The sequence below is a fragment of the Collinsella sp. AF16-8 genome, from assembly GCF_003462695.1.
In the GTDB taxonomy this organism is placed as follows: domain Bacteria; phylum Actinomycetota; class Coriobacteriia; order Coriobacteriales; family Coriobacteriaceae; genus Collinsella.
This window is the reverse complement of record NZ_QRXX01000004.1, coordinates 57,672-173,014: the sequence shown is the minus strand read 5'-3', so window position 1 is coordinate 173,014 and position 115,343 is coordinate 57,672. Positions and strand designations below refer to the sequence as shown.

Genomic DNA, 115,343 nt, shown 5'->3' with positions numbered 1-115,343 from the left:
GTGGATGCGCCGCCAGCCGTAGCTGAAGCGGTACGTGATCTCGATGATGTGCGCGAAGTCGTCAGGGTATTGCGTTTTTAGGCACGCCTCGATAAGCCCCTGCAAAAGGCCGTGGTGCTCGCCGATGAGCTCGATAAGGCCGTCGGGGCGCGCAATGTCCCAAGCGGCTCCAAAATGCGCTTTTGCGGCGTCGATGTCCTTGAGGCTCATGCATGCCATGGAAGCTGCCAGGTGCAGGAACAGTTCCGAGATGGGATAGCTTCCCTGTTTCATAATTAGGGCGTTTTCCGCCATGCCCAGGCTGCGGCCGTATTCGCCGCGCAGATACAAGGCGTGCGCCATCACGTAGCTGGCGAACAGTCGCAGGCCTTCGGGTAGGTGCGCCGCAAGTGGATAAAACTCTTCGGCAGAATACGGGGAAGGCAAGTGCAGCAGGACGCTCGCGGCCGAGGCGAACAGGATATGCGTGGCGTGGACGGCGGGCGATTCCTCGTCGGCCGGCGTATCGAGGATGCCCGCAAGGCACCGGCGGGCGTCGGCGATACGGTTGAGCGACAGACTGGCGTATCCGCAGATAAAGCATGCGGAATAGCGCAGCGCGGGATCGGTGACGTCAAGATAGGGGCGCGCCGTCTTGGCAGCGAGGGTGGCCTGTCCGCGAAAGTACAGCGCTTCTGCCGTGGCAATGGCGCGCGAATCGGGGTCGGAAATGCCTGCAACCGCAGCGTCAATCTGCCCCGGCACAAAGGCAGTGCACATCAACGGCATGGGAACGCATGGGTAGCCATCGCAGTCCATCTTCCATCTCCCAACAGCTGACAACAATAGCTGCAATTGTACTCCTGTTGCCCGGAACTGGAATTTGTGGGTATCGCCTGCGATTATGCCGAACGTATAAAGGAAGAGTCTATTGGCGATGCTCCCAAGGTGGCTACCGAAGCCTAGCTGACCTCGACATTAGGAAAAATTGCCACCCTTGCAAAAAGCTCTGTCGCAGCGATGGGAAACGCATCTCGTTCTGCATATAATGAGGTCATATGACGGTGCGTCTGCATACGCGCGGCGCATTTCCATCGAACCGAAAAGGAGCTCTGCATGGATCCCAACAAGCGTCCCGACGACATGGTGCGTATCACCACTCCCGAACTTGCCCAGGTGTTCATCGATGAGCAGGTCGCTGCAATCCGCGAGCAGATTGGCGACAAGAAGGTCCTGCTGGCTCTTTCCGGCGGCGTCGACAGTTCGGTTGTCGCGGCCCTGCTCATCAAGGCCATCGGCAAGCAACTCATCTGCGTGCACGTGAACCACGGCCTGATGCGCAAGGGCGAGAGCGAGCAGGTCGTCGACGTCTTCAAAAATCAGATGGATGCCAACCTGGTTTACGTTGACGCCACCGACCGCTTCCTGGACAAGCTCGTGGACGTCGAGGAGCCCGAGGCCAAGCGTAAGATTATCGGCGCCGAGTTCATTCGCGTGTTCGAGGAGGAGGCTCGCAAGGTTGGCGACGAGGTCAGCTTCCTCGCCCAGGGTACCATCTATCCCGATATTCTTGAGTCCCAAGACGGCGTGAAGGCTCACCACAACGTGGGCGGTCTGCCCGAGGATCTGCAGTTTGAGCTCTGCGAGCCCGTCAAACTGCTGTACAAGGACGAGGTCCGCGTGGTCGGTCGCGAGCTCGGCCTGCCCGAGAACATGGTCGAACGTCAGCCGTTCCCCGGCCCCGGCCTGGGTGTTCGCTGCCTGGGTGCCATCACCCGCGACCGTCTTGAGGCGCTGCGCGAAGCCGACGCCATCGTGCGCGAGGAGATCGACAAGGCAGGTCTTACCATCTGGCAGTACTTTGCCGTGGTACCCGACTTCCGCGCCACCGGTGTGCGCGAGGGCAAGCGCGCCTACGACTGGCCCTGCATCATTCGCTGCATCAACACCGTCGACGTCATGACCGCCGAGGTGCCTGAGCTCGACTGGGCGCTGCTCAAGCGCATTACCGCTCGCGTGACTGCCGAGGTCCCCGGTATTTGCCGCGTTTGCTACGACCTCACGCCGAAGCCCGTCGGCACGGTCGAGTGGGAGTAAACTAACTCACCTAGCCCCCGTTTCCGTTTGGAAGCGGGGGCTTTTTGCTGGCGCTTCGCCTAATTTCGTGCATCTTCAGATGTGACAAAGGGACTGTCCCTTTGTCACATCTTCGATGTTGTGTGCAGGAAGGGTTACGAGCATGGTCGTTCCGCGCTCCGAGCTCTCTTCGACCTCGATGGAGCCGCCGTGGAGTGCGGCAATCTCCCAGACCAGTGCAAGCCCCAGCCCCACGCCGCCATATGCCCTGCTGCGCGATTTGTCGACGCGAAAGAAGGGCTGGAAGATGCTCGTCTGGTATTGCTCGGGAATGCCCGGTCCCTGGTCGCGCACGCGTAGCAGCACGCGGTCGCCTTCGGCGCAGGCGTTGATTTGCACGGTCGAGTTGGGCGCGCTGTAACGTATGGCGTTTTCGGCCAAGTTGAACAGCAGCCGATAGATTAGCGTATCGCTGCCGATCGTTTGCGCGTCGCCCTCACTTGTAAGCGTGATGTCTTTTTGCTCGGCAAGGGGCGCCAGGTCCGTGAGTACTTCTTTGATCATCGGCGCAAGGTCAATCGCATCGTTGCAAGGGACACTGCGCAGCTCGCTCATCTCGAGCAGGGTCTTTGTCATGTGCGTCATTCGCTCGGTCTGCTCCTGCAGCAGCCCGAGCAGGCTCGCTGTATCGGCGTCGACGTCGGGGTGCTCGGCGCAAAACAGCTCAACCTGGGCCTGCATGAGCGCAAGCGGCGTGCGCAGCTCGTGCGCCGCATTGCCCGTAAACTGTCTTTGTGCGGAAAATCCCTCGTCAAGGCGGGCAATCATGTCGTTAAACGACGCGCTGCAGCGCCTGAGTTCAGAGGGCACGTCCTCGCTGATTTTTGTGTCGGCGAGGTTGTCGGGCCGCACGCTCTCGACTTGCGTCGCAAAGAAGCGCAACGGCCGCAGCGCATGTCCGCTTACAAAGTAGGCCAGCACGCCGCCGAGCAGCGTCACCGCCGCAGTTATATACCAGCTCGTCGCGCCAAACGATTCTTGGGCGTCGTTCACGACGATGGTCAGCGCGTCGTCGAGCTCTTTGTTTGTCGGGTCAAATGAGCTGGGCGAGGCCGCCTCCACCTTGCTGTGCGCCGATAGTTCATTGCCGATCGAGTCCATGTAGCGCATGCCGGAGTAGCCAACCAGGCAATTCATAAGTACGCAGGTTGAACATATCAGCAGTGCCGTCATCAGCGTGATGCGCCACTGCAGAGACAGCCGCTTCATTTGCCGTCCTCCATAACGTAGCCTTCGCCGATTCGGTTGCGGATGGGGTCGTGCCCCAACGCGCCGCGCAGCTTTTTGCGCAGCGACGAGATGTGCACGCGGGTCGCGTTGCTAAAGCTGTTGACGCTGCTGTCCCATACATGCTCGATAAGCTCTTCCTGGCTCACCGGCCGCCCCTGGTTAAGCATCAGGTATTCCAAGATGCCGGTCTCCTTGCGCGTGAGGGATAGGGTCTCGCCGCCCACGGAGGCGAGGCGCGCCTTGGTGTCAAAGCTCAACAATCCACAGGCTAGAACAACGTCGTTTTGCGTAAAGCGCCTGAGCGTGAGACTGCGTATGCGTGCCGCCAGCTCGTCAAGATGGAACGGCTTGGTGAGGTAGTCGTTGGCGCCCGCATCGAGCCCCGCTACCTTGTCGGAGACCTCGCCACGTGCCGAGAGCACAAGCACCTTGGTCTCACAATCAGTTGTCCTGAGTTGCCTGAGCACGGTCATGCCGTCAACATGGGGGAGATTGAGGTCGAGCACGACAAGATCAAAGGTCTCGACATCGAGTAGATCGAGGGCCTGCTGCCCGTCGTAGCAGCAGTCGACGCTATAGGCCAAGTTGCGCAGGCTGCGTGCGATCGCATCGCACAGCGCCCGCTCGTCCTCGACGACCAAGATGCGCATAACGTTCTCCTTGCATAGTCATTCACGCTTAACACGGATTTTATAGTCGGTATGGTCCAATGGGTCGCGAAACGAAAGGAGTGGTCAGATTGTTCAAAGCGATTAAGCCTGTGGCGCAGGTGGCTTTGCTGATCGTTGGGGTAGCCATGGTTGGCTTTGGAATTATGCGCGGCGAGGCAGATGCCGTGCTGGCCAAGGCAATCAGGCTGTGCTTGGAGTGTATCGGAATTGGATAAAAGAAAAAACACTGCATCGCATCTTTTAGCGCGATTTCGTGGATTGATTCAGGCGGCGGCGACGCTTGCGACCAATATTCACCTGCCTAACTTTGCCAAGGGCGGTATCTACCAGGGAGCCGGCAAAGCCGTCTGCGTGCCGGGGCTTAACTGCTACTCGTGTCCAGCGGCCTCGGGTGCGTGCCCCATCGGGTCGTTTCAGTCGGTGGTGGGATCGTCTAAGTTCAGCTTTTCGTATTACGTCACCGGAACGCTCATTCTGATCGGCGTGCTACTGGGACGTTTTGTATGCGGCTTTTTGTGTCCGTTTGGATGGCTGCAAGAGCTTCTGCATAAGATTCCCAGCAAAAAGCTCTCCACGAAAAAGCTCAAGCCGCTCACGTACATCAAGTATGCCGTGCTACTGTTTGCCGTGGTGCTGCTGCCCGTCTTGGTGGTTAACGATGTGGGTATGGGCGACCCGTTCTTTTGCAAGTACATCTGCCCGCAGGGTGTGCTCGAGGGCGCGATTCCGCTGTCCATCATGAACGTGGGAATCCGCTCCGCGCTGGGAAAGCTCTTTACCTGGAAGCTCGCGATCCTCATTGCGGTTGCGGTGCTGAGCGTGCTGTTCTACCGCCCCTTCTGCAAATGGATTTGCCCCCTCGGTGCGTTTTATGCGCTCATGAACAAGGTGTCTTTGCTGGGGATCCAGGTTGACCAGTGCAAATGCGTCTCGTGCGGCAAGTGCGCCAAGGTGTGTCAAATGGACGTGGACGTTACGCGTACGCCCAACCATGCCGAATGCATTCGTTGCGGCAAATGCGTGGGCGCGTGCCCCGTCGATGCTATTAGCTTTCGCTATGGGCTGGGTGTGACGGGCGACAAACCCGCGCAGTCCACGCAAGCCTGCGAAAACAAATAGGTACCTATATAAGTTTCGATATAAACGGAGGAACCATGAAACTGTCAAAAATTGCGGCTCTGTTGATGCTGCCCGTGCTGGCGCTGACTCTCGCGGCGTGCTCTGCCCCCAAGGGCGACGCGAAGGATGCTACGAGCGGCGATGCGCAGATTGCCGAGCTCATAGCGCAAAAGCCGTCGAGCGCCGAGGAGGCGGCCAAGCTGTACCAGCAGCTGCTGCAAAAGGAAAACGAGATCTTTGCGAGCGATAACGCCCTATGGGAAAAGGTGTTCCTTGCGGCCAACAAAGACACTCCCATGATTGAGGACGGCAAGAACTACGGTGACTTCTTGCTCGATACCATCGAGGGCGCCAAGGATCAGTTTGCGGCTGACGAGCTTAAGACGCTTAAGGCCGGCGCGCAGCAGGTCAAGGAGATCGAGGACAAGCTCATGGCGCTGGAGAAGGAGTTCCCCGGATGTGGCAGCACGCCCGGCGAGGGGGAGAGCGTTGATGCCTCGACCGCGGGTATGACCAACGGCGAGAGCGGGGAGACGAAGTTCCCCAGCTTTAAGGGCAAGGACTTGGACGGCAACGATGTAAACAGCGACGAGCTGTTCTCCAAGAACAAGGTCACCGTCATGAACTTCTGGTTTACCACCTGCAAGCCGTGCGTGGGAGAGCTGGGCGATCTGGAGAAGCTCAACAAGGAGCTTGCCGAGAAGGGCGGCCAGGTCGTGGGCGTTAATTCCTTTACACTCGATGGCAACAAAGACGCGGTGGCCGATGCTAAGGACGTGCTTTCCAAGAAGGGCGTGACGTATAAGAACATCTGGTTTAAGTCGGACAGCGAGGCCGGAAAGTTCACCTCCAACCTGTACTCGTTCCCGACCACCTACGTGATCGACCAGAACGGTAACATTGTGGGAGAGCCGATTATGGGCGGCATCAACTCCGCTGAGCAGCGCGAGGCGCTCAACAAACTGATCGATCAGGCACTCGCGAAGAGCGAACAGTAAGTCCGTGGGACAGACAACTGAAGGGGAGTCGCTGGAAACAGCGACTCTTTTTTCTGCTTCGGGGTAGCATCATGGGTATACGTCGAAAGGGCACGCAGCTTTTCGTGCATTGCCTGAGCGGTGCGCGAAGCAACCAAGCTGTGAGTTTTCTTAAGCGTTCTGGGTATGGCAATGTCAAGAATATCGGCGGCATAAGCGGCTACACGGGAAAGGTGGTGCGTTAGCTATGAAGGTGGTTATCGTTGGAGGCGTCGCGGGCGGCGCATCGGCGGCGGCACGTTTGCGCAGACTCGACGAGCAGGCCCAAATTGTCATCTTTGAGCGCACGGGTTTTGTATCGTATGCCAACTGTGGGCTTCCGTACTACATTGGCGGCGTGATAGAAGAAGAGAGCGCATTGACGCTGCAGTCTCCCAAGGGCTTTTGGGATCGCTTTCGCATTGCGGTCAAGACGAGTCACGAGGTGTTTGCCATCCATCCCGATTCGCATACGGTCGAGGTTCGCAATATGCTGACGGGCGAGGAATTTGTCGAGACGTATGACAAGCTCATCCTGTCGCCGGGTGCAAAGCCGATCCGCCCTGCGTTGCCGGGCATCGACTCGGATAAAATCTTTAGCCTACGCACCGTTGAGGACACGCTGCGTATTCACAGCTATGTTCGAGAGCGGCGACCGAGCAGTGCCGTCGTGATCGGCGGCGGCTTCATTGGCGTCGAGACGGCGGAGAATCTGTGCGAGCTGGGGCTCCAGGTGACCCTTCTGCAGCGTCCCGTCCAACTTATGAACAACCTGGATTACGACATGGCGACCCTTTTGCATACCGAGGTGCGTGAGCACGGTATCGATCTGCGCCTCAAGGCCGATGTGACAGGTTTTGAGGAAGTTGATGGCCGCGTTGTCACCCATGTTGCGGGCGATGACCCTATCGGAGCCGATATGGTGCTGCTTGCCATTGGCGTGGCACCTGAGAGCCATCTGGCGCAAGAGGCGGGGCTCGAACTGGGCATCAAGGGGGCTATTGTGGTCAACGACCGCATGGAGACCTCTGCTGCCGACGTGTATGCCGTGGGCGATGCCGTGCAGGTCACGCATCAGGTGACCGGCGAGGACGCGGTCATTTCGCTCGCCGGCCCCGCCAACAAGCAGGGGCGTGTCGTCGCCGATGTCATAGCCGGCATGGACAGCTGCTACCGCGGATCGTTGGGCTCATCGGTTATCAAGGTATTCGACTTGACGGCGGCAAGCACGGGACTATCCGAAAAGGCAGCACACGCGGCGGGAATTGACTGCGACAGCGTGGTCCTGTCGCCCGGTTCGCATGCGGGTTATTATCCGGGTGCAACGCCCATGACCATGAAGGTTGTCTTCGAGAAGCAGGGATTGCGCCTGCTGGGTGCGCAAATCGTGGGCATCGATGGTGTGGACAAGCGTATCGACGTTCTGGCGACTGCCATCCAGGCAGGCATGTGCGGCGATAGGCTTAAGGATTTGGACCTAGCATACGCGCCGCCGTATTCATCGGCGAAGGATCCCGTCAATATGGCGGGCTTTATGATCGAGAACCTCAATCGCGGCATACTGGCGCAGTGGCATTGGGAGGATGAGCCCAACTTGCCACGCGATGGCAGCGTGCAGCTGCTCGATGTTCGTACGGAAGGGGAGTACGAGCGCGGGCATATCGATGGTTTCGTAAACATTCCCGTCGATGATCTGCGCAATCGCCTGGGCGAGCTCGACCGGGCCAAGCCGGTCTACGTGATTTGCCAGAGCGGCATTCGCAGCTACATTGCTTGCCGCATTTTGGCGCAGTATGGCTTTGAGTGTTTTAACTTCTCGGGCGGCTATCGCTTCTTTGCAGCCGTGACTGTGCCTCGCCGCGGCAGCGCTAACGTTATGCCGTGCGGGCTCGAAAAGTAGCGCGCATTGGAATGTGACAAAGTGACAGCCTCTTTGTCACATCGGGGATGTTATATGCGGGATGGTGCGCCATGCGGCGTGCTGTCCCGTTCGTTTTTTGGCGCGGTTCGTTACATTCCTCACTGGTATCGGCCAAAAATGAGGATAGAGTAGGACAAGCGCGCCGAACGTGAACGGCGGGGGAGCGGGCGAGCGCGCCCGCGCGAGAGAGGTTGCCGTCCATGCTGGATCTCAGAGATATTTGCAAAAGGTACGTTATGCAGTCGTTTACGCAGGTAGCGCTCGACAGCGTAAGCCTGTCTTTTCGCGATAACGAGTTTGTAGCCATCCTGGGTCCCTCGGGTTCGGGTAAAACTACGATGCTCAACGTCATTGGTGGACTCGACCATTTCGATTCCGGCGACCTGTTGATCGATGGCATCTCGACCAAGGACTTCAGCGACCGCGATTGGGATGCCTACAGAAACAATCGCATTGGCTTTGTGTTTCAGAGCTACAACCTCATTCCGCATCAGACCATTTTGGAAAACGTGGAATTGGCGCTTACGCTCACGGGCGTGGGGCATGCCGAGCGCCGCCAGCGTGCACGCAAGGCGCTTGAGGCAGTCGGTCTGGGCGAGCACGTTAACAAGCGCCCGAGCCAGCTATCGGGCGGCCAGATGCAGCGCGTGGCTATTGCCCGCGCCCTGATCAACGATCCCGAGATTGTGCTGGCTGACGAGCCGACCGGCGCCTTAGACTCAACGACATCCGTGCAGGTCATGGATTTGCTCAAGGACGTTGCGCGCGACCGTCTGGTCATCATGGTCACGCACAATCCCGAGCTGGCGTACCAGTACGCCACGCGCATCGTCAACCTGGCGGACGGCAAGATCACCGACGATTCCGATCCCTTTGATGTTGCCAATGCCGCGCGTCGCGAGGCTAAGCCTACGCGCAAAACCTCGATGAGCTTTGTGACGGCGCTGGGGCTTTCGGCGCGAAACCTTTTGACCAAGAAGGGCCGTACGGCTATGACGGCCTTTGCTGGTTCGATCGGCATCATCGGTATCGCGGCGATTCTGGCGCTCTCCAACGGCGTAAACGGCTACATCAAAAAGGTCGAGGAGGATACGCTCTCGAGCTACCCGCTGACGATTTCCAAGCAGGATTACGACCTGTCGTCCATGATGGGCGGACAGGGGACCACGGATGACGATACGTCCAAGAACGAGGGCTCGTCCGACGGCAGCACTGACGGCAAGGCTCGGGGAACCGATAAGATTCCTGTGGTCACGGCCGTAAAGGATATGTTTGCGAGCGTTAAGTCCAACGACATGACGAGCTTTAAGGCATGGCTCGATGCCGGTGGCGACGGCATCGATAAAGAGGTCAATGCCATCCAGTACGGCTATGGCGTGACGCCGGTTGTCTATCGTGCGGGCAAGGGCGATGAGAAGCCTGTCCGGCTGGTGCCCAACGCTATGACCGAGGCCATGAGCGGCGGCGCGAGTTCGGCGGCGACGGTGAGCATGGAATCCATGGGAACCTCGGTCTTTAACGAGATGATTGACGACCAGAGCCTGCTCGACAGCCAGTACGATGTTGTTGCCGGCCATTGGCCTACGTCAGCCAACGAGGCCGTGATGGTGCTTTCGAGCCGCGGAACGGTGGGCGACTACACGCTCTACAGCATCGGCGCGCTGGATATCGATGAACTCAACGATCTGGTAAACAGCGCCATGACGGCCGACGGCAAGGTCGAGACGCCCGAGACCGGCAGCGACTTTACCTACGACGACGCGCTGTCCACGGCGTTTAAAGTGTTGTCGCCGGCCGATGCCTATCGCAAAAACGAAGAGACCGGCATGTGGACCGACATGTCTGGCGATGCCGACTTTATGACGGCCAAGGTTGCCGACGGTATTGACGTGCGTATTGTGGGCGTGGTGCGACCGAACGAGATGGCCAACGCGAGCGCGTTGTCTCCGGGTATTGCCTATACACACGCGCTGACTCGCCAGCTTATGGAGCGCGCCGCCGATTCACAGATAGTGCAGGAGCAACTTGCCCACCCCGAGACGGATGTCTTTACGGGCAAGACCTTTGACGAGTTGCAAGGCGAGGCCAAGCAGGGCGTGGATCTGGGCAGCATGTTCAGTGTGGACGAGGCGGCGTTGAAGAGCGCGTTCTCGTTCGATGCATCTGCACTCTCGGGTGCTGCCGGTGGCATGGATCTTTCGGGCATCGATTTGTCGGGCCTGGATATTGACCTTTCGGGCGTTGGCAAGGACATCGACTTCAGCAGCATCATGGCAAAAGCACCGGCCCCAGATTTCTCGGGCATCTTTGACGGTCTGGAGCTCACGCCCGAGCAAATGCAGCAGGTGGGAACGCTTGCCAACCAACTGTTTGAGGGCTTTTTGCAGTCTGATCAGTTTAAGGCGCTGTCGCCCGAAGATCTTAAGGACGCGTCGAAGCTCGCCGCCGCGTTCTCGACGTATCTTGAGAGTGATGCGGTAGCCCAGCAAATCCTGGCCCAGCTCAAAGCGCTCGGCGGCGATGCCCTGGTAGAGCGCCTGCAGCACGCGATGACCGACTATGTGCAAAAGCAGCTGGCTCCGTATCTGCAGCAGGCTATGGACCAGGTCATGAAGACGATCAGCGAGCAGATTGCGACGACGGTATCGTCCCAGCTCAAGGCGGGCGCAGCAGGGCTTATGGATCAGATGGCGACGCAGATGTCTTCGAGTTTTACCAACCTGGCGAGCGCTATGCGTGTGGATGCGAGCGCCTTTGCTCGTGCCATCCATTTCAACATGGACGCCGAGGACCTGAGTTCGCTCATGATGAGCTATGCCAAGGCGTCGCAGCTCACCTACGATAACAATCTGACCACGTTGGGCTATGCGGATGAGGCAGATCCCATCTCGGTTAAGATTTTCCCGCGCGACTTTGAGGCCAAGGAGCGCGTACTCGATCACATCGATGCGTATAACAAGCAGGTCAAAGCCGCCGGCCACGACGAGCAGGCAATCTCGTACACCGACTACATGGGCATTATCATGGGTTCGGTAACCGACATCGTGAACACCATCAGCTTGGTGCTCATCGCATTTGTGAGCATCAGCTTGGTCGTCAGCTCCATCATGATCGGCATCATCACCTACATCAGCGTGCTGGAACGTAAAAAGGAGATTGGCATCCTGCGCGCGATCGGCGCGTCGAAGCGCAATGTGGCCAACGTGTTCAACGCCGAGACTTTCATCGAAGGCCTCATTGCTGGCGTCTTCGCCATCGTCGTCGTGGTGCTCGTGAGTTTTCCGGTCAATGCCTGGGCGCTTGCGGTCAAACAGGTCCCCAATCTGATGAGCCTGCCCGTGCAGGATGCGCTGGTGCTCATCGCGATTTCGGTGTTGCTGACGGTTGTCGCTGGCCTGCTGCCGGCCCGCAGCGCATCCAAGAAAGACCCTGTGGAAGCCCTACGCTCCGAATAATGTGACAAAGGGACTGCCCCTTTGTCACATTGGGGGCCCAATTACCGTTCGGCACGTTAAGGGTCCCCGCTCCCCGCTTAACACTTGACGAAGAATCTCCATCTTTATATACCTATCGGTAGGCATATAGGTTGCATTGCCGATAGAAACGGAGTAACCATGACTCTCATCGCACCAGCCGAAAAGGACCGCCCCCGTGAGAGCGGCGCATTTGCTTGGATTGTCGTTATTGCGCTCGGTTTAATGTCTGCGGGAACAACCGGCACCTACAGCATCATTGCCGGCTCATTCATCGCTCCTGTATGTGAAGACCTGGGCTTTGACTACACTTCTTTCTCTTTCTATTTCACCGCGATTCTTCTTGGCCTTGCGCTTGGGCTTCCGCTTTTGAGTCGTTTCATTCCAATAGTAATCGGCAAACCATGGCATATTTGCGTTGAACTCGTCCTTATTGCCGCCGGCGCCGCAATGGCGTTCTACACCGAGGTCTGGATGTTCATCGTCTCCGCCGCAGTGATCGGCATCTGCTTTTCGTTCACAACGGGTGTCTGCATGTCCGATGTCATTGACCAATGGTTCAGTAAATCGTCTGGTCTTGCCATCGGCCTTGCGTGGGGCGTTAATTCTCTCTGCACGCTGCTATTGAGTCCTGTCATTACACTGGTCATCGAGCAGCAAGGCTGGCGTACGGGTTACATCGTACTTGCGGCCGTTTCTGCAGCCATGATATTGCCCACAAGCGCATTTATCATTCGCCTTAAGCCTTCTGATCGCAATATGCTTCCGTACGGAGAGACTACCTCCGAAACCCATGAGAGCTACAGCGCCGATGAAAAGGAAGGTGTCTCTTCGGGCATGGCGCTCCGCGATGCCGCGAAAACGCCATCTTTTATTCTCTGTGCCCTTCTGCTCTGCGTGGCGCAACTCACCTGCTGCATGAACCAGCTGTTCCCGACCTATGCAAGCAAGGTCGGCTTCAATCCCATCGTGGGAAGCCTAATGGTTTCGGCGGCTTCGCTCTCCGATATTTTCCTAAATCCCTTCGTAGGCAAAACATGCGACAAGCTCGGTGCTATTAAAGCAACGGTCGCATGGACGGGAGTCAGCATTCTTTCATTCCTACTTCTCATCTTTGGCGGAAGCAACGAGACCGTTTCCATCATCGCGGCCGGCGTAAACGACGTCATGTTCGCCATCGTTGGAACTGCAATGCCGATGATTCTCCTCTCGCTCTTCGGATCACGCGATTTTGGAAGGATCTATTCGATTATTTGCTCAGCGGGCTATGTTGTCGGAGCTTTCGGAATGCCAGTCATGATGAAGGTTTACGGTATGGCAGGGTCTTTCCAAGGAGTATTCGTCTTCTGTATCATCTGCAACCTTCTGATTGCGACATTTGCTTTAGTTTCCGGTCTCCTCAATAAGACTACCGCGAAATAACCTGACCAACGAACTGCCCTTCAGCCCTGTCATTTGTCTCCGCAAGTTAAAACGAAATTGGGGCCGATTCCAACATAGCTGGAATCGGCCCCAATTTCTATTCAACAACTTTTGCAATCATCGCGAACACGGGTTTCGAACCATTCCGCGGCCCCGCAAGTCGTCGCATCGCGCTTGCCAAGGTGCCTCTGTTATTACGCGCCTATTTAAACATGAGTTCGACGATCCCTGCCCAAACAGCCTTTTCATCGATGTCTTCATCTTGGGCAACGGTATTGCTCGCTCCCTCAAGTACGGTGTAAAGAATCTGCACGTACAGCATGACGTCTGTTTCATCGGAAAACGCGCCAATTTCTAGGCCATGGAGAAGGATGTCTTTAAGCGCGTCCATAGTTCGGTTGATCGCCGTTGCCTGACGTTCCTGAACTGCAGGGATTCGATTTGCCTGAATACTGACCTCGGCCAGCACGCGACGGCGCTTTTCATCACTACGATAGCCACCTATAACCGAATTGCCGAGCTCGATAAGCGCCGCCTTGAATCCGTCCCTATCGACTATTAGCGAGTAGTCGCGCTGATAGTCGATAGTCGGAAACATACTATCTAAGAGCGTGGTGAAAATATCCTCTTTAGAGGGAAAGTAGTAGTACACCGATGGCTTGGATATACCGACACGGTCGCAGATTTTTCCAATGGACGCCTTGTCGTAACCGACTTCTGCCACAAGATCATACATTGCGTCCAATATTTTTCCCTTTGTGCTCACGCTTCACTTCTCCATTGCAAATCACTTCCGCATTGCCAACATTATTAAGAATGGCAACGGAACATCAATTCGTGTCCAAACACGACCACTATAAACGGTGAACGGTAGGTATCGACAGGCGAATGGCAATTATACAAAAACACCTACCGAACGGTAGGTATAGTAGTACTATAGCTGGTGTAACCCCGCTATTGTCGCGGCCGGACAGCATTGCGGGAAACCCGACGGAAGGACCAACCATGTACGAGAACTATCGTATGCCGGGCGAGTTTGAGAAGCGCTCCAACGTCTATGTGACATGGCTTCCCGATTACATTCGCGCAGAGGGCTTCGATAATCGCCAGCCCTGCGTTGACGTAATTAAAGCTTTGCTTGAGTATGGCGACGTTACGGTCAACCTCAACTGTGGCACCCCCGGCTCCTACGAGGAAGCCTGCTCGCGCCTTAAAGAAGAAGGGGTGGATCTCGACCGTATCCAGATTACGCAGTTCGAAGACTCCAACTTCTACGTTCGCGACAACGGCCCCAGCATCATGGTCGACGACGAAGGCCATTCCTATATGGTCAACCCCGCTTGGACCTATTATGGCGTGTGGGACAAGAACTCCCCAGAGTGCCAGTCCGCACGCAGGGCAGCTGTTCACATGGCGGTTGCGCTCGGGTGCTTCGATATCGTCAATTCCGAAATGGTTTCGGAGGGCGGCGACCGCGAGTTTGACGGTCACGGCACCCTGATCGCCATCGAGGACACGGAATGCCGCAAGCGCAATCCCGAGTTCTCAAAAGAGGAAGTGGAGGCCGAGTACAAGCGCATCTACAACCTCAACAAGGTTATCTGGCTGCCGCAGCCTATGCTTGAGGACGACGACTATCGACTGGGCATCCTCGACGAGAAGGAAGATGGAACTCCTGTCTTCGGCATGAGCTTCGCCGCCCACATCGATGAGATGTGCCGCTTTATCACCCCGAACAAGATTCTTCTTGCCGAGGTATCCGATGAGGAGGCCGCCTCGAGCAAGGCGGGCGCGGAATCGCGTCGTCGCATCGACGCCGCCTACGAGATTCTACGCGCCGAGACGGACTGGGAGGGCAAGCCCTTCGAAATCGTCCGCATGCCCACTGCCGAGCCGATCGAGGTTGTCATCGCCCCCGGCGACGAGGACTACGAGCTGTATAAGGGCTTCATCGACGAAATGGGCGGCAAGTTCATGGATGGCACCCCTTGGCCCGAAGGCCCCGTTCACTTTTATGCCGCAGCAAGCTACTGCAACTTCCTCATCTGCAACGGCGTCGTTCTTGGCCAGCGTTATTACCACGAAGGCATGAGCGAAGTCGTGAAGGAGAAGGACGAGCAGGCCAAGGCGGTTCTTGAGAGCTGCTTCCCCGATCGCAAGGTCATCATGATCGACTCTCTCGCGCTTAACCTGTCCGGCGGCGGCGTGCACTGCTGGACCAAGGACGTGGCCGCCAGCTGCTAGCAAGTTCTTAAACTTGCGCTGCCTGATCCAAGCGCCACATTTACAGTCCCCGAGGGATATCCGTGTTTCCCTCGGGGGCGCATTCGACACTTACCCATCAAACAATTGAAAGGAAATAGGCATGAACAACAGCCTTCGCGGTCGCGACTACCTCAACATCCACGATCTTTCCTCTGAGGATTTCCGTTACCTCATCGATCTTGCCTGGAACCTCAAGGCCCAGAAAAAGTCCGGTGTCGACCAGCGCTACTTCCCCGGCAAGAACGTTCTCGCCAACTTTGAGTGGGGCTCGACCCGCACTCGTTGCGCCTTTGAGACCTCTTGCAACGACCTGGGCATGGGCTTCACCTATCTGACCAACTCCCACATGGGCGATTGCGAGACCATCGAGGATGCCATGCGCGTCTTCAACGGCATGTATGATCTCATTGTCTATCGTGCACAAAAGGACGAGCAGTTCCTCTATGATGTCGCCGACTTGGTCGATATTCCAGTCATCAATGCCCTCACCCTCGGCGATCACCCGACCCAGATGCTCGCTGACGCTCTCACGATGGAGGAGCAGTGGGGTGGTCTGCGCACGAGCCGTGGCAAGAAGATGGCCTTCGTTGGCAACTGCGCCGGCGCCCCCGTGTGGTATGGCCGTCTGTGCGCGATGCTCGACATGGACTTCCTCGCCATCGGCCCCGACGACCTCCGTCACCAGATGTGCAAGGAAATGATCGAGGAGGTTGAGGCCTGCTACGCCAAGTACGCGCCTAACAGGACCTTCACCATCACCTCTGACCTTGATGCTCTGGACGGTGTCGACGTAATCGTTACCGAGGAGTGGCGCTACATCAACCCCGAGTGCGGCGACGAGGTTCTGGACCCTGACGACTACAACTCTTGGCTTGGCGACGCCGAGTCCCTGTACCCCTATCGCGTCACCAGTGAGCTGTGCAAGCGCACCAACAACCCCGACATCTTCTGCATGCACGAGCTCCCCTCTGTTCACAACGCAAATCACCGCGTTGGCAAGATGTTGCTCGACCAGTGCAAGAACGACCTGCATCGTGAAATCATCACCGAGGGCTTTGAGATTGCGGACGAGTGCTTTGAGGCCAACGCGTCGGTCATCTTCCGTGAGGCAGAGAACCGTCAGCACACCATCAAGGCCGTTATGTGCGCCCTTCTGGGTCTCTAGGAGCTGTATCAATGGAAAATGCAAAGTTAAAGAGCAGCAAGGTTTACGCATGGGTTCTCGTGATCGCGCTCGGCCTCATGTCTGCCGGTACGACCGGATCCTATAGCGTAATCGCTGGCTCCTTCGTCGCGCCCGTGTGCGAGGAGTTCGGATTTGACTACTCCATCTTCTCGTATTACTTCACTGCAACGCTCATTGGTCTTGCAGCGGCTCTTCCGTTTGTCGGAAAACTCATCCCCAAGGTTGTTGGCAAGTTTTGGCTCCCCGTCGTCGAGCTTATTCTGCTCGCCGCTGGCGCAGGCATGGCCTTCTACACCGAAGTCTGGATGTTCATCGCAGCTGGTGCTTTGATTGGCGCTTGCTTCGCCTTCACTACCGGCGTCGCCATGTCCGATGTTATTGACCAGTGGTTCAAAAAATCTGGCGGCCTGGCAATTGGTCTCGCTTGGGCAGTGAACTCGATTTACATGCTCATCATGAGTCCCGTCATCACCTCTGTCATTGAGGCTGCTGGCTGGAGGACTGGTTATCTGGTGCTCGCTGGCGTCTCCGCCGTGCTCATTCTTCCCGCTTCCATCCTGATTATCCGCTATAAGCCCCAGGACAAGGGCATGCTGCCCTATGGCTATGTCGAAGGCGAGACGGTCGCCGAGACCGAGGAGACGACCGAGGATAGTGCACGTGGCGTTAGCTACGCACGCGCTATTAAGTCGCCTGCATTCTTTTTCTGCATCGGCTTCCTCTGCCTCGTTCAGCTTACTTGCTGCATGAACCAGCTGTTCCCCACCTATGCCGCCGAGGTCGGCTTTAGCCCCATGGTGGGTGGCTTCATGGTTTCCGCCGCATCGCTGTTCGACCTGTTCCTCAACCCGATCGTCGGTACCACTTGCGATAAGTTTGGCAGCACCAAGGCCATTCTGAGCTGGCTCGCCGTCTCGATTCTCTCCTTTGTCATGCTCATGATGAGCAGCGGCAACTCGACGCTCAGCATTCTTGCTGCCGGTGTTAACGACGTCATGTACGTCATCGCCGGCACCGCTCTGACCGTTTTGGTGATGGACGTCTTTGGCTCCCGTGACTTTGGTCGCATCTTCGCGCTCATCTGCTCCGTGGGCTATATCGTCGGCGCCTTTGGCATGCCCGTCATGATGAAGGTATACGAGCTTGTCGGCTCCTTCCAGGGCGTTTTCATCTTCTGTATTGCATGCAACGTCATCATCGGTCTGTTCTTGCTGCTGGCAAAGAAGACTGGTAAGAGCCTCTCTTGGGACGAATAGTTCGATTCGTCTTAGTCATACGCTGTAGGAGTTAATCTGCAGCAGCTTTAGGGCATCGGCTAACGCCGGTGCCCTTTTTCATGGAATGTGACAAAGGGACAGTCCTTTTGTCACATTGGGCGCCTAGCTCGTTTTGCCCACCAACGTGATACGGATGCTTGGATGGGTGTACTCGTCAAACTCGTCCTCGGGCTCCGTGTCAAACGAATAGTACGTTTTGATGAGGTCGTCACTCGTCCTGATGGAGATTCTCTCGTAGAGCGAACCGTTCAAAAAAGCCTGCCTAAACTCTTCGGGGAGCTTTTGCGGTGCTAGGAGCTCGGGACTCACGGTCTTGACGTCTACGGTTTGGACGACAGAGGAAAGCTCATCCAAGTCGAGCTCGATGCGGGCGAGGTTGTCCTCAAGGCTCGCGTCGGGGTCGATCTCCGCTATGTAACTCACTTCCTTGAGCGTTCCCTTGTTATCGAAATCCAGGTACGTATAGGTCTTCTGGGTATCGGAGTCGCCGTCGTGCAAGTAGCCGCGGACATGATAGCCGTAATCTTGATATCGCTCGTAGGGGTCATCGGCGGACACGTACTCGCATGCGGGCTCTAATGCCTTGCGGGCGATGGCGATCTGCTCGGCCGCGGCCGCGGCGTTCTGTTGCATCTTGATGTTTCCCTGCGCCAGCTGCGGGATATAGGCACCGCACACGATTGCGAGGGGCAGTGCCACAAGCGCGACGATCCACTTTTTTGCACGGGGGATAGGCACGCCACAGGCCTCTGCCATGGCCTTTGCGTTGGCAAAGCTTTCGGCAAGCACGTCTGCCGCGGTGGCGACGGCGCCTACGGCAGCGGCGACTTCTGCCGCACCGCCCAGGTTGCGTGCGGTCTCATTGTCGCTGTTCTTGAGCAGACGCGCGGCGGCCTGCGTGCCAACAACGCCTGCAATTTGTGCCGAGCGGTCTTTTTCGCTCTGCTCGACGGCGAGCCGGTGCTGCATTTCCCTCCACTGCTTGCCGCGCATGCCAAAGCGCGGCGCGAGCGCGCAATAGCAGAAGATGATGAGCTCGACGGCGGTGAGCGCCAAGGCGGTCATCATGCCCGTCTCCTGGAAGCTTTCATGATGGAAGACGATATCGTCAATCATTTCGAAGGGAATGATCAAAAAAGGCAGCACAAACGCCATGGCAAGCGCCGCGCCGGCAACCTTGGGACAGATGCAGTATCGCTGGATGCGCTTGCGTTCTTGTTCGGAAAGTGTAGCCATAGCTGCTCCTTGGTGTCGTGGCGGTCGTTGCGGCGCATGGGGTGCGGGGCGCATCAGTTTGAGCTAGCGCTGGATAAGAACATAGAGCAAGATGCTCATCGCGATGAGCAAGAAGCCCGCGATGTTAAACATCAGTGTGGCAAAGTTGCCCACGATGGGGCGTTCGACATAGCTTTTGTCTGGGTTGCTGGGGTTGTAGTACACGGTCATTTGGCTACCGAGGGGCCAAAGCTGCTCCGCGAGGGTGCCTAGGCGGGCGATGGGGCCTGTCTGCACGTGCAGCCAGCCCTTGGCGTCTTCGTAGGCGGTGGCTTGCGTGCGGATGGGGAGTCCCGACAAGCTTTTGGTCTTTATGCCACGGAATTGTTTTTTCGCGCGGTATTGCGTGCCGTCGACGGCGTATTCCAAAACGGGATACATCCTGCCTTCGCCCATAAAGCGATGGTCGATGACCGTTCCCATGGTCACGGCGGTACAGGCCTTGGCTTTCTTGCGAGCGGCGGCTTTCATGAGCGCGCTCACTCCGATAAGCAGGATGCCGATGCCCCCAACCAAGATGAGCGCGAGCAGGGATATCTGCGACGTGATCATGGCGTTCTCCTTTGGCGCGATACCGTCATATGTGACTCAGTATAGAGAACCCCCGCCCTCGGTGGGCGTATTATGTGACAAAGGGACAGTCCCTTTGTCACATTGATTTGAGAATGGATGTTGATGTATTTATCGCTGGCCCCTATGGAGGGGATTACCGGGCATGTGTTCCGTCGCGTGCATGCGGAGTGCTTCGGCGCGCTCGATTGTTATTACACGCCGTTTTTGCCGCCGCCGCGGGTGGGCAATCGCTTTGGCGGCAAGGCGTTTAAAGAGGTCGATCCTGCCAACAACCAGGGACTTAACGTGGTGCCCCAGCTGATGTCCAAGAATGCGGACGAGTTTGTGTGGGCGGCGCAGGTGCTTGCCGATATGGGTTACCGCGAGGTCAACCTCAACCTTGGCTGCCCTTCGGGTACGGTGGTCGCGAAGGGCAAGGGTTCGGGCTTTCTGCGCAATTTGGATGAGCTCGAGGTGTTCTTGAGCGACGTGTGCGAACGCTCGCCCTTGCCGGTGTCGGTCAAGACCAGACTGGGGCTCGAATGCGATGACGAGTACGAGCGCGTGCTCGACCTCTATTGCCGAATGCCGCTGGCGGAGTTGATCGTGCATCCGCGCGTGCAAAAGGACCGTTATACGGGCTCACCGCGCAAAGAGTTTTACGGCGAGACGCTGGAACGGGCGCCGTTCCCCGTGGCCTATAACGGCGACATCTTTGATCTTGAGGACATGGATGCGCTGGTGAAGGCCTATCCCGGAACACGCCACGTAATGTTGGGGCGCGGCTTGCTTGCGAATCCCGCGCTGGCTCGCATGGTTAAGGGCGACCCTGCCGCTACCGCCGCTGAGCTGCAACGCTTCCATGACATGCTGTTTGCGGCCTATGCGGACGAGATTGGGGGCAACGCGGTCTTTCGCATGAAGGAGTGGTGGTTCTACGCCAAATGCGCCTTCGCCGATCCCGCGACCGTTCACAAACTCGTACGCAAGACCAAAAAGGTCGATGAATACCGTGCTGCTGTCGACCGTGTCTTTCGCGAGCAGCAGCTTGCGCCCATCGCCCGCTTTTGTGGCTAAATGATCCCTTGGGGACGGAGAAGAACGGATCGCCTGTGCCGGACCCATGCAAAAAACTGTACGCCAGCATCCAAGGATGTCGAAAAATATCGTTTTTGGATGCTGACGTACATGTTTGGTTCGGCAGGGGACTAGGCAATCATTGCATCGAGTGTAATGAGTTCCCTGAGTCGCTCCGTGCGCGTTTGCCCATGGCGCTTTGCCTTTGCGTCAAATGCTTCAAGAACCGATTCGCCCACACGTGCCGATAAAACAACGCTTGGTTCATCGGAAATCGGCGGCCTTCCCAACTTGACGGTGTGGCCCTTCGGCCACTCATCTTTTTCGTATGCCGCTGCGGCTTTTTCTAGCTCACCGGGAGCAAACCCCATCATCTTTTCGAGCTGTTTAGCGTCCATAGCGCCTCCTATCGATCGATTCCGATTTCCCTGAGCACCTTGCGCGTAGGAGGGACAAGGGCGTGGTAAATGATGTAACCATCTCGGTCGGGGCAACATCGAGCAATGAGCTCCATGAGGCGGTTTTTTCCATCAAGTCCAACGAGAACGTAATCGATGCCTCCATTTTCAAGATCACGCCTAAACCATGCGAAAGCGGAGTTCCAAGCGCAGGTAATATCCGTCTCTGTCAGCCCATGTTTGAGGGCATGGGGGTGGATTGCGATGAGCTCCATAGGGACCTCTCTTTATGTATACAGTTTTGTAGACAAAAATACAAGCAGTTAATACGGTTAAGCAGCCTGTTTTGGTTGGACTGTTGGTTGCATAGTTGGCACGAGAGGCTCTAGCGTTTTTTCGCTCTTTAGCTCGGTGTATGAGCGTCCGTTGAACTCCCAGAGGGGAGTGTTTTCATAGACTATTGCGAGGAGCTTGGAGACCTTGTTTATCTCCGCTTGTTTGTAAAAATCGGGTCGTACGACGATCAATAAAAATTCGGCATCTTCGGTTGTTTGTTGTGCTGTCGGCATGCCGTTGAGACCAATAGAACGCAAGAGCTTTGCCATGATGAAATCGAACTCGTCCTCTCTTGCGTGAAGGCTTGCGGCACCCAGCTTGGAATCATTCAAGATATACAATTTGAGATTATTAACAGATTGTGTGTAGCTGGCATATCCACAGACGATGTCCTCATAGTCTAGTTTTTCGATTGGATGCTGCTTATGGCCAGTGAATATGGCCGCCCTCCTGCTCTGAACACGTCGCTCGCGTAACGAGCGCATTTCCTGGGTGTACTCGCTATGGCGTTCGTATCTTCGATAGGAATATCCGTAGTCGTCGTAGTAATAAGGGTTATTTTCGACCGTGTCGTCTAGTTCCGGCGCTATGAGGTACAGCTCTCCGTCCTTGGAAAGTATGCAGGGGTTGTCGATGCGCCCCGACTCCTCTTTGATTTTCCAAATAGTTTCATTTACTTCGAATATCGAGACTGGTTCGGGAGCGCAAGAATTGTAAAGCTCAACAAACTTCTCGAGCGAAATGATTCCGCAGGCATCTGTATAAGCGCGGGCAAAGCGCCAAACTTCCTGGTTCGCTGTGAGCTCGCGGAATTCTCTGTTGCTTGGAGCATGTTGTGGATTCTGGTATCTGGCGTGAAGCGCGATGTGCGATGAGGGCCACCTGTTGTCGGCCGCGACGTTCATGAGCTCAAGACGCAGGTACTCGTTTGTGACGCGAGCGAGTGCCTCATAGTGGGCTAGGTCAAGCTCTGATCGAAAAGGTGCGTATTTGGGAACGGCGCGAGCGAACTTAATGCAGCGTGCGAGATAGGATTGTCCTAGGCGGGGGCCATAGTGCTTGTGTAGATGGCCGCCGACGGGGGAGAGCAGTCCTTTGAGATTAGTAATGGGGTATCCGGCAGTCTCTTGTTCGAGGCGGCGCCCAATGAGCAACGCCCCCTCTAACGAAGTCTCATGATCGAGTCTCTTTTGATTGAGACTCTTGGCTTCAACGATCTTGCTGATATCTGAGCAGGCGCTTGATACGGTGTCGGACGTAAAGGTTGGAATCTTTTTTGCCATAACGATGCACTCCTGTGTGGCTCACGGATAACGGAAACGTTTGGTTGTGAGTGTCGTTCTTTGATGGCGACGACGAACAGGAGCGCAGCCTGTCTGAGATGGACGAGTGCGGTAACCACCGATCTTACTTACCGGGCTCGCTCCAGCGTGTCATTGGGGACCTCCGCGGGAACTCTCGACCATTCTCATGCCTTGAGGCGAGTATAGCATAAAAAGCAAACGTATGTTCTATTAAATCGATACTAGTCGTTGGGGACGTTCTTTAACGACTAGTCATTTAAGAACGTCCCCAACGATTGCCCACAAATAGCTGTACGTCAGCATCCAAAGATGTCGGAAAATGTCGACTTTGGATGCTGGCGTACATGTTTGGTTCGTATGGGTTTGTGCGTTGGGGCCGGCCGACCGCGGCGCGCGGACTAGAGCAGGTTCTTCTGTATCCACGCGATGATGTCGCCCGACTCGTAGAGTGGCGTGCCGTCAATGAACAGGCAGGGAACTTGGCGCTTTCCGCCGACGGCGATGAGCGTCTGCTCGGCATCGGAATCGGTCGAGATATTACGCTCGGGGATGGTCACGCCGTTATCGGCCAGGAAGCGCTTGACCTTTATGCAATACGGGCAGCCGGTCATAACGTAGAGCGCGAGCTCGTGATCAGTAGCCATAGGTCTCCAATCGGTTGAGGTTTCGATTGAAATACCCAAAGCCGCCGCGGTCTATGCACGCGTCAACGACGACTCGATTGCCTGTACCAGAAACGCCGTGGCTCCGGTGCCGCAGGGCTTGTCGTAGTAGTCAACAAAGCGCTGGTCGGCAAGATAACCATTGGCGAGGCCCAGGTATGCTTCGTCCTGGGGCTCGTGTCCCCAGTTAAGGCCAACCCATCGGCGGTGCATTGCGACAAGCTTGCGGGCTTCGTTACTCTTTGGATCGCCGTCGTCCATGGCAATCGAGAGCTGGCCTAAAATCGCGCGCTCGAGTTCTTTCATGTCGTTCCAGGTTTCGGGGTCCATGTCCAACAGCGCTTCGTTTGCCGTATCGATAGCCTCATCGCCATAGCGCGCCCGCGCCTCGGCACCGTAGCGCTCCTCGTTTTCGTGCACGGAGCGCCAGCGCTCCAGTTGGGGCAGCACGGCGCCCATGAGCGAGACAGCTTCGTCGAGCGACATGCCGGTGTTTTGTGCCAGCCGCGGAGCACAATCCTCGATCATTGCCTCCATTGTGGTGTCGTAGGTGTACTTGCCGCGGTCGTAGCACCACTTGCAGTAATGGTCGGTCGCGGCGCCCGCGGCATCGGTACCGCAGTCGTCGGGCGTGAGCACCATGCCGCAGCTCTGGCAATAGTGCTCAGGCATTTCGAGCAAGTGGGACAGCGGCTCTCCGGTTACGGCGGCAATGAGTTTCATCATGTCGATGCCCGGGGTGACTTCGCCGCGCTCCCAGCGGCTCACGGCCTGGCGCGTGACATAGAGCTTGGCGGCGAGCTGCTCTTGGGTGAGGCTGTTGGCACGACGGACGGCGATGAGTTTTTCTGCAAAGGCCATGATAGCTCCTTTCTGCTGCTTGCGGCTTTAAGCATACGCGGCGGCCGATGCCCTTCCAAGCAACCGTTAGTTGCAAAAAGGGCGGTCGTGGTGGGGGATTGCACGCAGCGTCCATGCCCTCATGCCGTACAATGACCGGCATGGAACCTATTGCACACATACATACCGACCTGCCGCAGAAGTTCGGCATCCCGCGCAACAGCTTTTTGGCGCCCCATCTTGAGGGGTGCATTGTCTTTGAGCCGGAATATGCTTCCAACGCGGCGGTTGAGGGCTTGGACTCCTTCTCGCACCTGTGGCTGCTCTGGCGCTTTGAAAACGGAACGCCCGGCGGCACGGCGGAAGACATCGCCGCCGATGCCAAGACGCAGGACAGGTCCGGCACCAACGCCAAGTGGTCGAAGACCGTGCGACCGCCGCGCTTGGGTGGAGCCGAGCGCGTGGGCGTATTTGCCACACGCAGCCCGTTTCGCCCCAATCCCATCGGTCTTACCTGCGTCAAGCTCGATCGTGCCGAGCTTACCGACGACGGCCCCATCATCCATGTGCTGGGAGCAGATCTGCGCGACGGCACGCCCATCTACGATATCAAGCCCTACATTCCGTTTGCGGACTGTCACCCGGATGCGACCGGCGGCTGGATTGAAGATGCGCCATGGCAAGAGCTCGACGTTGAGTTTCCGCATGCGCTGCAGGATATGGTCCCGCTCGCAAAGCTCTCCGGCTTGATAGAGGTCCTTCGCCAAGATCCGCGCCGCGCGGGCAGCAAGCACGAGCCAAACCGCGTGTACCACTTGGCTTACGCCGGGCTCGACATATCGTTTACGGTTGACGGAACCAGGCTGACGGTAACCGCCGTCGACGACGCGCAGGACTAACCGGCCATTTGTCCGCATTCCCATAGTGGTGCCGCGAGCATGGCTGCGATATTCAGTGGCTGCTCGACGAGGGGGCGCGTGTGGGCGTGGGTTATCAGGACGGCCGTCCGTTCCACGGGCCCTGCCACATTCGCGTGAATCTGGCGCTGCCGCTTTCGCGTGTAAGGGAGGCGTGCGACCGCCTGGACCGCTACGTTTTTAATGTACGGTAAGTGAGCGCTGCACGTGGGGCTTTTCTGCCAGGCTGGCCGGAAGGCCCCATATGGTAAAGCGCCTGTTAACCATTGAGCGCGAGCGCGGTTCCGTCTGCTATTATTTTTTGCACTTGAGTCTGTAAACAGGACCGTCTGGAGCTCGATGAAAAGACCCCGTCGCTCGGTTGCCATATCGTTGTTTGTTGCGCTTGCGGTAGTGAGCGCCTTCGTCGTGGCGATAGCTGGCTGTTCTGGGTCGAATGACGGAGCCTCGACGTCTGCACTAGAAGACTCGGCCTCCTCGCAGGTCAAAGACGACAGCCTTAAGACGCTCAACGTCGGAAGCGATCTCTATCCACCGTTTGTGTATAGCGATGAGTACGGCGATATCGTTGGCCTGGATGTCGAGATTTTGACCGAGGCGCTGGCCCGCATTGGTTACAAGCCAAAATACCAGCTGATCGACTGGGAAAAGAAGAAAGAGCTGCTGGCGAGCGGCGAGCTCGATTGCGTCATGGGTAGCTTTAGTATGACGGGTCGCGAAAGCGAGTATCGCTGGGCCGGTCCGTACCTTGCGAGCCGCCAGGTGGTTGCTGTCGATCCCGAAAGCGATATCTATACGCTTGCCGATCTTGAGGGTAAGGTCGTGGCGGTCCAGTCCACCACCAAGCCCGAATCGATTCTGCTCAATCGTACCAACGAAAGCGTTCCGCAGATCAAGGAGCTCTACAGCTTTTCGGACCGCTCGTACCTGAACCCGGCGCTCGTCGAGGTCCTGGTCGATGCCATTGCCTCGCATGAGTCCTCGCTGCTCACCTACGAAAAAGACTATGGCGTGACGTATCGCATTTTGAATGAGCCGCTGCTAGAGGTTGGTCTGGGCACCGCCTTTGATATCAACGATACGCGTGGCATCGAGGTTGAGCTTACCCGCGCCTACCAAGAAATGCTTGCCGATGGCACCATGGAACGCCTGGTGTCAAAGTACTTTGATGACCCTTCGCCATTTTTGAATATGGAGGGCCTGTCATGATTGATGCGCCCGACCACACTGTAGAGGAGCGGGGCGATCGTTCGCCCCGGATATGGCTCCTTGCCACCCTGCTGGGGATAGCGCTCTCGGTTGTTGCCGGCATGTTGAGCTACGGTTACACGACGGCCCAGGCCGAGCAGCGCTTTGCCGACGTTGTCGATTACGTGGCGACGCAGAGCCTTTCCTACGATGCGTTCAACAGCGCCTATGCGACCAAAAACCTGATTCGTGTTATGGAGATTGCCAGAGAGGCGGCGCGCGATATGGAGCGCGACGGCTCGGTGGATAACGCCACGCTAAAACAATATGCCGACCAGCTCAACGTGAGCGCGCTGATCGTGACGGACGCATCGGGCAACTTGGTGTCCGAGTCCTCGACGGATGACGTGGGATACGAATCGCTCGCCGCGCATCTCAAAGAAGCACCTGTGCTGGAGGTGGCGGCCCATCCGCTTAAGTCCTATTCCGCCCGCATCACGCTTGCGGACGATTCGGTCGCAGACATTGGCTGCGTGACTCGGCGGGACGGCGAGGGTATCGTTATCGCGGTAAGGCACCAGAGTGCCAAGGCGGTCGCGAGCAATACGCTCAAGTTGCAGAGCTTGCTCGGTGGTTATGAAACCATCGATAGCGGCAATATCGTGATCGAAAACGATGGCAAGGTTGTTGCGACTAATGCCGTTGAACCCACCACGTCGGGCGCATTCGTTTTGCCTGTGACAGACGCCACCATAGTTGACGGTATTAAGGAACGCTGCCTGGCCGGTAAGGTTAGATTGGTCAACGCCAACGGCGAGTGGTATCTGGGCGCTTTTGGTAAAGCGCGCCAATTCTACGTGTACACCTACGCTTCCGCGCGGCGTTACTTTGAAACCGTCGCAGTTGTAGTTGCCAGCGTGTTGGTGCTCTACGGCGGCGCTATAGCCGCAACTGCGTTGGTGCGCCGCCATGCAGAGCGCCAACGCCTGACCGACCTGTTGCTGCAGGAGCGCGACTATGGCGACAAGCTGGCAAAGGCAGTGCGCGAGGCCTCGTCTGCCAACTCTGCAAAGACGGAGTTTCTGCGTCGCATGAGTCACGACCTGCGCACGCCTATCAACGGCATTCGCGGTATGGTCGAGGTGGGCAATGCCAACGCAGACGACTTGCAAAAACAGACCGAGTGCCGCTCAAAGATCTGGACGGCATCGGGATTACTGCTCGACCTTGCGAACGAGGCACTCGATATGAGCCGCTTGGAGAGCGGGCAGGTCGACCTGAATCTCGTGCCTACAAATATGGTGGCCCTCAACCGTGAGGTGTGTGATATTCTGGAGCGCCAGGCCGAGGAGCGTCTGGTGACAATTATCTGCGACCAACGGACTCTTGATCATCCCTATGCCCGGGTGAGCGTGACGCACCTCAAGCGCCTGTTGCTCAATATTGCCGGGAATGCCGTCAAGTACAACCGCCAGGACGGCTATGTTCGCCTGACATGCCGCGAAGTAGAGCCGGTGGATGGCGTCCCCGTCTATGAATACACGATCGTCGATAACGGCATTGGCATGAGCGAGGAGTTTCAACAGCACCTCTACGAGCCGTTTTGCCGTGAGGAACAACAGGTGGAAGGTGCCTCATCGGGAACTGGCCTGGGTGCGCCTATTGCCAAGCAGTTGGTCGAGCTTATGGGCGGAACCATGAACTTTACGAGCACCTTGGGGCAGGGGACGGCGTTTACCATCCGCCTGCCGTTTGAGAAATGCAAGCGCTCCGAGATTCCTCAGGCAGTTCACGTGGATGCAGGTGGCGACGATGCGCTCCAGGGCCTGCGCGTTTTGCTCGTAGAGGATAACGACCTGAATGCCGAGATCGCACAGTTTACGCTCGACCGTGCCGGTGCCATCGTGACGCATGCTAAGGACGGCGAGTCTGCTGTCGAGACGTTTGCCGCGAGCGCACCGCACGAGTACGACGTGGTGTTGATGGACATTATGATGCCTGGCATCGATGGCCTTGAGGCCACGCGCCAGATTCGAGCGCTCGACCGCGAGGATGCCGCGACCACGCCGATCATCGCGGTGAGCGCCAACGCCTTTGCCGACGACCGTAAGCTTTCGCGTGAGGCGGGCATGGACGCCCACCTGAGCAAACCCGTGAGTGCGCAGGAGCTCGTTGAGGCGCTCGCGCACTTAGCCGCCGACGCCTCATAAGCATATGGCCCGGCTCCAATGTTGGTTGGAACCGGGCCATATTGCTATCTGCAAGACCTGCTTTAGGGTCTACTTTTCATGAATCTGCTTGCCGCAAAGATGTTCAATCGAAATCTCGTAGAGTTGGACGCCCTTGATGTCTTTGGTAATCTCCTCCTCGACTTCTTCGGCGGAAGGGTAGTACTTAAGCGCGAGCTGGCGGACTTTGTCCTCGATAAACGAAGGCGTCTCATCTACAAGGCGGCAACGGCCAAAGACCACGGTGCTCATAACGTAGGGAGCCCAGTCATCGTCCTTGTACCACTCGTTGCCATAAACGGTAAAGCAGACTTTATCGTCACGCTTGAGTGAATCGACCTTGTGGCCGGCCTTGGCGCCATGGAAATAAATCTTGTCGTGCTCGGGGTCAAAGAAGTAGTTGACGGGAATGGCGTATGGGTAGCCATCGTCGCCGTTAACGGTAAAGACGCCGCGCTTGCAGGTTGCCAGCAGCTCGCGCGCCTCCTCGTCGGTGATGGCACGTTTCTTTCGGCGTAAAGGCCTAAACATCGTTGGCTTCCTTTCTACCTGTGCAGGGTGGTTGAGCACAAACTATAACGAAACAACTCCGTTTTCCTTGATGCAGGCGAGCATGTTTTTGAGCTTGTTAAGATCGAGCGGTTTGGGCAGATGGGCGTTCATGCCGGCATCGTGTGCCGCCTGGGCGTCCTCGGCAAAGGCGTTGGCGGTGAGCGCGATGATGGGGATGTCGGCCGCATCGGCCTTCTCGCTCAGGCGAATCGCACGGGTTGCCTCGTAGCCATCCATGCCCGGCATCATAATGTCCATCAGGATCGCATCAAAGCTGCCGGCGGGATGGCCGACGTATAGGTCGACCGCTTCGTTGCCGTTGGCGGCGCGAGTCACGACGATGCCCTCGCTTTCCAGCAGCGTTTGGGCAATCTCGGCATTGAGCTCGTTATCTTCCGCCAAAAGGACGCTCATGCCGGCAAGCGAGCAGTTACATGTTTGCTCGTCCGCACATTCCCTTGCCCGAGGGTTCTTGTCGATGTCGAGCGGAATCTGGACGTTGAACGTGCTTCCCGCGCCAACTTCACTCGAAATCTCAATCGTGCCGCCCATCATGTCGAGGAGCGATTTGACGATTGACATGCCAATGCCGGTTCCTTGGAACTTGCTGCGCGCATCGTCGCCTTCCTGGGCAAACGGCTCGTAAATGCGCGTCAAAAACTCGGGCGTCATACCAATGCCGGTATCCGAGACGCTAAAGCAAAACACGGCGTGCTCGTCGTCGAGCGGTTTGATGGTCGACGAGAAGGTGACGGTGCCACCGCGTTTGTTGTACTTGATGCTGTTGTCGAGCAGGTTGACGAGGATTTGCCGAATATGGGTGGGGCTGCCGATCATGTATTGGTCGACAACGTAGGGTTCGCTGGTGTCGAGCATTGTTATGCCACGGTCCGATGCGCGAAGCTTGCATAGTACGAGCGCATCGTCGCACAGTTCTTTAAGATTGAACGATTCGTGATCGAGCGTTACTTTGCGTTCCTCGATCCGGCCCATCTCGAGGATGTCATTAATGAGCGACAGCAGGTGGTTGGCGGCAACACGCGCTTTGGCGCGGCTTTCGCGGGCGACTTGCATGTCGCCTTCTTTCAATTCCTCAATTTCGATAAGGCCCAGGATGCCGTTGAGCGGCGTGCGGATGTCGTGGCTCATGCGCGTGAGGAAAGCGGTTTTGGCGGCGTTGGCGGCGTCGGCTTTCTGCCGTGCTTCCTGTGCACGTTGAAGCGACCAGACAAGGATGGCGATGCCGGTGAGCAACATGCAGATGATAACGGTCGCAATGGCGGTGCGGTTGCGGTAGACAAACTGGAACGTGTCCGATTCTTGCGCCGAGTACGATGTGGGGGAATAGCTGCTCGCAGAGAGCGATTCGCCTGCATTGATGATGCCCTTATTGATGATTCCCAACAGCTCGGGTTTGCCGCGCGGAATCATGCACGATAGTTCTGCCGTGTTGGTGAGTTCTTGCGTTTCAAAATCCTCGATGTCGTAGGTGTCGCGGATGGTTTCCAGGCGCGTACTGGGGACGATGATGCAACGTGCCTTTCCCACACGGAGAGCATTGAGCGCTTCGTCTTTATTCGGATATTCGGTTACCGTCGCATCGGGGAAGAGGCTTTCGAGCTCAAACCGGTTGATGATCGCGTTCTCTGTGCAAGCGATGTCCTTTAGGTCGCTGTCTAGGTCGTTACTGACGTGAATAGCGGTTAGGGAAACCGTTCCCATCGAGTTTGACTGGGCGACCCCCTTCTGTTCGGCAAGCCAGTAGTCGCGAAAGAATGGCAGAGCGGCATCGATGGTTCCGTCGGAAAGGGCTTCAACCATCTTCTCGTTATTTGAGAATGCGACGGTTTTAACCGTAATGCCAAACTTGTCATGCAGCGTCGTTGCAAGCGAGGTGAGCGATCCCTCCATCTCGCCATCGTCATTTTGCGTGCAGTAGGGAAGCTGGTTGACAAGATAGCCGAGCGTGATGGTGTTGCCGTTTGCTTTGAGCCAGGAGGCCTCGGGGCCGGTGAGCGATGACGAGCCGCTGTTTTGGGCCGAGTAGCTCGATTTGACTTCGTCGTTATAGCGCGGGTTGACGCGGGCGATGGCCGTCATGGCGGCGTTGATGTCGTTCATCAAATCGGGGCGGCTTTTGGGAACGGCAAAATAGTAGTCACTCGATCCTACGTAGAACATGGGTGACGCATCGGGCGACGAGATGGTGTCGTTCATGATGATGGCGTCGACCTCGCCGTCTGAAAGCGCCTCAAAGAGGGCGCCGCCGGTGTCGATTTCTTTATAAGTACAGGTGACGCCTTGGTCGGCGAGCCACTGCTGGCCGACGATGGTTTGCATAACGCCAGCGTTGCAGCCGATGGTGAGACCTTGGAGCGCCTGGGGGTCACCCTTGGCCAGATCGTCGCGATCGGGCTTGGCGTAGATGTAGTAGCGCTCGGTGCCCTCGGGGTTCGAGGAAAAGAGCAGCGTCTGCTCGCGTTCTTCCGAATACGAGATGTTGGGCATGAGGTCGATCTCGCCTGCCTCGAGCATGTCCAAAAGCTCGGTGAAGGTGCCGCTAACGTATTCGTATTGCCAACCCTTTGTGTAATACGAGAGGGTCTGGAGGTATTCGTAGCCCCATCCCGAGAGGCGCTCGCCCGGCGTGCCTTCTTGGAAGCCTGCATTGTTGACGAGCCAGCCAACGCGGACTTTCTTGACCTGCTGGTCTGAGTCAGCGGCAAAGGCAGGTGCGGGCAGGACGGCGCTCAGTACTGTGAGCGCGGCAAGCGCGACGGCCAGGGTGCGATATAGAGCTAAGCGAAGGACGGCGGAAGGTTTCACATGCAATCCTATCGAGTAGAGACAATACGCGCATAAGGATACCAGCTCAGCCACCCTAACACCCGGCAGATGGGTAGTCATTGGGGACGTTCTTAAACGACCAGTCGCTGGGGACACTCTTTGCCGGAGTTGGCACTTAGGGACGTTCCCAATCTGTCCGGCACAAAAGGAGCGTCCCCAGCTGCCGGTTGTGGGACAATACCGAGCGAACGTGATGGGGTATCTGGAAAAGGGGTCGCGATGAACAAGTTGAGGACGCTTGCCGACGTGTTGCGCCAGGCTGGCTTTGCGCGCATCACGGGCCTGTTTCTTATCTTCTACCTGCTGTGTTCGACGGCAGTCTGGCTGTCCGAGCCCACGACCCTTACGTTTGGCGATGGCCTCTGGTTTAGCTTTGAGACCGTATCGACGATCGGCTTTGGCGATATTCCGGCCGAAACGCCGGTTGCCCGCGCCATCACTGTCGTTTTGAGCGTCATCAGCATCTTCTACATCGCCATGCTTACGGGCGTGGCGGTGAACTACTGCAATACGCTCATCAAGATGCGCCAAAAGGACACCATGGCGCGCTTTATGGATGATCTTGAGCACCTGGAAGAGCTTGACCGCGATGAGCTCGCCGACCTGTCGCGCCGCGTGCGCGAATATCGCCGACGCCAACGCTAGGGCGGGCGCCGCACGTCACAACAAGGGGGCTGAATATGAATATCACGGTATACCTGGGCGCCAGCGTCGGTAACGACCCGGCGTTTTTGCCTGCGGTGCAGCAGCTCGGCACATGGATTGGCTCCAACGGCCACGCGCTGGTATACGGCGGGTCCAAGTCGGGCCTGATGGGTGCGCTCGCCGATAGCGTGCTCGATGCTGGCGGGCACGTGACCGGTGTGGAGCCGAGCTTTTTTATCGAGGCCGAGTTTCAGCACGATGGCATCGACGACCTTATCGTGACGAGCGACATGGCCGAGCGCAAGGCCAAGATGATCGAGCTCGGCGATGCGTTCATTGCCTTTCCGGGCGGTACGGGCACGCTCGAGGAGATTGCCGAGGTCATGTCGGCCGTGTCGCTGGGCCATCTGAGCGCGCCGTGCATCCTGTACAACTTGGACGGTTACTACAACGACCTTAGGTCGCTGCTCGGGCACATGATCGACAAGGGCCTATCGAGCCCGCAGCGCCAGGCCGGCATCTACTTTGCCGACGACCTGCACCAAATCGCATCGATTATCGGCAGCTAAGCCTTGGGCCCGTCGCGTGTGCGGCACCCAACGGCGCTGTTCGCGGCGTAGATGGTTGGCCCGTCCGCGCTGTGCCCGTCCTACAATAAAACGTATCTTTGCCGATTCTGACCACGGGAGGTCCCGATGGATAACCTTGCAAAACCCAAAAACCGTGCGCTGTTCTTAGTGAGCGTGGCCGTGACCGGTGCGTTTGCAGGTGCTGCGGTCTGGCTGTTCTTCTTTGCGATGGAGCACGGTATCGACTATCTATGGACCGAGATCCCGCACATGCTGGGCGTCGCTTCGCCCGAGCTCGCGAGCGGCCCGTTCGGGTTTTTGCCGTATCCGTTTTTCGTCTGCCTGCTGGGCGGCCTGCTGATCGGTCTGTACGAAAAGATGACGGGCACCAAGACCGACGACCTTAACCAGGTGATGGCCAAGGTTAAACAGGACGGTTGCTACCCGTACGACAACCTGGGCAAGCTTTCGCTTGCGGCATTGCTGCCGCTGCTGTTTGGCGGAAGCATTGGACCGGAGGCCGGCCTGACCGGCGTTATCGCGGGCCTGTGCAGCTGGGTCGGCGACCGCATGCGTCGCTTTGGCGTCGAGTTTAGGCAGCTCACGCTGCTGGGCACCCAGGCCGCCCTGACGGCGCTCTTCACCGCGCCCGTCTTTGGCTTTGTGGCGCCGCTCGCCGGTAGCGCTGACGGCCAGGGCGCCGACGACGATGGAGACTCCGAATCCGACGAGATCACCATCAAACTGCCCAAGGCGCAAAAGACCGTGGTCTACGGCATCGCGATTGCCGGCGGCCTGGGCACCTATCTACTGCTCGGCCAACTCATGGGCGGCGGTATGGGTATGCCGAGGTTCGAGGCTGCCCGGGTGGGCAACCTTGAGCTTGCCTGGCTTATTCCCCTGGCACTCATCGGTACGGCCTGCGGCTGGCTGTACTTTGTCTCGGAGCACGCGAGCGAGGCGTTGGCCCACGCCATAGGGGAGCGCCCTGTCGTCAAGGCCATGCTGGCCGGTCTGGCGCTCGCCATCTGCGGCACGGTCCTGCCCTACACCATGTTTGCCGGCGAGACCCAAGCCGACGTGCTCATGGAAACCTATCTGACCATCCCCGCCGGTGTGCTCATCGCGACCGGTCTTGTTAAGGCCATGCTGACTCCCGCCCTCATCAATATGGGCTGGCGCGGCGGCCACTTCTTCCCCGTCATCTTTTCGGGCGTGAGCCTGGGCTACGGTCTTGCCATCCTGACGGGCGCCGATCCGGTCTTTTGCGTCGCCGTCTGTACCGCCTCGACGATGGGTGCCGTCATGCGCCAGCCCGTCATGGTCGTGGGTTTGCTGCTCATGTGCTTCCCGCTCAAGGGCATCGTCTGCATGATCATCGCCTCCGTCATTGCGGCAGGCATTCCGCTGCCCAAGCCGCTGCGCAAGTAGCACGGGGGCGCACGGGCAGTACAAACATTTCAAACCCGGTGTGAGGGCGTAGACACGGGCCGAGCGCCTCCCCAAAAAAACCGCGCCAGGTCTACGGCGCATGCCCGATGATGCCGCGCTTGCCTACAGGTCGCGTGCTCGATAGACCTTGATGCTGATGGCGCAGCTAAGCGCACATAGCACGAGGGCCAGCACGGCAATTCCTGCACACAGACAGCCTAGCACGGCAGGGTCGGGATTCGCTCCGGAAATCGACATGAGCCAGTTGCTGATGGGGTTGGAGGAGCTCAGTGCGGCCATGGCAAGGCACCCGAGCAGGGCAAACAGGCCAGCGGATAGGCGCAGCGCCTCCATATGTCCAAATCGGAAGAATAGCGGCTGCGCTAAAAACACGATCATGAGGGAGATGAGCATCGACGCCACCGAGGCGATTGCGATCTCAAAGATAGTCTGTCCCGTCGAGGGGATACCTGTGTTGTTGAGGATTGGGAGGGCGATGATGTTCAACAGTACGGCGGCGCACGCCATGACAGCCGAGAAGACAATGATGCTCAGGTAGCGTGCACAGATGATGTCTTTGCGCGAGAGGGGCAGCGTTGCCCGATAACGTTCCCATCCGTTTTGATTGTCGAAGCCGGCCAGCGAGCTCATGACCATGATGGGCGACATGGCGCTGACCGCGCAGGCACCGGCGCTCATGCCGGAATCGCCATCCGATGCGATGGCGAGGGTCAGCACGACAAATATGAACAGGCCGACGCCCGCGATGCTCGGGACGAGCGTGCGAACGATGGCGAGCTCGGACATAAAGGCGCGTTTCATTTCGAAGCCCCTTTCAACATGAGGCGCAGATAGTCATCAATGGTTGCCCGATCGCAGGGAATCTCGGGGAAGGCCTCGAGCGTTTCGCGACGGTTGGGCACGAGCACGTCCACGCTATAGGCGTGGTGGGCGGCACGGGCGCCTTCGACGCAAGCCATAAGCTCGGCGGCTTGTGCTTGGGCGCAGTGGGCGATGCCGGCTCGGTCGGTAATGTCCTCGCGCGGCAGGTCAAACGCAATCGAGCCGTTATCGATGCAGATGACGCGGTCGGCAGCGCGATCGAGGTCGGACGTAATATGGCTCGAGAGCACTACGCTGCGCTGGCCGTCGGAAACAAAGGCGAGCAGCTCATCGAGCAGCTCCTCGCGTGCCATGGGATCAAGGCCCGCAGTGGCTTCGTCCAAAACGAGCAGCTTGGCATTGTGGCTGAGCGCGCAGGCGAGCTGTAGCTTCATGCCCATGCCGCGGGAGAGGTCTTTGACCTTGGTTTTGGGGTCAAGGCCAAATCGGTCGATGAATCCGGCGAATGTTTCGCGACTCCACGTGGGGAATGCCGGGCCTACGAGTTTCTCGATCTCGCCCACCTTGAGCGTGGAGGGGAAGGGGCACGTGTCCAGGACAAGGCCGACGCGGGAGCGCAGATGGCGCTGCGTCTCGTCGGGCACGTTGGCGTCGCAGCGCTGCCCAAACAGGTGCACCTCGCCGGCATCGAGCTTTATAAGCCCGAGTGCGGCGCGAATCGTCGTTGTTTTGCCGGCGCCGTTTGCGCCCACAAAGCCGACGATCTGGCCGGGCTCCACGGTGAGTGTGACATCGCGTAGGGAAAAGCGGTCGCTTACGCGGCGTGAGACGCCTTTGAGTTCTAGCAAGTTTTGCATGGTATAGCCTTTCTTGCAGATGGCTACTGCATGGTTTCGGGAGCTACAAGGTCGAGCATCTCGTGCAGCTTGTCGCGTGTGACGCCCAGAGCTTCGGCTTGGCTCGCCGCTTTCGCAAGCAACTCTTCGATATGGCAGAGCTGGTTTTCGCGCAAAAGCTCCTGGTTGCCTTCGGCGACAAAGCAGCCTTTGCCCTGCACGGTGCAGATAAAGCTGAGCTGCTCCAGATCGGCATAGGCGCGCTTGGTGGTGATGACGCTCACGCCCAGGTCGCTCGCGAGCGCACGGATGCTGGGAAGTTTGGCTCCCGCAGCGAGGGTGCCCGAAAGGATCTGGGCTTTGACCTGCGAGGATATCTGCTCGTAGATGGGCTTGTCGCTCGAATTGGATAGGATGATGTCCACAGCGGCTCCTTAGCTGTTGGGCTACACGTGTATATAACCGGTAAGCACAGTATATATACACTATGCACAGTTATGCAAGAGCTAAATGTGGAATAGTCCGCCGGCACCGCGCTTGCTCCAAAACAATCTCAATCTGTAACACCTAGGTCCGTTTTGGGTCGTCTGCTGTTACAGATCGAGATCTTATTTGCCCGCCTGCCTATTTGTCTCAATCTGTAACAGTAAGAGTCGATTTGCGCGGCTAGATGTTACAGAACGAGACATTGGCGGCTCGCCTTCTCGTTTATCTCGATTTGTAACAGTTAGACCTGATTTAGGCGGCTAGATGTTACAGGTTGAGATTGTGCCGGCGGGCCTGCCGGTTTGTCTCGATCTGTAACAGGTAGGGGCTCAAAACCCGTCTTACTGTTACAGATCGAGACAATCCTTGAGGCGGCTGCCCGGCGCAGCGAGCTCAGCTGATGAATTTGTCCTGATAGGCGCCCTGCGGCGGGATTTCGCGGCTACAATAGTGCGGTTACAACGACGTAATGCACTCAATGCAAGAAAGGATCCGCATGGCAAGCCTGTCGGATGAAATCTCGTCGCGCCGCACATTCGCGATCATCAGCCACCCGGACGCCGGTAAGACCACGCTTACCGAGAAGCTGCTGCTCTATACTGGCAGCATCCAGACCGCCGGCTCGGTTAAGGGCAAGAGCTCGGCCAAGCATGCCGTCTCGGACTGGATGGACATCGAGAAGGAGCGCGGTATTTCCGTTACCTCCTCGGTGCTGCAGTTCACCTACAACGGCGCCTGCGTCAACATCCTCGATACCCCCGGCCACCAGGACTTTTCGGAGGATACCTACCGTACCCTTATGGCCGCCGACGCCGCAGTCATGGTCATCGACGGCGCCAAGGGCGTCGAGGCCCAGACAAAAAAGCTCTTTAAGGTCTGCACGCTGCGCCATATCCCCATCTTCACCTTTGTGAACAAGCTCGACCACGAGGCTCGCGATCCGTTTGAGCTCATGGAAGAGATCGAGAACGTCCTGGGCATCAATACGTATCCCATGAACTGGCCGATCGGCAGCGGTCGTAACTTCCGCGGCGTATTCGATCGCCAGACCCGTCGCGTTATCGCCTTTGAGGGCGACGGTCACGCCAATGCCACCAAGAAGGTCGCTGAGGTCGAGGCCGAGCTGGGCGATCCCGCCATGGATGAGCTTATTGGCGAGGAGAACCATAAGAACCTGATGGACGACATCGAGCTGCTCGATGGCGCCGGTGACGAGCTCGACCTGGATGCCGTGGCCTGTGGCAAGCTGAGCCCGGCGTTCTTTGGCTCGGCACTTACCAACTTTGGCGTGGAGCCCTTCCTTAAGGAGTTCCTGCGCTTGGCGCCGACGCCGCGCGCCTATACCGATACGCTCACCAGCGAGCCGGTCGCGCCCGCCGAGAACGACTTTAGCGGCTTTGTCTTTAAGATCCAGGCCAACATGGACAAGAACCACCGCGACCGCATTGCCTTTGTGCGCATTTGCTCGGGCAAGTTCGAGCGCGGCATGGATGCCTTCCATATGCAGGGCAACCGCAAGCTCAAGCTGGCTACGGGCACCTCGATGATGGCCGACGACCGCGCTATCGTGGACGAGGCGTACGCCGGCGATATCGTGGGCCTGTTCGACCCCGGTATCTTTAGCATCGGCGACACCGTGTGCTCCGGCAAGCGCCACGTGCAGTATCCGCAGATCCCGACGTTTGCCCCCGAGATGTTCGCCCGCATCACGCAGGTCGACACGCTCAAGCGCAAACAGTTCGTGAAGGGCATGGAGGAGCTTGCCCAGGAGGGCGCCATCCAGATCTTCCGCGAGCTCGGCGCCGGCATGGAGAGCGTCATTGTGGGCGTGGTCGGCGTGCTGCAGTTTGAGGTGCTCGAGCGCCGCCTGAAGGCCGAGTATCGCGTCGAGGTTCGTCGCCAGCCGCTGCCCTATACGGACATTCGCTGGATCCAGAACGACCCCGACACCATCGACATCCCGGGTCTTTCGCTCACGCGCGACACGCTGCGCGTCGAGGATATGCGCGGCGGCAAGCTGCTGCTGTTCACGAGCCCATGGAACGTGGATTGGGCGACCGACCATAACCCCGACCTCATCCTGTCGGAGTTTGGCAACGTAACGTTTTAGCGCACCGGCGCGGTGGCCTTGCGGGGCTGCCGCGCCGTTTGCTTGCCTGATGCCGTGTGAGCGGCTATCATACCCACCGTCGTCTCAAGACCGGGGCGTCCGAGCAGTTCGGGTCCGATATCCTGCTCGTTAAACCTAAAACCAAAGGAGTACATAATGATCAAGAAGGTCATGGAGGACTACAAGGTCCTGTTGCGGAGCATTCCCGCGGCAACGGTTTCGCTGTTTTTCGTGAGCGTTATCATGATGAACCTGCTGGCCAACAAAGAGCTTATCAGCCTGCCGTATCTGGCACTCGATTGCGGCTTTGTGGTGAGCTGGGTTTCGTTTTTGTGCCAGGACATGATCTGCAAGCGCTTTGGCGCCAAGGCATCCATCAAAATCTCTATCCTCGCGCTGCTGGTCAACCTGGCCGTGAGCCTGTGCTTTTGGGCATGCTCGCTCACGCCCGGCATGTGGGGTGCCTACTACGACACGGGTATGATCGAGGTCAACGCCGCCCTTAACGCCACCATCGGCGGCACCTGGTACGTGGTGCTGGGCTCTTCGCTGGCAATGCTCGTTTCTGCCGTGGTTAACTCCACGCTCAACCAGTCGCTCGGCCGCATGCTCAAAAAGAATAACTTTGCGAGCTTTGCCTTCCGCTCTTATGTGTCCACGGGTGTTGGCCAGTTTATCGACAACTTGGTCTTTGCCATTGTGGTGAGCCACACGTTCTTTGGTTGGACCTGGGTGCAGGTCCTTATGTGCTCGCTGACCGGCGCTGTCGCCGAGCTGCTGTGCGAGGTCTTTCTGAGCCCCGTGGGCTATAAGGTCGTGCGCGGCTGGGAGCGCGAGAATGTGGGCTCCGAGTACCTCGAGCGCCACGCAGCTGCCTAAGGAGCAAGTATGCGGGTTTTGATCACGGGCGCTTCGGGCGGTATCGGAGCCGCGTGCGTGCAGCGCTTTTTGGACGAGGGCCACGAGGTCGTGGGCTTTGACCTGCTGCCGGCGACGGTTGAGCACGAGCGCTACCGCCATCTGATCGTTGATGTATGCGAGCCTAACTCGTTTCCAGGCGACCTTGAGCCTCAGGTAATCGTGAACGTTGCCGGTACGCAGGATTCGGCCGATGACATTGCCGCCAACCTGCGTGGCACCATCAACGTGACCGAGCGCTACGCCTTTGTGGGAGAGGGGCTTGCCGCCAAGCCGGCGCCTGCTATCCAATCCGTGGTCAATGTGGGGTCGGCGAGCGGACATACGGGATCGGAGTTTCCCGCCTATGCTGCCAGCAAGGGTGGCGTTATCGCCTACACCAAGAACCTTGCAAACCGCCTGGCGCCGCAGGCCATCGCCAACAGTGTGGACCCGGGCGGCGTTATCACGCCGCTCAACCGTTGCGTGATGGAAGACGAGCACCTGTGGAACCAGATTATGGAGCTCACGCCGCTTAAACGCTGGGCCACCGCCCAAGAGATCGCCGAGTGGATCTACTTTGTGGGCGTGACCAACCGGTTTATGACCGGGCAGAGCCTGCTGATCGATGGCGGCGAGGCCGGCCGCACTCAGTTTATCTGGCCCGAGTAGAAAACGCGCCCGATGGAAATCCGTCGGGCGCGTTTTTGATGTATTGATTTTTAGCCGAGGCAAGTCCAGTTGACGGGGGTCGAGCCGTGCTGTTCGAGTAGCCGATTGGCAGCGGAGAAGGGGCGCGACCCTATAAAGGCGGGGAGTTCTGCCGTGGCACGGTTGGCCGAAAGCGGCGAGGGGTGCGTAGAGGCCAGGCAGAACTTGCCGGTTGCCTTGCCCGCGCCGATTGCGTCGAGCTTGCCCTCAACCATTTGCTGGGCAAAGCGTCCCCATGCCAAAAAGACGACCGGTTGGGGCAGCAGGCAGCAGCGTTCGATAACATAGTCGGTGAGCGTGCTCCAGCCCAGTTTGGCGTGCGAGTTGGCGGCATGCTCGCGCACGGTGAGCGTGGTGTTGAGGAGCAGGACGCCCTGTTGTGCCCATGGGGTTAGGTCTCCCGTGGCGGGAATGGGGCAGTCCAGATCGGCTTTGAGTTCCTTATAGATGTTGCGCAGACTCGGCGGCAACTTGGTTTGCGTCGCGGGGACCGAGAACGATAACCCCATGGCCTGGTTGGGTTCGTGATAGGGATCTTGACCCAAAATGACAACCTTGACTTGGTTGGCCGGCGTATAGGCGAGGGCATTGAGGATGTCGTCTTGTGCTGGGTAGATAGTCTGCTCGGCACGCAAAAGGGCGATGCGCTCGAGCAGCTGGTTCGTCGTGTCACGTACCGGCTGCGGCGCATCGCCCAACCAAGTTGTTATGTTGCGGTCGCGAGTTGCGGTGTCCATGGGGCTCCTTTATGGCAGATGCTCTGTTGGCATCTATTGTAAAGGCGCACCGGTTGCCTTTATGCCGCGGCTGCATGAAGAGTGGGGTCTACGAGACGCGCTCGGGCGCTCCTGCCATGTGAGCGTGTCCTTGCGAGCGAAGGCACGGGAGCTCGACGGTTGCCACCATCACGCCGGTGAGGATGAGGGCGGCGCCAAAGAAGGCGATGGGGCTCAGGACCTCGCCGACCAGGAAGAACGAGAAGACGGCGGAGCAGACCGGCTCGAGCGAGAAGGCAAAGCCGGTGGTCTCGGCGGGCACGTGGGGCTGCACGAGCGTCTGGGTGATAAAGCCGTAGGCAGAGCAGATGAGTGCGAGCGCGACGACGACCGCGACCTCGCTCGGCGTGCTGGGAAGCGTAAAGCCGCCAAAGGCAAATACGGCGATGCCCGAGAACAGGCCGCCAAAGCCCAGCTGCCAAACACCCAAGGCCAGTGGGTCGACTTCTTCGACAAAGCGCTTGGCTACGATAATGTGGCTGGCATAGATAAAGGCTGAGAGCAACATGATGATCGCGCCGGGATTCAGGCTGGTAAAGTCGGCGCCCGAGAGCAGCAGCATACCGCAGGTGACGATGGCGGTGCCGACGAGCACCTTGCGCTCGGGGGCGCGACGCAGCAGGGCGGCGTTGGCAAACGGCACGATCACGACCGTCAGGCTCTGCAAAAAGCCGGCGGTGGAGGCGGAAGTAAGGCTGGAGCCCAAGCACATGCAGGTGAGCTCGGTTGCCATGATGGCGCCGATGATGGCGGCGCGAACCATAAGGTCGCGATTGATGCGGAAAGCGCGCTTGTGGAAGAGCAGCAGGCAGGCCACAAAGGCGATGATGCAGCGCAGCGCAACGATGCTCGTGGCGTTCATGCTGTCCATGCCGATCTTCATGAGGGGGTACGAAAAGCCCCATGCGACGGGAACGGAAAATGAGAGCGCGATTGCTTTTTTGCGATCCATGGGACTCCTTTTATTACAGAACGGTTTCGCAAAAAGGATTCTGCTCCCAGATGTGGATGTAGTAAAGCGAATGTATCTTCAGTATGATTAAGAAATACTAATGTTGCTAGAAAAAGCGCTGGCAAAACGTTTTACGGCTACATCGATGTGGAGGCACGATGGCATCGCGATATCAGATTGTATGTATGGTGGTCGATTGCGGCAGTCTGAAGGGCGCGGCCGACGAGCTGGGCTATACGCAAAGCGCGGTGAGCCAGGCCGTCAAGGCGCTCGAGCGCGAGCTGGGCACCACGATTATCGAGCGCGGTAAGCAGGGCGTATCGCTTACGCGCGACGGCAAACAGTATCTGCCGTATCTGCGCCAGATTGTAACTGCCGAGGCCGAGCTTGAGGGCAAGCGTCAGGAGTTGCTGGGGCTTTCGTCGACTGACATTCGCATTGCGACGTTTACCAACGTGAGTCGTACCGTGCTGCCGCGCGTGATCCGCGACTTTGGGGCCCTGCACCCGGGCGTTCACTTTACGCTCAAGCAGGGCGATTACACGCGCAACGCCCAGTGGGTGCACGATGGCGTGGTTGACTTTTGCTTTACGGCACGCGGATTTACCACGGGGCTTCAGAAGCGCGTGGTCTATCACGACGAGCTGGTGGCGCTGTTGCCGGCCGCGCATCCGCTGACGGCAAAGGAAAAGGTGACGCTCGCCGACCTGGCGTCCGAACCGTTTGTGCTGCTGGATGAGGGCGAACAGAGTCTGGTGCTCGATGCCTTTGCCGCGCATGGGCTGTCGCCGCGCGTGACGAGTGAGGTTACCGACGACTACACCATTATGGCGATGGTGGAGGAGGGCCTAGGCGTGAGCATGCTCTACCGTCGTACGGTCGAGGGCATGAAGGCCGGTATCCGCGTGCGTCCCATCGTGCACGCTCCCTCGCGCGATGTGGTGGCGGCTTGGCGCAGCTGGGACACCATGCCTATCGCCACGAGGCGCTTTATCGATTATATGAGCTCGCATATCGTCAGCTAGTTGCCGTATGCCGCCTTGCCGCGCATGCCTAGCGCGTCCCGGTCTTGGCTTGCGCCAGACGGTAGGTGCGTGCCGGGTGACAGAGCAATACCGCCACGACCATAAAGAACGCCGTGGTGCCCAGGCTGATGGGGTAGACCATCATGATGTTCGGAAAGGTGCGGAAGTGCGGGAACACGCAGAATACCCAATAGAAGCGGATGCCGCAGACACAGATCATGGTGATGAGGGCAGGCATGAGCGAGATGCCAAAGCCGCGCAGGTAACCGGACATGTTTTCGTAGAACATGCTAAAGGCGTATGCCGGGAAGATCGAGCACACGCGGATATAGCCGATCGAGACGATGTTGGGATCGCTGTTAAAGAGCGCCAGGATCTCGCGCCCCAGACTGACGATGATGACGATGGTGGTGAGTGCAACGATGCCGCCTTCGACCAGGCAGACCTTGAGCGTCTTGGTGCAACGGTCGATCTGGCGCGCGCCGTGGTTTTGTCCCACAAAGGTAGTGCAAGCCTGGCTAAAGCTGTTGAGCAGGTTGTAACACACATACTCCAGGCTCATGGCAGCGCTGGATGCCGCCATGACCTCGGTGCCCAGGCTGTTGATGGCGGACTGGATGATGATGTTGGCGACGGCAAAGACGGCGCTTTGGATGCCGGCGGGCAGGCCGATCTTAACGATGCGCTTGAGGGCGACGGGGTCTAAGCCTAAGTCGCGTGGGGTGACGCGGACGACGGAGTCGGTCTTGAGCAGGTGGACAAAGAGTGTGGCGGCGCTGACGGTGTAGGCGATGGCGGTGGCGATGGCGACACCCGCGACGCCCCAGTGGAGCACGGGGACAAAGATGAGGTCCAGGCCAATGTTGAGGATGGTGGACACGGCAAGCGCCTGCAGCGGCATGCGGGTGATGCCGACAGAGCGGAAGATTGCGGCCTCAAAGTTGTAGAGCAAGATCGAGGGCATGCTGAGCAAAAAGACGCGCAGGTAGAGCGATGCGAGCGGCATGGTTTCGTCAGGGACGTTGAGCGCGGCGAGCATGGGCTCGGCAAAGATCTCGCCCAGCGCGATGACGACAAAGCCCACGAGTGCCATCAGAATCGAGGTATGGACGGCGCGCTTGACCATGTTCTGATCGTTGCGGCCGATGGCGTTGGCGATGACCACGTTGGAGCCAAGCGACAGCCCAATAAACAGGTTGATCATAAGACTGGTAAGCGGAACATTGGAGCCGACCGCCGCCATGGCGAGGGTTCCCTGGTCGCCCGAGAAGTTACCGATGATGACCGTGGCGATGAGGTTCGACAGCTGCTCAAGGATGCTCGTGGCGGCGACGGGAAAGGCGAACAGGGGAATATTGCGCCACAGCGAGCCGGTGGTCATGTCAATGTGCTTAGATGCGGTGTCTGCCATACGCTCTCAATCTCTAACATGCTCATTCGTGCTTATTTGCGCAGACGATGATACTCCTAATCGACTAGTCGGCACTTAGGGACGTTCCTTTTCTGCCGGCAGCTGGGGACACTCCTTCAGACTAGTCATTGGGGACGTTCTTAAATGACTAGTCGAACAAGAACGTCCCCAATGACGAGGCGGGGGATGCGTGAGACAATGGTGGGCGTTGTGTTGTTCGCGCTAAGGAGTTGCCATGTTGTTGTGTCCCGTTTGCCATGAGCCTTTGGTGGACGACGAGCGCGGTGCTGTGTGCGCGGGCGGACACCGGTTTGACCGTGCGCGCGAGGGCTATCTGTATCTGCTGCGCTCGTCCAAGAGCGGCGACTCCATGGGCGATCCCAAGTCGCAGGCGCGCAGCCGTCGTGACTTTCTGAACCGCGGTTACTATGCGCCGTTGCGCGATGCGATGGTCGAGCTGGTGCGCGCGCGGGCGGCAGAGCACGGGGTGTCTACGGACAAGCAGCTGACCTTGCTCGATATTTGCTGTGGCGAGGGCTATTACACGAGTGCCATGGGCGCGGTGCCGGGCGTGGATGCTTACGGTTTTGACCTGGGCAAAGAGATGGTGCGCCTTGCCGCCAAGCGCGGCGATGCGACCTACTTCGTGTCCAACATGAAGGATATCCCCGTGGCCGATGACGCCTTCGATATGGTGACCGAGCTCTTTGCTCCCTTTAACGAGCGCGAGTTTGCCCGCGTGCTGGCGCCCGAGGGCTCGCTCTACACCGTGGTGCCGGGCGCCCGTCATCTCTTTGGGCTCAAGGAGGTGCTCTACGACACGCCGTACCTTAACGACGAGAAGCTGCCGAAGACTACCGAACTCGAGTTGGTGGGAACGCAGCGGGTGTCTGCGAACATTACGCTCCAGACCCAGGCTGACATCGAGGCGGTGTTCCAGATGACGCCGTACTACTACCGTACGCGCCCCGCCGACAAAGAGCGCCTGGCAAACCTGGACACTCTTCAGACCGACATCGACTTCATCATCGCCGAGTACCGCCACTAATCTACCAAAAAGGGACAGGTTTATTTTGGCAGGTTTTATCTGGGCAAATGCAAAGGGCCGACCGCGGAGATGTGCGATCGGCCCTTTTTAGTTGCTTGGCTGCAGAGGCTATGAGAAGCGAGCGCTTACAGGCGGTCCTTGTTCTCGGCCTTGACGGCGTGCGCCTGCTGAACAAAGAACAGGTCGTACACCACGATGACAAAGGCGCCAAAGTTGATGGCGTCGCCGCCAAACGCGGGAAGCGTGAGCACCGCCTGGGCAAGCGTGGCGACTGCAGCAACGATACCGAGCTTAAACGCGCCGTCAACCTGCGAAGGCTTGTTGGCACCCTTGATGCCCGCAACGCCCGCGGCAAGATCGATGAGGCCCTTGGCGATAATCACGGCCGCGGCGAGCATGGCGTTCGATCCGTAGGTGGACTCGAACTTGCCGGTCGCGATGCCGGCGATTCCTATGACGAGACTGGCGATGCCCAGAACAAAATAAATCAGGGCAAGGATTTTGAGTGTCTTGCGAGTGAAGCTCATGGCTGGTCCTTTCGATACGAGTACGCCAACCTGGCGCACCCTATGTGCTGCACATATGGTGAAGCACATTGTAGTTCAACGCGGCGATGCATGCGCCTGAAAGCGTCTCTTGCCTGCACGGTTCAACCTTTCAAAAAGGAAAGCTGGACGTAAGTCAAATCGATGGCAGCGCATGCGCGGCGCTGCGATGATGAGGCCATGGTAAGAGCTGGACCGAAGGAGGAGCCATGATGTACGGAGTCAAGCAAGTGGATGAGCCGCGGTCGCTGGGAAGGCGCATGAGTGATTCTGTGATCGCTGCCGTGTGCACGGTATTGATGGCGGTGCTTTGCATTGGGATGCTGTGGACCATGTCGCATGTGGGACAATAACGGACGGTTGGGTGCCGACATGAATGGCGCCCATGTATTCGTTTTGTTTGCTAAGGAGTGTCCATGGGCGTCGTCGATCCCTTTTCTGTTGCTCGGGCTGCTGGGCTCGAGCTCGTGCGGACGTCCGAGGGCCTTACGCTCACCGACGGCACGATGGAGTTGCGTGCCGATTTTGGCCGCATGCTTCCACGGCTCAAGCAGGGTCGTCTGCAGCAAGAGCTGTTGGTAAAGGCTGCGCGCACAAAAGGCATCGAACAACCATGGGCGATTGATGCCACAGCAGGCTTTGGCGAGGACTCGCTGCTGCTGGCGGCCGCGGGCTTTACCGTCGATCTGTATGAACAGGATTGCGTGATCGCGGCGCTTCTCAAGGATGCCTTGGATCGCGCGACAGATGATCCGGCGCTTGCGACAGCCGTGGCACGAATGCGCTTGCATGCGGGCGAGGACAGCATCGCCGGCCTTCGCCATGTAGCTGAGCTGATCGGGCAGGGCGAGCTCACCGCTCCTGACGTGGTATATCTGGACCCCATGTTTCCCGGGCGCACCAAGAGCGCGGCGGTGAAAAAGAAGTTCCAACTCTTGCATCATCTGGAACAGCCGTGTGCCGATGAGGAGACGCTGGTCGAAGCCGCGCTTGCGGTGCACCCGCGTAAGGTCGTTATCAAGCGGCCGGTGAAGGGGCCGCTGCTTGCCGGCGTTAAGCCGAGCTATCAGCTCGCGGGCAAGGCCGTTCGCTACGATGTTTTGGTGCCGCCGCGCCCGTAGCTTGCGCACGATGGCCGGCGCTTCGCCAGCGCCGTGCCGATGCGGGGTCTATTTCCAGGGGTGCGACGTCAGATGCCATCCGCCGCAGTATTCGCATTTGTAGCAGGCAAGGCCGCGCCGCCCGCGGTTTTCGCAGTCGGCCATAACTGCCTCGGCCTCGGCGCGCGTGTCGTAACGGTTTTTGCGTTCGCACGACTTGTAGCGCCAGGCTTCATCGCGCTCGGCGTCTAGTGCGTCGCGGCGCTCGTCTTCGCGCGCAAACAGATCGCTCATATCGCCGCCGGTGGCAGCGCCCAAAAACTCGCTTTTGGCCTTTGACCAGGCGGCTCGCTTTTTGCTTCCCATCCGCTTCGCGCCCCTCTCCAAACGTTGGTATCATTGCTCAGTCAAAGTGATACCAATAAACGTGAGGTCGCCGCGTGATGATCAGAAAAACCCTCGATACCGACATTCCCGCCGTCATGGCTATCTATGACGCGGCCCGCGCCTTTATGCGCGCGCATGGCAACGCCACGCAGTGGCCCGAGGGCACGCCTTCGGCCGAGCAGCTGGCTGCCGATATCGCCGCTGGTGGCAGCTATGTGTGCGAAGTTGACGGTCACGTGGTAGCGACGTTTGCCTTTTTACCGGGTCCGGACGAGTGCTATGACGTCATTGAGGACGGTCGGTGGCGCAGCGACACTCCGTACGCCGTGCTGCACCGTGTGGCATCCGACGGCACCGTGCACGGTATCGCGGCTGCGATGTTCGCCTTTGCCAAAGAGCGTGCCGATCACCTGCGCATCGACACGCATCAGGACAATCTGCCCATGCAGCGTGCGAGCATCAAGGCGGGATTCGAGCGTGTCGGCATTATCCATGTGTCGGACGGCACGCCGCGTGTTGCGTTCGACTGGCTGCGCGAGGCATAAGCGCCCAGGCGCATACCAACACTCCATCTAAATGAAAATGGCCCCGGGTGGGGCCATTTTTTGGCAAAACGCGTTGTTGTGGGGCTCGCGTCGCTGCCGTTCCAGATGAACCCGGGCAGACAAAAAGGGGAGGTGCCGGCTTTCGCAAGGCGCGAACCTACGAAAATCGCTGCGCGGCAACGCGGAGCGATGAGCTCGGTCGGGGGATAGGGCCCGCTTCGCCCGCCGGCCCGTAAATTGTATCATCCAGTGTGGAACGAGAGCGCCCGTTGCCGCGTGCGATGGGCTTGCAATAAGAGGAGAGCCATGTCGAAACAAGCGGTCGTTGGAATCTTGGCGCATGTCGATGCCGGCAAGACAACGTTGGCCGAGGCCATGTTGTTCAACGCGGGTCGCATTCGCAAGCGCGGCCGCGTGGACGATGGCGATTCGCATCTGGACACTAACGCGATCGAGCGCGAGCGCGGCATTACGATTTTCTCGTCGCAGGCCGTGCTCGACCATGGCGATACCCACGTCATGCTCGTTGATGCGCCGGGGCATGTCGATTTTTCTGCCGAGGCGGAGCGCACATTGCGCGCACTCGACTACGCGATTTTGGTTGTGGGCGCCAACGATGGCGTGCAGGGGCACACCGAAACCCTGTGGCGCCTGCTTGCGCGCTATGACATTCCGACGTTCATCTATATCAACAAAATCGATTTGGAGCATCCCGGCCGCGAGGTTTTGCTGGCACAACTTGGGCAACGTCTTTCCGAGGGCTGCCTGGATGCCAGCGAACTGCTGGCGGGCGGCACCGTTCAGGAGGACGCTGCTGCGTTGGACGAGGCGGCGCTCGAGGAGTTTCTTGAGGCGGGCGAGCTTTCTGTTGCAACGCTGTCGCGCATGGTTGCCGAGCGCAAACTCTTTCCCTGCTTTGCCGGCTCGGCGCTCAAGGACCAAGGCGTTGACGAGCTGCTGGATGGCATATGCGCGCTGATGCGTGAACAGGCGTGGCTCCCGGAGTTTGCTGCGCGCGTCTATCGTGTCAGCCGCGGTGTTCGCGGCGAGCGCTTGGCTTGGGTTAAAGTGACCGGCGGCACGCTGCATGCCAAACAGATGATTGACGGACGTTCCGGTGCCGAGGCATGGGAGCAGAAGGTCGATCAGGTACGCATCTATAACGGCGAGAAGTATGAGCTTGCCCAGGAAGTTGCCGCTGGCGGCATCTGCACCGTGACGGGCCTCGCACACGTTCGCCCGGGTGATGCCCTGGGCGCGGAGCCCGCGGGCGATGCACCTGTCATTGCGCCGGTCCTCACCTATACGGTGCTACCGGGCGAACACGATGTCCATGCGGTGTTTAAAGCGCTGACCGAGTTGGCGGACGAAGACCCCATGCTCGGCGTAAGCTGGAATACGCATCTTGAGCAGATTCACTTGCAGTTGATGGGAGCCGTGCAGCTCGAGGTCGTGCAGCGGGTGTTGGCCGATCGCTTTGGCCTTACGATTGAGTTTGAGTCCGGCGGCATTCTCTATAAGGAGACGATCTCGCAGCCGGTCGAGGGTGTGGGCCACTTTGAGCCACTGCGCCATTACGCCGAGGTGCACCTGCGCCTTGAGCCGCTGCCGGCGGGCTCAGGCGTGCAATTTGGTACCGCTACCTCGACTGACGAGCTCGATCTGAACTGGCAGCGCCTGGCGCTCACCAACGCCATGGAGCGCGATCACCTGGGCGTGTTGACCGGCTCGCCCATCACCGATGTGCGCATTACGCTCACGGGCGGCCGCGCGCATGCCAAACACACCGAGGGCGGTGACTTTCGCCAGGCCACGTACCGCGCGATTCGCCAGGGTTTGATGCAGGCGCGCGAGGCGGGTGCGGCGGTACTGTTGGAGCCGTGGTACCACTTTGAGCTCGAGGTGCCGGGAGAGTGCGTGGGCAGGGCGCTCTCGGACGTCACGCGCATGGGCGCCGAGTACGAGCCGCCGGCGATGGCGGGTGACCGGGCGAAGCTCGTGGGTCGCGTACCGGCATCCGAGGTACAGGATTATGCGCTGGAGGTGGCTGCCTACACGAGCGGCCGCGGGCATTTGTACCTTGAGTTCGCTGGTTATGCGGCTTGCCATGATGCCGAGCGCATCATCGAGGCGGCCGCCTATGAGCCCGAGGCCGATCTGCCCAACACGCCCGACTCGGTCTTTTGCGCTCACGGCGCCGGCTATACGGTCAAATGGTACGACGTACCCGCCGCGGCGCACGTAAAGATCGATCCCGCCACCTACCGCCCCTATCGCCCCGCCGACGCAAAATTTTTCGGCCACATGTGACAAAGGGACAGTCCCTTTGTCACATTCAGTTGGTATAACTCGGTATAAGTTGGTATAACTATTGCTAGCCTTTGCCAATCCGAGGAGGCCGACATGAATCCAAATCCCTTTAAGCCAACGGCTGGCAAGCGCCCTCCGATACTCATCGGTCGCGAGTCGGTCATCGAAGATTTTGAGGAAGGACTCGACAACGGCGCCGGAGCGCCGGGCAGGCTCATGCTCATTACGGGAAACCGCGGCTGTGGCAAAACGGTTCTCCTGCGGGAGCTGCAACGTCTAGCCAGCGAGCGCGGATGGGCGGTTGTCTCCGATTCCGCTTCGCTTGGCTTATGCGACCGATTGGCCGACGCGCTCCGCTCGAATAAACCCGTTGTGACGTCAATGGAATTCGGTCCGTCGTTTGGCCGGATGTCGGTCGAGGCGGCGCGAGCAAAGGGCGAAACGTTGCGAGGGCTGGTCAACGAGCGCTTCAAGAAGCTCGGTCCAGGCAAGGGCATACTGTTTGCGATTGACGAGGCGCAATCTGCGTCTATCGAGGAACTGGCGGCTCTTGCCGTTCTCTATCAGCAGGTGCTCGGAGATCAGGATGCCACGGGCTTGTCCGATAGCGACCAGCGCGGTCTTGCGCTGGTATTCGCCGGCTTGCCCAGTATGGTTGACGATCTGCTCGAAGAGCCGAGCGTGACGTTTTTGCGGCGTGCCCAGCAGCGTACGCTGGGGGCGATATCTTTGCCCAAGGTGCGCGATTCATATATCCAGACGGTTAAAGATGCTGGCCTTTGCGTCGACGCGGAGACGGCGGGCCTTGCGGCACGCAAGAGTATGGGGCATCCCTATATGGTTCAGCTGGTGGGCTATTACATGTGGCGCTCTGCTGTCCGGCGCTACTCGCGGGTCATTGAAAGGCGCGATGTCGAGGATGGCCATGCGGATGCCGTCTCTGAGTTCTACGAAGCGGTTGACGCGCCCCTGTATTATGGATTGCGCAGTCCGCAACGCCTCTTTATCGAAGCTATGGCTGCTGACGAGGGTGAGCCGACGCGCATGGCGGATATCATTGAGCGCTGCGACCGTACCCAGAGCTGGGCGAGTAAATATCGCGCAAGCCTGATTCGCGAGCGCGTCATCGAGGCTGCCGGATACGGCCTCGTCCGGTTTACCGTGCCCATGCTGGGTGCGTACATTCGCGATCGCATTTTATGGCACGAGTGATGTGACAAAGGGACTGTCCCTTTGTCACATTCGATCAACAGGAAAGGAAGCGATGACGGTGTCGCAACAACCAAGCGCTATTGAGGTACGCGGCGCGCGTGTCCACAACCTCAAGGACATCGATATCGATATTCCGCTGGGAAAGCTCGTGGGTATTGCCGGCGTGTCGGGTTCGGGCAAGAGCTCGCTAGCGCTGGGAGTTCTTTATGCCGAGGGCTCGCGCCGTTACCTGGAGGCGCTCAGCACCTATACTCGACGTCGCCTGACGCAGGCCGAGCACGCACAGGTGGACGAGGTGCTGCACGTGCCGGCGGCGCTCGCGTTGCATCAGCGCCCCAGCGTACCGGGCGTGCGTTCGACCTTTGGTACCATGACCGAGCTCAACAACAGCCTGCGCCTGCTCTTTAGCCGCTGCGCCCATCACGTGTGCTCGCATTGCGGGGCGCGTGTGGAGCCGAGCCTTAACGTGGCGGCGGGCCTGTCGCTCACGTGCCCCGCATGCGGCCGCGAGTTCTATGCGCCGGGTGCCGAGGACCTTGCCTTTAACAGTGGCGGCGCGTGTTCTACCTGCGGCGGCACCGGCGCCATGCGCGAGGTGGACGAGGCGAGCCTGGTGCCCGACGAGTCAAAGACCATCAACGAGGGCGCGGTGCTTCCCTGGGGCACGCTCATGTGGGACCTGATGAAGCAGGTGGCCGGCGAGATGGGCGTGCGTACCGACGTGCCGTTTAACCAGCTCACGCCTCAAGAGCGCGACATCGTGTTCCATGGCCCGGCAGTTAAGAAGCACATTCTCTACGTTCCCAAAAATGGCGAGGGCGCCACGCCGCTCGACTTTACCTATTACAACGCCGTCTATACCGTCGAGAATGCGCTCGCCAAGGTTAAGGACGATAAGGGACTCAAGCGCGTTGCGCGCTTTTTGCGCGAGGGACCGTGCCGCGATTGCAGAGGCACGCGTCTTTCCGAGGCTGCGCGCCAGCCCCAGGTGCGCGGTATCAATCTGGCGCAGGCGGCGGCCATGACGCTGGGCGAGGCGATTGAGTGGGTGCGCGGAGTGCCCGCATCCTTGCCGACCGAGATGCAGCCCATGGCGACGGATATCTGCGATTCGTTTTTGAGCACGGCCCGTCGCCTGGTCGATCTGGGTCTCGACTACCTTTCGCTCGACCGCGCCGGCGCCACGCTTTCCACGGGTGAGCGCCAGCGCGTACAGCTTGCCCGCGTGGTGCGCAACCGATCGACGGGCGTGCTGTATGTGCTGGACGAGCCTTCGATCGGCTTGCATCCTGCCAATGTCGACGGCTTGGTGGGCGTGATGCGCGATCTGGTGGTCGACGGCAATACCGTGGTTGTTGTCGACCACGACACGCGCGTGCTGGCAGAAGCCGACTATCTGGTCGAGATGGGCCCCGTTGCGGGAGCAGGCGGCGGCCATGTAATCGCCGCCGGTACGGTAGACGAGGTCGAACAATCGCAGGGCAGCCGCATCGCCCCATTTTTGCGCTCGGAGCCTGAGCGCTTGCGTCCGCAGGTGCCTGACGACGAAATGTTTGACCGGGGCCATATCCGCATGGCGACCGATGCCATCCATACCGTCAAACCGCTCGAAGTCGATATACCGCGCGGTCGCCTTGTCGCGGTGACGGGCGTTTCGGGTTCGGGTAAGACGACGTTGGTGCTCGAGACACTCATCCCGGCACTTAAGGCGCAGGCAGCCAGCGAGCGCCTGCCAAAACACGTGCGTTGGGTCGATGCCGAGGGCATTGCACGTGCCAACCTGATAGACGCCACGCCCATCGGTGCCAACGTGCGTTCGACGGTAGCGACTTATGCCGACATCCATGATGAACTGCGTCGCGCCTTCGCCCGCACGCCCGAGGCCAAGGCAGCCGGCTACAAGGCAGGCGCATTTAGCTACAACACTGGCGCTTTGCGCTGCCCTACGTGCGATGGCACGGGTTCGATATCGCTCGACGTGCAGTTTTTGCCCGACGTCGAGATCGTCTGCCCGGCATGTCGCGGCTCACGTTATGCAGATGCGGCTTCGCATATCCATCGCGAGGGCAAGGACGGGAGCTTGCTGACGTTGCCGCAGCTTATGGACATGAGTGTGGACGAGGCCCTCGACGCCACGGTGGGACTCAAGAAGGTTCAGGCGCGCTTGCAGACCTTGCACGACCTGGGCTTGGGTTATCTCACACTTGGCGAGCCCACACCGGCGCTTTCGGGCGGCGAGGCGCAGCGTCTTAAGCTCGCGAGCGAGATGGGCCGCGTGCAGGATGATGCCGTGTTTGTGTTCGACGAGCCCACAATCGGACTACATCCGCTCGATGTTCAGGTGTTGCTGAGTGTGTTTGACGGCCTTGTTGCCAAGGGCGCCACGGTTGTCGTGATCGAACACGACCTCGACCTTATCCGTAACGCCGATTATGTGATCGACATGGGCCCGGGCGGTGGCGATGCCGGCGGGCAAATCGTCTGCGTCGGCACACCGGGCGACATCGCGGCCTACTCCAAGAGCATCACTGGCCGCTATCTCTAACCGAATGAGACAAAGGGACAGTTCCTTTGTCTCATGCTGGCAAAGCCTGTCAGCATCACGCTTTTCTTTTCTAGCCAATTCTGGTAAAAAGCAGTTAATTGCTGTTAAAAGCTAGCATGTTATCGATGTAGCGCTTGAACAGCTTGTGTCTGAGGGCCAAAATGACCTTAGCCCATTCGCGAAATTTGCACGCCCTATAGTGAGTGGGCTCTCGCTTGAGCTGATGCTGCCAAGAGGCGGCCGATAGGGGCAATTATGGACAATCGAATCTTTGGGTATGCGCGTGTTTCTTCCGCAGACCAGAACTTGGATCGCCAGTTGGACGCACTGGGAAGGTTTCCCGTCCAACAGGGTCGGATTTACGCTGACAAGGCAAGCGGTAAGAACTTTAGACGCCCCCAATATCAGCGTCTTCTTCGCAGGTTGCGCGAGGGTGACGTTCTCGTAATCAAAAGTATTGACCGTTTGGGTCGCGATTATCGTGAAGTCCTCGATGAATGGCGACGCATCACGGTGAATAGGCGTGCTGCCATCGTGGTGCTTGATATGCCGTTACTCGATACGCGCGAGCAGCCCGATGGCATCACGGGAACGTTCATGGCGGATCTGGTCCTTCAGATCTTGAGCTATGTGGCGCAGCTAGAGCGCGAAAACATCAAGCAGCGCCAGGCGGAGGGTATCGCGTCGGCGCGCCTGCGTGGCGTGAGATTTGGGAGGCCGGCACTCGAACGCCCAGATAGCTATCGCGATGTCATCAGATCATATGAAGGGGGTGAGGTCACGAGGCGAGAGGCCGCCGCGCTTTTGAACGTTAGCGCATCGACGTTCGACCGTTGGAGGCGGGCGGACGCGACCAGTTTTGACCGTCCGCCGTCTGCCCGTCCTCTTTAGCTAGACATTTTGACGAGGGGAGTTTATTGCACAGAGCTCACTCCTTCCCTCGATGATTATCCAGTTCACGCCCTAGAACCAAATAGTGCCACCGCGTTGCCAATTCGTCTGCTTTTTGACGAGGTGGCTAGATATCGTGTTTTGTTTTGTATTTAAAGGAGGACGAAATGAAAAGGCGTTATGGGATAGCTGCGGCGATCGCGCTATTTGTGACGGTGTTTTGTGGGGCTCTTCTGCTGAGCGGCTGCTCGCAGGCCGAGAAGAAAAACGATGAGCCTGATTATGCCGACGACCGTGCAATGGCCGTGATTGCTCAAGGCTATCAAAAGCGGTCTGATTACCTTGATTCACTGGGAGAGGATGCTGATCTAGGCTCGAATAAAGTGCGAAAAGAGGCAATTAAAACCGAGGTCGATAACGACAAAGAACTCAAAAAGGCGTCATTTAAAGACACTAAGATGCAAGAAGACGTCATCGCCTATCTCAACCTGCTTGATAATCAGCTTGATGTTGTCAAGAAGTACGCGGAATCGGATCCCAAGTACTACGACGAATGGGAAAGGGCCTACGACGCACGATCAGCACAGCTTAAGAAACTGGTTGATCGGTATGACTTGACGGTCGATGACGAGTATCGTGATGCGTTTGACGAGCTGATCAAGAACGGTAGGACCGTAGAGGAGAAGACGCATAATGATGAGGCCATCAACGGTCTGCTCTCATCGGCGACCTTTGAGAAAAGTGACGATGGCTACGGCCTCTATACGTACACCGCAATCGTCGAAAACACCTCCGACATATCGTTCGAAAACGTTTTTCTAAATGTTGCCCTTTACGATGCCGATGGTGTAAGGGCGGAAGAATGCTACGCAGATACATCCGCCTGGGCGCCTGGCGAGAAGGTGAAGTTTGAGGTAATAAGCGAGGTTGACGCTTCGAGGGTTGCACCGACAGTATCGAGTTACAGTGTCAAGGAATAATTCGCGGGAATAGGAAAGAGAGCGCGACCGTTTTCTCCGAACGGTCGCGTTTTGCATTAAGCCGTTGACAGAATGATTCGTGCAGCCATGCGCACGATGGAAGATGATGGAAAAGTCGAGCTAATAAAAGAAAGGCGAAACAGGATGGCAAAAACTAACTTGTTTACAACAATAACGCAAAAGCTTGTCTTTGGCGGTTTGCTGGCCGTTACAGCCGTGGCGACTGCCGGGTGCATCTGGATGTATTTGACGCGTAATCCCACAACGATCACCGATGATTCGATTCGTGAGGAGATTACTCCGGTCGTAAAGCTCGTGACGTACGAATATAACTTCACGCAGCTGCTCTCAATTGACGAAGCGGGGAATCCGCTTGGGTGGGAAAACCCCTTTACGTCTAAGCGATATGTCGCAACGATTGACGGCAAGGCTGACATCGGGATCAATGCCGATAAAGTGAAGACTGAAATCAAGCGGGTTGATATGAACGACAAGAGCTCAGAGGTCAAGAGCGTAAAGGTTACATTGCCTCACTCGGAAATTACCTCTTTCTCAACAGACCCCAATACACTGAAGAAATATGTTGAGGACAATGGTTTTCTGAACTGGAATCAAGTGAGTACAGACGATCTGAACGGTTTGTTGAAACAGGCTAAGAAAGAGCAGACCAAGAAGGTCAAAGAGAGCAATATGCTCAAAGAATCTGATGACAGAGCCCGTGGTCTGATCGAAAAACAGGTCAAAGCCCTATGCGGCGACGATGTCGATGTTAACGTTACGTTTAAGTAAGGGTGATTGGCGTGTCGGACAAACAGCAGCAGTTTGTTGAGGCGAAGCTCGAAAAACAGAAGAAGTCCGGTATTGGTTTTTCTTCGCTGGAGAACATAATGACTGGAGCATTTAATGGCGCTGGAAACGCCATTATGGATGTGGTCAAGGAGGCTCAAAAGAAATCGGGTGAATTGGCGGAAGCCGCTAGCCCGTTGGCGGATAATGCGCTTAAAGGTGTTTCGGACTTTGCAAACGGGATTGCTTCTGCAACCGCAGCCGCGGCGAACGAACGCTACAACGCAAAGCGACAAGAGCAACTCGGTCTGTCGTCGACGTTCATCGACGGTAATGGTGATTGGGTGTTGCCCGACCCGTTACTGACCAATCGAGAGCTTGCCGAGCTCGAGGCATTGACTGAGCAATACGAAAAGATGGTGGCGCCTTCAAAACTCAAACAGCTGACCGATAAGGCTGGGTCAAAGATACCGGAAAATCTTCGTGCTACCGTTGGAGATGCGCTCGACGGGCTTACAAGTGAGATTCAGCAACAAGAGCTGTATGCACAGGTTATGAAGCAGGTTGTCGATGGTTTCAAGGTTATCGAGGAGCAAGCTGCCAAGTACAGCGTTACTGAGGCGCAGATTGTTGAGGCCGCAAACACCACTCTTGAAAACGTTACTATCCGTTCGATTGATGAGCTATTCATGCTTCGGAGTTTTGACGTTGCGAAGATTGCGGCAGGTGAGAACGGTAAGCACCTGCTGCTTGCGGCGACCGAGGGTGCGGTGACGGGTGCTCCTGGTTTTGCCGGTCTGCCTTTCAATATCGTATTCAGCATGTTCCTCTATTATCGTGCGGTGCAGTCAGTGGCCATGATGTACGGATTTAACGTTAAAGAAGATCCGGCTGAAATGGTCATTGCGGGCGATGTGTTTTCAAACGCGATGGCTCCGTCTGCAGGTTCTGCTGATGGCATGGCTCTCGCAATCGGTAAGGTGATGCTTGTGGCCGAGATGGAGGGCGTGAAACAGACAGTCAAGAAGGGCTGGACGGCCATGGCGGCACGGGGCGGCGCGGCTATGCTTGTCACGCAGATTCGCGCTCTTGCTAATGTCGCTGCGCGTAAGGCGCTCGAGAATGCCGGTAAGAAGTCGATCGAGAGCAGTGTTTTCAAAAACGTACTCGAGCAAATTGGCAGGAATATCACTCAAAAATCCCTCGGCAAGGCTATTCCCGTATTTGGCGGCGCTGTCGGCGCCTTGTTTGATGTCTCGCAGATGAATCGTGTTTTGCAATATGCCAACATCTTCTACCACAAGCGATTCATCATTGAAAAACAGGAGCGTGTTGCAATACTAGTGGGTATGGAAACGGCCGCTGTGAACGTTGTGGTTGAGGCTTGCGATGCAGAAGGATAGCCGGCCGTGTTCTTCGATGGCGGAGAACTTTGGCGGCGTTTGGTGTAAATCGGTATAGGTAGGGGTGCGGACCTAATTGTGTGACAAAGGTACAGTCCCTTTGTCACATTCCCGGAAAGCCTGTTTGGCGCAGGGCCTCGTAGAGGACGATGGCGGCGCTGTTGGAGAGGTTGAGAGCGCTGATGCGGTAGTCGTCCGGGTCGACGAAGTTGCCGCAGATATCCTGTCGAAGGATGGCTTCGTGGCTGTCCTCGGTATGCCTGAGCGACTCCTCGTGGGCCTCCCAGGCGTCGGCGTTTTCGAGCGAGTCGCAATCGCGCAACATGGGGATGCGCTCGCAGCGCTCGGGCGCTGCGGCAAGCAGTGGCTCGGGAATCCCCGAGCTCTCGCTGCCAAAGACCAAAAAGTCACCGTCGCGGTAGGTACTTTGCGCATAGGTGCGGCGCGCCTTTTTGGTCAGCAGATGCAGGCGTTCGTCGGCGGGGGAGAGGCCGTTGCGCGCAAGGAAATCCTCCCAGCCGGCATAGGTCGTCACGTCCAAATTTTGCCAGTAGCCCAGGCCGGCGCGACGCACCGTCTTGTCGTCGAGCGAAAACCCCAGCGGCTCCACCAGATGCAGGCGGGCGCCGGTAACCACGCAGGTGCGGCCGATATTGCCCGTATTGGCCGGAATCTCGGGCGCATACAGCACAATGTTGAACATGAATCTCCTTGGCTCAGAATGAAAAACCACCACGAAGGGCACCTTCGTGGTGGTTTGGCGGTTACGTAGGCGGAAAAATGCTCGCTTGGATAAATCTAGGCGCGGTGCCAGTCGGTCAGGCAGGCATCGAGGGAGGCGATGAGCGCATCCTTGTCCATGTGACGGCCGATGATGCACAGGCTCGTCATGCGGTCGCCCGTCTCGTCGTCCCAAATCTGCATGATCTCGGGGTTCTCGTCGATGATCTTCTGCTTCTCGCCCTCGGGCGCGGAGTCAACGAACAGACCGTTCTCCATCAGGCGCATTTGGTGGCCGGCCTGCTCGAACATGTAGCACATGTCCGGATCGCCGGTCTGCCACAGCGGACCCTTGACGCGGATGACCTCGTCGGGCCACTCCTGCTCAACAAAATCGGTGAACTTCTGCAGGTCAAACGGCTTGCGGCGCGAGTACACAAAGGTCTCGATGTCGTACTCGAGCACCTCGGGGTCGTCGTGCTCCTCGGGATGCTCCATGGCTTCGATCCAGGCGGCGGAGTTGTAGGCGCGCATAAAGTCGAAGCGGTCGGTGTCGAGCAGCTCCTCCATGGGGACCTCGCCGTTTTGGGCCTCGACAATCACGGCGTCCTTCTGCAGGCTGCGCACGATAGCCTTGAGCTCGGCGATCTGCTCAGGGCTCACGGTATCGGTCTTGTTGAGGATCAGCGTGGAGCAGAACTCGATCTGCTGGATGAGCAGGCTCTCGATGTCGTCCTCGTCGATATCCTCGGCCAACAGGTCGCGGCCGCCGTTGAACTCGTCGTACATGCGGGCGCAATCGACCACAGCCACGATGTTGTCGAGTGCAAGCTTGGGCTGGCCGCCCACCTTGGCCTCGTCGCAGAAGCTCGAGATGGTGTAGGCGATGGGGATAGGCTCACAGATACCCGAGGCCTCGATGATGATGTAGTCGAACTTGCCCGAATCGGCGATGCCCTGCAGCTGGTTGGCAAGGTCGTCCGAAAGCGTGCAGCAGATGCAGCCGTTGGTGAGCGGGATGAGGTCGTCGGTCTCGGAAAGGCCGCCGTCGGCGATGAGGCTGGCGTCGACGTTGATCTCGCCGATATCGTTGACGATCACGGCGGCGCGGATGCCGCCGTCGTTAGCGAGGATGTGGTTGAGCAGTGTGGTCTTGCCGGCACCGAGGTATCCGGTAAGCATGATGATCTTCACGGGTTTGTTGGGCATATGCCCTCCTTTGTTAGACATGGCTTACAATTGAATCTTATGCCAAACGCCTGCTCTTATACCCACGCGCCGGCAAATAACACAGGCTACTCCCAGGCTCCCCATACATCGGGGCAATAACCGACGGTGGCCTTTTTGCCGTTGCGCACGATGGGCTCGGCTAGAACCTGCTGGTTCTCGAGCAACTTGTCGAAGCGCTGGCTAGGGGTGAGGTGCTGGATGAGCGCGAGCGTCTCCTCGTCCTTGGCTTTGGGGTTGAGCAGCTTGTCGATGCCGCCGACCGCCTGCATCACGCTCGTGAGCTCGCCTTTGCTCAGCTCCTTTTCCTTAAGGTCAATAAACTGCACCTTAATGCGGCGCTCCTTAAAATAGCGCTGGGCCTTCTTGGTGTCGAACGACTTTTTGGTGCCGAAGATTTGCACGTTCATAGTATGTTCCGCCGTTCTACCTGATAAAGTTGGTGCGCTCGCGATCGGCCTCGGGGGCTTCGATGCCGGCAGCCTTGCCCGCCTCGATGCAACGCAGGAGCCAGACCATGTTTTTGCCGATGTTTCGCATGGTGGCCAGACCCTCGGCATCTCCATCGGCCTCGCCGGGCACGCAGCCAAACACGTTGTTCCAGTACGTGGACGCTACCACAGGCATCTGGTTGATGGTGAAGTACTTATTGAGCACGTCGAAGGTCGTCGACGTACCGCCGCGACGGGCGACGGCGACGGCAGCGCCCGGCTTGTGTGCAAAAGCTTTGCTACCGGCATAGAATACGCGATCGAGTGCCGAGAGAATGCGGCCGCTGGGGTGCGCGTAGTAGACAGGCGAGCCAAAGACAAAGCCGTCGGCCTGTTCGGCGGCAGCGATCAGCTCGTTGACCACGTCGTCGTCAAAGGTGCAGCGACCGCCCAGCTTGCCGCACTGGCCACAGCCAATGCAGTCGCGAATGGGCTTGGCGCCCAGCTGGAACACCTCGGTATCGATGCCCTCGGCGTTGAGTTGCTCGGCGACCTTGGCGAGTGCGCGGGCGGTATTGCCGTTTGCCTTGGGACTGCCATTGACCAAAAGAACCTTCATCACAAACTCCCTCTGCTGTCGGTGACTTCTGCGGAGGATTATCGCACGAGCGGGCAGATGGCGTGGGGCACGATGTCGGCCCCGAGGGCCCACGGCAGGCACGCTCACCAGGTACGAGCGGGATACGGTCCAGAGGATGTTGGAGTGCGGGGCCTCGTTCGAGCAGATTGTAAGGGGTCTGGGCGGGTCGCCCTCGATGGCGAGCTTTGAGGCCTTGGAAGGCGGGCTGCTGCGGCGGCTATGGTTTATACTAAGGCGGTTGCTATCGAGTAATTCATACTTGGTTTGATTCGATTGTGAATGCGTAACTAGGATGGAAAGCAAAGGAAACTCTATGGGAACAGAGGATGCTGTTTGCTTGATGACTTCGATTGCCTTGATTGTCCTTTCAATCCAATACCGAAGAGGAAGATGGCTCTGCTCAATTGCTGGATATGATGTCACAAAAAGGGAGAGCGAGATTGATATACGCCCTTACGCAAAGCTGATTTCTTCTGTGACGTTATGGATGGGGCTGCTGTTTTTCTTGTGGGCGGTAGAGGACTGGGTACGCGATTGGAATACCAGCGTTTTTGAAGTTTTGGTTCTACTTCTGTTCAGCTTGGCCTCTTTGTCGTTCGTGCGGCTCGTTAGGTTTGTGTTTATGAGGCGATAGCCAGCGGAAGTGGCTGGACGACAAAATGGACCAATGCAGCCAATTGTCAATAGAATTTGATAGGCTTGGCTTAACAGATTTACTCGAGGGCATATCCGTGGCGGGGGATAGGTTCTATCTTGTTGAGCACTTATTTGCATCAGGCAAAGTAAACTAAGAGTATCGAAACGGTGCCCCCGGGCCCCGGGAGGGACTGCGGGGACGTTCGGCTAACTGCGGGTACGACCTATTTGCCCAATGTGTTCGGTTGAGATCGGAAATTAACCATCATGCGCCCCATAACGCTAGTCCAGCTTGGTGCCCGGTACCTGCGGCGTCTCTTTAATCAGCGCATTAAGTTCGTTCAAAATGGAAACAGGCTGTCGGTCGACGGTGTCCAGATGAAGTGTGGCCACGCGAAGGGGCGGCTGATATTCAAATGAGCCCAAGAGCACGGGCGATCCCAAGAACCGCTCGATTTCGTCTGCAACCGCGTCGGTCTCTTCGGGATCAAGCTCGTCAAAGAGCGCCACGAACATCGGTCCGGTCGAGCGGAACAGACGACCCTTGCCGCGCGAGCAATCCATGAGGCAGGCGGCGCTTTCTGCCAAAACGCGGTCGCCTGCATCAAAGCCAAAGCGGGCATTGACCTGTGCGATTTCGTCGATTTTAATGGCGATCAAGCCCGCGTTTCGTGCCACGCGACGCATCTCGCCAATGGCGTTGACCAGGGCGTGGATATCGCCCAGACCGGTCACGGAATCGGTCGTATCTGCCAAGCTTCGGTTGGTGACAATGCCCACATACATGTTGGGCTCGGTATCGGTGCCGTCCAGGCGGTAACCCGTGCAGTCGCAAAGCGCGTATTTTCCGGCGGTATTCATGACGCGATACTGCATGCAGTGGAAGTGCCACGTGCCGTTTACCACCATATCGAGCTCGGCACGTACGTTGTCGCGGTCCTCGGGGTGAACACGGGCAAGCCATATATCGAGCGAGTTGTAGGGATGCTGGGAGGGTAGGTCAAAATCGCGCACGGCATTAACCGACCATTGCGATTCGCCGGTGTCGAGGTTAATGATGAATGGATAGCGTGTCTCGGAGCTCATGGAGATCGCTTGAAACACTCGGTCGTTGCAGGGGGGTTGTTCGGTGATCGGGCGTTGCAGCGCATCGCCTTCTTCCGGTTGTTGCACACGGTACATGAGCTTGTAGCGATACATTTTGCGGTCGGCGTCCTTTGTCATCTGGCGACGCGTATCGCCTGCAAGTGGGTCGACGCGCGAGCAGCCAAAGCTAAAGCTGGCGATCATGGGCGCCTTGCCGCCTGATGTTGCCTCGATAAGATTGGCACGCGTCCGCTCCAGGCGCTGCTCGAGCTCGGCTTCGTCTGTCGTGGGGGATATAAGTACAAATTCGTCTCCACCGATACGGAACAGCAACTCATCGTGCTCCATTGTCTCGGTGAGTGCGCGGCAGATGCTCAGAATGTAGCGATTGCCCTCGGCGTGGCCAAACTTATCGTTGCAATGCTTGAGGCGATCGATGTCAATATAGGCACAGGTGAAGGGGGTGCCTTTGCGCCAGAGCTGATCGACATGGCGGTCGAGTCCGCCACGGTTGCCAAGATTGGTGAGCGAGTCGATATAGGCGCCGTGCTCAAGCAGCTCGCGTTCTTGTTGCAGGATGGCGAGCGTTTTCTGCAGTTGCTCGCCGATGGCACGCAGCTCCGGGGGCAGCGCAGCGACATCGAGCTCGGCGGTTGAGGCCCCGTTCGCGAGTCGCTGAAGATGGGTAATGATTGATTGCTCGCCCAGGCGATACGACTCGTTCATGATGGATAACCTCCTTGGGTGACAGGACGCCCCGTATCATATCCCCAATTCGGTTTGAATTGGGGATATGAGTTAGCCAATGGGGACAAATGCTCCCCTAGACGGTGGTGTTTTGCGCGCGAGCGTATCAGTTGCCGGCGCCGCCATCGAGCAATGCCTCAAAATCCTCCACCGGCATGGGACGGTGGTAGAGGAACCCTTGTGCGTAGCGGGCACCCATTTGGCGCAACATGTTCGCCTGCTCGTTTGTCTCGACGCCTTCGATTACAACGGGCAGATGGAGCGATTGCGCCATCTCGAGCATTGATGAAACGATTTGCGCGCTACGGCTTTGATCGCGGTCGGTGGGCACAAACGTGCGATCAAGCTTGATGACGTCGACGTTGACGTTCTTGAGCATCGCGAGCGTAGACTGGCCGGTGCCAAAATCGTCCATGTAGGTCGAGAAACCGCGAGTGTGTAGGTCGGCCGTCAGCTTATCCACGGCCTCGGACTCTCCCGTATAAGCCGTCTCGGTGATCTCAATGCGCATGAGCTCGGGCGGTAGGTTGTATTGGGCGGCAAGCGCCCCCATATGCTCGGCGACGTCGCAGGCAAGGATATCCACGCGCGACACATTGAGCGAGATCGGAACTACGCGCAGCCCTCGATCGATGCACTCACGCAGCCACGAGGCGACGCCCTGCCAAACATATTTGTCGAGCGTCACCACAAAACCGCTTTCCTCGAGAGCGGGGATAAAGGTGGTAGGTGAAATGAGGGAGCCATCCTTGTCAATCCAGCGTGTGAGCGCCTCGGCGCCAACGATCTCGCCGGTTTCCATGTCGACCTGGGGCTGCAAGTAGTAGGTAATGCGGCCGTTTGAGAGCGCATACTGGAATTCGGTCAGCGTGCGGTGGAACGCGATTTCGTGTTCGTATTCCTCGGGGCGGAAAATGGCAATGCGCTCCTTAAAGTCGTTTTTTGCGCGCCGATTGGTAAACATGGCCTTGGCCTGCGCATCGATGGTGATTTCCTCGTTGGAGTCGATGGGGTAGACGCCCATGGACGGCCAGAAGCCCACGCCGTCATCATGCTTGGCCACGGCCTGGCGAACGCGGCTATAGATCTGATGGACGGTGTCGTGTTCAAAGGGGATGAGTACGCAAAAATCGTCTTGGCCCCAGTACCCTGCGACGCCCATGGCGGCATTCTCGATGTCCTTGAGAACCGTGCCCACATCGGCGAGTACGCGGTCGCCCTCGGCCTGTCCGTGCCATTCGTTGAACAGTCGCATGTGCCCCATATCGACGGTGGCGATACACCAGGCGCCGTTGCGCCTTGTCTCGAGAAATTCGTTGGCGCGGCGCATAAACTCGCTGGGTCGATAGAGACCCGTGAGCGGATCGATGCGTTCGGCGATGGCGCTTTTGCGCTCCACCTCGGGTATGGGGAGGCTGTCGTTGGGAACAAGCCCGCCGGCCGTGCGAATGCGACGGTCGAGTTCGCCTAAAACGGCGGCCGTTTGATTGGTCAGGTGCTCGTAAAAGGCCGGAACGACAAGACAGACGGGGGTAATAGTGTCGCCCGCGATTCGAACGGGAGCGAAAACGGCCTCTTTGAGATGTTGGATCAGTTGCTCGAATGCTTCGTGATCCAAATTGTTGCTAAGCACGACGAACTGGGCGTTGCGTGAACGGAAGACGCGACTCCTGCCGCGAGTAATCGACAGCATGCGGCCTGCGTATTCGGCGAGCATGTTGTCGACGGCCTCGGCCCCGTAGAGCTCGTTGAGCTTTGCCGTGCCGCGAACGCGCACTGCTATAAGCCCCGTCTCGCAACGGTCGCGACGGCAGGCATCGATAGCGTTGATCAGCGTGCGCTGCGTTCCGAGACCCGTGGCGGCGTCGACGGTCTCGGCAAGCGAGTGGTTGACGAGCTCGCCGACATAGAGCGAGGGGACATTTCCGTCGCCGTCGATACGAAACCCGCGAGCACGGCCGAGGATGTAATCGCCGGCGGCATTGCGCACGCGGTACTGCATGACGTGACGATGTTTGGAGCCGTCATAGATTTGGTCGATGTCGTTGGTATAGGCCTCAAGGTCATCGGGATGGACACGCGTTTTCCAATAATCGTGACAGTTGTCTATATGCTCCGAAGGAAGACCAAGATCGCGCAAGGCGCCTTGTGACCAAAGGGTTCGATGTTTGTCCAAGTTCTCGATAAAGAAATAGCGGCCTTCGTTGAGCATCGAAAGGGCGTCGAAAATTCGATCGCTTATTTCGAAGTCGTCGGCGTGGACTTGCGTGATATTGCGTCGATCAAGGTGCACGGCATGGCGCAGCTTGTAGTCGTACATGCGATGGTCGGCATCGAGCGTCATGCGATTGGAGGCTTCGCCCAGGGCGGGGTCGGCGTGTGACACTCCGTAGCTAAACGAGTGAGGCATCTCGGAATCGTTATTTTTGAGCAGGACCTCTCGACAGTGCTCCAGACGTTCGGCAAGGTCATCCTCGGTCGCGATTGTGGACAGGATGGCAAACTCGTCGCCTCCCAGGCGAAATGCCGCCTCGTCCACCTTCATATACAGCTTGAGATAGAGGCTTACCTGCAAGATATAGCGGTTGCCCTCGTCGTGTCCAAAGATGTCGTTGCAGTGCTTAAGGTTATCGATGTCGATAAACGCCATGGTTACGGGCAATTCCTGCTCCCAGATTTCCTCGAGGGAACGGGTAAAGCCGCCGCGGTTGCCAAGACCGGTGAGCTCGTCGGTAAAGGCAGTCCTGATCAGATCGTCCTGACGCTCGAGAAGGTCACGGATGGTCTTTTCGAGCGTCTCGGTGTAATTGCTGGCGATATCCATGCTGTAAGCGGCTTCCTGAGGTCGGGGTGTATTGCGTCGGGCGAGCTCGTTGTACACACGCGTTGCTGCTCAACGCTTTGCGTGTATCCAGGCCCCCGCCTTGCTGCGTCGCTGGTTTAATATGTCGGTCCGTGTTCGCTGCTGATAACTATTGAGTAGTATAAACAACAATAGAGGATTGTATATGGGTGCCCCTGCCGCGGGCGGCTATTATTCGCCAATCGGTAGCGTGACGATGCGATGCTCGATATAAATGCGACTGAGTCGATATATGTTGGCGGGTATACTTGTTCCGCTTTAAAACACGGGAACGGAGATGGTCGCATGGCACAGCCAGACACGACGCGCACGGTGGGGCTTGCGCTCGAGGGAGGCGGCTACCGCGGTATGTATACGGCGGGCGTGCTCGACGTATGGATGGAGCACGGCTTAACCTGCGACCATATGGTGGGTGTCTCGGCGGGCGCGGCGTTTGGCTACAACTTTAAATCGCGCCAGATCGGCCGCGCCATTCGCTACAACAAGGCCTATTGCGCCGACAAGCGCTATGCGAGCGTGACGAGCTGGTTGCGAACCGGCGATATGTTCAATGCCGAGTTTGCCTATCATGAGGTACCCATCGAGCGCGATCCCATCGATCTGGAGGCATATCGCGCCTGCCCCATGCGGTTTACGTGCGTATGTACCGATCTTAAGACGGGGCAGGCCGTCTACCATGACCTGCCCTATGGCGACGAGCGCGATATTGAGTGGATCCGGGCGTCGTCGGCGATTCCCGTGGCGACGCGTCCTGTTGCCATCGAGGGTCGTAAGTACTTGGATGGCGGTGTTGCCGATTCCATTCCCAGCGCTTGGCTGTTTGCGCAGGGCTATGATCGCAACGTGGTGGTGCTGACGCAGCCGGCAGGCTTTGTAAAGCAGCCCAATAGCGTGATGCCTATGCTGCGTCGCGTGTATCGTCACTATCCGGAGTTTGTTGCGGCGCTGGAGCATCGGCACGAGGTCTACAATGCCACGCTCGATGACCTGGCGCGTCGCGAAGCCGCTGGCGAGATCTTTGTGGTGCGGCCGAGCGAATCGGTGAAGGTGCCGTCGCTGTGCCGCGAGCCCGATGAACTCGAGCGCATCTACCAGATCGGCCGTCGCGATGCGGAGGCGACGTTGCCCGCGCTGGAAGCGTATCTGGCGGGGTAGGGACTACGCCGGAAACTGCATCCCGTAATCAGCGTTCAGACTGGGACGCAGTTTCCCGCTGGTCCTCTATGCGGAAAGCGCATCCCAGAATGGACGTCCAAACTGGGATGCGCTTTCCGCTCTTGAAGATATGAGGCTGCGGAGCAGCTGCTCGGCATAGGTCTATGCTTGCTGCCAGGTATCGATGAGCTCCTCGGCTGCGGCGTAGGGGTCGTCGGCGCTGCAGACAGCGCTCACCACAAAGAAGCCGTCGACGCCGGTGGACTTGAGTTGCGGCAGATCGGCCGTCTTGACGCCGCCGCCCACCACAATGGGGACGGGGCTTGCCGCATGGAGGGCGGCCAGGTCCTCAAAGCTCTTGGTGATGATGGAGCCATCTGCCGCACGTCCGCAGTCGCGCTTGGTTTCGGTCTCGTGGAGCGGGCCTACGCCCAGGTAATCGACCAGGCTCATGTCGGCGGTCTTGACGTACTCGAGCATCTCCTCGCAGCGGGCCGAAAGACCCACGATGGCATCGGGGCCCAAAAGTTTGCGGCAGACCTCGACGGGGATGTCGCTCTGGCCCACGTGCACGCCGTCGACGGCAATACCCTGCTCGCGTGCGGCAAGTACGCAGTCAAGGCGGTCGTCGATCAGCAGCGCGACCTGCCCGGTTTTGCCGGCCTGGGCGATGGCCTGGGCGGCATCGCCCGTCAGTGCGATGATCTCGCGGGCGCTTGCCACCTTGGAGCGCACCTGGATGCAGGTAAATCCGGCGTCGAGCGCCTGAGCCACCACATCGCCCACGGGTCGCCCGAGGGTGTTTTCGGGGCCGAGTACCAGATAGGCAGAGATATCAAGGTTGTCGCGGATGCTCATCGTGCTTCCTCCTGCTTTTTGATTTGCGCTTCCATGCGTTCGAGTTTGCCGGTCATGGTGTCGGTAAATCCGGGTCGAATATCGGCTTTGAGCACGACTTCGGTGCGGATGCCCTTGCTCGCCAACACAAAGGTTGCGTCGCGTACGACCTGCATGACCTCGTCCCAGTCGCCCTCGATCTCGGTGAACATCGAGGTGGTGCGGTTGGGAAGGCCGCTCTCGCGAATGACGCGCACGACCTCGGCGACCTCGGCGGACAGCTCGTCGCCGGTGCCGCACGGGGCGATGGCCACGGCGACGAGTGTGTTCATGCCGGCATTGGTTACGGACTCGGACATGGCTTATGCCTCCTCGAGCTCGAGTTGGTTATCGGCAATGTTCTGGGCGGTCGCGCGGTAGAGCTCGTCGATAAAGGCGACCTTAAAGCTTGCCGGGGCATCGGCGACGGCGGCGGCACGCGTGCCGGCAACGTTGTAGACGCCCGTGCCGCAGATGGCCGCCGTAAACGGGTCGGCGGCGCAGGCATACACGGCCAGCACGCCGCCCTGCGAGCAACCGCAGCCGGTGATTTTGGACATGAGCGGGCTGCCGCCGTGGGACTTGGCCACGGTCGTGCCGTCGGTAATCAGGTCGACTTCGCCCGAGACCACAACGGCGCCGCCGGTGTAGCGGGCGAGCGCCACGGCGGCGCCGCGGGCGGCGTCTACCGTGTCGGTGGTATCGACACCGCGCACGCGACTCAGATCGGCCGCTTCGCCCTCAAGGCCCCACAGGCCGGCGAGCGCGATAATCTCGGAGGCATTGCCGCGCACGATGGCGGGTTTGTACTGCTTGAGTTCGCCTACCAGTTGGGTGCGCAGGCTGCCGATGCCCAGGCCCACCGGATCGAGCACCCAGGGCTTGCCGGCGTCGTGTGCCGCCTTGGCCGCGCGGGGAATCGTCTGCTCGTAGATGGGGAAGAGTGTGCCCATGTTCAGATAGATGGCGCCGCCGCCGGCAACGAGCGCCTCGCCCTCGTCGGGCAGATAGACCATGGCGGCCGATCCGCCCACGGCGAGCTGCGCGTTGGCGACAAAGTCAATCGTCACCGTGTTGGTGATGGAGCCCGCCATCGGATTGGTGGCGCGAATCTTCTCCACTGCCTTGACCACGTTTTGCTTGAGCTGTTTCGAATCGATCACTGCACATGCCTCCTTGGCATAGAAAAGGGGCGCTGTGCATAGACAGCGCCCCTAAAAAGGCGGCATGCTCCCTACGCCAGCATTAACTGACAGGTTCAAAGGATTGGGCCCCATGCCCTCTCAGCCTTGTGGTTTGCACCGCCGGCACTCCCGCATCGAATCTGTTGTTTCCTATACTAGCGCACCTGCCAAAAAGGGACAGGTTTATTTTGGCAGGTAAAAACTGGGGCTTTGCGTTTTCCCAGATAAAACCTGCCAATATAAACCTGTCTCTTTTTGGCAGGTCGGTACAATAGACGGGATTAAGAATGACCGAGGGGGCTCTATGATCAAACTTGTGCTGACCGATATGGACGATACGCTGATTCCGGCCGGGCGCGACGGCGCCAGCGATTATGCCATCGAGGGCATTCATGCCATGCAGGCGGCGGGCCTGCACTTTGGCCCGGTTTCGGGCCGTCAACCGTCCGCGATGGGCTGGATGTTCCGCAATCGCGCCGAGTGCTTCTCGACCGGCGCGTTCTGCAACGGCCAGGTCATGTTTGTGGACGGCGAGGTGGTAGCCTCGCATGCGACTGACAACGCCGCCCTTATGCGCTTGGCTGACTACTTGGAGCAAGAGACCGACGATACGTATCTGAAGGTCTACGGCCTGGGTGATGACTTTTGGGGCAACGATGCCTATTGTGTGACGAGCGACCCCGAGCGCGTGCGCCGCGCCATGGAGTCGGGCGGCAACGCATGGCTCAAGGGCGAAGAGGCCCCGTGCCGTCCTGTCGTCGATGACGCGTCGGTGTTCAAGGCGAATATCTGGAGTGCTCGTTCGCGTGAGGAGCTCGCGGAGCTACGCGAGCGCGTTGCCGCTGAGGTGCCGGAACTCTCGCTCGTGTTTCCCAACAATCGTGTGCGCCTGTTCGACATTCTTCCAGCAGGTTGGGACAAGGGTTGCGCTGCGCTGGAGCTGGCGCGCGCTTTGGACCTGACGTCCGACGAGGTGGCCGTATTTGGCGATTCCGATAACGACCTGCCCATGATCGGTGCCGTCCCCAACTCCGTTGCAGTCGCCAATGCCAACGAGGCCGTCACGGCTGCCGCGCGCTGGCATATCGGCGCTGCGGCAGACGATGCGGTTGCCGGGGCTCTGCATCAGATTGCCGCCTGCGCCGCGACGGGGGAGATGCCGTCGTTTATGCGTCAGGCAGATGCGGCGGGTTCGGGTTTCGCGGACGTCTAGGGAGGCCATCATGAAGCTTCAACAGCTCAGATATGTTGTAAAGGTTGCCGAATGCGGCAGCATCACCGAGGCCTCGCGCCGGCTCTTTGTGTCGCAGCCTTCGATTACCGCGTCGATTCGCGATCTCGAAAACGAGATGGGTGTGCATATCTTTGAGCGCACTAACAAGGGCGTCGTTGTGTCCGAGGAAGGCGAGACCTTCTTGGGCTATGCGCGCCAGGTGCTCGACCAGGCCGACCTGCTCGAGGGCAAGTACAAGGGCGCATCCGAGCAGGTGCCGCACTTTAGTGTGAGCTGCCAGCATTATTCCTTTGCCGTTAACGCGTTTGTCGACGTGATCCGCGAGTTCGATGCCACGCGTTACGACTTTACCCTGCGCGAGGAGCAGACTCACGAGATTATCGAGGACGTCGCGCATATGAAAAGCGAACTGGGCATCCTATATCTGTCCGAGCACAACCGCGAGGTCATCGAGCGCATGCTGGTGGCCAACGAGCTCGTGTTCGAAGGGCTCTTCTGCGCCACGCCGCATGTCTTCGTGTGCGCAGACCATCCGCTGGCGGGCCGCTCGAGCGTGACGCTCGAGGACTTGGAAGACTACCCGTTCCTGTCCTACGAGCAGGGCAGCTATAACTCGTTTTACTATTCCGAGGAACTGACCTCGACCTTTGAGCGTCGCAAGAATATCCGCGTACGTGACCGTGCGACGTTGTTCAACCTGGCCATGGGCCTCAACGGCTACACGGTGTGCTCGGGCGTAATTAGCCACGAACTCAACGGCCCCGGCATTATCTCGATTCCGCTCGATGTGGATGAGTACATGGAGATCGGCATCATCACGCGCAAGAACACGACGCTTACGCGCTACGGTCAAGCCTATATCGACGCGATCCGTCAGCATATCTAGACTGCTGCGTCCTGTACAGGTCAAATCTCTTCATGGCAGTCCCAACTGATATAGGAAGCATCTATATCAAACTGTTATAAACGTATATTTTACGATGGCTATATGAGCGCTCATACTTTGTCCCAGTAAAGCAACCAATGCAAAGGGAGATATCTATGAGTGCTTTAACCACGCTGAATGCGCCGTTTCGCGCCGATATCGTCGGCAGTTTTCTTCGTCCGCAGGTCGTGAAGGACGCCCGTGCCGCCTACGCCGCGGGTACGCTCGATGACGATGACCTTAAGGCCGTCGAGGATGAGGCCATTCGCGACCTGGTGGACAAGCAAAAGGCCGCCGGCCTGCAGGCGATTACCGATGGCGAGTTTCGCCGCAGTTACTGGCACCTCGACTTTATGTGGGGCCTTAACGGCATTGAACGCCGTACCTCGCGTACGGGCTACATGTTTCACGACGAGGAGACCACAGCCGATACCGCCGTGGTGACCGGTCCCATCAGCGGCGAGAATCATCCGTTCGTCGAGCACTTTAAGTTTGTCAAGGCACTTGAGGGCGAGGGCCACGTTGCACGCCAGACCATCCCGGCGCCTATCCAGACGTTCTCTGAGGTCACGCTCGATCGCTGCGACGGCCAGCAGGAGAGCCTGCGCGCTGTCTACAAGACCGATGGGGAACTTGCCGACGCCATTGCAGCTGCTTATCGCACGGTGATTGCCGACCTGTACGCTGCAGGCTGCCGCAACATCCAGTTTGATGACTGCACCTGGGGCATCTACTGCGATGCCGATTTTGTCGCCAAAACCGGCATGAGCCCGGTCGACCTGCAAAAGGTAAGCGAGCTGGGCGTGGCGCTCAACAACGCCGCCATCGAGGGTAAGCCCGACGACCTGGTCATTAACACGCACGTGTGCCGTGGTAACTACCACTCTACCTATGCCTTCGAGGGCGGCTATGACCCCGTCGCGCCGTACCTGTTTGCGCATGAGGATGTCGATGCGTTCTATCTGGAGTTCGATACGCCGCGTGCCGGTGGCTTTGAGCCGCTCAAGTACGTTGCCCCCGGCAAGAAGGTCGTGTTGGGCCTGGTGACCACCAAGGCCGCTGAGCTTGAGGACGAGGATGCCATTGTCGAGCGTATTCACGAGGCTGCAAAGTATGTTCCGCTCGAGAACCTGTATCTGTCGCCCCAGTGCGGTTTTGCCAGCTGCGAGATTGGCAACAAGCTGACCGAGGACGAGCAATGGGCAAAGATCGCGCTGGTCAAGCGCGTTGCCGAGCGCGTTTGGAAATAGCAGTAACGTTCGCAGGTGACGGCGCGTGCGAGACATGGCGTATCGCGTACAATGGTTCGGATCGTATCGTTCGGGCAGGTTATCCGATATGCCCGATCGCCCTTCCATTCGAAAGGACATTCATGTCCCAGTCTTCGACGCCCGCCGTCACCGATGCCATCTACGACGCATCGTCGCTCGGCCGCCCGCGCATGTTTTTGCTCGGTCTGCAGCACCTGTTTGCCATGTTTGGCGCCACCGTGCTGGTGCCCGTGCTCACCGGCCTCTCGGTATCGGCAACGCTTTTGTTTGCCGGCCTGGGCACGCTGTTGTTCCACTTCCTGTCGCGCGGTAAGGTCCCTGCATTCCTGGGCTCATCGTTTGCCTTTATTGCCGGTTATGCCGCAATCGCGCCCAACGGCGAGACCGAGCTTTTGCCCTACGCCTGCCTGGGCGTAGCTTGTGCCGGCCTGCTCTATCCGGTGCTGGCGGCCCTGTTCCGCGCCTTTGGCGCCAAGCGCGTCATGCGCTTCTTCCCGCCGGTGGTGACTGGCCCTATCGTCATTTCCATCGGCTTGATTCTGGCGAGCTCCGCTATTGCCAACTGCCAGACCAACTGGCTTGTGGCTGTTATTGCCGTTGCCGTTATCGTGATCTGCAACATTTGGGGTCGCGGCATGGTCAAGATCGTGCCGATTCTGCTGGGCGTTGTGGTGAGCTATGCCGTTGCGGCTGCGCTGGGCGAGGTCGACTTTTCTGGCGTCGCAGCCGCTCCCTGGGTCGGTTTGCCCATCGTGTGGGATAACACCGTGTTTGCGCTCTTTGGGCCGCAGTTCGATAGCGGTCTTGCCACGACAGCCATCATCACCATCATGCCGTTGGCCTTTGCAACCATGATCGAGCATATCGGTGATATCTCCGCTATTGGCTCCACCTGCGAGCGCAACTACATTGCCGATCCCGGCCTGCATCGCACGCTGCTCGGCGATGGTCTCGCCACGATTCTGGCTTCGCTCTTTGGCGCTCCGGCCAACACCACGTATGGCGAGAACACCGGCGTGCTTGCCCTGACGCGCGTGTTCGACCCGCGCGTGATTCGCATTGCCGCGTGCTGCGCCATCGTGCTTTCGTTCTGCCCCAAGTTCGCTGCCGTGATCGCCGCCATGCCGCCATGCGTTATCGGCGGCGTGTCGCTCGTACTCTACGGCATGATCAGTGCCGTAGGCGTGCGCAACCTCATTGAGAACCAGGTCGATTTCCAGAACAACCGCAACGTGCTGGTGGCCGCTCTGGTACTCGTACTTTCGCTCGGCATTGCCTATAGCACCGCCGGAGCTATCGTGTTGGAGCTGGGCGGCGTGACCATTTCGCTGTCCGGCATTGCCGTGGGCTCGCTGGTTGGCATCGTGCTCAACGCGATTCTGCCGGGTAACGACTTCGAGTTCGACGTTTCTGAGCTTGAGGAGACTGTCGAGTAGTAGTTGTGTTCAGCTAAATCAAAAATATGGCGCCCATGCGTACGCGTGGGCGCCATATTTAATGCGTCAGTATCCAGTGTATGCCGCGGGCCATGCGCAAGTCGGTTTGGGCAAAGTGATTGCCGGGGATGAGTTCCATCGTTGTTGGGATGCCGCGCTCGATGAGTAGCTCTTCCATTGCGCGCGTGTCGTCGAGCACGTGCCTCATCATGCGGTTGGGCGTCTTGGTTTCCTTTTTGCCGAGCGACAGATAGACAGCTTGCGGGCTGCCGGCAAATGGCGCCGTGCTGGCGCAATCGACAAAGTCGGGAAACCATAGCGACCCCGATGCGCTCGCGGCGCGGTCAAAGGCACCGGTTTGCCAGAGGGACCAAAGCGCGAAGAGGCCCGCGAGCGAGTAGCCGGCAACGCCGCGCCAGGTGGGCGGCTGAGGAAGCGACGACTCGACCTGGGGGATTATCTGATTCAGCAGCTCATCGAGAAAACCGGCAGCTTGGCCGCCGAAAGGCTCGGCATCGCGTACGGTCCCGTCGCATGCCCAGGGGCTCAGCTCGCGATTCCAATCGAGCCCGCCACTGGCGACAAGGGTGAACGGTGGGCAGTCGAGCTCTTGGCAGCGGTCATAAACCTCGCTGCCGTTGCCCATGACCACGGGGAGGTAGATGACGGGCGCACCTTCCGTGTGTTCCGAATGAACGGTTATCTGCTTTTGCGCTTCCAAGGCAGGCTTCTCTCGGTGTTGTGATATCGGCAGCCCTAATTGTCGCACGCCAGCGTATACCGGTTGGACAGCATCAAGAACATTCGCGTGCGCCGCGCGGGCGCAAACGGAAAACGCCACCGCCGGAGGGGAGCTCGGCGGTGGCGTTGCTAAACGGTGCGCAGGCTGGCACTTCTGCGGGTGCCGCCCCGTGCATCAAGGGCGTCTATGAGCGTTTGCGGCTCACTACGGCGCCTGCGGCGATGGCGGCTGTTCCCGCAAGGGCGGCTGCCGCGATGGCTGCGCTCGAGGCGTCGCCGGTTGCCGCGAGCTTGCCGGTGGTCTTGGCTCCCGTGGCTGCAACTGCAACGGCCTTGGTCGGCTTTGAGCCCTCAGACTTGGGGTTCTGCTTGGACTCCGCGGGCTTGCTTTCTGCGGGCTTGGTCTCGTCGGGCTTGGGGTCTTCCGGCTTGGCTACCTCGGGAGGTGCGATGGTCGTACTTTTGGCGACTGCTTTGATATAGAGGGAGTCGACCGTGGCGTCGCCCGTGCCGATGGCTTGGCCTGCCTCGTAGATGCCGTCACGGAGCTTGCGATAGTCAATGACCTTGCCGCCTTCGGGCGTCTGGATGGCGGCGTTCTCAATCTTGATGGTGCCGATTGTCTTGCCGTCAGCGCTCATGGCACGGGCAAAGATTGCCGCTGTATCTCCTTCGGCCGTTACCTTGCTGCGGATGATCGAGATGACTGCGGGTGTGACGCCCTCGCTGGTCTGGGCGATGATGCTGATGTTCTCGCCTTGGGGTTCGCGCCTCGTCTCGCCATCTTGGTTTTCGCTGTAGGGGATGGGGCCGTCGCCGTTCTCGACATAGCGGGCTATGGCCTTGACAACGGAGTCGCTGATGTAGATGTGGCCGCCCTTCTCGTTGGGTCGATCGTTTCTGGTGGAGAATGCAGCCGAAACCTCGCCTTCCGCAAACGCGTCCACGGTGGAACCGTTCTTGACGACGATGTCGTCCTGGTAGGTGAAGAGGGCGTTGGCGCCACCGTATCTGCCTTTACTTGCACGGACCGTCACGTTTGCATGATCGAGGGTGATGCCCTTGTGGGCATAGACGCCATATTCAACACCGTTTACGTTGAGGGAGGCGTTTGTGGCTGCGAGGCTGCCCTTGGCCTCGACGGCAGCGTCTTTCTCGGAGCTTGCCTTGACCTGGCTGCCGTCCGAGATGTTGATATTGCCGCCGCTCCAAAGGGCCTCACCATCGGCTGAGCTTGCCTCGACCGTCCCGCCACCCTTGATGGTGAGGTTCTTGTCGGTTCCAATACCCTTGTCCTTGGTAGCCCTGGCGGTAACGGCTCCGCTGTCGTCAATCGTGATATTGCCGTTTGCCCTGATGCCATCCGATGCACCCGTGGCGTTGACGTTGCCCGAACCTTTGATAGCGAGATCACCCCCGGCATTGATGGCATCAAACCCAGTGCTCGTGGCGTTGACGGATCCGGCTCCGTCGATGTTGATATTACCCGTGGAGAGGATAGCGTCCTCAGTAGATGTCACGCTGAGCGTGCCGCCCTCGTCGCCTTGGATATTGAGCTCGGCATTCTCGTTAGTGCCATGAGAAACGTTGATGCTTTCGATCCATTCGGCAGTGACGATGTTGGTTCCCGAGTAATTCACGTTGAGCTTGCCTGCGGCCTGGATCTCGCCGCCGTTATAGTTGTTGAGCTTCAAGTCGTCGGCGCCGTCCCACGACCAGGTACCGGCCTCGTCGCTCGCCGCGGTGTTGTACTTGTTGCCGCCGACCTTGACCCATTCCGCTGCGAGCGAGACGCTCGGCATGAGCAGCGAGCTCACCGTGAGCGCGCACACGGCGCCCGCGACGATGCGGCGCGTCACGCGGCGCCAGCTGCCGTGCGCGAGTCCTATGCGACGGCGAACGTCGGGTTCGGCAACATGGGTTCCGGCGGTAGTGTCATTGCGTTTGGGGGTCGTGAACAAGGCTGCCATGGTTGCTCCCGTTCTCATAGGGCCTATACGACTAGATTCAGCGTATCTGCTGGATGTTGCCGGCGGTAGTGCCGTATGGAGGGCAAAATGGCCAAAATGGGGGAGAAATAGGCCGCACGCCGGCGCAGGGACCGGCGCTAAAAGAAAAGCGCGGGGCCGCATGGCGACTCCGCGCTTTATTGTTCAGCTTTTGCAGCCTTGCCCTTACGCTACGAAGAAGTAGACGAGGAAGGCAAGGGCCGCGATCCACCCGTCCCGTGCGAAAAAGTGTTTACGAGCGTTTGCGACTCGCCAGGGCGCCTGTGACGATAGCGGCCGTTCCTACAAGGGCGTTCGCTATGATGGCTGCGCTCGAGGCGTCGCCGGTTGCCGCGAGCGCGCCGGTGGTTTTGGCTCCCGCGGTTGCAACCGCAACGGTCTTGGTCGTCTTCGTGCCCTCGGACTTGGAACCCTCGGGCTTGGTCTCGCCTGGCTTCTCCTCGGGTTTGATCTCCTCGGGAGGCGCGATGACCGTGCTCTTGGCGACAGCTTCGTTATAGGGGGAGTCGATCACAGCGTCGCCCGTGCCGATGGTCTGGCCCGCCTCGTACATGATGTCCTCACCGAACTCTTCTTTGTGGCGATAGTCAATGACCTCGCCGCCTACAGGCGTCTGGATGATGGTGCCTTCAATCTCGATGGTGCCAATCGCCTTGCCGTCCTTGCTTATGGCAAGGGCGAAGATTGCCGCCGTGTCTCCCTCGGCCGTGACCTTGCTGCGGACGATCGAGATACTCGCGGGCGTGATGCCCTCGTAGGTCTGGGCGAAGATGCCGATATTCAGACCTCGGGGCTCAGGGAAAATCTCGCCATCCTGGCCTGCGCTGTAGTGGTCGGGGCCGTCGCTGTCGGACTCGACATAACGGGCTATAGCCTTGACAACAGAGTCACTGATGTAGATATGACCGCCCGCGATGTTGGACTCGTGGTTTCTGGTAGAGATTGCAGCCGAGTACTCGCCTTCCGCGAGTGCGTCCACGATGGAGCCATTCTTGATGACGATGTCATCCCCGTCGGCGAGGAGTGCGAGAGCTTGGCGACCGCCCTCGCTTGTGCGGACCGTCACGGTCGCGTGGTCGAGCGTAATACCCTTGTAGCCATAGACGCCATATTCAACACCGCTTGCGTTAAGGAAAGCGTTCGTGACCGTGAGACTGCCCTCAGCGTCGACGGCAAGAGTTTCCTTGGAGCTCGCCTCGACCTTGCCGCCGCCCGAGATATCGATGTTGCCGCCAGCCCAAATCGCCACGTCCTTAATGGGGCTTGCCTCTACCGTGCCGCCGCCCTTGATGGTGAGGTTTCTCCCGGCATTGATTCCCTGATCCTCGGTAGCCTTGGCGGTGACGGCTCCGCTGTTGTCAATCGTGATATTGCCGCTTGCCCTGATGCCATCCGATTTGCCCGTGGCGTTGACGTTGCCCGAGCCCTTGATGGTGAGATTGCCCGTGGCCCCGATGGCGTCAGCCTCGGTACTCGTGGCGTTGACGGTGCCGGCTCCGTCGATGTTAATGTCTCTATTGGAGGAGATGGCGTCGTAATTAGATGTCACGTTGAGCGTGCTGGATGCGTCCCCTTGGATGTTGAGCTCGGCGTTCTCGGCATTGCCATCCTCAACCAAGATGCCCCAGCCGCTGTCATTGGTAACGGTGTTGCTCCCTGAGTAGCTTATGTTGAGCTTGCCATCGGCCCTGATCTTGCCGCCGTTATAGTTGTTGAGCTTCATATCGTCGGCGCCGTCCCAGCTCCAGGTGCCTGCCTCGTCGCGCGCCGCGGTGCCGGCGTTGTACTGGGTCCCGCCGACGTAGACCCACTCCGCCGCGAGCGAGACGCTCGGCATGAGCAGGGAGCTCACCGTGAGCGCACATACGGCGCCCACAACGATACGGCGCGTAACGCGGCGCCAGCTGCCGTGTGCGAGCAGCGTGTGACGGCGCACGTCGGGCTCGACAAAATGGGCTCCAGAGGTTTTGTCATTGCGCTTGGGGGTCGTGAACAAGGCGGCCATGGTTACTCCCATCCTCATAGGGCCTATGCGATCACGCCCAGCATATCTGCAGGATGTAGCCGGCGGTAGTGCCGTTTGGAGGGCAAAATGTCCAAAACTTGGGAAGCAATGCATCGCGCGCCCGTGCGCTGCCTGGCTTTAAAAGAAAAGCGCGGAGCCGCTCGATGCGACTTCGCGCTTTGCTGTTTGGTATTGCGAATCTTGCGCCTACGCTACAAAGAAGTAGACGAGGAAGGCGAGAGCCGCGATCCACATGAGCGGCTTGATCTTGGAGGCCTCGCCCTTAAAGAGCGCGACGATCACGTAGGCGATAAAGCCCAGGCCAATGCCGGCGGAGATGGAGTAGGTGAAGGGCACGCCCGCGACGATCATAAACGCCGGGAAACCCTCGGAGACATCGGACCAGTCGATTTCAGCGGCCTCGCTCATCATGAGGTAGCCGACGTAGACCAGGGCACCGCAAGTGGCGGCGCTGGAAACGATGGAGACGACGGGGGAGAAGAACGCGGCGAGGATAAACAGCACGCCGGTGGTGACGGAGGTGAGACCCGTGCGGCCACCGTCGGCAGCGCCAGAGGTGGACTCGACGAAGGTGGTGATGGAGGAGACGCCCATGAAACCGCCCACGGCAGCGGCGGCGGAGTCGACGATCAAGATCTCCTTGATGTTCTCGACGTTGCCGTCGTCGGTGAGGAACTCGCCCTGCTTGGCCACGGCCATCGCGGTGCCCATGGTGTCGAAGAAGTCACTCATGAGCAGCGAGAACGAGATGACGAGGAGCGCGGGGTCGGTAAGGACCTTGACGATGGCGGGCACGCCGCCGGCGTCGGCGATGGGGCCGCCGATGCTCGAGAAGTCGAGCGGGGCGATGATACCGGTCGGAGCCTGGGTCACACCCAGGGGGATACCGGCGATAACGGCGACGATGATGCCGATGAGCAGCGAGCCCGGCACGTTACGAGAAGCCAGAGCGACCGTCACGATGATGGAGATGATGCCGACGATAAAGGTGGGGGAGGTGATGTCGCCCAGGCCGACAAGCGTGCCAGCACCGGCGGTGATGATACCGGCGTCGCACAGGCCGATCATGGCGATGAACAGACCCAGACCCACCGAGATGGCGTGACGCAGGACAACCGGGATGGCGTCCATGATGGCCTCGCGCAGGCCACAGAGCACGAGCAGCAAGATGACGACGCCCTCAAGGAAGATGACGCTCATGGCCACGTGCCAGTCACCGCCGCAGACGGTGGTGGTGATTCCAGCGATCATCGCGTTGACGCCTAAGCCCGACGCGCAGGCGAGCGGGCGGTTGGCGAAGATGCCCATGCAGATGGTCATGATGCCGGCGCCCAGGCAGGTGGCGCAGGCGAGCGCTCCCGCATCGATGCCAGCGCCCGAGAGCACCGCGGGGTTGACGGCGATGATGTAGGCCATCGCCAGGAATGTTGTCAGTCCAGCGCGAAGTTCGGTCCCGATTGTGGACTTGCGCTCACTGACGTGAAAAAGTTCGTCCATGCATACCCTTTCCTTGTTCGGCCCCGAGTTTAGGCCGATTGACACGAACTTCCTTACTATATCGCCTTTTTAACGTTGATGTTCCTCGCATGTTGATGTTCGGCGCTTCGGGGCAGACGGGTGGTATTTTTCGTATGAAAATGTGTAGGTACCGTATACTTAAGCGGTTACAACGAACTCTTTGGAGGAACGTATGATTAAAGAGCTCTGCCGCGACGAGGCCATCCTGTCCCAGCGCTGCGAGGTTGCGACTGTCGAGGACGAGTCGGTCGCACAGGACCTGATCGATACCATTAAGTCGCTCGAGGATGCCGGCTGCCTTGCCGCCAACCAGATTGGCGTCACCAAGAAGGTCTGCGTCTATCTGGACGATGCCGGCGAGCCCCACGTGCTCTACAACCCCCGTCTGGTGTTTGGTCTGGGCGCCAGCAAGATGGAGGAGAGCTGCCTGACGCACGACGAGATCACCAAGTCCACGCGCTATATCAAGTGCAAGGTTGCCTTTGACCAGATCGTCGACGGCAAGATGAAGGAGTGCCGCCGCGACTACGCAGGTTTTGAGGCGCAAATGATCCAGCACATGATTGATCACTGTCTTGGAAAGTTGGTCTAAGGGGACCAAAGCACCGCACCTTGCCGCTCAATCGTCGCTCGCGTACCTTAAGTACGCTCCGCTCCTCTTTCGTGGCAATCTGCGGCACTTTGACCCCTTAGACGACCTGCGGGGTTGACTTGGTTGGGTCTATCTTGCTTGTAAAGTCCGGGTATGACATTGTTGTCATGTCCGGGCTTTTGTGTTTAGCGCCTTTTTGTTTGGTGACAATAACCTTAGCAGGACCGTAAAGCTAGGAGGCGCTATGTGCACGAGCATTCGATTTACCGATAATTCTGGCCACATGTATCTGGGCCGCAACCTCGACTGGAGCTTTGACTACGGCCAACAGGTTCGCGTGATGCCGCGCGGGTTCCACATTCCGTATTCGTTTATCGACGATGCGTCGGCGGCACACGCGGTAATCGGCATGTGCATCGATTACAAGAACTATCCCATGTTTTTCGACTGTGGTAACGATGCGGGTCTGGCTGTGGCGGGGCTCAACTTTCCCGGCTATGCCGAGTATGCCGAGGGCCCTGTCGACGGCAAGAACAATATCGCGGCCTATGAGTTTCCCCTGTGGGTGGCAGCGACGTTCTCGACGGTCGATGAGGTCGAGGCCGCGCTGCGCGACACGGTGATTGTCGCCAAATCTGCCGGAGAGGGGCTGGGCGTGTCGCTGCTCCATTGGATTATCGGCGACAGCCAGCGCAGCATCGTGGTCGAGATGATGGCTGACGGCCTGCATGTATACGACGATCCGGTCGACACCCTTGCCAATCAGCCCACCTTCCCGTGGCACATGGAAAACCTGCGCACCTATATCACGGCCACAAGCGATTTTCCGCAGACGGCGACATGGCGTGGCGCCGAGCTCAAGCCCTATGGCGCGGGTGCCGGCATGCGCGGTATTCCGGGTGACTGCTATTCGCCGAGCCGTTTTGTAAAGGCGGCGTACCTCAATGCCAATTACCCGCAAAAGGAGGGCGAGACCGAAAACGTCGTCCGCATGTTCCGTTCACTCGAGGGCGTGGTGATGATTGAGGGAGCGTCCAGGATGGGCGATGGCAAGTTCGAGAAGACTATCTATACCGGATGCTTTAGCGCGCGCACGGGCAATTATTACTACGCGATGTATGGGGATCCGTCGATTCGCTACGTGAGCCTGATGGATGCCGAGGGCGCGAACCCCGATAGGCTCGTGGTTCCCGAGCCGCGTCGTTCGTAGCCGTTAGCTTTACTGCAATGCAAAGCGGCCCTGCGTCTCCCGTGAGATGCAGGGCCGCTGTCGTTGATTTGTGACGTCGCTAGAAGTTGGCGTCGTTGAGCTGTTCGCTCTCGAGGCCGTCGAGCTGTTGCTGTTCGGGCGTATCTGCGACGCTCTCGAGCAGCTCAGTGGGATCGACGTTCATATTTCTGCCGGCTTCGTTGCCGTTGACCAAGTCGTCCGAGAAGATATCGACGTCCATTTCCTCGGCTTCCTCGATTTGGATCTCGAGTGGCACCTGGGTGCGTACAAGCTTGACTGCCGGACGCATGCGGGCAAAGAGGGGCACGTACTCGATGATGATGGCCGAGTTCTCAAGACCGTACCAGCGTGCCGGGCTTCCGCAGGCGCGGCGGACGGCGTACTTGATGGCCATCACGCGGTGGTCGTTGCGGTTGATGTCCGTTTCGGGGGCAAGCATCTTGCGCAGCATGCAAAAACGGAAGTCGCCCACGTTGCCGCGTGTTTCGTAGATGGAATAGGTGTGGTGCTGCGGCGGTAGCTCGCCCGATGCCATCAGGTCGCCAACAATCTGGCGCAGGTAGGCGTTGATGCGCTGGTTGACCTTAAAGCCCAGGTCCAGGCGCACGCGAAACAAAAAGTCCGTGCCAAAGGTCTCGACGGAATACTCGTGCGTATAGGGCTCATCGGTAACGTGCACGTTGATGAACCAGTATGCCTTGGCGCGCTTGGGATGTTTGTCCAGGATGGAATAGAGCACGTCGCGGTCGAGTGTGAGCGGATCGGGGCTGTTGGTGAGGAACACCAGATTGTCGGCGAGCACGGGGTAGGTCTCGTCGTTGCGCAGGCGGTTGAGCTGATCGATGTACTTGGAGACGGGCAGCAGGATCGTCTGCGTGCGCTCGATGGCGGTGCCGCGGCGCCACACGTACATAAGGCCAAACAGCAGCGAGGCCAAGAAGATCATTACGTAGCCGCCGTCAAAGAACATGGTAAGGCACGAGGCGAAAAAGCACAGCTCAATGGCGCCGAAGAGCAGGGCGAAGACGCAGGCGCCCAGCTTGTGCTTGAGAATGCCGGCGATATAGCTCGTCAAAAGCGTGGTGGTCATAAGCATGGTCACGGTAATGGCGAGGCCGTAGGCACTCTCCATGCGCTCGGAGTTTTGGAACAGCAGCACGATGAAGATGCAGCCGACCCACATGATGTTATTGACGAGTGGAATATAGAGCTGGCCCTTGGTGTCGCTGGGGTAGTGGATGCGCAGGTGCGGCATAAGGTTGAGGCGCGTTGCCTCGGATACCAGCGAGAACGAGCCGGTGATGAGCGCCTGTGAGGCGATGATGGCCGCCACGGCCGAAAGCACGATGGCAAAGGGGCGCAGGGGCTCGGGGAGCATCATATAGAACGGGTTGACGATATCCATCGCGAGCATCTGGGGGTTGGAGTTATTGGCGAGTAGCCAAGCTCCCTGACCCAGATAGTTGAGGATAAGGGCCGCCTTAACAAATGGCCAGGATGCATAGATGTTTGCCTTGCCCACGTGGCCCATGTCCGAGTAGAGTGCCTCGGCACCGGTTGTCGACAGGAAGACAAAGCCGAGCACCATAATGCCCGAATGGTTGATGGGCGAGAACAGGAACATAATGCCGCGGATGGGGTTGAGCGCGCGCAAGATGGACAGGTTGCCGAGCATGTTGAACAGACCGGCGCCTGCCAGGAACAGGAACCACAGCGTCATGAGCGGGCCGAACAGCTTGCCGATTGACGAGGTGCCGGCGCGCTGCATGGCAAATAGGCCGCAGATAATGATGATGGTGATGATGATGACGTTGGTCTGCCCGTCGCCCAGCAGCGCATGGCCCCATTCGATGGTGCGCAGACCCTCGATGGCTGTGGTGACCGTGACGGCGGGGGTGAGGATGCCGTCGGCAAGCAGTGCCGCACCGCCGATCATGGCGGGCAGAATCAGCCATGGTGCCACCTTGCGTACGAGGCTGAACAGGGCGAAGATGCCGCCTTCGTTGTGGTTGTCGGCCTTCATGGCGATTACCACGTACTTGACCGTGGTCACGAGCGTCATGGTCCAGATGACGAGCGAAAGCGCGCCCAGGATCATGTCCTCGCTGACGGTACCGATGCCGCCGTTGTTGGCGACGATTGATTTCATGGTGTACATGGGGCTCGTGCCGATGTCGCCATAGACGACGCCGAGCGTTACGAGCAGCATGCCAGCGGAGAGGGGGATGGCTCCGTGCCCGCCTTGCCCGCGCTGGTCTTGGAGGTTTGCCTCCAGTTTGTTGTGTGCCACGAGGACTCCCTTAGACATCCGGTTATCTGTCTAGGACAAAAAACTTTATGCCGTCTTTATACATACAAGAGCAGTTTGGCACATCGGGATATTTTAGACAATAATCCTCAGCTGGGGATTATTTATCTACGCAGGTAGCATTTCAAAGCAGGGGCTTTTAAGCACGTGCTATCTGGGCGATGCCAGCCTTGGCGTTTGCGCGTTTGCCGGCGAGTTCGCAAAAAATCGCGCCGCCGATGATAAGCGCGGCGCCCATCAGGCGGACCGGTGTTATGGCTTCACCCAAAAGGGCGGCTGAGAACACGACCGCCGAAAGCGGCTCGAGGTAGCCGACGACGGCGACGGTCTGAACGGGCAGCTTGGCGACGGCGCTAAAGTAGAGCAGGCAACCAATGCCGGTGTTGACGACGCCGAGCATAGCGACGGCGCGCCAATCAATGCTGGCGGCGACGCCGGCGGACAGGAACGAGGGAGCGCCCTGCGTGATGAGCGTGAGGGCCAGTGCGGTCACAAAGGCGGCGCTCACTTGGAGTGCGGAGTTCTCGAGGCCCTCGATGTGCGGCGCACCCTTGCTGGCGATGACCATCAATGCATAGCAGAAGGCCGAGGCGATTCCACAGACGATGCCCGCAATGGGCATATTGCCGCCTAGACCTTGCGCTGCAATGAGAAAAGCACCGCAGGCGACGGCGACAAAGCCAGCGATTTTGCCGCCGGTCAGCTTTTCGCCAAAAATGAGCGGGGAGAGGGCCATAACGATGATGGGGCCACAGTAATACAACAGCGAGGAGATACCAACGCCGATCGTCTGATAGGCGCGGAACAGGAAAATCCAGCTGGCGCCCAGCGCGGCGCCCGAGACGATGAGCGCTGCGGCCTCGCGGGGGCGAGACGGAGCCTGCAGGTTATGGCGCTTGGTTATGAAGAGGATGGCGGCAAGGGTGAGAGCGCCCAAAAACGTGCGCAACAGTACGATATCGGAGCTCGGCAGCGCGATGGCAGCGGCGATGATGCCGTTGGAGCCAAACAATAGCAATGCTGCTAAGTACGTAAACAATCCGTTGTTCATGTGCTGACATCCCCTCTATATCCGAGCATGTTCACTATGGGTGAACTGGCTTTAGAAGAAAAGCGAATATAATGCATGGATAACATGACAAAAACTCATGTAAAGGTGGAGGGGTGCCGTGGAAACGAATATTCAAAAGATGCAGGTGCTGCTCGAGACCGTGCGGGCCGGCAGTTTTACGCGCGCCGCCGAGCGGCTGAGCTATTCGCAGTCGGGCGTGAGCCGCATGGTGGGCGACCTTGAGACCGATTGGGGTTTTAAGGTGCTCGACCGCAGCCGCGAGGGTGTGGTGCTTTCTGCCGATGGGCGGCAGATCATGCCGGCGGTTGAGGCGCTCTGCGAGGAGTTTGGCCGCCTGCAGCGACACGTGGACGAGATGCGTGGGCTCATGCGCGGCAAGATCTGCATTGGTACGTTTTCGAGTGTGGCGACCCATGTACTGCCGCCGGTGATTGCGCGCTTTCGCGCCGATCATCCGGATGTCGATTACGAGCTGCTGATGGGTGATTACTCCGAGATTGAGCAATGGGTGGCAGAGGGCCGCTGCGACCTGGGCTTTATTCCGCGCGAGCCACGCGGCGCCGGCATGGCGTCGCGACCGTTGGTGCAAGACGAGTTGATGGCCGTGGTGCCAGCGGACTCCTCGCTTGCCACGGCGGAGGTCGTTTCTCTTGCCGATTTAGCCAACGAGCAGTTTATTCTGCTAGAACGCGGCACTGATGACGAGATTACGCCGCTATTCCGTCGGGCGGGGCTGGCGGTGCGCTCAAAACTGTCGACTTGGGATGACTATGCGATTATGGCTATGGTCGAGGATGGCCTGGGCGTGAGCATTCTTCCCGCGCTCATCTTGCGTCGCTGCCAGTTCGATGTTGCTGTGCGTCCGCTCGAAGGGCATCCCCATCGGCAGATCAACGCCATATATCGAACGGCCGATGTTTCGCTTGCCGCCGCTCGTTTCCTCGAATACCTCTAAATGCGTGCACGTCGTTATCGCCTTGGGATAAATCTCGAGGTCTTGCTCATTTTATTTTTGAAATTGAACTTTTCGAAATAGCACGGCGCTATACTGCTGCCTAAATTGAACTCAGGTTCAATTCGTGTTGTATAAATTGAACTTTGCCAGCAAGGAGGTTCTAGTGGCCCAAGAGACGTTTAGCGATCGTCTGCGACAGGCTATGTCCGATTGCGACGTTCGCCAGTCGGACGTGATCCGCGCATCGGAGATGCTCGGCAAAAAACTCGGCAAGAGTCAGATGAGCCAATATGTGAGCGGCAAGACGATTCCGCGGCGCGATGTGGCTGAGCTGCTCGCCCGTATTTTGGAGGTCGATGTTACCTGGCTGCTTGCCGGCGACGCCGATCAAGGCGAGGCATCATCACCCCGCAACGATTCCAAGCCCGAACCCCATCCCTCAGCTCAAATTGCAAGGAGCACCACCATGCGTACTTTTTCTAAATCCACCAAGCTCGATAACGTCCTGTATGACGTGCGCGGTCCCGTCGTCGACGAGGCCGCCCGTATGGAGGACGAGGGCGAGCGCATCCTCAAGCTCAATATCGGCAACCCGGCGCCCTTCGGTTTCCGCACGCCCGACGAGGTCATCAAGGACATGCGCCAGCAGCTGCCCGACTGCGAAGGCTATTCCAACTCGCGTGGCCTGTTCTCCGCGCGCAAGGCGATCATGCAGTATTCGCAGATCAAGGGCTTGCCCAACGTTCAGATGGAGCATATCTACACGGGCAACGGCGTGTCCGAGCTCATTCAGCTTTCGATGAACGCGCTGCTCGACAATGGCGACGAGATTCTGATCCCCAGCCCCGACTATCCGCTCTGGACGGCGTGCGCAACCCTTGCCGGCGGTCATCCCGTGCACTATCTGTGCGATGAGCAGGCGGATTGGTATCCCGACCTGGAGGATATGGAGTCCAAGATCACGAGCGCGACCAAAGCCCTCGTCATCATCAACCCCAACAACCCCACGGGTTCCGTCTATCCGCGCGAGGTGCTCGAGGGCATCGTCGAGGTTGCACGCAGGCATCAGCTGATGATCTTTGCTGATGAGATCTACGACCGCCTGTGCATGGACGGCTACGAGCACGTCTCGATTGCCTCGCTCGCTCCCGATCTGCCCTGCGTCACCTTTAGCGGTCTGTCCAAGTCGCACATGATCGCGGGCTATCGTATTGGCTGGATGGTGCTTTCGGGCAACCAGCGCTGCATGAGCGACTTCATCATGGGCATCAACATGCTCTCCAACATGCGCCTGTGCTCCAACGTGCCGGCTCAGTCGATCGTTCAGACGGCGCTCGGTGGCCATCAGTCTGTCAACGACTACATCCGCCCCGGCGGCCGTGTCTACGAGCAGCGCAACTTTGTGTATGAGGCGCTCAACAAGATTGACGGCATCTCGGTGGTTAAGCCGCGTGCGGCGTTCTACATCTTCCCCAAGATGGATGTGAAGAAGTTCAACATTACCGATGACGAGCAGTTCGCCCTTGACCTGCTGCACGAGAAGAAGATTCTGATCACGCGCGGCGGCGGCTTCAACTGGGCTGAGCCCGACCACTTCCGTATCGTGTACCTGCCGCGCATGGAAGTGCTCAAAGAGTCCCTCGAAGATCTCGCCGACTTCTTCGATCACTACCGCCAGTCGTAACGACAAAGGTAGCCTGTACTAAAACGGCCGGCCCGCAACGGATGCGGGCCGGCCGTTTTCTGTCTAAGCCCGTGCTGCTAACGCTTTGTCTCTTTGAGCGAGCAAGGTTCGCGTGTGAGCGGTAAGTTCTATTCCAAAATGGAATACAGTAGGCTTAAGCTGGAATTGATGCCCGGGTACCCGCTTTTCTAGAATGTTCTCAACAAGATGAAAGGCGGTTCCAACCAATGATTATCGATGCAAATTCCTACTGGTTCGACGAGCGCATCTTTCATGACGAGACGCTCTGCGAACAGTTTTTGGCCGAGGTGCCCCGCGCCTACGACACCGAAGGCTATCTGACCGTGAATTCCGTCGGCAAGCGACAGATCGTGATCGAGATGCCCGCCGGTTCTCCGGGCCTTAATTACATCGAGGGCGACTACACCCTCGAGAAGCGCTTGGCCGATATGGATGAGGCGGGGGTCGACAAGGCGATCCTCAAGCTCCCCGGCTGCCACGAGTGGATGTCGCTCGAGATGTGTCGGCGCTTCAACGACGGTATGGCCACTGACGCGAAGGCGTCAAATGGCCGCCTGATTCCGCTTGTCGCTGTGCCACCCTTTGGCACCAAGGCAAATTTAGAGGAGCTCGACCGCAGGCTCGACGATGGTTTTGCGGGTGTGCAGCTCTGCGCTCACTACGGCAAGCGCTATCTCGACGACCGGGTTTTCTCGAGCTTCTTCGAGCACCTGAACGAGCGCAACGTCACCGTTTACGTCCACCATGTTCCCGTACCGGTCGAGAACGAGTCGCTTCTCGCGTACGACAACCTTCGCCGCTCTTATGGTCGCTGCGTCGACCAAACTACGGCGATCGGCCGCGAGATCTTTGGTGATTTCTTCGAGCGCTATCCTAATATCAAGATGGTCCACTCCATGCTCGGTGGCGCATACTTTGCGTTCAAGGAGATGCTGCTGCCTCACGGCCCCAAGCGCCCTGATGCCTCTGGACGTTTTCAGGTCGATACCGAGACCGTTTCCAAGCGCCTCGAGAACAACATCTATTTCGACATGTCCCATGCCCAGCCTTGGGGCAAGACACTCCTCGCCTGCGCGGTTAACGTGTTGGGTGCAGACCATATTGTTTTTGGCACGAGCTATCCGGTTAAACGCGAGTGGCTCACCGAGGGTGTCGCCTGCGTTCGTGCCGCGAGTCTGAGCAATGCAGACACAGATCTTGTGCTTGGCGGCACGGCGCAGCGACTGTACGATGTCGAGTGAGCGGCAATCAGAGGGGGTGTCTGCCATGGACAAAGGAGAGATGAGGGCTGGGGCCGCCCGTGCGGCCATCGATCTTGGGGGCGTATTGCCGTTTGACGGTTTCGACGAACTCCGCCATGAGGTCTTTGCCCGTGCTCTTGTCATCGAGGGGGCGGGGCGACGCGCCTGCATTCTTTCGCTTGAGGTCACATCGATTGCTCCGGCTCTGCTCGCCGATCTGCGTGAGGTCGTCGAGGATGCCGCCGGCTGCAGTGGCGCTTACTCTTGGGTGGTTCCTACCCACACGTTTTCCATGCCTCACGTTCGCACTCCCGGGCATCTTGCCGATGCTGCTGCCCGCGATCGCAACGAGCGCTATCGCGCAGCGCTCATCGCCGCCGCCCGCACGGCTGTCGAGCGGGCTGTTGCGGGCATTCGCTCCGTCACACTCGCCACGGCGGAGGGCGACTGCCCCGTGAACGTTAATCGCGACATCGAGACGCCGGCCGGCTGGTGGTTGGGCTCGAATCCCGAGGGGTTTGCCGACCACGCGATGCCCGTGCTCGCCATGAGGGATGCCGGGGGCGAGTACGTTGCCGTACTTGCGGCGGCGGACGTCCAGTCCTCCGTGCTCGACGGGTCGCGCGACTCCGAGGGGAGACGCGTGGCGAGCGGAGATCTCTTTGGTTTTGCCGCCATGTCACTCGAGCGTGAGCTGGGCGGCGTTGCCCTGTTGCTGCCGGGCGCCGCGGGCGACCAAGGTCCGGCGGAGCGCGCCATGAACGTCACGTTCGATGCCGCCGGCGTGAAGCGGACGGTCGATGCCCATGAGGACGGATACCGCATGCTGCACCAGCAGGGGCAGGTCTTGGGCGATGCTTTGATTGAGGCCGCTCGCATGGCACGTGAGGATAGCGCTGCCGGCATCGATGCTCGCACGGTCGACGTCCTCCTGCCCGCTCAGACACGCGCCGATTTTTACTCTTTGGCTCCGCATCGAACGTATGAGTTTCATGCTGCCGGTGAGCAGCACACGAGGGTCTATCTGCTTCGGCTGGGAAACGTCGAGCTTGTCGGCGTGCAGCCCGAGGTCTCGAGTACATTCGGCGCCACCGTGCGCGTCGCCCGGTCCGGCTCTGTGCTCTTTGCCACGCTCGTCAACGGCGGACAGAAATACCTACCGGCCCCCGACGCGTACGAAAAGATCACCTATGAGGCCATGAACTCCGGTTTTGCCGCCGGCTCCCATGAGCGCCTCGTCGATATCATCATTGCCGCCTTGAATGCGGCGTAACACAGAAGGAGAACGTGCATGAACATTGGACACGCGCGCCGCAAAATCACCCCACAGGGCGACATCTACCTGATTGGCTATCGCAATCTTCCCAACCGCCTGGAGCCTGCGACGGGCATCCATGACGACGTCTACGCCAACGCCATTCTCTTCCAGCAAGGCGAACGCGAGGTGTTTCTCTTTAATGCCGATGTCCTCGAGTTCGAGGAAAGCATGGCCGAGGAAGTCAAGACAATGCTCGCCGAGCGCTACGGCATTGACCGTGATTGCGTCCTGCTCTCGGCGACGCACGACCATACTTCAATCGTCGCTTACCACCGCAGCTGGTGGACGGGAAAATTCGACGAGAACTACTATCGCTGGCTCCTCGATACCATTTGCCAATGCTTTGAGGAGTGCCGCGCCAATGCGCAGCCCGCGATTTGCCGCCTGGGCAAGCAGGTCGTCACCGGTTTCTATGACAACCGCATCATCCCAGGCGAACTCGCCGACAATGAGGTCATTGTCGTTTCGTTCTTCGATACCGAAGGCAAGCCATTTGCGGGCTTTGTGAACTGGGCGGTGCATTCCGCTTGCGTCGGGCCCGATTGTACGGAGCTCACGAGTGAGCTTGCCGGCCTTACCGGTAAAAAGCTCGCCCCGAGCCTCGGGTACTATCCTGCCATGGTCGTGGGCGCTGCTGGCGACTGCAGCGATCGCAATTTTCGCCAAGGTCGTGGCATCCCCGAGGTCGAGCGCGTGTCGACCGGTCTTGCCGAGGCGATTTCCCAAATCAAGCTCGATCGCGAGGTTAAACTCGACCGTATCGAGCCCCAGACGTTCTATCACACCGTCGCCCATGACGATTTTTCGCTCACGCTCAAGTGCGCCGTTATCAGCTTGGGTGGTATGCACCTCTTTGTGTTTCCGAGCGAGCTCGGCAGCGACCTTGGCGTTCGCATGAAGCGCGAATGTCCGGTTGAGGGGATTGTCTGCGGTTATACCAACGGCTATTACGAGTACTTCCTTCCGGCGCGTGAATACGGCCTCTCCTTTGAGACCGAACGTACCCAGATTCCCCAAGGCGAACCGGAGCGCCTATGCGATAAGTTCTGTCAAACCGCGCGCCTTCTCGGCGCGCCAGATTCGCGCCTGTAGTTTTGCCGCCACGGCATGGGACCCATGAGGGTCGCGGCCGTGTGATCGGCGTTCTTATTTCCCTTGTTATCTCCCATCCCGGACGTATATGCGCCCGCGGATTTTAAAGGGGAGGCGGGTTCTGTGGCTCCCCACGTCGACTACGGGGGTCTGGAATCAATGCCATGCCCCGCTCAGAAAAAGGAGGAATACCATGAAATACCAGCAGCTTTGCGATGGAATCATCGCAAAGGTCGGTGGCCGAGACAATGTGCTGGACGTGAGTCACTGCATTACGCGTCTCCGCTTTCACCTCAAGGACGAATCGCTCGCCCAGACCGATGAGCTCAAGGCCATGAAGGGTGTCGTTGACGTCATCCAGGCCGGTGGACAGTATCAGGTCGTAATCGGTGCCACCGTCGAGTCCGTCTACAATGAACTCGTTCAGATCGGCGGGTTCGACGCCAAGCCCGCGCTTGATATCGATGAGGGCGACAATGTCAAGAAGGGCGATCCGTTCTCGCGCCTACTCGCCATCATTTCCGAGATCCTGCAACCGGTTCTTGGCGTGCTTATGGCCGGTGGCTTCATCAAGTCGATGCTCGCCCTCTGCACGGTTGCCGGTTGGCTCGCCAAGGACAGCAATACCTATGTGACGCTCTCGGCAATCGGAGATTCGGTCTTCTATTACTTCCCGCTTATCATCGGCTGGACGGCTGCCAAGAAGTTCGGACTTAAGCCCGTTATGGGTATGGCCCTCGGCGGCATCCTCGTCTACCCGACGCTCGTTGCCCTTATGGGTGGAGACCCGCTTTACACGCTCGGCACCGGTACGGTCCTTGAGTCCAATGTCTACGGTGATATCTTTGGCATCCCGTTGATTATGCAGAACTATTCATCGACGATTCTGCCTGCGATTTTCATCGTCTGGATCGCCTCGAAGGTGCACAAATTCCTTTCTGGCGCACTGCCCGCGCTTGTGAGCTCGTTCTTCTCCAACATTTTGACGCTTTTCATTTGCGGCATCCTGGGCCTGCTTGTGGTCGGTCCGGTCATGACGGTCCTCTCCAACATCGTTGCCCAAATCATCCTGGCGCTCATCAACTTCCAGCCCGCCATCGCCGGTTTTGCCATCGGCACGTTCTGGAGCCTGCTCGTCATGTTCGGTCTGCACTGGGGCGTCATTCCGCTGTGGTTCATCGATGTCGCAACCTACGGCTATGACCTCATCAACCCTCTCGTATACGCAGGTGGGTGCGCCATCGCCGGTGCCGTGCTCGGCATGATCATTCGAACCAAGGATTCCGAGGAAAACGCTGTCATCAACATCCCTGCTCTCGTCTCGTCGATCTTCGGCGTCAACGAGCCCGCGCTTTACGCCATCCTGCTGCCGCGTAAGCGTCTCATGTGGGCGACCTTCATTTCCGCCGGTGTCGGCGGCGCCATTGCCGGCCTTATGGGTGCCAAGCTCTATGCCTTCGGTGCCTCCGGTCCGCTCGGCTTCCCGAGCTTTATCAACCCCGCTGGCATCGATTCGGGCTTTATCGGTCTTGTCATCTCCGGTCTGGTCGCCTTTATTTTGGCGCTTATCGCCGCTATGGTGATCGGCACCAAGAAGGACGAGGGCGGTCAGACCCTCAACATCTCGGTGGACTAGTCCATCTACCCGCTTTGATTTAAAAGGCCTCGGACGGCAGCTGTGCTGTCCGGGGCCTTTTGCGTTTTGTACCGTTGCCGGTTGGTTTGTGGGGCATCTCAAAAGTGGCGGTGTGTGCTGGGATTACGACGACTGCGGCGCTTCGGAGGTCATGCGGCCGCCCTGTAGAAGCTGGCGATAGGGGAGAAAGCCGATAAACGAGACGACGGCTTGCGAGTACGCAGCGCTCCGTTTGAGGTAGAGCCTGACCTCGGAGGTCGTTGCAGGCTCGAGCGGCACGAGGGCCACCTTGCCGCCGGCGAGTGATTCGGCAGGCTTGCGCATGAGCAGCGAGACGCCGGCATCGCGCGCGACAAGCGAGATGATGTTTTCTGCCCGTTTGCCGGTAAACGTGACACGTGGGCTGAATCCTGCCTTGCGGCAAAGGGAGAGGGTGAGTTCGCTCACGAACGAGCCTTGGGGAAGCATAAGGAAATTCTCATCGATAAGGTCGTCGATCTCGATGGCGTTGCGCTTGGCGAGTGGATGGTCGAGCGGGATAACGGCCACGAGCCGGTCGGTTGTAAAGGGGATTTTTTTAAACTCCGGCTCGATGGCGCCGCCGTCGCGGATGAAGGCGAGGTCGATGTCCTCGCGCAAGAGCATCTGCTTGAGTGCGCTGCCTTCGCCCTCGATGAGCTCAACGGAATACGAGGGGTTCGCCTGCTGGAAATCGATGACGGCGTCCGTGATTCCATAGGGAGCCATGATGGGGATGGAGCCCACGGTGATGCGTTCGAGTGGTTCATCTGCGGCTATCTGGATGGCAGCGAGATAGCGATGCTGGAGCGTCGCTATCTTTTGTGCATAGGGGAGGAGCGCTTCGCCTTGCGCGGTGAGCGTAACGTGGCGTTGACTCCGATCGATGAGATTACAGCCGAGCTCGCGCTCCATTGCCATAATGTGCTTGGAGAGAGTCGACTGCGACATGAAGAGCAGCTCCGCCGCATCGAGAAACGTACGCGACTGCGCCAAGATGGCGAACTCACCAAAACGGCTGATATCCATAGGGTAGCCTCCGGTTCCCTCATGTCGGCAAGTAACCTAGATCACGATTCCTTGGCAGTGGTCGATTTCGTGTTGGATGATTTCGGCGGTGTAGCCCGAGAAGTTTTTGATGAGGTGGACGAAATTCTCGTCCAAATACTCAACCTTAATGCGGCGATAGCGAGTACAGGGGCGCTCGCCGGAAAGCGAGAGACATCCTTCGCTCGTCTGATAGGAATTGACCTGCTCAAGAATTTGAGGGTTGTACATCAGCAGCGCCCTGTTGCCGTCCTTTACGCAGATGATGCGTTTGCGCACGCCAATCATGTTGGCGGCAAGGCCCACGCACTCGTGCTCATGTTCATGGAGCGTATCCAGGAGGTCCTGCCCGGTCGCGGCATCGTCGGGTCCCGCGTCTTCGGAAGGCAGGCGCAAAAAGAACTCGGATTTCATGATGGGCTTAATCATGGCGGGCTCCTCATGTCTCGTGCTTTCGTGGACTTTTAATAATAGCGCGGAAGGAAAGCTGCGCGTCAGCGTTACAATCTTTCAACGTTGGACCATGTTGTCGGATCCGTCGCGTGCGGCGTCTGACGTAAGTCTAGGGCTCATGCTCGCCCTGGACTGTTCCTCTGGGGCGATGCGACTGTCGTTCCAAGAGGAAGGAAATGCATGGGGAGCAAATCTCAGCAACAAGTTCAAGCAACGCCATCGGCCACTTCGGCGTTTCTCGTCGTAATGTATATTGCAGCCTTTGTCGCCGCGTTTAACGAGAACATCATTAACGTGGCACTGCACGATATCATGGCGGCCTTTTCGGTGAGTGCCACCACGGCGCAGTGGCTAGTTTCGGGATACATGATCGTGACGTCGATCTTTACGGCCATCATGGCCTTTCTGTCCGGTCGTTTCTCGACGCGCAAGCTGCTGTTTTTCGCATGCGGATGCATGGTCGCCGGAGAAGTCCTGTGCCTGGTCGCCCCGTCGTTTACCGTTTTGCTGCCAAGTCGTATTTTGCAGGCTGCGGGATCGGGCATCTTGTTTCCGCTCATGATGAATGTGGTGCTATCTTGTGCTCCGCGCGAGAAGCTCGGTCTGTATCTGAGCCTGGGCGGTGCCTGCATTACGCTAGGGCCGGCGTTTGGGCCCGTGATTAGTGGTCTTATGTGCACGTTGTTTGGCTGGAGGGCGGTGTTCGTAGTGCCGCTGGTGGGCGGTGTCGTGGTCGCCGCGGCGGCAGCAAAGCTCGTTCGGAATGTCGGAGAGCGCTCGAACACCACGCTTGATATTCTGTCGGTTGTTTTGCTCGCCGCCGGCATTACGGCGTTTGTGTATTCCGTAGGCGAGTTCTCGACCAATGTGATGGCCGGTATCGCGACGCTTTTCGCCGCTGTTGTGGTGCTCGGCCTGTTTGCGGTTCGTCAGCTCAAGCTCAAGCATCCGGTGCTCAACGTGCGCCCCATGGCGAGCGTTCGTTTTTGGCCTGCATGCCTGCTTGTGGTGGTGTCGATGATGACGACGTTCTCGATGAGCGTTTTGTTTCCGCTCTATTTTGAGGGCGCATACGGCATGACCGCACTTGTCGCGGGTTTGCTCATTTTGCCGGCGATCGCCTGCAACGCCGTGACCTCGATTGTGGGCGGACGCGTGATGGATGCCCGTGGTGCGTGGCCGCTGCTGCCGGTCGGCTTTGCCCTGATCGCTGTGGGGCAGACGGCAATCTCGATGACCGCGGCAAGCATGAACATCGGCGTTGTCGTGCTGCTGGCCGTTGTGGTGTATGCCGGCGTCGGTTTGGTACTGAGCCCCTCGCAGACCGCCGGTTTGGAGACGCTTCCCGCCGCTGAGCATCCTCACGGAACGGCATTGCTTAACACGTGGAACATGATTGCCGCGTCGTTTGGTCCGTCGCTGTTTATCGGCCTGCTTTCGAGTTCTGCGGTGGCTGCTGGCGCCGCAGGCGTTGCGTCGGACGTTGCCCAGGCGATAGGATTTGCAGCCGCCGTGCGCGTGGCGGCCGTGATTGCCGTTGTCGGGTTCGCGGTGTCGCTGGTGTACGCTCGCCGCGAGTCGCACATGTCGCATTAATGTGTGCACATAGATTCTGCAGCTAGATTGGATGGCGACACCATAAACTAATGGACGTTTTGCCGAGAGGCATGAATGTATAAAGCGCAAAGAGTGCGCGACGGGCCCCGCGAATGGGGCGATGATGCCCGAGAGGGCCAAGAAGGAGTCTCATGTCTGAGAACGAAGAGATCATGAACGAGACCGAGAACGAGACCATGGCTGCCGAGGTCGAGGCAGTCGAGACCGTGGAGACCGAAGCTGCTGAGGTTGAGGCTGCTGACGAGGTTTCCGCCGAGGAGGCCGAGGTTGTCGAGGCCGCCGCTGATTACGATGACGAAGAGCTGATGGACAAGATGCAGAAGGCCGCCCGCCTGCTGCGCAGCCGTCGCTTTGCTATTTCCAAGGAGGAGGAGGCCAAGGCCGAGCGCATGGCGAACATCGAGCGCGCCATCAAGCTTCTTGACCTCAAGCCCAAGATGGAGCAGAAGGAAATGTCCGACCTGCTGGGCATGCGCCTTCGTGAGCTCGATGGCCTGATGGCCGAGGCCGAGGCCGCCGATCTGGTCGGCCGCATCGACGACGCCGAGGGCGATATGCGCAAGATCGTTGTCTTCGCTGCCGAGGATGCCGCTGAGGGCCTGACCGAGCTTGCCAACAAGAAGGAGAAGCTCCTGCCCGAGCTTTCTTACGAGGAGGCCACCGAGCTGATGGCCGCTCTCGATAAGGTTATCGCTCCGCTCGTCGCCATGGGCCTGGACGAGGACCGCGGTCCTCGCGGCGGCCGTGACGAGCGCGGTGGCCGTGGCGGCGACCGTGGCGGTCGCGGCGGCTTTGGCGATCGCGGTGGCCGTGGCGGTGACCGCGGCGGCCGCGGTGGCGATCGCGGTGGCCGTGGCGGCTTTGGCGACCGTGGCGGCGACCGTGGCGGTCGCGGCGGCTTTGGTGGCAACCGTGGTGGCTTCGGCGGCAACCGTGGTAACGACCGCGGCGGTCGCGGTGGCGACCGTGGCGGCCGCAACGGTGGCGGCTTCCGCGGCAACCGTTTCTAGTTGGGTTACGCGGTTTTACCAAATCGCGTAACTAGTTGACGCTGCAAACCCGCCAGGGCGGCAATCTGCCTTTCAACTTCGGCGGCATGACCAAAAGATCAATGCCGCCTCGTTTCAAGGCACCTTGCTCGCTCTGGCGGGTTTTCGCTGTCGGTACCAAAGCATCGGCGTCGCCTTGATCCAAACCTACCAAAAAGGGACAGGTTTATTTTGGTCGGTTTTATCTGGGCAAACGTGGTCGTCTATCGCAATATGGTCGTTGGGGACGTTCTTTTTTGACTAGTCGTTTAAGAACGTCCCCAACGACTACATAGGATGAGAGTGGATAATCTCCCGGTTTGAGTCTGCATTCAAGCTCAAAGTGGGAGATTATCCACTCTCATTTGTTGTATGTCCGAAAATCCACGCTCGTTTAAATTCTGCCTACATTTGCAGGAACAGTTCGTGGAGGTGGGTGTCTTCGTCGAGCTCGGGGTGGAAGGTGACGCCGAGCTGGTTGCCTTGGCGGGCGGCGACGATGCGACCGTCGACTTCGGCTAGGGCCTCAGTGTCGCCGTGCACTTCGACGATGCGGGGCGCGCGGATAAACGTCAGCGGCACTTCACCGTCGATGCCGGCTACCTGCCCCTTGGCTCGAAGGCTGCCGAGTTGCCTGCCGTAGGCATTGCGCTCGACGAGTACATCCATGGTTGCCAAACGCGACGTGCCCTTATCGTCATGAGCGGCAAGGTCGTGAGCCAGCAGAATCAGGCCGGCGCAGGTGCCCAGGACGGGCATACCTTCAGCGATACGGGTACGAAGCTCCTCGAGCATGCCCAACTCATCAAGCAGTTTCCCTTGAACGGTAGACTCGCCGCCGGGAAGTACCAGACGGTCAAAGTTCTGCTTCAAATCAGCCGCCTGCCTCAGCTCAATACAGCGTGCGCCCAGCTCGGACAGTCTTGCCTCGTGCTCGGCAAAAGCGCCCTGGACCGCCAGCACGGCGACCGTTTGGTCTGCATAATCGCTCATGTGCGATCCTTTCTGCTGGACTAGCGCCCGCGCTCCTCCATGATGATCTCGATTTCGTCGGCGTTGATGCCCACCATGGCCTCGCCCAGGTCCTCCGAAAGCTCGGCGATGAGCTTGGCGTCGGTGAAGTTTGCCACGGCCTTGACGATGGCGGCGGCGCGCTTGGCGGGGTCGCCGCTCTTAAAGATGCCCGAGCCAACAAAGACGCCCTCGGCGCCCAGCTGCATCATCAGCGCGGCGTCGGCGGGGGTCGCGACTCCGCCGGCGGCAAAGTTTACGACGGGGAGCTTGCTCGTGGCATGGACCTCGCGCACCAGCTCGACCGGAACCTGCAGCTGCTTGGCTGCCTCAAAGAGCTCGTCGTCGCGCAGAGCAACAACGTCGCGGATCTGCTTTTGGATCTTGCGCATGTGACGCACGGCCTGAACGACGTCGCCCGTGCCCGGCTCGCCCTTGGTACGAATCATCGTGGCGCCCTCAGCAACACGGCGCAACGCCTCGCCCAGATCGCGGGCGCCGCAGACAAACGGCACGTCAAACTGGGTCTTGTCGATGTGATAGACATCATCGGCGGGGGAGAGGACCTCGGACTCATCGATGTAATCGATCTCGATGGCCTGCAGGACCTGCGCCTCGACAATGTGACCGATGCGACACTTGGCCATAACGGGGATGGAGACGGCCTCCTGGATGCCCTTGATCATCTTGGGATCACTCATGCGCGAGACGCCGCCTGCGGCGCGGATGTCGGCCGGGATACGCTCGAGCGCCATGACGGCGCAGGCGCCCGCCTCCTCGGCGATGCGTGCTTGCTCGGGCGTGGTGACGTCCATGATGACGCCGCCCTTGAGCATCTGCGCGAGTTCGCGATTGAGTTTGACGCGATCGGCCTTGCTGGTCTGTTCTGCCATGGTTGCTCCCTTGGTTGGCATGTACATTGCTTGACGGAACATCCTATCGGGGAGCTGGGTATGGCGAAATACTCAGTTTTCGAGATAATAACAAGGTCAGACTAATGCCAGATTGAATGATTCGATAAGGTCAGGTGACAAACTCATGCTTGACTATAATTTGGAAAACCGCGGCGAAGCATCGCTCTATGAGTATATTTACAAGCAAATTCGAGATGATATCGTAGCTGGCCGTATTGCGGCGGGGGAGCATCTGCCGTCTAAGCGCGCCTTTGCGAGTCATTTGGGTATCAGTGTCATTACCATCGAGAATGCATATAGCCAGTTGCTTGCCGAGGGCTATATTTGCTCGATGCCGCGTCGTGGCTACTACGCGTGCGAGCTTCCGGATGCGCCGGTTTTGGCTTTTGCTGCGGGGGATATCGACCGAGATGCTGTCCCTGTTGGTCCCAGCGCGCATGATGCCATGGGGCAGGCAGAGCGATTCGACGCACTTTCTCCTTCCGCTTTGGAGGCGGCGCGGCTTTGGCAAAGTGCGCTACGGGCGACGCTGACGTCCGAAGACGAACGTGAAATCTTTTCGCCCGCACCGGCGCAGGGCACCGCTCGACTGCGACGTGCGATTGCGCACCATCTGCGCGGGACAAGGGGCATGAATGTCGACCCCGACAACATCGTTATCGGTGCGGGCGCCCAGCTGCTCGATACCATGTTGGTTCAGTTGCTTGGCGCGGACAAGGTGTATGCCGTCGAGGATCCAGGCTATTTGCGCTTGACGCGCATCTATCAGGCCATGGGTTGCGAAGTGCGGCATATCCCGTTGGATGCTGAGGGCGTGGACTTGAGCGCGCTGCAGAAAACCGGGACCGATGTCCTTCACCTGATGCCGTCTCATCAGTATCCGACCGGTCTTGTGACGAGCATTGCACGTCGCTATGCGTTGCTGAGCTGGGCCGCCGAGCGGCCAGGTCGGTATCTCATCGAAGACGACTTTGATTGTGAGTTTCGCCTTGCCGGCAAGCCGATTCCCGCGCTCGCGTCGATCGATGCCGCCCAGTCGGTTATCTACACCAACACGTTTTCGAAGAGCCTTTCATCGGCGTTGCGTTTGGCGTACATGGTGCTGCCCGATGAACTAATGGAGAGGTTTAAACGCAACCTTGGTTTCTACGCCTCGTCGGTAAGTTCTGTTGATCAGGTTGCCTTGGCGCGTTTGCTGGAATCGGGTGATTACGAGCGACATGTGAACCGCGTGCGCGCTCGTGCTCGTGGGGCGCGTGATGGCCTGGCGGCGCTTGTACGGAAGGCATTTCCGGCGGGGGAGGTTTCGATCGAACATGCGGATGCGGGTCTTTACTGCGTCGTGGTTGCGCAGCGTGTTACGGGCGGAACCTCTTTTACACGCGCCCTCACGCGCTCGAGCACCCCTTACATCGATATCAATGACTGTCTATGGTGCGCCGATGGCGCATATGTCCCTGCAAGCCCGACTCGAATCCTTGTCCAGTACGACGATTTGAGTCCAAATGCGCTAAATACCCTGGAATCGCAGCTAATGGATGCGCCCTCTAACCTAAGTGAGTAGACTTTTGGCGCTTTGGCGAGCAGGCCGTTTTGAAGCAATCCATCTACCTGCGATTTTGTAAAGCAGTATGGGCGGTCTGCTCGGCGGGTCCTAAATAGTCTACTCACTTGCTGTGCAAGGCTTCCGCATGAGCGAAAAATGAGTTTTCAACAGCGCTCCGTCCAGCTTTTGGCAAGCTTTTGGCCAGTTGGGGAGGGCTGTTGAAAACTAAGTAGTCCGTTCGGCGCCCTTTTCGGCGCGTTCGCGCCAATGCGTGAGCGCCCGGGTTGAAATTCGTGTTTTCCTGTGCCTATGAAGGATCTACTTTGTGACATATCGGCTTTTAAGTACTGGCGCTTGCCCCCTCAGGCCCGCGCTCTGTGTCCGCCGCTCCCGCGACCGGAAGAAGACCGGCGGCGATGCGAGCTCGCCCGTAACCCGACGGCTACGGTTGTGCTCGGCTTTCCGCTGTATACATTGGTTCGGACGAGAGGCAAGCGGACTTGCCCTGTCAGCATTAGGCAGCGGCTGTTCCTAGGCGAGTTCCCCAGGGAATCCGTGCTGGAAACGGAACATGGGTTTTTGGTTACGTCTCCTCTGCTGACGGCATTCATCATGTCGCGGCATCTGACGGATCTCCAGCTTCTTTTGGTGTTGGCGGAGATGTGCGGCTTGTTTACGGTTTGTGCCTTGCCAGCAGCACTCGAGGCAGAGCTTTCGCGTGCAATTGAGTCGGGCGCGATTCCGGCAACCTTGGGTTGGGCGCGCTGTCCGTCCGAGGACGGCTCCGCCTCAAATTTATGGAGGCGCGACGCTTTGGTTTTGGGCGAAGACCTTGACCGTTTTTGCTCAGATGTTTGTGGGATGCGTTACGGCAAGCGATTTGTCGCGGCATCTCATCTCGTTCCACTGGGTGCCGCATCGCCTTTTGAGGTTGAGACGTATTTGTTGCTTGGGTTGCCACGATCCCTGGGAGGCGAAGGTTTTTGCGGCATAGAGCTCAATGTCGAAGTGGCGCTAAGCGCAAGTGCTCGGGCGATTGTAGGCAAGTCCCGCGTATACATTGACCTACTTCTGTCTTCGCCGGACGGAGAGCGACAGGTGGCCATTGAATGCCAAGGAAAGGGCTCACACGGGCGAGTCGGGGATGGCTTGCGCGACGTCGACCGCATGACGGCGCTTCAGGCCATGGGCTACGATGTATTTCTCCTGACACACGGACAGATATCCGATGAGGATAGATTCCACGCGATTGTTAAGGCCGTGTGCAGGTTGCTCGATGTTGAATATCGCGATAAAAGCTTGGAGGAGCAAGGGGCCGAGGCATTACTTCGGTCTGAACTATTCGTTGACTGGCCAAAACTGGGAGAAATCGACAAAAAGATGCCCGTTAGACACAAAAAGGCCCGATCATGGACGGTTGCAAATCTAAGTGAGTAGACTTTTAGCGTGATGGCGACCAGATTGTTTTGCGGCAAGCTATCTACCTGCGGTTTTATAAAGCAATACGGATGGTCTGCTCGACAAGTTCCCAAAAGGCTACTCACTTAGTTTTTGACGCGAAGCCGATGCCGAAGGTGGTCCTTTTTTTGGGACGTTAACTGGTTCGCTAGACACGAAAAAGGCCCGGATCTTGCGGTCCGGGCCTTATCGAGCTAGAGATTGTCTCTCAGGCGGTTGGCTTAACCAAAGTAGCGCTTGAGCAGACCGGCGAAAGCCTTGCCGTGGCGAGCCTCGTCGCGAGCCATCTCGTGCACGGTGTCGTGGATGGCATCGAGACCAGCGGCCTTGGCGCGCTTGGCAAGATCGGTCTTGCCGGCGGTGGCGCCATTCTCGGCCTCAACGCGCATCTCGAGGTTCTTCTTGGTGGAGTCGGTTACGACCTCGCCCAGGAGCTCAGCAAACTTGGCGGCGTGCTCGGCCTCCTCGTGGGCAGCCTTCTCCCAGTACAGGCCGATCTCGGGATAGCCCTCGCGATGAGCGACGCGAGCCATGGCCAGGTACATACCGACCTCGGAGCACTCGCCCTCAAAGTTGGCGCGCAGATCGGCAACGATGTCCTCGGAGACACCCTCCATCTTGGCGACGCCCACGACGTGCTCGGCAGCCCACTCGAGCTGACCCTCTTCCTGCTTCAGGAAACGAGAACCGGGAACGCCGCACTGGGGGCACTTGAAGTCCTCGGGCAGCTGGTCGCCGTCGAACTCTTCCACATAACCGCAAACGGGGCAAACAAACTTCATGATTCGATCCTTTCGATCGATGGCGATTGTGCGCTCGTCCGGTCCCGTAAGGGCCCTCTCCGGACGTGCGTCTTGACGAGTTCTATTATCCATAAATGCAACCAAATGTGAAGCCTATTAGGAATGATTTTTAATAAAATAATTTTGGGCATGTGAAGATGTTGATTGATTAACGATTGCCAGGCCGCTCGAGACCTCCGCTGAGTACAATCGGTCGAGCAAATGTTGACCTATCAACAAATGAAGGAGTTTCCTTTATGCATCTAGCCCGTCGTGCCTGGTGCCGAACATATCAGACGGTTTTTCGCATCGCATTGCCGATCCTGCCCTATACCGAGCCGCGCATTTTGGAGCATGCCGAGGACGTGCCCGCGGTGCTTCAAAAGCGCTCGATACAGCGGGTTCTTATCGTGACGGATCCCGGTATTGCCCGTCTGGGGCTCACGGCGCCGCTCGAGACGGCGCTCGCGTCCAAGGGAATTGGCGTTACGGTCTATGCCGAAACGCGTGCGAACCCCACGGTCTCAAACGTGGAGGAAGCGGCGTCCCTGTATCGCGAGAGCGCCTGCCAGGCCATTATCGGCTTTGGCGGCGGTTCGGCCATGGACTGTGCCAAGGGCGTGGGCGCACGCATCGCACAGCCAAATAAGCCCATCAACAAGATGCGCGGCCTGTTGCGCGTCCACCGTCTCCTGCCGCTGCTCATCGCCGTCCCCACCACGGCGGGCACGGGAAGCGAGGTCACGCTTGCAGCGGTCATTACCGATGACGAGACGCACTACAAGTACCCCATTAACGACTTTGTGCTGATCCCGCGCTTTGCGGTACACGACCCCGAGTTTACACGTGGCCTGCCCGCCTCCATTACGGGGCAGACGGGTATGGATGCCCTGACGCATGCCGTCGAGGCCTTTATCGGCCGTAGCACCACGCCCTACACGCGCAAGATGGCGCGCCAGGCGGTGCAGCTCATCCACGACAATTTGCTCGAGGCCTATGAGTATGGCGACGACATACGTGCGCGTCGCAATATGCTTTCGGCGGCGTATAAGGCGGGCGTTGCGTTTACCCGCTCCTATGTGGGATACGTTCACGCCATCGCGCACAGTCTGGGCGGCCGATACGGAATTCCGCACGGTTTGGCCAACGCGATCATCCTGCCGCACATGCTTCGCGTTTATGGTGACGCCGCCGCCCCCATGCTTGCCGATCTTGCTCGCATGGCAGGCATTGCGCCGGCTAACGCGCAGGACAGTCTTGCGGCCGAGGCATTTATCGATTGGGTCGATCGCATGAACGTTGCCCTGGGTATCCCCAAATATGTGACAGGCATTCGCCGCTCCGACATTCCCGAAATGGCGGCACATGCCGACGCCGAGGCCAATCCGCTATACCCCGTTCCGCTTTTAATGGACCGCTTGGAGCTCGAGCGTATGTACGAGGTCGTCGCGGGTGGTATGTTTGAGGACGAGAACTAGGAGAGTGCCATGAACACCGAGGAAATTGCGCGCATCGTCGGCGATCAGCGCGCCTACTTTAAGACGCACGCCACGTTTGATGTCGACGCTCGCCGCCGTGCGCTCGTGCGCCTGCGTGATGCGGTTCGTGCGCACGAGGCCGATATCGTCCATGCGCTCAAGACCGATTTGGGAAAGTCGCATGACGAGGCGTATATGTGCGAGATCGGCACGTCGCTTTCCGAGATTCGCCATCAGATCGCGCATGTGGCTCGATGGAGTCGTCCGCGCCTGCGTCCGTGTGACCTCGCCAATGCCGTGAGTGTGTGCAAAACGCAAGCCGTGCCCTATGGCGTCACGCTCATCATGGCTCCATGGAACTATCCGTTTTTGTTGACGCTCGAGCCGCTCGCCGGCGCGCTCGCTGCGGGTAACACCGTGGTCATCAAGCCGAGTGCCTATGCGCCGGCTTCGAGCGCGGTGCTCAAGCAAATCTGCGAAGAGACGTTTGATCCGCGCCTGGTGACGGTTATCGAGGGCGGGCGCGCCGAGAACGAAGCGCTGCTCGATGAGTGCTGGGACAAGATCTTCTTTACCGGCAGCGTTCCGGTCGGCAAACTCGTCATGGAGCGGGCAAGTAAAAACCTGACGCCCGTGACGCTTGAGCTGGGCGGAAAGAGTCCCTGCATTGTGGATGCGACGGCAAACTTGAAGGTCGCGGCACGGCGCATCGCCTTTGGTAAATGGCTCAACGTGGGCCAGACCTGTGTAGCGCCCGACTATCTGCTGGTCGACGTGCACGTGCACGATGAGTTGTTGGGCCTCATCAAGGAGGAGGTCCGCCGCATGTTTGGCGAGCATCCGCTCGACAACGAGGATTACGGCCACATCGTCAACGCCAAGCATTTTGCGCGCGTGCGCGGGCTGATCGATCCCGACAAGGTTGTGCTGGGAGGCACGGCGCGCGAGTCGTCGCTCAAGATTGAGCCGACGATCCTAGACGGCGTGTCCCCCGATGACGCCGTGATGCAGGAAGAAATCTTCGGTCCCATCTTGCCGGTGCTGACGTTTGAGAGCTTAGACGAGGCCGAGACGTTTATTACGGATCGTCCGACACCGCTGGCCTTATATATCTTTAGCCAGGACCGCGCAGTTCAGGAGCGCTTTGTGCGCCATGTGCCCTTTGGCGGCGGCTGCGTCAACGACACGATCATGCATCTGGCTACGAGCCATATGGGCTTTGGCGGCATGGGCGCGAGCGGTATGGGGCAGTACCATGGACGCGAGAGCTTCGATACGTTTAGCCACAAGAAGAGCATCGTGAACAAGGCAACGTGGCTGGACGTGCCATTCCGCTATGCCCCGTATGCGAGCTGGAAGCACAAGTTCGTGCGCATGTTCGTGCATTAGAATCAGATGACTTAGAGATAAGCAAAATGGCCGCCCCCGCATAAGCGAAGACGGCCACTTCTCACGATGAAAACGTGTATCGGAGTTGGCAAGACCCGCTGCCACGGGTGCCATCCGTGTTCCTATCTTATCTGCAAGCGTTCCGTTGCGCAAGCGTTGCGGCAAACGATTGAAAGACGCAGACAGGATGAATTTGTGTCCGCACGGGCCCGTAGACTTCTCAACTACGTTGTGGATGCTCGCTAATCGGTAATGGAGGCGCACGTGTTTGATGACGATGACCTGTTCGATCTGACAGACGATCCGTTTGAGTGGGATATGCTACTCGATGACGATGAGTTGGAGCAGGACCGTAAGAAGCAAAAGGATAAGAACGCCCGGGGTAAAGGTTCGAATAAAAAGGACAAGCGTCGCCGAGGTCTGTTCGGCGGGCTCTTTGGGTGACTGTCTCATCGCCGCGTCTGTATACTAAACAGGTCTTATACGCGTTGCGAAATGAGGACAGAGACGATGATGTGGTTTACCGCCGACCTGCACCTGGGCGATACGAATATCTTGCACGACATGGATCGACCGTTTGATTCGGTCGAGGAGATGAACCGCAAGGTCATCGATGCCATCAATGAGTGCGTGGCTGTGGACGACCGCCTCTATATCTTGGGAGACTTTACCTATCGTTTGCCCCTGGTGGAGGCGGTGCGCCTGCGCGAGCGCATCGAATGTCAGAACGTAACGCTCATCCGCGGTAACCATGACGACGACTGGGAAGATCCAGACGCGCCGCACATTTGGGATGAGGTGCGCGATTATCTGGAGGTCGCCCCCGGTTACGCTAAGGGCCATCGCCTGGTAATGAGCCATTACCCCATGCTCAGCTGGAATGGCAAGGCGCGCGGCGCCATCATGCTGCACGGGCACATTCACAGCAGGGGAGACCGCACCAACGCGCGCAATCGCGATCGCGAGCGCCCAGTCCTTCGCTACGACGTTGGCCTCGATGCCAACAACTACAAGCCCGTTAGCCGCGACCAGATCCTGGGCTTCTTTGGACTCTAGCTGTAAGTGCAGGTAGAATGAACGCGCCGCGCGGATGGTCTGCACGGCGCGTTTTAGTAGGAGCGATGATTCCATGAGGGCTATCCAGCGCATTAACCACAACGCTGCCATCTGCGAAGATGGCGCGGGGCGTCAGCTTATCGCGCTGGGCCGCGGTATCGGCTTTGGCGATATGCCGCATGAGGTCGACCTGGATGTCATCACGCGTACCTTTTACGGCATCGATTCAAAGTACCTGGCGTTTATCGATGAGGTCGACCCCGAGGTGCTGGAGTTTTCTGCTCAGCTGGCCGATATCGCGACCGGACAGCTTTCGTACGAATTGAGTCCTAACCTTCCCATTACATTGGCAGACCATATTCAGTTTGCCATTAAGCGCGCCCGCGAACACATGGTGGTGTCGTTGCCGCTTGAGCGCGATCTGGAGCAGCTGCATCCCATCGAATACCGCTTGGGCGAGCTGGCTGTTCGCGGCATCCAGAAGAGCTTTCATGTGCGCATGCCCCGAAGCGAGGCCGCGGGCATTGCCATGTCGATTGTCAACGCATCGGTTAAGCCGAGCGAGCGGCGCGTGCTTGCCGAGCAGCACGAGGAGCGACTGCTCGATATGACGGTCGCGATTATTCAAGAAGAGTTGGGTGTGACGGTCGATCGCTCGTCGTTCGCCTTTGCCCGCTTTGCCACTCATGTGCGCTATCTGCTCGACCGCGTGGCAAAGAAAGAGCCGATCGATACCGAGAACTCCGGTCTTTACGACGTGCTCGTGGAGCAGTATCCGGCGGCATCGCGTTGCGCTCACCGTGTCGACGATCTGATTCAAGAGACCTTTGGCGAGCCATTGGCCCAAGAGGAGCTCGTCTATCTGATCATGCATGTGAATCGCGTGGCTTCTGTCCACTCGGATAAATAGGCTCTCTGGTATTTCCTTTCCGTCATGGCGACCGTTCGCGGGTCGTTTGCTACCGTTCGTCGGTAATCTGAGCCGCAACGAACGCATCTGCCGCATATACTCGCCGTGTGTTGGGTGTTACTCACGGCGCAGCTCCGAGAGGCACTACCGATTCTGCCGAGACCATAATTGGGTCTCTGTCGGTTGTGCGCGGGGCTTTTTTCATGTCGATCCACCCGGGAATCACATGCAAATCAATCTCTTGCCAACTGGTATCGCGCGCTGCGCAGGCGCGAGCGGAATCGTGCGTCTTGGTGCCGTGAAGTCCCACGGCCTTTAGTTGGAAGAGAAGGGATTCGACATGACTGTCGATAACAAGAAGATTGCCGAGGACGTGCTCGCTGCCGTCGGCGGCGCCTCCAATGTGACGAACGCGACGCACTGCATGACCCGCTTGCGTCTGAACCTCAAAGATCAGTCCATTCCCAATGATAATGAAGTTAAGAAGATCAAGGGTGTGTTGGGCGCACAGTGGTCTGGCGGCCAGTATCAGGTCATCATTGGCCAGAACGTGCCGAAGGTCTATGACGCCGCCATTGCGCTGGGCGTCAAGGGCGAAGGCTCCATTGACGAGAACCTCGATGACGGCACCAAGGAGCCACTGACGGTCAAGACTGCGGGCAAGAAGGCCCTTAACTACCTGTCCAAGACAATGTGCATGACGATCCCCATTATCATGGGCGCCGCCATGTTCCGCACACTTGCCGTACTTTGCGGCGACGGCATGCTCGGTATCTGGTCTGCAGATTCTGACATCTACAACTTCTTCTACAACTGGATTTACAACGCCGGCTATTATTTCCTCCCTGTCTATCTGGGTTGGGCTGCCGCAAAGCAGCTCGGCTGCAGCCAGCCGCTCGGCATGATGCTCGGCGGCGTGCTCATTGCCCCCGAGTTCATGACGTTGGTCAACGCCGCTGCGGATTCTGGTGCTACGACCACGATGGTTTACGGCGTGCTCCCGGCTCAGCTGAACAACTATTCTGCGACCGTGCTCCCCATGCTGCTGTCTATGCCGGTGCTGATGGTCGTCGAGAAGTTCATGAAGAAGATCATCCCCGACATGCTCTCCACGGTGTTTGTGCCCGTGTGCACCATGGCTGTGATGACCCCCGTTTCCCTGTGCGCCCTAGCTCCGATTGGTTCCATTCTGGGCGACCTGGTCGGCAACTTTATGTTCGGCCTCGGAAACGCTGGCGGCATCGTCACGATCCTCTCCCTCGTCGCCATTGCCGCGCTTTGGGAGTTCCTGGTTATGACCGGTATGCACCAGGTTCTGATTGCCCTCGGCATTGTGCAGGTGCTCACCTCAGGGTCTGACTCCTGCGTTATGGTCGCGGGTGCTATCGCTCAGTTCGCCACGTGGGGCATGGCCTTCGGTGCCTTCCTGCGCCTTAAGGAGGTCGACGAAAAGGGCGCTATGCTTGGTTTCTCGCTCTCCGGCATTGTCGGTGGCGTGACGGAGCCCGCGCTGTATGGCTGCGGCTTTAAGTATACTCGCTGCCTGGGTGCCATGGTCGCGGGCGGCGCTATCGGCGGCCTGATCGCGGCTCTCACTAATGTGACCACGTATGTTTTGGGCGCAACTAATATCCTAGGTATTACAGGTTATGTTGCAGGCGGAACTGCTAATCTCGTATGGGGCTGCGTTGCATCGGGCACTGCATTTGTTGCCGCCGCTGCCATCGCCTACTTCTTTGGCTTTACCAAGGAGCAGCTCGACGAAGACGCTGCTGCCGCCAAAGCCTAAAGCATCCGTTCGGTAGGACAATTATCTGGGGCACTTGGCTGCGCTTCAAGTGTCCCTTTCCGTAGATGGGGGTCAATATGAAGCAATTGCTCATTCGTGCCGACGATATCGGTTATTCGTATGCCGTTAACCTGGGGATTGCCCGCAGTATCAATGAGGGCCTGGTGCGCTCGGCGGGACTTATGCCCAATATGCCCGAGGCCGAGCGTGGCTGGTCGCTCGTGGCGGATGTCGGCATTGCGGTGGGTCAGCATACCAACGTGTGCCTGGGCAAGCCGTGTGCCGACCCGGCGCTCATTCCGAGCATGCTCAACGAGAACGGCGAGTTCCATAGCAGCCGTACCTTCCGCGAGCATTTTAAGCGCGGCGAGGAGTTGATAGACTTCGACGAGGCCTGCATCGAGATCCGCGCGCAGCATGACCGCTTTGTCGAGATCGTGGGCCGCGAGCCCGATTACTTTGAGGCCCATGCCGTCATGAGCAAAAACCTTAACCGAGCGATCTCGGCGGTTGCTCAGGAGCTGGGCCTTAAGGAGCAAAAGGCGAGCTTCGACCCCGCGGCTGTGGTGCATTGCGGAGATACTGATCTGCGCATGGTGATGCGCTCGATGGAGCCGGGCTACGAGCCCAAAGAGGCAATCATGCAGACGGTTCGCGAGATGGTGGACGGCGAGACGGTCGTCTTTGTGTGCCATCCGGGCTATCTCGATCGTTTTATCCTGGAGAACAGCTCGCTCACGACCGATCGTACCAAGGAAGTCGATGCGCTGATCGACCCCGAGCTTCGCGCTTGGCTCGAGTCTCAATCCGATCTTCGCCTGATCGACTACCGCGACCTGTAAGGACCCAAGTCACCACAAAGGGGACAGTCGCCTTTGTGGTGGTTCTGGCGCCGTTGCCATTATGGCAGCGGCGCCTTTTTTGTCCGTGCGGCGCGGTAGAGTGTAGGCGGTTGAAATTTGCGTCCATCGAGGAGCTGCTATGAACGAGATCAAGTGCCCGCATTGTGGCGAAGTTTTTAAGGTCGATGCGTCCGGCTATGCGGAGATCGTCAAACAAGTGCGCAATGCCGAGTTTTCGCGCGACCTGGATGAGCGCGTGAAGGCAGTCCAGCGCGAGGGCGAGCAGGCACTGGAGCTTGAGCGCTCGCGCTCGACGGCTGCCTTGCAAAAGGCAGAGTCTCAGCGCAACGCTCAACTTGTCGAGCAGAAGAACGCTGCAGCTCAACAGCTGGCACAAGAGGTTGCCAAGCGCGATGCCGAGCTTTCCGAGCTGCGCGCCAAGCTCGAGGGCGCTGCCGCAGAGCGCGAGAGCGCAAGCCAGCGCGCGGCGGTTGAGGCCCGTGCCGACGCTCAAAAGGAGAATGCCGAGCTTCAGCGCGAGATCGACAATTTGCGTGCGCAGCTGGGACGCAAAGATGACGAAGCCAAGCTTGCCGAATCGGCGATGCGCAACGCCGCTCAAAATGATTTAGCTGCACGAGATGCCCAGATTGCCGAGCTGCAGGCCAGGCTTGCCGCGGCGGACAAGGCCCAGGAGATGGCGCTTGCCGCCGCGGCGGCTGAGTCGCAGCGCGAGCTCGATGCCACTCGCAGCGAGGCCGAGCGCGCGCTTGCTGACTACCGTGCGAAGGTACAAGAGAAGTTTTCCGCTGCAAAGGCTCAGTCCGAGCAAGAGGCCGAGGGTCTGCGTGCGCAGCTGCGCGAACAGGAGCTGACGGCCAAAATGAACCTGTCAGAGGCGGTCGCCGCGGCGGAGCGTGAGCGTGATGAGGCACGTGCCAAACTGACGAGCGAGCTGGCAGTGCGCGATTCGCGCGAGGAACAGGCCAAGGCGGCACACGAGCTCGAGCTTGCGCAGGCCAAGCGCGCGAGCGATGACCTGATTCGCTACAAGGATGAAGAGATTGAGCGCCTTAAGGACATGAAGGTCCGCCTGTCTACCAAGATGGTGGGCGAGTCGCTCGAGCAGCACTGCGAGACCGAGTTTAACCGTCTGCGCATGACGGCGTTTCCCAACGCGTACTTCGAGAAGGATAACGATGCGTCCGAGGGCACCAAGGGCGACTTTATCTTCCGCGAGTGCGACGCAAGCGGCAATGAGGTCATTTCGATTATGTTCGAGATGAAAAACGAGAACGACGAGACCGCGACCAAGCATAAAAACGAGGACTTCTTTAAGAAGCTCGATCACGATCGTCGCCAGAAAGGCTGCGAGTACGCGGTGCTCTGCACGCTGCTCGAGCCCGAGAGCGAACTCTATAACGCAGGAATCGTGGACGTGAGTTATCGCTACGAGAAGATGTACGTGATCCGCCCGCAGTTTTTCATTCCCATGATTACGCTGCTGCGCAACGCCGCCATGGGTTCGCTTCGCTATAAGCAGGAGCTGGCGGAGTACAAGCAGCAGAATATCGACGTTACGAACTTCGAAGCCAAGATGGAGAAGTTCAAGGACGGCTTCTCGCGCAACTACAACCTGGCGAGCAAGCAATTCGAGTCGGCGATCAAGGAGATTGATGCCGCCATTAAGCAGCTCGAGAAGACCAAGGACGACCTGCGTCGCAGCACCGAGAACTTGCGCCTGGCCCACAACAAGGCCGATGAGCTTACCATTCGCAAGCTCACGTGGGGCAACAAGACCATGAAGGCGGCGTTTGACGAGGCGCGCGAGGCTGCGCCGGAGACAAGCGATGCGCCAGCCGAGGCGGATTCGTATGAGGTCGAAGATGCCGAGTAAGGCATAGCGGATAGTGCAAAAGCGGGGTCGCTGGCGATGTTGCCACCGACCCCGCTTCGTTTCGTCCCATTCTGTTCGGCTAGTCCTCGAGCAGGTCCTCGATAAAGCCGACACGGTAGTTTTTGAAGATGACCTCGCCGCCGTCCTGCGTGGCGTCCAGATCGACATCGCCCATGATGCCAAAGTCGTGGTCGCCATCCTCGTCGGCAAAGATCTGGTGCACGTGCCATACGTGCGCGGTCTTCTCGTCGGACTCGTCGATGGAAAACATCGCGGCGCTGCGGGCATCTCCGTCGGTGAGGATCTCCTCGTGTTGTTCATGGTAGGCATCGAGAGCCTTTTGCCAGCGGATCTCGCTCATGCCCCAGTCGTCGTCGAGTTCGCCCAGGTCGCGCACATGCTCGCGGGCGGCAAGAGTCACGCGGCGGAAGAGCGCGTTGCGCACCAACAGCGTGCAGCCGCGACGGTCCGCAACGACCTCGTCGATGCCCTGCGGCGGCGCGGCGTCGAGGGCTGCCGGGTTGCCGGCGTTCTCCCATTCGTCCACCAGGCTCGAGTCCACCGAGCGCACCACAAAGCCCAGCCACGAGATAATGTCGCGCAGGCGCTCGTCGCGCTTCTCGATGGGCACGGTGCGGTCGAGTGAACGGTAAGCCTCTGCCAGGTAGCGCAGCAAAATACCCTCGGAGCGGGCGATGCCGAGCTTTTGAATGTAGCCCTTAAAATCGCTCGCGCTTTCCAGCATATCGCGCAGAACGCTCTTGGGAGAGAGTTGGTAGTCGTTTGCCCAGGGTACTTCCTGGCAGTACTTGTCAAAGGCGGCGTCGAGCAAGTCCTCGAGCGGCTTTTCGTACGTGACGTCCTGGATGCGCTCCAGGCGTTCCTCATACTCGATGCCGTCAGCCTTCATTTCGGCCATCGTGCGGTCGCGCGCTGCGCGCTCCTGAGCGCGCAGCACCTGCTTGGGATCCTCGAGCGTTGCCTCGACCATTGAGATTAAATCCATGGTATAGGTCTCGCTCTCGGGATCGAGCAACTCCAACGCGGCAAGCAAAAACGGCGAGAGCGGCTGGTCGAGCGCAAAGTCCTCGGGCAGGTCGACCGTCAGCGCATAGTCGATGTCCGGCGCGGCGTCAGCCGGAGCGTCGGGTGCGGGTGGCACCTCGGTGCGCACGACGACGCCGGAGTCGATGAGCGTGGCGAAGATCTCGTCGGCACGAACCTCGAGCTTAGCCTTTTCCTCGGGGGTCTGCAGACTCGTCTCGATGAGGTCGTGTACGCGGGCTCGGGCATTGCCGCCCTGCTCGACCACGCTAATCACCATGGAGTGTGTGATGCGCAGGCGCGGCTTGAGCGTTTCGGGCTGCGTCTCGATCAGGCGCTCAAAGGTCTGCTTGTTCCAGGTGACAAAGCCCTCGGGGGCCTTCTTCTTTTTAATCTTGCGGAGCTTTTTGGGGTCGTCGCCCGCCTTGGCCATAAGCTTGGCATTCTCGATCTCGTGCTCGGGTGCCTCGGCGATGACCATACCCTCGGTGTCAAAGCCCGAGCGACCGGCGCGACCAGCGATCTGATGGAACTCACGGGCGCGCAGGCGACGCATCTTGTAGCCGTCGAACTTGGTGAGCGCGGTGAGGACCACGGTGTGGATGGGCACGTTGATGCCGACGCCGAGTGTGTCGGTGCCGCAAATGACGGGCAGTAGGCCCTGCTGCGCCAGGCGCTCGACCAGTAGGCGATAGCGCGGCAGCATACCGGCGTGGTGCACGCCGACGCCGCAGCCGAGCAAGCGCTTGAGGATCTTGCCGAAGGCCGTCGAGAAGCTCGTGCCCTTGGCCGCCTCCTTGATGGCTTCACGCTGCTCCTTGCTGGCGATGCCAAAATTGGCGAGCGACTGTGCCGTCGCAAGCGCGGCATCCTG

Annotated in this window: 99 protein-coding genes and 1 riboswitch (2 of these 100 cut by a window edge); of the genes, 57 read left to right on the top strand and 42 right to left on the bottom strand. The window is 58.7% G+C overall.

Annotated features, from left to right (window positions below; translation table 11 throughout):
- Positions 1-798, bottom strand: the 5' portion of a protein-coding gene (locus DWW73_RS10195; protein WP_199407862.1) for a helix-turn-helix transcriptional regulator. The gene continues 207 nt to the left of window position 1, outside the view; only the first 798 of its 1,005 coding nucleotides appear in the window; its start codon is at positions 796-798; its stop codon lies off the left edge, out of view.
- A 297-nt stretch (positions 799-1,095) separates the two neighbouring features.
- Between DWW73_RS10195 and guaA the strand changes: the two genes are divergently transcribed.
- Positions 1,096-2,076 carry a glutamine-hydrolyzing GMP synthase gene (gene guaA / locus DWW73_RS05320; RefSeq protein ID WP_117648496.1) on the top strand — a complete coding sequence of 327 codons (981 nt, stop codon included), beginning with the start codon at positions 1,096-1,098 and terminating at the stop codon, positions 2,074-2,076.
- A 75-nt stretch (positions 2,077-2,151) separates the two neighbouring features.
- On the opposite strand, the gene DWW73_RS05315 is transcribed toward guaA, so the two are convergent.
- Both DWW73_RS05315 and DWW73_RS05310 read right to left on the bottom strand, forming a co-directional pair.
- A complete protein-coding gene (locus tag DWW73_RS05315; RefSeq protein ID WP_117778965.1) occupies positions 2,152-3,324 on the bottom strand; it encodes a cell wall metabolism sensor histidine kinase WalK in 1,173 nt (390 codons plus the stop codon).
- Complete coding sequence (locus DWW73_RS05310; RefSeq protein WP_117563590.1) at positions 3,321-3,995, bottom strand: response regulator transcription factor; 675 nt, start codon at positions 3,993-3,995, stop codon at positions 3,321-3,323. The genes DWW73_RS05315 and DWW73_RS05310 overlap by 4 nt, the downstream gene beginning before the upstream one ends.
- A gap of 89 nt (positions 3,996-4,084) precedes the next feature.
- Here DWW73_RS05310 and DWW73_RS05305 point away from each other — a divergent pair, with 89 nt between their 5' ends.
- From DWW73_RS05305 to DWW73_RS05280, 6 genes are all read left to right on the top strand, one after another.
- Positions 4,085-4,231, top strand: a complete 147-nt coding sequence (locus DWW73_RS05305) for a CD1871A family CXXC motif-containing protein (protein ID WP_197032826.1) — start codon at positions 4,085-4,087, stop codon at positions 4,229-4,231.
- Positions 4,224-5,135: a 4Fe-4S binding protein gene (locus DWW73_RS05300; protein ID WP_117563589.1), complete on the top strand. Its 912-nt coding sequence runs from the start codon at positions 4,224-4,226 to the stop codon at positions 5,133-5,135. The genes DWW73_RS05305 and DWW73_RS05300 overlap by 8 nt, the downstream gene beginning before the upstream one ends.
- Positions 5,136-5,170: 35 nt before the next feature.
- Positions 5,171-6,133 (top strand): redoxin domain-containing protein, encoded by a 963-nt coding sequence (locus DWW73_RS05295; protein ID WP_117563588.1) that lies wholly within the window; start codon positions 5,171-5,173, stop codon positions 6,131-6,133.
- Between the two features lie 226 nt (positions 6,134-6,359).
- Positions 6,360-8,051 (top strand): FAD-dependent oxidoreductase, encoded by a 1,692-nt coding sequence (locus DWW73_RS05290; protein ID WP_117778964.1) that lies wholly within the window; start codon positions 6,360-6,362, stop codon positions 8,049-8,051.
- A gap of 257 nt (positions 8,052-8,308) precedes the next feature.
- Complete coding sequence (locus DWW73_RS05285) at positions 8,309-11,527, top strand: ATP-binding cassette domain-containing protein (RefSeq protein ID WP_369833033.1); 3,219 nt, start codon at positions 8,309-8,311, stop codon at positions 11,525-11,527.
- Positions 11,528-11,686: 159 nt separating this feature from the next.
- Positions 11,687-12,967, top strand: a complete 1,281-nt coding sequence (locus DWW73_RS05280; protein WP_117778962.1) for an MFS transporter — start codon at positions 11,687-11,689, stop codon at positions 12,965-12,967.
- Positions 12,968-13,169: 202 nt separating this feature from the next.
- Here DWW73_RS05280 and DWW73_RS05275 read toward each other — a convergent pair whose 3' ends face one another.
- Positions 13,170-13,733 carry a TetR/AcrR family transcriptional regulator gene (locus tag DWW73_RS05275; RefSeq protein WP_117563584.1) on the bottom strand — a complete coding sequence of 188 codons (564 nt, stop codon included), beginning with the start codon at positions 13,731-13,733 and terminating at the stop codon, positions 13,170-13,172.
- Positions 13,734-13,972: 239 nt separating this feature from the next.
- Between DWW73_RS05275 and DWW73_RS05270 the strand changes: the two genes are divergently transcribed.
- The 3 genes from DWW73_RS05270 (at position 13,973) to DWW73_RS05260 (ending at position 17,674) form a co-directional block, all read left to right on the top strand.
- Entirely contained in the window at positions 13,973-15,211 is a 1,239-nt protein-coding gene (locus tag DWW73_RS05270; protein WP_117778961.1) for an agmatine/peptidylarginine deiminase, read from the top strand.
- Between the two features lie 121 nt (positions 15,212-15,332).
- Positions 15,333-16,397 carry an ornithine carbamoyltransferase gene (locus tag DWW73_RS05265; RefSeq protein ID WP_117635843.1) on the top strand — a complete coding sequence of 355 codons (1,065 nt, stop codon included), beginning with the start codon at positions 15,333-15,335 and terminating at the stop codon, positions 16,395-16,397.
- A gap of 11 nt (positions 16,398-16,408) precedes the next feature.
- Positions 16,409-17,674 carry an MFS transporter gene (locus DWW73_RS05260; RefSeq protein WP_117778960.1) on the top strand — a complete coding sequence of 422 codons (1,266 nt, stop codon included), beginning with the start codon at positions 16,409-16,411 and terminating at the stop codon, positions 17,672-17,674.
- Between the two features lie 123 nt (positions 17,675-17,797).
- On the opposite strand, the gene DWW73_RS05255 is transcribed toward DWW73_RS05260, so the two are convergent.
- Together DWW73_RS05255 and DWW73_RS05250 are read right to left on the bottom strand one after the other, a co-directional pair.
- Positions 17,798-18,931: a hypothetical protein gene (locus tag DWW73_RS05255; protein WP_117778959.1), complete on the bottom strand. Its 1,134-nt coding sequence runs from the start codon at positions 18,929-18,931 to the stop codon at positions 17,798-17,800.
- A gap of 63 nt (positions 18,932-18,994) precedes the next feature.
- On the bottom strand, positions 18,995-19,522 hold the full coding sequence (locus tag DWW73_RS05250; RefSeq protein ID WP_117648492.1) for a DUF3592 domain-containing protein: 528 nt from the start codon (positions 19,520-19,522) through the stop codon (positions 18,995-18,997).
- Positions 19,523-19,645: 123 nt separating this feature from the next.
- Between DWW73_RS05250 and DWW73_RS05245 the strand changes: the two genes are divergently transcribed.
- The gene (locus tag DWW73_RS05245; RefSeq protein ID WP_117640864.1) at positions 19,646-20,599 is read left to right on the top strand and encodes a tRNA-dihydrouridine synthase; all 954 of its coding nucleotides are present in this window, start codon (positions 19,646-19,648) and stop codon (positions 20,597-20,599) included.
- 131 nt (positions 20,600-20,730) lie between these two features.
- Here DWW73_RS05245 and DWW73_RS05240 read toward each other — a convergent pair whose 3' ends face one another.
- From DWW73_RS05240 to DWW73_RS10140, 5 genes are all read right to left on the bottom strand, one after another.
- Positions 20,731-20,997, bottom strand: a complete 267-nt coding sequence (locus DWW73_RS05240) for a ribbon-helix-helix protein, CopG family (protein WP_055252530.1) — start codon at positions 20,995-20,997, stop codon at positions 20,731-20,733.
- A gap of 8 nt (positions 20,998-21,005) precedes the next feature.
- Positions 21,006-21,272, bottom strand: coding sequence for a hypothetical protein (locus DWW73_RS05235; RefSeq protein WP_055252529.1), 267 nt, complete (start codon positions 21,270-21,272; stop codon positions 21,006-21,008).
- 57 nt (positions 21,273-21,329) lie between these two features.
- On the bottom strand, positions 21,330-22,616 hold the full coding sequence (locus DWW73_RS05230) for a hypothetical protein (protein WP_117778958.1): 1,287 nt from the start codon (positions 22,614-22,616) through the stop codon (positions 21,330-21,332).
- Between the two features lie 419 nt (positions 22,617-23,035).
- Positions 23,036-23,281 carry a glutaredoxin gene (locus DWW73_RS05225; RefSeq protein ID WP_117635838.1) on the bottom strand — a complete coding sequence of 82 codons (246 nt, stop codon included), beginning with the start codon at positions 23,279-23,281 and terminating at the stop codon, positions 23,036-23,038.
- Positions 23,282-23,332: 51 nt separating this feature from the next.
- On the bottom strand, positions 23,333-24,160 hold the full coding sequence (locus tag DWW73_RS10140; RefSeq protein ID WP_158563789.1) for a TipAS antibiotic-recognition domain-containing protein: 828 nt from the start codon (positions 24,158-24,160) through the stop codon (positions 23,333-23,335).
- Between the two features lie 140 nt (positions 24,161-24,300).
- Between DWW73_RS10140 and DWW73_RS05215 the strand changes: the two genes are divergently transcribed.
- The 3 genes from DWW73_RS05215 to DWW73_RS05200 all read left to right on the top strand — a co-directional run bounded on the left by DWW73_RS05215 (position 24,301) and on the right by DWW73_RS05200 (position 28,454).
- The gene (locus DWW73_RS05215; protein ID WP_233509129.1) at positions 24,301-25,038 is read left to right on the top strand and encodes a tRNA (N6-threonylcarbamoyladenosine(37)-N6)-methyltransferase TrmO; all 738 of its coding nucleotides are present in this window, start codon (positions 24,301-24,303) and stop codon (positions 25,036-25,038) included.
- A 357-nt stretch (positions 25,039-25,395) separates the two neighbouring features.
- On the top strand, positions 25,396-26,265 hold the full coding sequence (locus DWW73_RS05205; protein WP_117778956.1) for an ABC transporter substrate-binding protein: 870 nt from the start codon (positions 25,396-25,398) through the stop codon (positions 26,263-26,265).
- Positions 26,262-28,454 (top strand): response regulator, encoded by a 2,193-nt coding sequence (locus DWW73_RS05200; RefSeq protein ID WP_117778955.1) that lies wholly within the window; start codon positions 26,262-26,264, stop codon positions 28,452-28,454. Before DWW73_RS05205 ends, DWW73_RS05200 begins: the two co-directional genes overlap by 4 nt.
- 69 nt (positions 28,455-28,523) lie before the next feature.
- Here the strand turns inward: DWW73_RS05200 and DWW73_RS05195 are convergent, their stop codons facing one another.
- Together DWW73_RS05195 and DWW73_RS05190 are read right to left on the bottom strand one after the other, a co-directional pair.
- The gene (locus DWW73_RS05195; protein ID WP_117778954.1) at positions 28,524-29,003 is read right to left on the bottom strand and encodes a pyridoxamine 5'-phosphate oxidase family protein; all 480 of its coding nucleotides are present in this window, start codon (positions 29,001-29,003) and stop codon (positions 28,524-28,526) included.
- A 42-nt stretch (positions 29,004-29,045) separates the two neighbouring features.
- Positions 29,046-31,850 carry a transporter substrate-binding domain-containing protein gene (locus tag DWW73_RS05190; RefSeq protein ID WP_158563788.1) on the bottom strand — a complete coding sequence of 935 codons (2,805 nt, stop codon included), beginning with the start codon at positions 31,848-31,850 and terminating at the stop codon, positions 29,046-29,048.
- A gap of 240 nt (positions 31,851-32,090) precedes the next feature.
- On the opposite strand from DWW73_RS05190, the gene DWW73_RS05185 reads away from it, so the two are divergent.
- From DWW73_RS05185 to DWW73_RS05175, 3 genes are all read left to right on the top strand, one after another.
- Entirely contained in the window at positions 32,091-32,516 is a 426-nt protein-coding gene (locus tag DWW73_RS05185; protein ID WP_035136976.1) for a potassium channel family protein, read from the top strand.
- Positions 32,517-32,551: 35 nt separating this feature from the next.
- The gene (locus DWW73_RS05180) at positions 32,552-33,085 is read left to right on the top strand and encodes a TIGR00730 family Rossman fold protein (RefSeq protein ID WP_117778952.1); all 534 of its coding nucleotides are present in this window, start codon (positions 32,552-32,554) and stop codon (positions 33,083-33,085) included.
- A gap of 126 nt (positions 33,086-33,211) precedes the next feature.
- Positions 33,212-34,516, top strand: coding sequence for a chloride channel protein (locus tag DWW73_RS05175; RefSeq protein ID WP_117778951.1), 1,305 nt, complete (start codon positions 33,212-33,214; stop codon positions 34,514-34,516).
- A 123-nt stretch (positions 34,517-34,639) separates the two neighbouring features.
- Here DWW73_RS05175 and DWW73_RS05170 read toward each other — a convergent pair whose 3' ends face one another.
- Genes DWW73_RS05170 through DWW73_RS05160 form a run of 3 tightly spaced genes read right to left on the bottom strand, consistent with a single transcriptional unit; the run spans position 34,640 to position 36,620 of the window.
- The gene (locus DWW73_RS05170) at positions 34,640-35,338 is read right to left on the bottom strand and encodes an ABC-2 transporter permease (protein WP_117778950.1); all 699 of its coding nucleotides are present in this window, start codon (positions 35,336-35,338) and stop codon (positions 34,640-34,642) included.
- Positions 35,335-36,216, bottom strand: coding sequence for an ABC transporter ATP-binding protein (locus tag DWW73_RS05165; RefSeq protein ID WP_117778949.1), 882 nt, complete (start codon positions 36,214-36,216; stop codon positions 35,335-35,337). The genes DWW73_RS05170 and DWW73_RS05165 overlap by 4 nt, the downstream gene beginning before the upstream one ends.
- A 23-nt stretch (positions 36,217-36,239) precedes the next feature.
- Entirely contained in the window at positions 36,240-36,620 is a 381-nt protein-coding gene (locus tag DWW73_RS05160) for a GntR family transcriptional regulator (protein WP_117778948.1), read from the bottom strand.
- A 557-nt stretch (positions 36,621-37,177) separates the two neighbouring features.
- On the opposite strand from DWW73_RS05160, the gene DWW73_RS05155 reads away from it, so the two are divergent.
- From DWW73_RS05155 to DWW73_RS05145, 3 genes are all read left to right on the top strand, one after another.
- A complete protein-coding gene (locus DWW73_RS05155) occupies positions 37,178-38,791 on the top strand; it encodes a peptide chain release factor 3 (RefSeq protein ID WP_117778947.1) in 1,614 nt (537 codons plus the stop codon).
- Between the two features lie 156 nt (positions 38,792-38,947).
- Positions 38,948-39,670, top strand: a complete 723-nt coding sequence (locus tag DWW73_RS05150; protein ID WP_233503086.1) for a VUT family protein — start codon at positions 38,948-38,950, stop codon at positions 39,668-39,670.
- Positions 39,671-39,679: 9 nt separating this feature from the next.
- A complete protein-coding gene (locus tag DWW73_RS05145; protein ID WP_117778946.1) occupies positions 39,680-40,360 on the top strand; it encodes an SDR family NAD(P)-dependent oxidoreductase in 681 nt (226 codons plus the stop codon).
- A 50-nt stretch (positions 40,361-40,410) separates the two neighbouring features.
- Here the strand turns inward: DWW73_RS05145 and DWW73_RS05140 are convergent, their stop codons facing one another.
- On the bottom strand, positions 40,411-41,136 hold the full coding sequence (locus tag DWW73_RS05140; protein ID WP_117778945.1) for a uracil-DNA glycosylase: 726 nt from the start codon (positions 41,134-41,136) through the stop codon (positions 40,411-40,413).
- An 88-nt stretch (positions 41,137-41,224) separates the two neighbouring features.
- Positions 41,225-42,127 (bottom strand): DMT family transporter, encoded by a 903-nt coding sequence (locus DWW73_RS05135; RefSeq protein ID WP_117778944.1) that lies wholly within the window; start codon positions 42,125-42,127, stop codon positions 41,225-41,227.
- Positions 42,128-42,285: 158 nt separating this feature from the next.
- Between DWW73_RS05135 and DWW73_RS05130 the strand changes: the two genes are divergently transcribed.
- On the top strand, positions 42,286-43,152 hold the full coding sequence (locus DWW73_RS05130; RefSeq protein WP_117778943.1) for a LysR family transcriptional regulator: 867 nt from the start codon (positions 42,286-42,288) through the stop codon (positions 43,150-43,152).
- 28 nt (positions 43,153-43,180) lie between these two features.
- Here the strand turns inward: DWW73_RS05130 and DWW73_RS05125 are convergent, their stop codons facing one another.
- The gene (locus tag DWW73_RS05125) at positions 43,181-44,563 is read right to left on the bottom strand and encodes an MATE family efflux transporter (protein ID WP_117778942.1); all 1,383 of its coding nucleotides are present in this window, start codon (positions 44,561-44,563) and stop codon (positions 43,181-43,183) included.
- Between the two features lie 235 nt (positions 44,564-44,798).
- Between DWW73_RS05125 and DWW73_RS05120 the strand changes: the two genes are divergently transcribed.
- The gene (locus tag DWW73_RS05120) at positions 44,799-45,611 is read left to right on the top strand and encodes a putative RNA methyltransferase (RefSeq protein WP_117778941.1); all 813 of its coding nucleotides are present in this window, start codon (positions 44,799-44,801) and stop codon (positions 45,609-45,611) included.
- 125 nt (positions 45,612-45,736) lie between these two features.
- Here the strand turns inward: DWW73_RS05120 and DWW73_RS05115 are convergent, their stop codons facing one another.
- Positions 45,737-46,138 carry a hypothetical protein gene (locus tag DWW73_RS05115; protein WP_117635536.1) on the bottom strand — a complete coding sequence of 134 codons (402 nt, stop codon included), beginning with the start codon at positions 46,136-46,138 and terminating at the stop codon, positions 45,737-45,739.
- A gap of 434 nt (positions 46,139-46,572) precedes the next feature.
- Between DWW73_RS05115 and DWW73_RS05110 the strand changes: the two genes are divergently transcribed.
- Complete coding sequence (locus DWW73_RS05110) at positions 46,573-47,277, top strand: class I SAM-dependent methyltransferase (protein WP_117778940.1); 705 nt, start codon at positions 46,573-46,575, stop codon at positions 47,275-47,277.
- Between the two features lie 48 nt (positions 47,278-47,325).
- On the opposite strand, the gene DWW73_RS05105 is transcribed toward DWW73_RS05110, so the two are convergent.
- Positions 47,326-47,622 (bottom strand): hypothetical protein, encoded by a 297-nt coding sequence (locus DWW73_RS05105; protein WP_055310006.1) that lies wholly within the window; start codon positions 47,620-47,622, stop codon positions 47,326-47,328.
- A gap of 77 nt (positions 47,623-47,699) precedes the next feature.
- Between DWW73_RS05105 and DWW73_RS05100 the strand changes: the two genes are divergently transcribed.
- The 8 genes from DWW73_RS05100 (at position 47,700) to DWW73_RS05065 (ending at position 58,315) form a co-directional block, all read left to right on the top strand.
- Positions 47,700-48,188, top strand: a complete 489-nt coding sequence (locus DWW73_RS05100; RefSeq protein ID WP_089572893.1) for an N-acetyltransferase — start codon at positions 47,700-47,702, stop codon at positions 48,186-48,188.
- Positions 48,189-48,494: 306 nt separating this feature from the next.
- Positions 48,495-50,498, top strand: coding sequence for a translation factor GTPase family protein (locus DWW73_RS05095; protein WP_117778939.1), 2,004 nt, complete (start codon positions 48,495-48,497; stop codon positions 50,496-50,498).
- A 93-nt stretch (positions 50,499-50,591) separates the two neighbouring features.
- Positions 50,592-51,710: an AAA family ATPase gene (locus tag DWW73_RS05090; RefSeq protein WP_117778938.1), complete on the top strand. Its 1,119-nt coding sequence runs from the start codon at positions 50,592-50,594 to the stop codon at positions 51,708-51,710.
- Between the two features lie 58 nt (positions 51,711-51,768).
- On the top strand, positions 51,769-54,255 hold the full coding sequence (locus DWW73_RS05085) for an excinuclease ABC subunit UvrA (protein WP_233509128.1): 2,487 nt from the start codon (positions 51,769-51,771) through the stop codon (positions 54,253-54,255).
- A 255-nt stretch (positions 54,256-54,510) separates the two neighbouring features.
- Positions 54,511-55,146 carry a recombinase family protein gene (locus DWW73_RS05080; RefSeq protein WP_117778936.1) on the top strand — a complete coding sequence of 212 codons (636 nt, stop codon included), beginning with the start codon at positions 54,511-54,513 and terminating at the stop codon, positions 55,144-55,146.
- A gap of 167 nt (positions 55,147-55,313) precedes the next feature.
- Positions 55,314-56,126 (top strand): FxLYD domain-containing protein, encoded by an 813-nt coding sequence (locus DWW73_RS05075; protein WP_117778935.1) that lies wholly within the window; start codon positions 55,314-55,316, stop codon positions 56,124-56,126.
- Positions 56,127-56,270: 144 nt separating this feature from the next.
- On the top strand, positions 56,271-56,915 hold the full coding sequence (locus tag DWW73_RS05070; protein WP_158563787.1) for a DUF4230 domain-containing protein: 645 nt from the start codon (positions 56,271-56,273) through the stop codon (positions 56,913-56,915).
- Positions 56,916-56,926: 11 nt separating this feature from the next.
- Positions 56,927-58,315, top strand: coding sequence for an EcsC family protein (locus DWW73_RS05065; RefSeq protein WP_117778933.1), 1,389 nt, complete (start codon positions 56,927-56,929; stop codon positions 58,313-58,315).
- Positions 58,316-58,418: 103 nt separating this feature from the next.
- Here the strand turns inward: DWW73_RS05065 and DWW73_RS05060 are convergent, their stop codons facing one another.
- The 4 genes from DWW73_RS05060 to DWW73_RS05045 all read right to left on the bottom strand — a co-directional run bounded on the left by DWW73_RS05060 (position 58,419) and on the right by DWW73_RS05045 (position 61,312).
- Positions 58,419-59,018, bottom strand: a complete 600-nt coding sequence (locus DWW73_RS05060; protein WP_117778932.1) for a tRNA (cytidine(34)-2'-O)-methyltransferase — start codon at positions 59,016-59,018, stop codon at positions 58,419-58,421.
- A gap of 95 nt (positions 59,019-59,113) precedes the next feature.
- Complete coding sequence (locus tag DWW73_RS05055) at positions 59,114-60,244, bottom strand: GTP-binding protein (RefSeq protein ID WP_055252195.1); 1,131 nt, start codon at positions 60,242-60,244, stop codon at positions 59,114-59,116.
- A gap of 86 nt (positions 60,245-60,330) precedes the next feature.
- On the bottom strand, positions 60,331-60,672 hold the full coding sequence (locus tag DWW73_RS05050; RefSeq protein ID WP_117778931.1) for an arsenate reductase family protein: 342 nt from the start codon (positions 60,670-60,672) through the stop codon (positions 60,331-60,333).
- Positions 60,673-60,688: 16 nt separating this feature from the next.
- Entirely contained in the window at positions 60,689-61,312 is a 624-nt protein-coding gene (locus tag DWW73_RS05045) for a flavodoxin family protein (RefSeq protein ID WP_117778930.1), read from the bottom strand.
- 334 nt (positions 61,313-61,646) lie between these two features.
- Here DWW73_RS05045 and DWW73_RS05040 point away from each other — a divergent pair, with 334 nt between their 5' ends.
- Positions 61,647-61,967 carry a DUF3784 domain-containing protein gene (locus tag DWW73_RS05040; protein ID WP_117778929.1) on the top strand — a complete coding sequence of 107 codons (321 nt, stop codon included), beginning with the start codon at positions 61,647-61,649 and terminating at the stop codon, positions 61,965-61,967.
- 284 nt (positions 61,968-62,251) lie between these two features.
- Here DWW73_RS05040 and DWW73_RS05035 read toward each other — a convergent pair whose 3' ends face one another.
- Together DWW73_RS05035 and DWW73_RS05030 are read right to left on the bottom strand one after the other, a co-directional pair.
- A complete protein-coding gene (locus DWW73_RS05035; protein WP_117778928.1) occupies positions 62,252-63,781 on the bottom strand; it encodes a diguanylate cyclase domain-containing protein in 1,530 nt (509 codons plus the stop codon).
- Between the two features lie 127 nt (positions 63,782-63,908).
- Positions 63,909-66,626: an EAL domain-containing protein gene (locus DWW73_RS05030; RefSeq protein ID WP_117778927.1), complete on the bottom strand. Its 2,718-nt coding sequence runs from the start codon at positions 66,624-66,626 to the stop codon at positions 63,909-63,911.
- 324 nt (positions 66,627-66,950) lie between these two features.
- On the opposite strand from DWW73_RS05030, the gene DWW73_RS05025 reads away from it, so the two are divergent.
- Entirely contained in the window at positions 66,951-67,820 is an 870-nt protein-coding gene (locus DWW73_RS05025; protein WP_117778926.1) for a patatin family protein, read from the top strand.
- A gap of 162 nt (positions 67,821-67,982) precedes the next feature.
- Here the strand turns inward: DWW73_RS05025 and DWW73_RS05020 are convergent, their stop codons facing one another.
- From DWW73_RS05020 to thiM, 3 genes are read right to left on the bottom strand one after another with little or no spacing between them, the layout of a single operon-like run.
- Complete coding sequence (locus tag DWW73_RS05020; RefSeq protein ID WP_117778925.1) at positions 67,983-68,678, bottom strand: thiamine phosphate synthase; 696 nt, start codon at positions 68,676-68,678, stop codon at positions 67,983-67,985.
- Positions 68,675-69,016 carry a thiamine-binding protein gene (locus tag DWW73_RS05015; RefSeq protein WP_233509127.1) on the bottom strand — a complete coding sequence of 114 codons (342 nt, stop codon included), beginning with the start codon at positions 69,014-69,016 and terminating at the stop codon, positions 68,675-68,677. Before DWW73_RS05015 ends, DWW73_RS05020 begins: the two co-directional genes overlap by 4 nt.
- A gap of 3 nt (positions 69,017-69,019) precedes the next feature.
- Positions 69,020-69,859 (bottom strand): hydroxyethylthiazole kinase, encoded by an 840-nt coding sequence (gene thiM, locus DWW73_RS05010; RefSeq protein WP_117778924.1) that lies wholly within the window; start codon positions 69,857-69,859, stop codon positions 69,020-69,022.
- A 51-nt stretch (positions 69,860-69,910) separates the two neighbouring features.
- Positions 69,911-70,021: riboswitch (TPP riboswitch) on the bottom strand.
- A gap of 163 nt (positions 70,022-70,184) precedes the next feature.
- Here thiM and DWW73_RS05005 point away from each other — a divergent pair.
- The 4 genes from DWW73_RS05005 (at position 70,185) to DWW73_RS04990 (ending at position 74,746) form a co-directional block, all read left to right on the top strand.
- Entirely contained in the window at positions 70,185-71,093 is a 909-nt protein-coding gene (locus DWW73_RS05005; protein WP_117778923.1) for an HAD-IIB family hydrolase, read from the top strand.
- Between the two features lie 10 nt (positions 71,094-71,103).
- Positions 71,104-72,000: a LysR family transcriptional regulator gene (locus tag DWW73_RS05000; RefSeq protein ID WP_117778922.1), complete on the top strand. Its 897-nt coding sequence runs from the start codon at positions 71,104-71,106 to the stop codon at positions 71,998-72,000.
- Between the two features lie 155 nt (positions 72,001-72,155).
- Positions 72,156-73,289, top strand: coding sequence for a 5-methyltetrahydropteroyltriglutamate--homocysteine S-methyltransferase (locus DWW73_RS04995; protein ID WP_233509126.1), 1,134 nt, complete (start codon positions 72,156-72,158; stop codon positions 73,287-73,289).
- A gap of 122 nt (positions 73,290-73,411) precedes the next feature.
- On the top strand, positions 73,412-74,746 hold the full coding sequence (locus DWW73_RS04990) for a uracil-xanthine permease family protein (RefSeq protein WP_117778920.1): 1,335 nt from the start codon (positions 73,412-73,414) through the stop codon (positions 74,744-74,746).
- 58 nt (positions 74,747-74,804) lie between these two features.
- Here DWW73_RS04990 and DWW73_RS04985 read toward each other — a convergent pair whose 3' ends face one another.
- The 4 genes from DWW73_RS04985 to DWW73_RS04970 all read right to left on the bottom strand — a co-directional run bounded on the left by DWW73_RS04985 (position 74,805) and on the right by DWW73_RS04970 (position 81,019).
- Positions 74,805-75,467: an alpha/beta hydrolase gene (locus DWW73_RS04985; protein ID WP_117778919.1), complete on the bottom strand. Its 663-nt coding sequence runs from the start codon at positions 75,465-75,467 to the stop codon at positions 74,805-74,807.
- A 205-nt stretch (positions 75,468-75,672) separates the two neighbouring features.
- Positions 75,673-77,457 carry a carbohydrate-binding domain-containing protein gene (locus DWW73_RS04980; protein WP_158563786.1) on the bottom strand — a complete coding sequence of 595 codons (1,785 nt, stop codon included), beginning with the start codon at positions 77,455-77,457 and terminating at the stop codon, positions 75,673-75,675.
- A 271-nt stretch (positions 77,458-77,728) separates the two neighbouring features.
- A complete protein-coding gene (locus tag DWW73_RS04975) occupies positions 77,729-79,501 on the bottom strand; it encodes a carbohydrate-binding domain-containing protein (protein WP_158563785.1) in 1,773 nt (590 codons plus the stop codon).
- Positions 79,502-79,708: 207 nt separating this feature from the next.
- On the bottom strand, positions 79,709-81,019 hold the full coding sequence (locus DWW73_RS04970; protein ID WP_117778916.1) for an NCS2 family permease: 1,311 nt from the start codon (positions 81,017-81,019) through the stop codon (positions 79,709-79,711).
- Between the two features lie 193 nt (positions 81,020-81,212).
- Here DWW73_RS04970 and DWW73_RS04965 point away from each other — a divergent pair, with 193 nt between their 5' ends.
- Together DWW73_RS04965 and bsh are read left to right on the top strand one after the other, a co-directional pair.
- Positions 81,213-81,632, top strand: coding sequence for a peptide deformylase (locus DWW73_RS04965; protein ID WP_117778915.1), 420 nt, complete (start codon positions 81,213-81,215; stop codon positions 81,630-81,632).
- Between the two features lie 244 nt (positions 81,633-81,876).
- Complete coding sequence (bsh, locus tag DWW73_RS04960) at positions 81,877-82,842, top strand: choloylglycine hydrolase (protein WP_117778914.1); 966 nt, start codon at positions 81,877-81,879, stop codon at positions 82,840-82,842.
- A gap of 79 nt (positions 82,843-82,921) precedes the next feature.
- Here the strand turns inward: bsh and DWW73_RS04955 are convergent, their stop codons facing one another.
- Positions 82,922-85,171, bottom strand: coding sequence for a KUP/HAK/KT family potassium transporter (locus DWW73_RS04955; protein WP_117778913.1), 2,250 nt, complete (start codon positions 85,169-85,171; stop codon positions 82,922-82,924).
- 139 nt (positions 85,172-85,310) lie between these two features.
- Positions 85,311-86,222 (bottom strand): DMT family transporter, encoded by a 912-nt coding sequence (locus DWW73_RS04950; protein ID WP_117778912.1) that lies wholly within the window; start codon positions 86,220-86,222, stop codon positions 85,311-85,313.
- 118 nt (positions 86,223-86,340) lie between these two features.
- Between DWW73_RS04950 and DWW73_RS04945 the strand changes: the two genes are divergently transcribed.
- The 6 genes from DWW73_RS04945 to DWW73_RS04920 all read left to right on the top strand — a co-directional run bounded on the left by DWW73_RS04945 (position 86,341) and on the right by DWW73_RS04920 (position 94,190).
- On the top strand, positions 86,341-87,198 hold the full coding sequence (locus DWW73_RS04945) for a LysR family transcriptional regulator (protein ID WP_117778911.1): 858 nt from the start codon (positions 86,341-86,343) through the stop codon (positions 87,196-87,198).
- A gap of 163 nt (positions 87,199-87,361) precedes the next feature.
- Positions 87,362-88,882 carry an aminotransferase class I/II-fold pyridoxal phosphate-dependent enzyme gene (locus DWW73_RS04940; protein ID WP_369833032.1) on the top strand — a complete coding sequence of 507 codons (1,521 nt, stop codon included), beginning with the start codon at positions 87,362-87,364 and terminating at the stop codon, positions 88,880-88,882.
- 227 nt (positions 88,883-89,109) lie between these two features.
- Positions 89,110-90,144, top strand: a complete 1,035-nt coding sequence (locus DWW73_RS04935) for an amidohydrolase family protein (RefSeq protein ID WP_117778910.1) — start codon at positions 89,110-89,112, stop codon at positions 90,142-90,144.
- A 25-nt stretch (positions 90,145-90,169) separates the two neighbouring features.
- A complete protein-coding gene (locus DWW73_RS04930; protein ID WP_147343545.1) occupies positions 90,170-91,417 on the top strand; it encodes a hypothetical protein in 1,248 nt (415 codons plus the stop codon).
- Positions 91,418-91,435: 18 nt separating this feature from the next.
- A complete protein-coding gene (locus DWW73_RS04925; protein ID WP_117647440.1) occupies positions 91,436-92,554 on the top strand; it encodes a neutral/alkaline non-lysosomal ceramidase N-terminal domain-containing protein in 1,119 nt (372 codons plus the stop codon).
- A gap of 193 nt (positions 92,555-92,747) precedes the next feature.
- The gene (locus DWW73_RS04920) at positions 92,748-94,190 is read left to right on the top strand and encodes a PTS transporter subunit EIIC (RefSeq protein WP_117778908.1); all 1,443 of its coding nucleotides are present in this window, start codon (positions 92,748-92,750) and stop codon (positions 94,188-94,190) included.
- A 123-nt stretch (positions 94,191-94,313) separates the two neighbouring features.
- Here DWW73_RS04920 and DWW73_RS04915 read toward each other — a convergent pair whose 3' ends face one another.
- Both DWW73_RS04915 and DWW73_RS04910 read right to left on the bottom strand, forming a co-directional pair.
- Positions 94,314-95,237 carry a LysR family transcriptional regulator gene (locus DWW73_RS04915; RefSeq protein WP_117778907.1) on the bottom strand — a complete coding sequence of 308 codons (924 nt, stop codon included), beginning with the start codon at positions 95,235-95,237 and terminating at the stop codon, positions 94,314-94,316.
- A gap of 36 nt (positions 95,238-95,273) precedes the next feature.
- The gene (locus DWW73_RS04910) at positions 95,274-95,684 is read right to left on the bottom strand and encodes a peptide deformylase (protein WP_117778906.1); all 411 of its coding nucleotides are present in this window, start codon (positions 95,682-95,684) and stop codon (positions 95,274-95,276) included.
- 204 nt (positions 95,685-95,888) lie between these two features.
- Between DWW73_RS04910 and DWW73_RS04905 the strand changes: the two genes are divergently transcribed.
- Together DWW73_RS04905 and DWW73_RS04900 are read left to right on the top strand one after the other, a co-directional pair.
- Entirely contained in the window at positions 95,889-97,304 is a 1,416-nt protein-coding gene (locus DWW73_RS04905; RefSeq protein WP_117778905.1) for an MFS transporter, read from the top strand.
- Positions 97,305-97,456: 152 nt separating this feature from the next.
- The gene (locus DWW73_RS04900; RefSeq protein ID WP_117778904.1) at positions 97,457-98,335 is read left to right on the top strand and encodes a hypothetical protein; all 879 of its coding nucleotides are present in this window, start codon (positions 97,457-97,459) and stop codon (positions 98,333-98,335) included.
- Between the two features lie 423 nt (positions 98,336-98,758).
- Here the strand turns inward: DWW73_RS04900 and pdxT are convergent, their stop codons facing one another.
- Positions 98,759-99,346, bottom strand: a complete 588-nt coding sequence (gene pdxT / locus DWW73_RS04895) for a pyridoxal 5'-phosphate synthase glutaminase subunit PdxT (RefSeq protein ID WP_117778903.1) — start codon at positions 99,344-99,346, stop codon at positions 98,759-98,761.
- A gap of 20 nt (positions 99,347-99,366) precedes the next feature.
- A complete protein-coding gene (gene pdxS / locus DWW73_RS04890) occupies positions 99,367-100,257 on the bottom strand; it encodes a pyridoxal 5'-phosphate synthase lyase subunit PdxS (RefSeq protein ID WP_117778902.1) in 891 nt (296 codons plus the stop codon).
- Between the two features lie 145 nt (positions 100,258-100,402).
- Here pdxS and DWW73_RS04885 point away from each other — a divergent pair, with 145 nt between their 5' ends.
- Entirely contained in the window at positions 100,403-101,842 is a 1,440-nt protein-coding gene (locus DWW73_RS04885; RefSeq protein WP_117778901.1) for a PLP-dependent aminotransferase family protein, read from the top strand.
- A 537-nt stretch (positions 101,843-102,379) separates the two neighbouring features.
- Positions 102,380-103,261: a hypothetical protein gene (locus DWW73_RS04880; protein WP_117778900.1), complete on the top strand. Its 882-nt coding sequence runs from the start codon at positions 102,380-102,382 to the stop codon at positions 103,259-103,261.
- Positions 103,262-103,503: 242 nt separating this feature from the next.
- Here the strand turns inward: DWW73_RS04880 and DWW73_RS04875 are convergent, their stop codons facing one another.
- Positions 103,504-104,067: a ferritin family protein gene (locus DWW73_RS04875; RefSeq protein ID WP_070097113.1), complete on the bottom strand. Its 564-nt coding sequence runs from the start codon at positions 104,065-104,067 to the stop codon at positions 103,504-103,506.
- 254 nt (positions 104,068-104,321) lie between these two features.
- Here DWW73_RS04875 and DWW73_RS04870 point away from each other — a divergent pair, with 254 nt between their 5' ends.
- From DWW73_RS04870 to DWW73_RS04835, 8 genes are all read left to right on the top strand, one after another.
- On the top strand, positions 104,322-105,542 hold the full coding sequence (locus tag DWW73_RS04870) for an iron-containing alcohol dehydrogenase (protein ID WP_117778899.1): 1,221 nt from the start codon (positions 104,322-104,324) through the stop codon (positions 105,540-105,542).
- Positions 105,543-105,551: 9 nt separating this feature from the next.
- Positions 105,552-106,931, top strand: coding sequence for an aldehyde dehydrogenase (locus DWW73_RS04865; RefSeq protein WP_117647455.1), 1,380 nt, complete (start codon positions 105,552-105,554; stop codon positions 106,929-106,931).
- 264 nt (positions 106,932-107,195) lie between these two features.
- Positions 107,196-107,375: a hypothetical protein gene (locus DWW73_RS04860; protein ID WP_089573341.1), complete on the top strand. Its 180-nt coding sequence runs from the start codon at positions 107,196-107,198 to the stop codon at positions 107,373-107,375.
- A gap of 66 nt (positions 107,376-107,441) precedes the next feature.
- Positions 107,442-107,987, top strand: coding sequence for a metallophosphoesterase (locus DWW73_RS04855; RefSeq protein ID WP_233502842.1), 546 nt, complete (start codon positions 107,442-107,444; stop codon positions 107,985-107,987).
- A 73-nt stretch (positions 107,988-108,060) separates the two neighbouring features.
- Positions 108,061-108,897 carry a PRD domain-containing protein gene (locus DWW73_RS04850; protein ID WP_158551187.1) on the top strand — a complete coding sequence of 279 codons (837 nt, stop codon included), beginning with the start codon at positions 108,061-108,063 and terminating at the stop codon, positions 108,895-108,897.
- A gap of 340 nt (positions 108,898-109,237) precedes the next feature.
- On the top strand, positions 109,238-110,686 hold the full coding sequence (locus DWW73_RS04845) for a PTS transporter subunit EIIC (protein ID WP_117778898.1): 1,449 nt from the start codon (positions 109,238-109,240) through the stop codon (positions 110,684-110,686).
- Positions 110,687-110,763: 77 nt separating this feature from the next.
- Positions 110,764-111,528, top strand: a complete 765-nt coding sequence (locus DWW73_RS04840; protein ID WP_117778897.1) for a ChbG/HpnK family deacetylase — start codon at positions 110,764-110,766, stop codon at positions 111,526-111,528.
- Positions 111,529-111,667: 139 nt separating this feature from the next.
- Positions 111,668-113,425 carry a DUF2130 domain-containing protein gene (locus DWW73_RS04835; protein WP_117778896.1) on the top strand — a complete coding sequence of 586 codons (1,758 nt, stop codon included), beginning with the start codon at positions 111,668-111,670 and terminating at the stop codon, positions 113,423-113,425.
- Between the two features lie 79 nt (positions 113,426-113,504).
- Here the strand turns inward: DWW73_RS04835 and DWW73_RS04830 are convergent, their stop codons facing one another.
- Positions 113,505-115,343, bottom strand: the 3' portion of a protein-coding gene (locus tag DWW73_RS04830; protein WP_117778895.1) for an RNA helicase. It continues 843 nt past the right edge of the window; 1,839 of the gene's 2,682 nt are visible here — the last part of the coding sequence; its start codon lies beyond the right edge, outside the window; the stop codon is at positions 113,505-113,507.

Excerpts from the sequence above, each read along its gene's own strand:
- guaA (WP_117648496.1), top strand. The coding sequence starts at position 1,096 with ATGGATCCCAACAAGCGTCCCGACGACATGGTGCGTATCACCACTCCC.
- DWW73_RS05315 (WP_117778965.1), bottom strand. The coding sequence starts at position 3,324 with ATGAAGCGGCTGTCTCTGCAGTGGCGCATCACGCTGATGACGGCACTG.
- DWW73_RS05310 (WP_117563590.1), bottom strand. The coding sequence starts at position 3,995 with ATGCGCATCTTGGTCGTCGAGGACGAGCGGGCGCTGTGCGATGCGATC.
- DWW73_RS05295 (WP_117563588.1), top strand. The coding sequence starts at position 5,171 with ATGAAACTGTCAAAAATTGCGGCTCTGTTGATGCTGCCCGTGCTGGCG.
- DWW73_RS05290 (WP_117778964.1), top strand. The coding sequence starts at position 6,360 with ATGAAGGTGGTTATCGTTGGAGGCGTCGCGGGCGGCGCATCGGCGGCG.
- DWW73_RS05285 (WP_369833033.1), top strand. The coding sequence starts at position 8,309 with ATGCAGTCGTTTACGCAGGTAGCGCTCGACAGCGTAAGCCTGTCTTTT.
- DWW73_RS05280 (WP_117778962.1), top strand. The coding sequence starts at position 11,687 with ATGACTCTCATCGCACCAGCCGAAAAGGACCGCCCCCGTGAGAGCGGC.
- DWW73_RS05270 (WP_117778961.1), top strand. The coding sequence starts at position 13,973 with ATGTACGAGAACTATCGTATGCCGGGCGAGTTTGAGAAGCGCTCCAAC.
- DWW73_RS05265 (WP_117635843.1), top strand. The coding sequence starts at position 15,333 with ATGAACAACAGCCTTCGCGGTCGCGACTACCTCAACATCCACGATCTT.
- DWW73_RS05260 (WP_117778960.1), top strand. The coding sequence starts at position 16,409 with ATGGAAAATGCAAAGTTAAAGAGCAGCAAGGTTTACGCATGGGTTCTC.
- DWW73_RS05255 (WP_117778959.1), bottom strand. The coding sequence starts at position 18,931 with ATGGCTACACTTTCCGAACAAGAACGCAAGCGCATCCAGCGATACTGC.
- DWW73_RS05250 (WP_117648492.1), bottom strand. The coding sequence starts at position 19,522 with ATGATCACGTCGCAGATATCCCTGCTCGCGCTCATCTTGGTTGGGGGC.
- DWW73_RS05245 (WP_117640864.1), top strand. The coding sequence starts at position 19,646 with ATGTATTTATCGCTGGCCCCTATGGAGGGGATTACCGGGCATGTGTTC.
- DWW73_RS05240 (WP_055252530.1), bottom strand. The coding sequence starts at position 20,997 with ATGGACGCTAAACAGCTCGAAAAGATGATGGGGTTTGCTCCCGGTGAG.
- DWW73_RS05235 (WP_055252529.1), bottom strand. The coding sequence starts at position 21,272 with ATGGAGCTCATCGCAATCCACCCCCATGCCCTCAAACATGGGCTGACA.
- DWW73_RS05230 (WP_117778958.1), bottom strand. The coding sequence starts at position 22,616 with ATGGCAAAAAAGATTCCAACCTTTACGTCCGACACCGTATCAAGCGCC.
- DWW73_RS05225 (WP_117635838.1), bottom strand. The coding sequence starts at position 23,281 with ATGGCTACTGATCACGAGCTCGCGCTCTACGTTATGACCGGCTGCCCG.
- DWW73_RS10140 (WP_158563789.1), bottom strand. The coding sequence starts at position 24,160 with ATGGCCTTTGCAGAAAAACTCATCGCCGTCCGTCGTGCCAACAGCCTC.
- DWW73_RS05215 (WP_233509129.1), top strand. The coding sequence starts at position 24,301 with ATGGAACCTATTGCACACATACATACCGACCTGCCGCAGAAGTTCGGC.
- DWW73_RS05205 (WP_117778956.1), top strand. The coding sequence starts at position 25,396 with ATGAAAAGACCCCGTCGCTCGGTTGCCATATCGTTGTTTGTTGCGCTT.
- DWW73_RS05200 (WP_117778955.1), top strand. The coding sequence starts at position 26,262 with ATGATTGATGCGCCCGACCACACTGTAGAGGAGCGGGGCGATCGTTCG.
- DWW73_RS05195 (WP_117778954.1), bottom strand. The coding sequence starts at position 29,003 with ATGTTTAGGCCTTTACGCCGAAAGAAACGTGCCATCACCGACGAGGAG.
- DWW73_RS05185 (WP_035136976.1), top strand. The coding sequence starts at position 32,091 with ATGAACAAGTTGAGGACGCTTGCCGACGTGTTGCGCCAGGCTGGCTTT.
- DWW73_RS05180 (WP_117778952.1), top strand. The coding sequence starts at position 32,552 with ATGAATATCACGGTATACCTGGGCGCCAGCGTCGGTAACGACCCGGCG.
- DWW73_RS05175 (WP_117778951.1), top strand. The coding sequence starts at position 33,212 with ATGGATAACCTTGCAAAACCCAAAAACCGTGCGCTGTTCTTAGTGAGC.
- DWW73_RS05170 (WP_117778950.1), bottom strand. The coding sequence starts at position 35,338 with ATGAAACGCGCCTTTATGTCCGAGCTCGCCATCGTTCGCACGCTCGTC.
- DWW73_RS05165 (WP_117778949.1), bottom strand. The coding sequence starts at position 36,216 with ATGCAAAACTTGCTAGAACTCAAAGGCGTCTCACGCCGCGTAAGCGAC.
- DWW73_RS05155 (WP_117778947.1), top strand. The coding sequence starts at position 37,178 with ATGGCAAGCCTGTCGGATGAAATCTCGTCGCGCCGCACATTCGCGATC.
- DWW73_RS05150 (WP_233503086.1), top strand. The coding sequence starts at position 38,948 with ATGATCAAGAAGGTCATGGAGGACTACAAGGTCCTGTTGCGGAGCATT.
- DWW73_RS05145 (WP_117778946.1), top strand. The coding sequence starts at position 39,680 with ATGCGGGTTTTGATCACGGGCGCTTCGGGCGGTATCGGAGCCGCGTGC.
- DWW73_RS05140 (WP_117778945.1), bottom strand. The coding sequence starts at position 41,136 with ATGGACACCGCAACTCGCGACCGCAACATAACAACTTGGTTGGGCGAT.
- DWW73_RS05135 (WP_117778944.1), bottom strand. The coding sequence starts at position 42,127 with ATGGATCGCAAAAAAGCAATCGCGCTCTCATTTTCCGTTCCCGTCGCA.
- DWW73_RS05130 (WP_117778943.1), top strand. The coding sequence starts at position 42,286 with ATGGCATCGCGATATCAGATTGTATGTATGGTGGTCGATTGCGGCAGT.
- DWW73_RS05125 (WP_117778942.1), bottom strand. The coding sequence starts at position 44,563 with ATGGCAGACACCGCATCTAAGCACATTGACATGACCACCGGCTCGCTG.
- DWW73_RS05120 (WP_117778941.1), top strand. The coding sequence starts at position 44,799 with ATGTTGTTGTGTCCCGTTTGCCATGAGCCTTTGGTGGACGACGAGCGC.
- DWW73_RS05115 (WP_117635536.1), bottom strand. The coding sequence starts at position 46,138 with ATGAGCTTCACTCGCAAGACACTCAAAATCCTTGCCCTGATTTATTTT.
- DWW73_RS05110 (WP_117778940.1), top strand. The coding sequence starts at position 46,573 with ATGGGCGTCGTCGATCCCTTTTCTGTTGCTCGGGCTGCTGGGCTCGAG.
- DWW73_RS05105 (WP_055310006.1), bottom strand. The coding sequence starts at position 47,622 with ATGGGAAGCAAAAAGCGAGCCGCCTGGTCAAAGGCCAAAAGCGAGTTT.
- DWW73_RS05100 (WP_089572893.1), top strand. The coding sequence starts at position 47,700 with ATGATCAGAAAAACCCTCGATACCGACATTCCCGCCGTCATGGCTATC.
- DWW73_RS05095 (WP_117778939.1), top strand. The coding sequence starts at position 48,495 with ATGTCGAAACAAGCGGTCGTTGGAATCTTGGCGCATGTCGATGCCGGC.
- DWW73_RS05090 (WP_117778938.1), top strand. The coding sequence starts at position 50,592 with ATGAATCCAAATCCCTTTAAGCCAACGGCTGGCAAGCGCCCTCCGATA.
- DWW73_RS05080 (WP_117778936.1), top strand. The coding sequence starts at position 54,511 with ATGGACAATCGAATCTTTGGGTATGCGCGTGTTTCTTCCGCAGACCAG.
- DWW73_RS05075 (WP_117778935.1), top strand. The coding sequence starts at position 55,314 with ATGAAAAGGCGTTATGGGATAGCTGCGGCGATCGCGCTATTTGTGACG.
- DWW73_RS05070 (WP_158563787.1), top strand. The coding sequence starts at position 56,271 with ATGGCAAAAACTAACTTGTTTACAACAATAACGCAAAAGCTTGTCTTT.
- DWW73_RS05060 (WP_117778932.1), bottom strand. The coding sequence starts at position 59,018 with ATGTTCAACATTGTGCTGTATGCGCCCGAGATTCCGGCCAATACGGGC.
- DWW73_RS05055 (WP_055252195.1), bottom strand. The coding sequence starts at position 60,244 with ATGCCCAACAAACCCGTGAAGATCATCATGCTTACCGGATACCTCGGT.
- DWW73_RS05050 (WP_117778931.1), bottom strand. The coding sequence starts at position 60,672 with ATGAACGTGCAAATCTTCGGCACCAAAAAGTCGTTCGACACCAAGAAG.
- DWW73_RS05045 (WP_117778930.1), bottom strand. The coding sequence starts at position 61,312 with ATGAAGGTTCTTTTGGTCAATGGCAGTCCCAAGGCAAACGGCAATACC.
- DWW73_RS05040 (WP_117778929.1), top strand. The coding sequence starts at position 61,647 with ATGGGAACAGAGGATGCTGTTTGCTTGATGACTTCGATTGCCTTGATT.
- DWW73_RS05035 (WP_117778928.1), bottom strand. The coding sequence starts at position 63,781 with ATGAACGAGTCGTATCGCCTGGGCGAGCAATCAATCATTACCCATCTT.
- DWW73_RS05030 (WP_117778927.1), bottom strand. The coding sequence starts at position 66,626 with ATGGATATCGCCAGCAATTACACCGAGACGCTCGAAAAGACCATCCGT.
- DWW73_RS05025 (WP_117778926.1), top strand. The coding sequence starts at position 66,951 with ATGGCACAGCCAGACACGACGCGCACGGTGGGGCTTGCGCTCGAGGGA.
- DWW73_RS05020 (WP_117778925.1), bottom strand. The coding sequence starts at position 68,678 with ATGAGCATCCGCGACAACCTTGATATCTCTGCCTATCTGGTACTCGGC.
- DWW73_RS05015 (WP_233509127.1), bottom strand. The coding sequence starts at position 69,016 with ATGTCCGAGTCCGTAACCAATGCCGGCATGAACACACTCGTCGCCGTG.
- DWW73_RS05005 (WP_117778923.1), top strand. The coding sequence starts at position 70,185 with ATGATCAAACTTGTGCTGACCGATATGGACGATACGCTGATTCCGGCC.
- DWW73_RS05000 (WP_117778922.1), top strand. The coding sequence starts at position 71,104 with ATGAAGCTTCAACAGCTCAGATATGTTGTAAAGGTTGCCGAATGCGGC.
- DWW73_RS04995 (WP_233509126.1), top strand. The coding sequence starts at position 72,156 with ATGAGTGCTTTAACCACGCTGAATGCGCCGTTTCGCGCCGATATCGTC.
- DWW73_RS04990 (WP_117778920.1), top strand. The coding sequence starts at position 73,412 with ATGTCCCAGTCTTCGACGCCCGCCGTCACCGATGCCATCTACGACGCA.
- DWW73_RS04980 (WP_158563786.1), bottom strand. The coding sequence starts at position 77,457 with ATGGCAGCCTTGTTCACGACCCCCAAACGCAATGACACTACCGCCGGA.
- DWW73_RS04975 (WP_158563785.1), bottom strand. The coding sequence starts at position 79,501 with ATGGCCGCCTTGTTCACGACCCCCAAGCGCAATGACAAAACCTCTGGA.
- DWW73_RS04970 (WP_117778916.1), bottom strand. The coding sequence starts at position 81,019 with ATGGACGAACTTTTTCACGTCAGTGAGCGCAAGTCCACAATCGGGACC.
- DWW73_RS04965 (WP_117778915.1), top strand. The coding sequence starts at position 81,213 with ATGATTAAAGAGCTCTGCCGCGACGAGGCCATCCTGTCCCAGCGCTGC.
- bsh (WP_117778914.1), top strand. The coding sequence starts at position 81,877 with ATGTGCACGAGCATTCGATTTACCGATAATTCTGGCCACATGTATCTG.
- DWW73_RS04955 (WP_117778913.1), bottom strand. The coding sequence starts at position 85,171 with ATGTCTAAGGGAGTCCTCGTGGCACACAACAAACTGGAGGCAAACCTC.
- DWW73_RS04950 (WP_117778912.1), bottom strand. The coding sequence starts at position 86,222 with ATGAACAACGGATTGTTTACGTACTTAGCAGCATTGCTATTGTTTGGC.
- DWW73_RS04935 (WP_117778910.1), top strand. The coding sequence starts at position 89,110 with ATGATTATCGATGCAAATTCCTACTGGTTCGACGAGCGCATCTTTCAT.
- DWW73_RS04930 (WP_147343545.1), top strand. The coding sequence starts at position 90,170 with ATGGACAAAGGAGAGATGAGGGCTGGGGCCGCCCGTGCGGCCATCGAT.
- DWW73_RS04925 (WP_117647440.1), top strand. The coding sequence starts at position 91,436 with ATGAACATTGGACACGCGCGCCGCAAAATCACCCCACAGGGCGACATC.
- DWW73_RS04920 (WP_117778908.1), top strand. The coding sequence starts at position 92,748 with ATGAAATACCAGCAGCTTTGCGATGGAATCATCGCAAAGGTCGGTGGC.
- DWW73_RS04915 (WP_117778907.1), bottom strand. The coding sequence starts at position 95,237 with ATGGATATCAGCCGTTTTGGTGAGTTCGCCATCTTGGCGCAGTCGCGT.
- DWW73_RS04910 (WP_117778906.1), bottom strand. The coding sequence starts at position 95,684 with ATGATTAAGCCCATCATGAAATCCGAGTTCTTTTTGCGCCTGCCTTCC.
- DWW73_RS04905 (WP_117778905.1), top strand. The coding sequence starts at position 95,889 with ATGGGGAGCAAATCTCAGCAACAAGTTCAAGCAACGCCATCGGCCACT.
- DWW73_RS04900 (WP_117778904.1), top strand. The coding sequence starts at position 97,457 with ATGTCTGAGAACGAAGAGATCATGAACGAGACCGAGAACGAGACCATG.
- pdxT (WP_117778903.1), bottom strand. The coding sequence starts at position 99,346 with ATGAGCGATTATGCAGACCAAACGGTCGCCGTGCTGGCGGTCCAGGGC.
- pdxS (WP_117778902.1), bottom strand. The coding sequence starts at position 100,257 with ATGGCAGAACAGACCAGCAAGGCCGATCGCGTCAAACTCAATCGCGAA.
- DWW73_RS04885 (WP_117778901.1), top strand. The coding sequence starts at position 100,403 with ATGCTTGACTATAATTTGGAAAACCGCGGCGAAGCATCGCTCTATGAG.
- DWW73_RS04870 (WP_117778899.1), top strand. The coding sequence starts at position 104,322 with ATGCATCTAGCCCGTCGTGCCTGGTGCCGAACATATCAGACGGTTTTT.
- DWW73_RS04865 (WP_117647455.1), top strand. The coding sequence starts at position 105,552 with ATGAACACCGAGGAAATTGCGCGCATCGTCGGCGATCAGCGCGCCTAC.
- DWW73_RS04855 (WP_233502842.1), top strand. The coding sequence starts at position 107,442 with ATGATGTGGTTTACCGCCGACCTGCACCTGGGCGATACGAATATCTTG.
- DWW73_RS04850 (WP_158551187.1), top strand. The coding sequence starts at position 108,061 with ATGAGGGCTATCCAGCGCATTAACCACAACGCTGCCATCTGCGAAGAT.
- DWW73_RS04845 (WP_117778898.1), top strand. The coding sequence starts at position 109,238 with ATGACTGTCGATAACAAGAAGATTGCCGAGGACGTGCTCGCTGCCGTC.
- DWW73_RS04840 (WP_117778897.1), top strand. The coding sequence starts at position 110,764 with ATGAAGCAATTGCTCATTCGTGCCGACGATATCGGTTATTCGTATGCC.
- DWW73_RS04835 (WP_117778896.1), top strand. The coding sequence starts at position 111,668 with ATGAACGAGATCAAGTGCCCGCATTGTGGCGAAGTTTTTAAGGTCGAT.